Source organism: Mycobacterium vicinigordonae (genome assembly GCF_013466425.1).
In the GTDB taxonomy this organism is placed as follows: domain Bacteria; phylum Actinomycetota; class Actinomycetes; order Mycobacteriales; family Mycobacteriaceae; genus Mycobacterium; species Mycobacterium vicinigordonae.
In genome coordinates, this window is record NZ_CP059165.1 from 3,098,691 (window position 1) to 3,214,033 (window position 115,343).

General features: G+C 64.7%; 98 protein-coding genes, 3 pseudogenes and 1 riboswitch (2 of these 102 cut by a window edge). Of the genes and pseudogenes, 43 read left to right on the top strand and 58 right to left on the bottom strand.

Features of this window, described 5'->3' with window-relative positions; genetic code table 11:
- The 6 genes from H0P51_RS14000 to H0P51_RS14025 form a co-directional block, all read left to right on the top strand.
- Positions 1-28, top strand: the 3' portion of a protein-coding gene (locus H0P51_RS14000) for a 3-keto-5-aminohexanoate cleavage protein (protein WP_180918606.1). Its footprint begins 884 nt before the window's first position; only the last 28 of its 912 coding nucleotides appear in the window; its start codon lies off the left edge, out of view; its stop codon occupies positions 26-28.
- A complete protein-coding gene (locus tag H0P51_RS14005) occupies positions 21-1,202 on the top strand; it encodes a cytochrome P450 (RefSeq protein ID WP_180918607.1) in 1,182 nt (393 codons plus the stop codon). The genes H0P51_RS14000 and H0P51_RS14005 overlap by 8 nt, the downstream gene beginning before the upstream one ends.
- Positions 1,199-2,668 (top strand): aldehyde dehydrogenase family protein, encoded by a 1,470-nt coding sequence (locus tag H0P51_RS14010; RefSeq protein ID WP_180918608.1) that lies wholly within the window; start codon positions 1,199-1,201, stop codon positions 2,666-2,668. The genes H0P51_RS14005 and H0P51_RS14010 overlap by 4 nt, the downstream gene beginning before the upstream one ends.
- A 30-nt stretch (positions 2,669-2,698) precedes the next feature.
- A complete protein-coding gene (locus tag H0P51_RS14015) occupies positions 2,699-3,730 on the top strand; it encodes a hypothetical protein (protein ID WP_180918609.1) in 1,032 nt (343 codons plus the stop codon).
- A gap of 331 nt (positions 3,731-4,061) precedes the next feature.
- Positions 4,062-4,847 (top strand): ParA family protein, encoded by a 786-nt coding sequence (locus H0P51_RS14020; RefSeq protein WP_246398666.1) that lies wholly within the window; start codon positions 4,062-4,064, stop codon positions 4,845-4,847.
- A gap of 117 nt (positions 4,848-4,964) precedes the next feature.
- Entirely contained in the window at positions 4,965-5,534 is a 570-nt protein-coding gene (locus tag H0P51_RS14025) for a dihydrofolate reductase family protein (RefSeq protein WP_180918611.1), read from the top strand.
- Here the strand turns inward: H0P51_RS14025 and H0P51_RS14030 are convergent.
- The 10 genes from H0P51_RS14030 to H0P51_RS29105 all read right to left on the bottom strand — a co-directional run bounded on the left by H0P51_RS14030 (position 5,521) and on the right by H0P51_RS29105 (position 13,283).
- Entirely contained in the window at positions 5,521-6,069 is a 549-nt protein-coding gene (locus H0P51_RS14030) for a thioredoxin family protein (RefSeq protein ID WP_180918612.1), read from the bottom strand. The genes H0P51_RS14025 and H0P51_RS14030 overlap by 14 nt on opposite strands.
- Before the next feature lie 20 nt (positions 6,070-6,089).
- Entirely contained in the window at positions 6,090-6,431 is a 342-nt protein-coding gene (locus tag H0P51_RS14035; RefSeq protein WP_246398669.1) for a DUF3253 domain-containing protein, read from the bottom strand.
- Positions 6,432-6,516: 85 nt separating this feature from the next.
- Positions 6,517-7,059, bottom strand: a complete 543-nt coding sequence (locus H0P51_RS14040) for a NifU family protein (RefSeq protein ID WP_180918614.1) — start codon at positions 7,057-7,059, stop codon at positions 6,517-6,519.
- Between the two features lie 2 nt (positions 7,060-7,061).
- Positions 7,062-9,002 carry a ferrous iron transporter B gene (gene feoB, locus H0P51_RS14045; RefSeq protein WP_180918615.1) on the bottom strand — a complete coding sequence of 647 codons (1,941 nt, stop codon included), beginning with the start codon at positions 9,000-9,002 and terminating at the stop codon, positions 7,062-7,064.
- Entirely contained in the window at positions 8,999-9,241 is a 243-nt protein-coding gene (locus H0P51_RS14050; RefSeq protein ID WP_246398672.1) for a FeoA family protein, read from the bottom strand. The genes feoB and H0P51_RS14050 overlap by 4 nt, the downstream gene beginning before the upstream one ends.
- 157 nt (positions 9,242-9,398) lie before the next feature.
- Positions 9,399-9,998, bottom strand: coding sequence for a cyclic nucleotide-binding domain-containing protein (locus tag H0P51_RS14055; RefSeq protein ID WP_180918617.1), 600 nt, complete (start codon positions 9,996-9,998; stop codon positions 9,399-9,401).
- A gap of 113 nt (positions 9,999-10,111) precedes the next feature.
- Positions 10,112-10,795, bottom strand: a complete 684-nt coding sequence (locus tag H0P51_RS14060) for a VldE C-terminal domain-containing protein (protein ID WP_180918618.1) — start codon at positions 10,793-10,795, stop codon at positions 10,112-10,114.
- A 64-nt stretch (positions 10,796-10,859) separates the two neighbouring features.
- Positions 10,860-12,416: a succinic semialdehyde dehydrogenase gene (locus H0P51_RS14065; RefSeq protein WP_180918619.1), complete on the bottom strand. Its 1,557-nt coding sequence runs from the start codon at positions 12,414-12,416 to the stop codon at positions 10,860-10,862.
- 267 nt (positions 12,417-12,683) lie between these two features.
- A complete protein-coding gene (locus H0P51_RS29100) occupies positions 12,684-12,818 on the bottom strand; it encodes a hypothetical protein (protein WP_343061791.1) in 135 nt (44 codons plus the stop codon).
- 87 nt (positions 12,819-12,905) lie between these two features.
- Entirely contained in the window at positions 12,906-13,283 is a 378-nt protein-coding gene (locus H0P51_RS29105) for an LLM class flavin-dependent oxidoreductase (protein WP_213016741.1), read from the bottom strand.
- Between the two features lie 97 nt (positions 13,284-13,380).
- Between H0P51_RS29105 and H0P51_RS14075 the strand changes: the two genes are divergently transcribed.
- Positions 13,381-15,186, top strand: a complete 1,806-nt coding sequence (locus H0P51_RS14075; RefSeq protein WP_180918968.1) for an N-acetylglutaminylglutamine amidotransferase — start codon at positions 13,381-13,383, stop codon at positions 15,184-15,186.
- The gene (gene ngg / locus H0P51_RS14080) at positions 15,183-16,979 is read left to right on the top strand and encodes an N-acetylglutaminylglutamine synthetase (RefSeq protein WP_180918621.1); all 1,797 of its coding nucleotides are present in this window, start codon (positions 15,183-15,185) and stop codon (positions 16,977-16,979) included. Before H0P51_RS14075 ends, ngg begins: the two co-directional genes overlap by 4 nt.
- On the opposite strand, the pseudogene H0P51_RS14085 reads toward ngg, so the two are convergent.
- Positions 16,937-17,342 (bottom strand): annotated as a pseudogene (locus H0P51_RS14085) (DUF6632 domain-containing protein). The gene ngg and the pseudogene H0P51_RS14085 overlap by 43 nt on opposite strands.
- Positions 17,343-17,430: 88 nt before the next feature.
- On the opposite strand from H0P51_RS14085, the gene H0P51_RS14090 reads away from it, so the two are divergent.
- From H0P51_RS14090 to H0P51_RS14110, 5 genes are all read left to right on the top strand, one after another.
- Positions 17,431-18,756, top strand: a complete 1,326-nt coding sequence (locus tag H0P51_RS14090; RefSeq protein ID WP_180918622.1) for a cation:proton antiporter — start codon at positions 17,431-17,433, stop codon at positions 18,754-18,756.
- A 114-nt stretch (positions 18,757-18,870) separates the two neighbouring features.
- Positions 18,871-20,655, top strand: a complete 1,785-nt coding sequence (locus H0P51_RS14095) for an NAD(P)/FAD-dependent oxidoreductase (protein ID WP_343061792.1) — start codon at positions 18,871-18,873, stop codon at positions 20,653-20,655.
- 52 nt (positions 20,656-20,707) lie between these two features.
- On the top strand, positions 20,708-26,230 hold the full coding sequence (locus tag H0P51_RS14100) for a type I polyketide synthase (RefSeq protein ID WP_343061793.1): 5,523 nt from the start codon (positions 20,708-20,710) through the stop codon (positions 26,228-26,230).
- 8 nt (positions 26,231-26,238) lie between these two features.
- Positions 26,239-27,081, top strand: coding sequence for an ABC transporter ATP-binding protein (locus tag H0P51_RS14105; protein WP_180918970.1), 843 nt, complete (start codon positions 26,239-26,241; stop codon positions 27,079-27,081).
- A 95-nt stretch (positions 27,082-27,176) separates the two neighbouring features.
- Positions 27,177-27,935: an ABC transporter permease gene (locus tag H0P51_RS14110; RefSeq protein ID WP_246398676.1), complete on the top strand. Its 759-nt coding sequence runs from the start codon at positions 27,177-27,179 to the stop codon at positions 27,933-27,935.
- A gap of 15 nt (positions 27,936-27,950) precedes the next feature.
- On the opposite strand, the gene H0P51_RS14115 is transcribed toward H0P51_RS14110, so the two are convergent.
- The 7 genes from H0P51_RS14115 to H0P51_RS14145 form a co-directional block, all read right to left on the bottom strand.
- Complete coding sequence (locus tag H0P51_RS14115; protein ID WP_180918625.1) at positions 27,951-28,376, bottom strand: pyridoxamine 5'-phosphate oxidase family protein; 426 nt, start codon at positions 28,374-28,376, stop codon at positions 27,951-27,953.
- A gap of 83 nt (positions 28,377-28,459) precedes the next feature.
- Positions 28,460-29,197: a VIT1/CCC1 transporter family protein gene (locus H0P51_RS14120; protein ID WP_180918626.1), complete on the bottom strand. Its 738-nt coding sequence runs from the start codon at positions 29,195-29,197 to the stop codon at positions 28,460-28,462.
- A 71-nt stretch (positions 29,198-29,268) separates the two neighbouring features.
- Positions 29,269-30,327: an alcohol dehydrogenase AdhP gene (adhP, locus tag H0P51_RS14125; protein ID WP_180918627.1), complete on the bottom strand. Its 1,059-nt coding sequence runs from the start codon at positions 30,325-30,327 to the stop codon at positions 29,269-29,271.
- A 41-nt stretch (positions 30,328-30,368) separates the two neighbouring features.
- On the bottom strand, positions 30,369-31,892 hold the full coding sequence (exaC, locus tag H0P51_RS14130; protein ID WP_180918628.1) for an acetaldehyde dehydrogenase ExaC: 1,524 nt from the start codon (positions 31,890-31,892) through the stop codon (positions 30,369-30,371).
- Positions 31,893-31,996: 104 nt separating this feature from the next.
- The gene (locus H0P51_RS14135; RefSeq protein ID WP_246398678.1) at positions 31,997-33,301 is read right to left on the bottom strand and encodes a sigma-54-dependent transcriptional regulator family protein; all 1,305 of its coding nucleotides are present in this window, start codon (positions 33,299-33,301) and stop codon (positions 31,997-31,999) included.
- A 94-nt stretch (positions 33,302-33,395) separates the two neighbouring features.
- Positions 33,396-34,838: a WS/DGAT/MGAT family O-acyltransferase gene (locus H0P51_RS14140; protein WP_180918629.1), complete on the bottom strand. Its 1,443-nt coding sequence runs from the start codon at positions 34,836-34,838 to the stop codon at positions 33,396-33,398.
- Between the two features lie 95 nt (positions 34,839-34,933).
- Positions 34,934-36,409, bottom strand: a complete 1,476-nt coding sequence (locus H0P51_RS14145) for a PPE family protein (RefSeq protein ID WP_180913460.1) — start codon at positions 36,407-36,409, stop codon at positions 34,934-34,936.
- Between the two features lie 277 nt (positions 36,410-36,686).
- On the opposite strand from H0P51_RS14145, the gene H0P51_RS14150 reads away from it, so the two are divergent.
- The 3 genes from H0P51_RS14150 (at position 36,687) to H0P51_RS14160 (ending at position 40,938) form a co-directional block, all read left to right on the top strand.
- On the top strand, positions 36,687-37,175 hold the full coding sequence (locus tag H0P51_RS14150) for an SRPBCC family protein (protein ID WP_180913461.1): 489 nt from the start codon (positions 36,687-36,689) through the stop codon (positions 37,173-37,175).
- 78 nt (positions 37,176-37,253) lie between these two features.
- Complete coding sequence (locus H0P51_RS14155; RefSeq protein ID WP_180913462.1) at positions 37,254-39,599, top strand: Tex family protein; 2,346 nt, start codon at positions 37,254-37,256, stop codon at positions 39,597-39,599.
- 43 nt (positions 39,600-39,642) lie between these two features.
- Positions 39,643-40,938 (top strand): acyltransferase family protein, encoded by a 1,296-nt coding sequence (locus H0P51_RS14160; RefSeq protein WP_180913463.1) that lies wholly within the window; start codon positions 39,643-39,645, stop codon positions 40,936-40,938.
- Here H0P51_RS14160 and H0P51_RS14165 read toward each other — a convergent pair.
- The 6 genes from H0P51_RS14165 to glgX all read right to left on the bottom strand — a co-directional run bounded on the left by H0P51_RS14165 (position 40,935) and on the right by glgX (position 47,261).
- A complete protein-coding gene (locus H0P51_RS14165; protein WP_180913464.1) occupies positions 40,935-41,375 on the bottom strand; it encodes a nuclear transport factor 2 family protein in 441 nt (146 codons plus the stop codon). The two genes, H0P51_RS14160 and H0P51_RS14165, sit on opposite strands and share 4 nt — an antisense overlap.
- Before the next feature lie 12 nt (positions 41,376-41,387).
- Positions 41,388-42,512 carry an FAD-dependent oxidoreductase gene (locus tag H0P51_RS14170; RefSeq protein ID WP_180913465.1) on the bottom strand — a complete coding sequence of 375 codons (1,125 nt, stop codon included), beginning with the start codon at positions 42,510-42,512 and terminating at the stop codon, positions 41,388-41,390.
- Positions 42,509-43,402 (bottom strand): DUF1295 domain-containing protein, encoded by an 894-nt coding sequence (locus H0P51_RS14175; RefSeq protein ID WP_180913466.1) that lies wholly within the window; start codon positions 43,400-43,402, stop codon positions 42,509-42,511. The genes H0P51_RS14170 and H0P51_RS14175 overlap by 4 nt, the downstream gene beginning before the upstream one ends.
- Positions 43,403-43,547: 145 nt before the next feature.
- Positions 43,548-43,823: a DUF4235 domain-containing protein gene (locus tag H0P51_RS14180; protein ID WP_180913467.1), complete on the bottom strand. Its 276-nt coding sequence runs from the start codon at positions 43,821-43,823 to the stop codon at positions 43,548-43,550.
- A gap of 77 nt (positions 43,824-43,900) precedes the next feature.
- Positions 43,901-45,055, bottom strand: a complete 1,155-nt coding sequence (locus tag H0P51_RS14185) for an NAD(P)/FAD-dependent oxidoreductase (protein WP_246397956.1) — start codon at positions 45,053-45,055, stop codon at positions 43,901-43,903.
- A 43-nt stretch (positions 45,056-45,098) separates the two neighbouring features.
- Positions 45,099-47,261 carry a glycogen debranching protein GlgX gene (gene glgX / locus H0P51_RS14190; protein WP_180913469.1) on the bottom strand — a complete coding sequence of 721 codons (2,163 nt, stop codon included), beginning with the start codon at positions 47,259-47,261 and terminating at the stop codon, positions 45,099-45,101.
- 326 nt (positions 47,262-47,587) lie between these two features.
- Between glgX and H0P51_RS14195 the strand changes: the two genes are divergently transcribed.
- On the top strand, positions 47,588-49,081 hold the full coding sequence (locus H0P51_RS14195; protein ID WP_180913470.1) for a glycoside hydrolase family 183 protein: 1,494 nt from the start codon (positions 47,588-47,590) through the stop codon (positions 49,079-49,081).
- Between the two features lie 19 nt (positions 49,082-49,100).
- On the opposite strand, the gene H0P51_RS14200 is transcribed toward H0P51_RS14195, so the two are convergent.
- The gene (locus H0P51_RS14200; protein WP_180913471.1) at positions 49,101-49,937 is read right to left on the bottom strand and encodes an SDR family NAD(P)-dependent oxidoreductase; all 837 of its coding nucleotides are present in this window, start codon (positions 49,935-49,937) and stop codon (positions 49,101-49,103) included.
- Positions 49,938-50,062: 125 nt separating this feature from the next.
- Between H0P51_RS14200 and H0P51_RS14205 the strand changes: the two genes are divergently transcribed.
- On the top strand, positions 50,063-52,207 hold the full coding sequence (locus tag H0P51_RS14205) for a molybdopterin-dependent oxidoreductase (RefSeq protein ID WP_246398808.1): 2,145 nt from the start codon (positions 50,063-50,065) through the stop codon (positions 52,205-52,207).
- 30 nt (positions 52,208-52,237) lie between these two features.
- On the opposite strand, the gene H0P51_RS14210 is transcribed toward H0P51_RS14205, so the two are convergent.
- Together H0P51_RS14210 and H0P51_RS14215 are read right to left on the bottom strand one after the other, a co-directional pair.
- A complete protein-coding gene (locus H0P51_RS14210) occupies positions 52,238-52,402 on the bottom strand; it encodes a hypothetical protein (protein WP_180913473.1) in 165 nt (54 codons plus the stop codon).
- A gap of 177 nt (positions 52,403-52,579) precedes the next feature.
- Positions 52,580-52,822 carry a hypothetical protein gene (locus H0P51_RS14215; RefSeq protein WP_180913474.1) on the bottom strand — a complete coding sequence of 81 codons (243 nt, stop codon included), beginning with the start codon at positions 52,820-52,822 and terminating at the stop codon, positions 52,580-52,582.
- Between the two features lie 100 nt (positions 52,823-52,922).
- Here H0P51_RS14215 and H0P51_RS14220 point away from each other — a divergent pair, with 100 nt between their 5' ends.
- Complete coding sequence (locus H0P51_RS14220) at positions 52,923-54,302, top strand: serine/threonine-protein kinase (protein ID WP_180913475.1); 1,380 nt, start codon at positions 52,923-52,925, stop codon at positions 54,300-54,302.
- 146 nt (positions 54,303-54,448) lie between these two features.
- The gene (locus tag H0P51_RS14225) at positions 54,449-57,082 is read left to right on the top strand and encodes an FHA domain-containing protein (RefSeq protein ID WP_425488858.1); all 2,634 of its coding nucleotides are present in this window, start codon (positions 54,449-54,451) and stop codon (positions 57,080-57,082) included.
- 4 nt (positions 57,083-57,086) lie between these two features.
- On the opposite strand, the gene H0P51_RS14230 is transcribed toward H0P51_RS14225, so the two are convergent.
- Both H0P51_RS14230 and H0P51_RS14235 read right to left on the bottom strand, forming a co-directional pair.
- A complete protein-coding gene (locus H0P51_RS14230; protein ID WP_180913477.1) occupies positions 57,087-58,757 on the bottom strand; it encodes a PPE family protein in 1,671 nt (556 codons plus the stop codon).
- A 133-nt stretch (positions 58,758-58,890) separates the two neighbouring features.
- A riboswitch (cobalamin riboswitch) is annotated at positions 58,891-59,071 on the bottom strand.
- 22 nt (positions 59,072-59,093) lie between these two features.
- On the bottom strand, positions 59,094-59,975 hold the full coding sequence (locus H0P51_RS14235) for a M48 family metallopeptidase (protein WP_180913478.1): 882 nt from the start codon (positions 59,973-59,975) through the stop codon (positions 59,094-59,096).
- Between the two features lie 173 nt (positions 59,976-60,148).
- Between H0P51_RS14235 and H0P51_RS14240 the strand changes: the two genes are divergently transcribed.
- The 3 genes from H0P51_RS14240 to H0P51_RS14250 are packed head-to-tail and all read left to right on the top strand — an operon-like array spanning position 60,149 to position 63,811.
- Positions 60,149-61,753 (top strand): class I adenylate-forming enzyme family protein, encoded by a 1,605-nt coding sequence (locus tag H0P51_RS14240; RefSeq protein ID WP_180913479.1) that lies wholly within the window; start codon positions 60,149-60,151, stop codon positions 61,751-61,753.
- The gene (locus tag H0P51_RS14245; protein ID WP_180913480.1) at positions 61,750-62,523 is read left to right on the top strand and encodes a class II aldolase/adducin family protein; all 774 of its coding nucleotides are present in this window, start codon (positions 61,750-61,752) and stop codon (positions 62,521-62,523) included. Before H0P51_RS14240 ends, H0P51_RS14245 begins: the two co-directional genes overlap by 4 nt.
- 19 nt (positions 62,524-62,542) lie before the next feature.
- Positions 62,543-63,811: an amidohydrolase family protein gene (locus tag H0P51_RS14250; RefSeq protein WP_180913481.1), complete on the top strand. Its 1,269-nt coding sequence runs from the start codon at positions 62,543-62,545 to the stop codon at positions 63,809-63,811.
- Positions 63,812-63,816: 5 nt separating this feature from the next.
- Here H0P51_RS14250 and H0P51_RS14255 read toward each other — a convergent pair whose 3' ends face one another.
- Positions 63,817-64,233 (bottom strand): CBS domain-containing protein, encoded by a 417-nt coding sequence (locus tag H0P51_RS14255; RefSeq protein WP_180913482.1) that lies wholly within the window; start codon positions 64,231-64,233, stop codon positions 63,817-63,819.
- A gap of 76 nt (positions 64,234-64,309) precedes the next feature.
- The gene (locus H0P51_RS14260) at positions 64,310-65,092 is read right to left on the bottom strand and encodes an SDR family oxidoreductase (protein WP_180913483.1); all 783 of its coding nucleotides are present in this window, start codon (positions 65,090-65,092) and stop codon (positions 64,310-64,312) included.
- A 168-nt stretch (positions 65,093-65,260) separates the two neighbouring features.
- Here H0P51_RS14260 and H0P51_RS14265 point away from each other — a divergent pair, with 168 nt between their 5' ends.
- Positions 65,261-65,923 carry a hypothetical protein gene (locus H0P51_RS14265; protein ID WP_180913484.1) on the top strand — a complete coding sequence of 221 codons (663 nt, stop codon included), beginning with the start codon at positions 65,261-65,263 and terminating at the stop codon, positions 65,921-65,923.
- A gap of 9 nt (positions 65,924-65,932) precedes the next feature.
- Here H0P51_RS14265 and H0P51_RS14270 read toward each other — a convergent pair whose 3' ends face one another.
- Genes H0P51_RS14270 through H0P51_RS14280 form a run of 3 tightly spaced genes read right to left on the bottom strand, consistent with a single transcriptional unit; the run spans position 65,933 to position 69,067 of the window.
- Complete coding sequence (locus tag H0P51_RS14270; RefSeq protein WP_180913485.1) at positions 65,933-66,796, bottom strand: NYN domain-containing protein; 864 nt, start codon at positions 66,794-66,796, stop codon at positions 65,933-65,935.
- Between the two features lie 25 nt (positions 66,797-66,821).
- Entirely contained in the window at positions 66,822-68,414 is a 1,593-nt protein-coding gene (fadD1, locus tag H0P51_RS14275; RefSeq protein WP_180913486.1) for a fatty-acid--CoA ligase FadD1, read from the bottom strand.
- Complete coding sequence (locus tag H0P51_RS14280) at positions 68,411-69,067, bottom strand: TetR/AcrR family transcriptional regulator (protein WP_246397958.1); 657 nt, start codon at positions 69,065-69,067, stop codon at positions 68,411-68,413. Before H0P51_RS14280 ends, fadD1 begins: the two co-directional genes overlap by 4 nt.
- 131 nt (positions 69,068-69,198) lie before the next feature.
- Here H0P51_RS14280 and H0P51_RS14285 point away from each other — a divergent pair, with 131 nt between their 5' ends.
- A complete protein-coding gene (locus H0P51_RS14285) occupies positions 69,199-70,416 on the top strand; it encodes an FAD-dependent oxidoreductase (protein ID WP_180913487.1) in 1,218 nt (405 codons plus the stop codon).
- 19 nt (positions 70,417-70,435) lie between these two features.
- Here the strand turns inward: H0P51_RS14285 and H0P51_RS14290 are convergent, their stop codons facing one another.
- A complete protein-coding gene (locus H0P51_RS14290; RefSeq protein WP_213016694.1) occupies positions 70,436-71,257 on the bottom strand; it encodes a sugar phosphate isomerase/epimerase family protein in 822 nt (273 codons plus the stop codon).
- 46 nt (positions 71,258-71,303) lie between these two features.
- On the bottom strand, positions 71,304-72,854 hold the full coding sequence (locus H0P51_RS14295) for a phospholipase C (protein WP_180913489.1): 1,551 nt from the start codon (positions 72,852-72,854) through the stop codon (positions 71,304-71,306).
- A gap of 155 nt (positions 72,855-73,009) precedes the next feature.
- Here H0P51_RS14295 and H0P51_RS14300 point away from each other — a divergent pair, with 155 nt between their 5' ends.
- From H0P51_RS14300 to H0P51_RS14310, 3 genes and pseudogenes are all read left to right on the top strand, one after another.
- Complete coding sequence (locus tag H0P51_RS14300) at positions 73,010-73,696, top strand: TetR/AcrR family transcriptional regulator (RefSeq protein WP_180913490.1); 687 nt, start codon at positions 73,010-73,012, stop codon at positions 73,694-73,696.
- 140 nt (positions 73,697-73,836) lie between these two features.
- Positions 73,837-73,998, top strand: a pseudogene (locus H0P51_RS28970) (SDR family oxidoreductase); the annotation flags it as partial.
- A 13-nt stretch (positions 73,999-74,011) separates the two neighbouring features.
- On the top strand, positions 74,012-74,980 hold the full coding sequence (locus tag H0P51_RS14310) for an enoyl-CoA hydratase/isomerase family protein (protein ID WP_180913491.1): 969 nt from the start codon (positions 74,012-74,014) through the stop codon (positions 74,978-74,980).
- 394 nt (positions 74,981-75,374) lie between these two features.
- Here the strand turns inward: H0P51_RS14310 and H0P51_RS14315 are convergent, their stop codons facing one another.
- Together H0P51_RS14315 and H0P51_RS14320 are read right to left on the bottom strand one after the other, a co-directional pair.
- Positions 75,375-76,514, bottom strand: a complete 1,140-nt coding sequence (locus tag H0P51_RS14315; RefSeq protein WP_180913492.1) for a glycosyltransferase — start codon at positions 76,512-76,514, stop codon at positions 75,375-75,377.
- Positions 76,515-76,599: 85 nt separating this feature from the next.
- Positions 76,600-77,520, bottom strand: a complete 921-nt coding sequence (locus H0P51_RS14320) for a DUF4344 domain-containing metallopeptidase (protein WP_425488859.1) — start codon at positions 77,518-77,520, stop codon at positions 76,600-76,602.
- Between the two features lie 265 nt (positions 77,521-77,785).
- On the opposite strand from H0P51_RS14320, the gene H0P51_RS14325 reads away from it, so the two are divergent.
- On the top strand, positions 77,786-80,614 hold the full coding sequence (locus tag H0P51_RS14325) for an MMPL/RND family transporter (protein WP_180913494.1): 2,829 nt from the start codon (positions 77,786-77,788) through the stop codon (positions 80,612-80,614).
- A gap of 57 nt (positions 80,615-80,671) precedes the next feature.
- Positions 80,672-81,547: an SDR family NAD(P)-dependent oxidoreductase gene (locus tag H0P51_RS14330; RefSeq protein ID WP_180913495.1), complete on the top strand. Its 876-nt coding sequence runs from the start codon at positions 80,672-80,674 to the stop codon at positions 81,545-81,547.
- Here the strand turns inward: H0P51_RS14330 and H0P51_RS14335 are convergent, their stop codons facing one another.
- Positions 81,548-82,474, bottom strand: a complete 927-nt coding sequence (locus H0P51_RS14335; protein WP_180913496.1) for a putative antibiotic biosynthesis monooxygenase — start codon at positions 82,472-82,474, stop codon at positions 81,548-81,550.
- Between the two features lie 235 nt (positions 82,475-82,709).
- Between H0P51_RS14335 and H0P51_RS14340 the strand changes: the two genes are divergently transcribed.
- A complete protein-coding gene (locus H0P51_RS14340) occupies positions 82,710-84,125 on the top strand; it encodes a WS/DGAT/MGAT family O-acyltransferase (RefSeq protein WP_180913497.1) in 1,416 nt (471 codons plus the stop codon).
- A 12-nt stretch (positions 84,126-84,137) separates the two neighbouring features.
- Here the strand turns inward: H0P51_RS14340 and H0P51_RS14345 are convergent, their stop codons facing one another.
- The 6 genes from H0P51_RS14345 to H0P51_RS14370 all read right to left on the bottom strand — a co-directional run bounded on the left by H0P51_RS14345 (position 84,138) and on the right by H0P51_RS14370 (position 88,244).
- Entirely contained in the window at positions 84,138-84,521 is a 384-nt protein-coding gene (locus tag H0P51_RS14345) for a DUF5073 family protein (RefSeq protein WP_180913498.1), read from the bottom strand.
- A complete protein-coding gene (locus H0P51_RS14350; protein ID WP_180913499.1) occupies positions 84,521-85,309 on the bottom strand; it encodes a heavy metal-binding domain-containing protein in 789 nt (262 codons plus the stop codon). The genes H0P51_RS14345 and H0P51_RS14350 overlap by 1 nt, the downstream gene beginning before the upstream one ends.
- A 42-nt stretch (positions 85,310-85,351) precedes the next feature.
- A complete protein-coding gene (locus tag H0P51_RS14355) occupies positions 85,352-85,543 on the bottom strand; it encodes a ferredoxin (protein ID WP_180913500.1) in 192 nt (63 codons plus the stop codon).
- On the bottom strand, positions 85,540-86,724 hold the full coding sequence (locus H0P51_RS14360; protein ID WP_180913501.1) for a cytochrome P450: 1,185 nt from the start codon (positions 86,722-86,724) through the stop codon (positions 85,540-85,542). The genes H0P51_RS14355 and H0P51_RS14360 overlap by 4 nt, the downstream gene beginning before the upstream one ends.
- A 68-nt stretch (positions 86,725-86,792) precedes the next feature.
- Positions 86,793-87,200 carry a hypothetical protein gene (locus H0P51_RS14365; RefSeq protein WP_180918973.1) on the bottom strand — a complete coding sequence of 136 codons (408 nt, stop codon included), beginning with the start codon at positions 87,198-87,200 and terminating at the stop codon, positions 86,793-86,795.
- A gap of 111 nt (positions 87,201-87,311) precedes the next feature.
- Entirely contained in the window at positions 87,312-88,244 is a 933-nt protein-coding gene (locus H0P51_RS14370) for a metal-dependent hydrolase (protein ID WP_180913502.1), read from the bottom strand.
- A 345-nt stretch (positions 88,245-88,589) separates the two neighbouring features.
- Here H0P51_RS14370 and H0P51_RS14375 point away from each other — a divergent pair, with 345 nt between their 5' ends.
- A complete protein-coding gene (locus H0P51_RS14375) occupies positions 88,590-89,816 on the top strand; it encodes a hypothetical protein (RefSeq protein WP_180913503.1) in 1,227 nt (408 codons plus the stop codon).
- 157 nt (positions 89,817-89,973) lie between these two features.
- Here the strand turns inward: H0P51_RS14375 and H0P51_RS14380 are convergent, their stop codons facing one another.
- Entirely contained in the window at positions 89,974-90,585 is a 612-nt protein-coding gene (locus H0P51_RS14380) for a TetR/AcrR family transcriptional regulator (protein ID WP_180913504.1), read from the bottom strand.
- A 441-nt stretch (positions 90,586-91,026) separates the two neighbouring features.
- Here H0P51_RS14380 and H0P51_RS14385 point away from each other — a divergent pair, with 441 nt between their 5' ends.
- The 3 genes and pseudogenes from H0P51_RS14385 to H0P51_RS14390 all read left to right on the top strand — a co-directional run bounded on the left by H0P51_RS14385 (position 91,027) and on the right by H0P51_RS14390 (position 92,592).
- Positions 91,027-91,629 (top strand): class I SAM-dependent methyltransferase, encoded by a 603-nt coding sequence (locus tag H0P51_RS14385; protein ID WP_180913505.1) that lies wholly within the window; start codon positions 91,027-91,029, stop codon positions 91,627-91,629.
- A 5-nt stretch (positions 91,630-91,634) separates the two neighbouring features.
- Positions 91,635-91,742, top strand: a pseudogene (locus tag H0P51_RS29240) (acyl-CoA dehydrogenase family protein); the annotation flags it as partial.
- Positions 91,743-91,761: 19 nt separating this feature from the next.
- On the top strand, positions 91,762-92,592 hold the full coding sequence (locus H0P51_RS14390) for an enoyl-CoA hydratase-related protein (RefSeq protein WP_180913506.1): 831 nt from the start codon (positions 91,762-91,764) through the stop codon (positions 92,590-92,592).
- Between the two features lie 5 nt (positions 92,593-92,597).
- Here the strand turns inward: H0P51_RS14390 and H0P51_RS14395 are convergent, their stop codons facing one another.
- The 8 genes from H0P51_RS14395 to H0P51_RS14430 are packed head-to-tail and all read right to left on the bottom strand — an operon-like array spanning position 92,598 to position 101,262.
- Positions 92,598-94,235 (bottom strand): FAD-binding protein, encoded by a 1,638-nt coding sequence (locus H0P51_RS14395; protein WP_246398811.1) that lies wholly within the window; start codon positions 94,233-94,235, stop codon positions 92,598-92,600.
- A 59-nt stretch (positions 94,236-94,294) separates the two neighbouring features.
- Positions 94,295-95,665: an aromatic ring-hydroxylating oxygenase subunit alpha gene (locus H0P51_RS14400; RefSeq protein WP_180913508.1), complete on the bottom strand. Its 1,371-nt coding sequence runs from the start codon at positions 95,663-95,665 to the stop codon at positions 94,295-94,297.
- A 22-nt stretch (positions 95,666-95,687) separates the two neighbouring features.
- Positions 95,688-97,229 (bottom strand): acyl-CoA synthetase, encoded by a 1,542-nt coding sequence (locus H0P51_RS14405; RefSeq protein ID WP_180913509.1) that lies wholly within the window; start codon positions 97,227-97,229, stop codon positions 95,688-95,690.
- A gap of 16 nt (positions 97,230-97,245) precedes the next feature.
- Positions 97,246-98,118 carry an enoyl-CoA hydratase-related protein gene (locus H0P51_RS14410; RefSeq protein ID WP_180913510.1) on the bottom strand — a complete coding sequence of 291 codons (873 nt, stop codon included), beginning with the start codon at positions 98,116-98,118 and terminating at the stop codon, positions 97,246-97,248.
- 34 nt (positions 98,119-98,152) lie between these two features.
- Positions 98,153-98,389, bottom strand: a complete 237-nt coding sequence (locus tag H0P51_RS14415; protein ID WP_180913511.1) for a lipoyl domain-containing protein — start codon at positions 98,387-98,389, stop codon at positions 98,153-98,155.
- A complete protein-coding gene (locus tag H0P51_RS14420; RefSeq protein WP_180913512.1) occupies positions 98,382-99,389 on the bottom strand; it encodes an alpha-ketoacid dehydrogenase subunit beta in 1,008 nt (335 codons plus the stop codon). Before H0P51_RS14420 ends, H0P51_RS14415 begins: the two co-directional genes overlap by 8 nt.
- Positions 99,390-99,401: 12 nt before the next feature.
- The gene (locus H0P51_RS14425) at positions 99,402-100,340 is read right to left on the bottom strand and encodes a thiamine pyrophosphate-dependent dehydrogenase E1 component subunit alpha (protein ID WP_180918974.1); all 939 of its coding nucleotides are present in this window, start codon (positions 100,338-100,340) and stop codon (positions 99,402-99,404) included.
- A 58-nt stretch (positions 100,341-100,398) separates the two neighbouring features.
- Entirely contained in the window at positions 100,399-101,262 is an 864-nt protein-coding gene (locus tag H0P51_RS14430) for a mycofactocin-coupled SDR family oxidoreductase (RefSeq protein WP_180913513.1), read from the bottom strand.
- A gap of 267 nt (positions 101,263-101,529) precedes the next feature.
- On the opposite strand from H0P51_RS14430, the gene H0P51_RS14435 reads away from it, so the two are divergent.
- The 6 genes from H0P51_RS14435 (at position 101,530) to H0P51_RS14460 (ending at position 109,330) form a co-directional block, all read left to right on the top strand.
- Positions 101,530-102,750, top strand: a complete 1,221-nt coding sequence (locus H0P51_RS14435) for a CaiB/BaiF CoA transferase family protein (protein WP_180913514.1) — start codon at positions 101,530-101,532, stop codon at positions 102,748-102,750.
- A gap of 164 nt (positions 102,751-102,914) precedes the next feature.
- Positions 102,915-104,837 carry a PE family protein gene (locus H0P51_RS14440; RefSeq protein WP_180913515.1) on the top strand — a complete coding sequence of 641 codons (1,923 nt, stop codon included), beginning with the start codon at positions 102,915-102,917 and terminating at the stop codon, positions 104,835-104,837.
- Positions 104,827-106,047: an amino acid deaminase/aldolase gene (locus H0P51_RS14445; RefSeq protein ID WP_180913516.1), complete on the top strand. Its 1,221-nt coding sequence runs from the start codon at positions 104,827-104,829 to the stop codon at positions 106,045-106,047. Before H0P51_RS14440 ends, H0P51_RS14445 begins: the two co-directional genes overlap by 11 nt.
- A gap of 25 nt (positions 106,048-106,072) precedes the next feature.
- Complete coding sequence (locus H0P51_RS14450) at positions 106,073-107,368, top strand: D-arabinono-1,4-lactone oxidase (RefSeq protein ID WP_180913517.1); 1,296 nt, start codon at positions 106,073-106,075, stop codon at positions 107,366-107,368.
- A 114-nt stretch (positions 107,369-107,482) separates the two neighbouring features.
- The gene (locus tag H0P51_RS14455; RefSeq protein ID WP_180918975.1) at positions 107,483-108,835 is read left to right on the top strand and encodes a wax ester/triacylglycerol synthase domain-containing protein; all 1,353 of its coding nucleotides are present in this window, start codon (positions 107,483-107,485) and stop codon (positions 108,833-108,835) included.
- Between the two features lie 183 nt (positions 108,836-109,018).
- Positions 109,019-109,330 (top strand): ANTAR domain-containing protein, encoded by a 312-nt coding sequence (locus H0P51_RS14460; RefSeq protein ID WP_180913518.1) that lies wholly within the window; start codon positions 109,019-109,021, stop codon positions 109,328-109,330.
- Positions 109,331-109,477: 147 nt separating this feature from the next.
- Here H0P51_RS14460 and H0P51_RS14465 read toward each other — a convergent pair whose 3' ends face one another.
- A complete protein-coding gene (locus H0P51_RS14465) occupies positions 109,478-109,924 on the bottom strand; it encodes a DUF6941 family protein (protein WP_180913519.1) in 447 nt (148 codons plus the stop codon).
- Between the two features lie 231 nt (positions 109,925-110,155).
- Positions 110,156-112,033 (bottom strand): DUF4407 domain-containing protein, encoded by a 1,878-nt coding sequence (locus tag H0P51_RS14470; RefSeq protein ID WP_180913520.1) that lies wholly within the window; start codon positions 112,031-112,033, stop codon positions 110,156-110,158.
- 221 nt (positions 112,034-112,254) lie between these two features.
- Here H0P51_RS14470 and H0P51_RS14475 point away from each other — a divergent pair, with 221 nt between their 5' ends.
- Both H0P51_RS14475 and H0P51_RS14480 read left to right on the top strand, forming a co-directional pair.
- The gene (locus H0P51_RS14475) at positions 112,255-112,818 is read left to right on the top strand and encodes a hypothetical protein (RefSeq protein ID WP_180913521.1); all 564 of its coding nucleotides are present in this window, start codon (positions 112,255-112,257) and stop codon (positions 112,816-112,818) included.
- A 134-nt stretch (positions 112,819-112,952) separates the two neighbouring features.
- On the top strand, positions 112,953-113,381 hold the full coding sequence (locus H0P51_RS14480; protein WP_180913522.1) for a type II toxin-antitoxin system Rv0910 family toxin: 429 nt from the start codon (positions 112,953-112,955) through the stop codon (positions 113,379-113,381).
- Here H0P51_RS14480 and H0P51_RS14485 read toward each other — a convergent pair.
- Both H0P51_RS14485 and H0P51_RS14490 read right to left on the bottom strand, forming a co-directional pair.
- On the bottom strand, positions 113,378-113,677 hold the full coding sequence (locus H0P51_RS14485) for a LapA family protein (RefSeq protein ID WP_246397962.1): 300 nt from the start codon (positions 113,675-113,677) through the stop codon (positions 113,378-113,380). The two genes, H0P51_RS14480 and H0P51_RS14485, sit on opposite strands and share 4 nt — an antisense overlap.
- A 132-nt stretch (positions 113,678-113,809) precedes the next feature.
- Positions 113,810-115,343 carry the 3' portion of a molybdopterin-dependent oxidoreductase gene (locus H0P51_RS14490; protein WP_180918977.1) on the bottom strand. Its footprint extends 188 nt past the window's final position, so 1,534 of the gene's 1,722 nt are visible here — the last part of the coding sequence; the start codon falls outside the window, past its right edge; its stop codon occupies positions 113,810-113,812.

Here is a 115,343-nt window from a genome sequence, read left to right on the forward strand (position 1 = left end):
CTCGCCCGCAGGAGCAAGTCATGTCTGAATGTGACCGCACGACAATGTCCTTCGACCCGTTTATCCCTGTGGTAGACCCCTACACGCCACTGCAAGCGGCCGCATCTCGGTGTCCCGTATTTCGGGTGGCCAATGGCGCCTTTGTCGTCACCGGCGGCGCCAATGTCGCTGCGGTCTTCAAGGACGCGGAGTCCTTTCGCAATGAACTACGGCCACCGCATCCCGGAACGCAGCCCAGCTTGGTGCATCTCGATGGGCCCGAACACGCCCGGATGCGCAAACTCGTGGTCAGAGCGTTCACACCGCGGGCTGTCAAGAACGTGGAGAGTCCTACCTATGCCATTGCCAACAAACTCGTCGACCAGTTTATCGGCCACGGAAGTGCGGATTTGTGTGCGGAATTCGCCTTCCTGCTGCCCGCGATGGTGATCGCCGAACTAGTCGGCATCCCGGAGGGGGATCGCTCGCAGTTCGTAGCGTGGGCCGACGACGCGATCAGCGCAGCCGGACCGAACTCCAGCGGTTACGCCGAATCCGACCCCGACCTACGCGAGTACGTGCTGGGCATCATTGACCGGCGGCGTAAGGCCCCAGGAGACGATTTGCTCAGCCACCTGATCCACGTGCATGACGGCGAAGACCGGCTCAGCACTGATGAACTCGTGTCCCTGGTGCGCATGCTCATCCTGGCCGGCACCGACACCACCGCGAACCTGATCGGGTCGATGCTGCACTATCTGCTCTCGGATCGTTCTCGTTGGGAACGGCTTCGGTCCGACCGCGCGCTGATTCCCAACGTGATCGAGGAAACCTTGCGCTGCGACCCGCCGTTGTACTGGGTGCCGAGAATGACAGCCACCGACGTCGAGATGAACGGCACGACTATTCCCGCGAAAAGCCTGGTGTGCAACGCCGTTGCGCACGCCAATCGTGACCCCGCAATCATCGAGCGGCCAAATGAATGGGATATGGACCGGCCCGCGGCCCGCGACCGCACGCATCAGACTTTCGGGTTCGGTGAGCACTTTTGTATCGGATCGTCGCTGGCCCGGCTGGAAGCCACCATTGTTTTGGAGGTCCTGCTGGATCGCCTCCCCGACGTCGCCCTGGCCGCCGATTACATCTATCAACCACACGGCCCCCTAATGATGCGGGGAGTCAAATCCATGCCGGTGAACTTCACCCCGTCTGCGCCCCGATGACAGCGCTGCATTCCGTCGGGACCCGCCTGCTTATCGACGGCCGACTCGTCGCAGACCCGGGCACGACCGTCGACGTGATCAACCCGTCCACCGGGGAGGTGGCGCGCTCAGTGCCGCAAGGCGGAGTCGCCGAGGCCAACGCCGCGATCGGCGCGGCCCGCCGGGCCTTCGACGACGGCAAGTGGTGCGGCTTGGCCGCCAAGGACCGGGCCGAAATCCTTACCCGCCTAGGCGATCTCGTCGAGTTACACGCCGCGGACTTCACACATTTGGTGGAGACAGAAGTCGGCACGTGTCGGCGGATCGCTGGACCGGGTCAGGTGGCGCGGCCGCTGGACCACTATCGAGACATGGTGGCCAAGGGCCGCGCCGATCTTGGCTACGCCCTGGCGGATCTGCCCGGGCCGCCGGTCACCGGTCAGCGTGTGGTGCGTGAACCGTGGGGTGTGGTTGCGGCGATCACCCCGTGGAACGCGCCGCACCTGCTGAATCTATGGAAGGTCGCCCCGGCGCTGGTGACCGGAAACACCCTGGTGCTCAAGCCCGCTCCCGAGGCGCCGAGCTGCGCGCTGTTACTTGGTGAGCTTGCGGCCCAAGCGGGTGTCCCGCCAGGTGTGCTGAATGTGATCACCGGTGGTGCCGAAGTCGGCCAAGCCATGGTGGCTGACTCGCGGGTGGACATGGTGGCCTTCACCGGTTCATCAGCGGTGGGCCGCGCGATTGCCCAGTCCGCCGCCGTCACTCTGAAGCACACACTGCTCGAATTGGGCGGAAAATCAGCACTTTTGGCGTTGCCCGACGCCGACATAGGGTCGCTGGTGGCCACGGTGCTGCGCTTCGTGACGCTGGCCGGCCAAGGCTGCGGGCTGTTGACCCGCATCCTAGTTCCCGACGCGTTGCACGACGCGGTCGTGGCCGGCCTCGTCGAAGCACTACGCCTGGTGCTGGTCGGCCCGGCAGCGAATCCGCAAGTTTGTATGGGACCAGTTATCTCCGCCGCCGCCCGCGATCGGATCGAAGCGACGGTCCGCGACGCGGTCGCAGCGGGGGCACAAGTGGCGATCGGTGGCGGGCGACCGGTCGACGTGCCGGCGGGCGGGTTCTATCTGGAGCCGACGGTGTTGACCGGGGTCACCAACGACATGGCGGTCGCGCGCGAGGAGATCTTCGGTCCGGTAATCGCTGTGATCCGTTACAACGGTGATCCGGACGAGGGTGTTCGGTTGGCCAACGATTCTGACTACGGTCTCGTGGGTGCGGTGTGGACCGCTGACACCGCACTCGGCTTACGGGTGGCCGCACGGATTCGCGCCGGACAGGTTCGGGTCAACGCGACAACCTCGGGCGACGAGGCACCGTTCGGGGGCTACAAGCAATCCGGTGTGGGTCGCGAGGTTGGCCGGGAAGGGCTACTCGAGTACACCACGGTCAAGTACATCGGTTGGCAAATAACAGTTTCCAACTAATTGCAACGAATCAACGGAAAGGACAAAAATATGCCCCACGTCTCCGAGGTCGGCAATTTCGACTTCGCCACCGCCGTCGGCTGCTACGAATCCAACCTCGACCTGCACCTGCCCACCGCGCGGCCATTCGGTCTCACCGAAGAGGTGAATTACCTCTACGGCGGATGGCGCGACGAGTCCGGTGCGCTGCACATGGTCGAACGAAAGTTCTGCGGTCCGATGACCGCTGGGCTATGGATGATGACCATGCGCTCGGGCAAAGTGAATCTGGAGCCCGAGTCGCTACAGACCGTGCGCGGTGAGGTCAAACGCGAATACTCGGCGACCGAACATCACTTGCACGGGTCGCTGCTCGGTAAGGCCGGGGGAGCACCGGAAGAGGGATTGGACTATCGGTTGACTCCGGGTGCGCTGCACTGGCGCGAGGGCAGCATCTTGCAACTCGACGGGACATTGGTGGGCCCAGGGATTCAGATCGGATCTCTGGACAACGACGAGCCGTTCTTCTACCTCAGCGAGCTGTACAAGGTGCGTGGCACCGTTCTCGGCGAATCGGTCGAAGGTTTCGTGTTCCTCGACCATGGCTACTGGCCGCATGGACAGGACTGGAAAGAGTGGCGAATCTTCAAGGACACTCAGCTGGGGTGGTGTGCATTTGCCACCGAATTCACCGACGGCCACGTGGAATGGGGCCAAGTGGCGATCGGTCGGCAAAACTTCAACTTTGTTGCGGTGGCTGACGAAAACGGGCCCTTGGTAATGGATGTCGGGACCGCCGGCGGCGTCGACCCCGACCCTGACGACTGGGCGCAGCGGATTGGCTACCGGGCGCATGACGGGCGGACCTGGCTATTCGAGCTGGAGCCGGGTGGGCAGATGTCGCAGTTCTCGGCCGCGCGGTGGGGTGGGTATTGTGCGCAAGCGGGAAAGATATTGCGGCACGACGAAACCCGCGACGTCAAGGTCGCGTTCGCGTGGGGTGAGACGTTCATGGAGCGTTGCCGGCAAGAGGGCATTGGGCCCGTCGACGCACTGTTCGAGGCTGAGCTCGAGTCGACATAGACGTTTGTTGACCGCCGGAATTCCGGCGGGCCCCACTCTCGGGCCTCACGCCCGAATTAGCTCTGCTGATCGGCGCCGTGGTTGGCCGCGTTCAGCACAAGACGGAGCCAATCCGGGAGGGTCTCGACAACTGTCCGAAGTGGCGCTGATGCTCGGCGAATACTTGGCGACGCAGGCCTCGCGGTAGTGACACACCTTTGTGTCAGGCCATCGCTATGCTTGCTGAGCATTGGGCAGATCCCCGACCGGAGGTTCCGTCGTCGGCGCAGTTCACTGCCGGCGCGAGAGGCCGGCGCAAGAGTGGGGAAGGTGAGGCTAGGAGTTGGCAGCCGTGGCGGCCGCTGTCCTTTCGGGCAAGGGCGGGACAGCCAAGACACTGTGGCAGATGATGCTGGCGGGGGAGGCCTCCCGGAATGCGATTTCGACGTTGCTGGTGGACGCCGACCCGGAGCGGAATCTGTCCAATCATTTCGGCGTGTCCCAGCACTCGACCGGTCTCGGCTCGGTTTTGGAGGACGCCGGTATCAACTTCTGGGGAAACCCAGACAACGCCGCGAAGAGGGTCGACGAGGAGATCATCGAAACCAAATGGCCGCACGTTGACTTACTGCCGGCCGGCGCGACGCTGACCCGCGTTGCCGGCGTCGGCTTCTCGGACACGGGACTGCTGCGCGGGATCTTCACGTCGGCTGGGGTGTTCGACCGCTATCAGCTGATCCTCATCGACACCGGAGGCCGCACCGGATCACTGGAAGCGCTCGCTATGCATCTGGCTGACGTGGCGTACGCCCCGATAGTGCCCACCATCGACGCGGTGCGCAAAGCCGTCGAGGCGCGCAACCGGGTCGAACGCATCCAACGTACCCATCCGCTCCAATGGATCGGGGTGGTCTTATCCGGTTTCGATACCCGCAACAGCATCGAACAATCGATCCGGGAGCGGGTGTACGGGGAGTTCGGCGACGAGGTCCGCGCCGAGGTTCCCCGGCGCGCGATAATTAATGAGGTATTTCAGGTCGGCGATCGGCTAGGCGACCGGCACGATCCCATCGCGCGGCGGCTGGCGCCAATCTTCTGCGAATTTCTGCTACGCGATCTACTGGGCCACACCGGCTAAGCCCCAAAGGGGGCACTCTGATCGGCGCGACCCCTCTTGCAAGTGGTCAATCCAAGTGGTCAAACTCTGCTTATTACGGCCCTCCGGCGATGAGTAACCGGTCAAGTCAATCCCTAAATGCGCTCACTGATCATCACCCAAAACATGACCCTGGACGGCTCGGTCGAAATGCTGGGGGACTGGTTCGACCCGCAACTGCAGGACGACGACCTGATCGCCGAGATGCGTCGCCAGGACCTGACCGCCGATGCGCTGCTGCTCGGTAGGCAGACATTCGAGGATTTCCGCAGCTACTGGCCGCACCAGGTCGACGACCCCACCGGCATCGCCGAGTACGTAAACACCGTTGCCAAATATGTGGTGTCCTGCACCCTCATTGATCCGGGGTGGGAAAATTCGACGATTCTGTCGGGCGAACCGGTGCAGCGGATACGGAAGCTCAAGGCAACGCCCGGTGGTGACATCGTAGCCACCGGCAGCATCACGTTGTGTCAGTCGTTAATCGGCGCCGGTTTGGTAGACGAGTACCGTTTGTTCGTCTACCCCATAGTGCAGGGGGCGGGGCGTCGCCTATTCCCGGACGGCACAACCATTTCCGGACTGCGGCCGGCCGCCGTGCCGATGACCTTTCCCAGCGGTGTCACCTTGGTCAGCTGGACCGCGCCAAGCAGCCTCAACGCCACTTGATGCCACACCCGATCGACGGCCGTTGGTCGGCACCTACCTGTCGCCCGCCAAGCACGGCGGCGACGGCGGCTCGCACGTCGGCTCCGGTGACCGGCTGGTCGTTCTTTGGGCGTGAGTCGTCAAGTTGGCCTCGGTAAACGAGGCGCCGCTCACCGTCGAAAACGAATGTGTCCGGCGTGCACGCCGCAGAGAAGGCCCGCGCAACGTCTTGGCTCTCGTCGTAGAGGTACGGGAAGGTCCAACCGTGACGGCGCGCCTCGGCGACCATCTGCTCGGGGCCATCCTGCGGATAGGTGACGACATCGTTGCTCGAGATCGCGACCATCGCGACGCCCCGTTCTGCGAAGTCCCGACCGAGCGCGGCCAGGCCTGCGGCGACGTGCTGGACGTAGGGGCAGTGGTTGCAGATGAACGTCACTACCAGGGCCGGACCAGTCAGGTCTTCGAGGCTGACCATTCCGCCGGTCGCCGGGTTGGGCAAGGTAAATGATGGGGCGGGGGTGCCGAGCTCGATCATTGTCGATTCAATGGCCATGGTCGCCAGGGTAACGCTCTTCAGTTACCGGTGATTCCTATACGGATAGGCCCCCGCCACGGCCCGTCGGCGTCCAGCACCTCGCCGCGTTGAGTGATCTGCACCGCGCCGGATTTCGCCAGCTCGCGGGCGAGTTCGCGGGCGTCGCCGGTCAAGGCCCGCCAGCTCTTGCCGCCGACCGCTCGAGCTGCGTCGGAAGGGCAGATGGTTCGCTGCGGGCCGCGGCGGGTGGCCAGGGCCAGGATCGCCGACCTCAACCGCTGTTCGACGGGTCCGTTGCCCAGCGCAAATTCGGCGTCGGCGCGGGCTGGGCCGCCCTCCTCGAGGGCATGGCGCAGCTCCGCGCGCGCCCGGTCAATCACGTTGTGCCGATCAAGGTTTGGCCAATCCGCAAGGATTATGGCGGCGGCGCAGATTGAACTGATCGATCTCATCTCGTCAGCCGGGTTAGCGATGCCGCACCACGCGCTTGGGCGACAAGGGCAGCCACCTGCGGCGTGGTGGTGCGGTCCTGATTTCGCGGATCTGCGGGTAACGGCTCTGCACGCTGCGCGCCACCAGATCACCGAGAGTGCGCCCGCTCATCGGGCAGCCCAGGCAGGCCCCGTCGAGGGCAAGAGTGAGTATGCCGTCGTGCACCGAAACCACCGAGATCGCGCCACCGTGAGAGTCGGCAAGAGGAGCGACATCACGCGCTAGAACGTCCTCGATGCCCGCACGAAGCGCCTCGTCACTCAATTCGGCGTCCTCGGCCCCGGACAGTGCCTCGAAGAGCGCTGAGCGTACGCGCGGCCCGTCGACATTCCAGGAGCGGTTGGGGCCCAACCACGTTCGCACCTCGTCGGTGTCGACCTCAGCGCGCTCCAGCACGCCTTCGTTGATCAGGGCGCTCAATTGCGCAGGCAAGTCGAACAGCCGGCGCCCGTTCGTGAGCCACCGCAACAGGCGGGGGTCGTCGGTGATCTGCGGGTGCAGCAGCGGTCTGGACATGCTCAGCCGGTGAGCCACAGCGTGATATGGCGGGCCGCGAAGGCGGCTACCCAGGCCAGGGCGAACAAGTATCCCCACGCCACCAACGGCCACCGCCACGAGTTGGTCTCGCGGCGGATGGTGGCCACGGTGGACATACATAGCAGGGCGTAGGCGAAAAACACCATCAGCGCAACAGTCGTAGGTGCGCTGAACAGTAGCGTCCCCTGATGTGGACCGGAGGTAAAGACCGCCGAGTGCGCGGCGGTGGTCAGGTCACCCGTCTCGCCGGTGGCGAAGATCTGGCCTAGCGTCGCCACGAACACCTCGCGGGCGGCCATCGCTCCGATCAGCCCCACGCAGATGCGCCAGTCGAAGCCGAGTGGTGTGAACACCGGCTCCAGGATCCTGCCCAGGCCGGCGGCAAATGAATGGTCGACGACGTACGCGTTGGCGGCCGTCGCGTCCATCCCGGCGGTTTCGGCACCCCTGGTAGGCAGGTTGAGTAAAAACCACAGCACCACCGAGGTGCCCAGGATGATGGTTCCGGCCTTGCGCAGAAACACTTTCGCCGAGTCCCACATCGTCAGCAACACCGATTTGGGTGACGGGAAGCGGTACGGCGGCATCTCCATGTAGAAGGGCAGCAGATCGCCACCGAGTACCACCGATTTGAACAGCCAGGCAGTCGTCATTGCCGAGATCCCACCGAGCAGGTACATCCCTAACATCGCAACGCCCTGCATCGACACCGGGCCCCACCGCGACCGGGGATCGACCAGCAAGCCGATCAGGAGGATGTATACCGGCAACCGCGCCGAGCACGTCATCAGCGGGGCGGCCATGCAGGTGGCGATCCGGTCCCGCGACGATGGCAGCGTGCGGGTGGCCATGATGCCCGGCACCGCACATGCCAGCGACGACAGCATCGCCACGAATGCCCGCCCGTCCAGTCCGGTGGTGGCCATGATGCGATCGACCAGGAAGGCCGCGCGGGTCATATAGCCGACATTTTCCATGAGCGAGATCAGCAAGAACATCAGAACGATCTGCGGGATGAACACCAGCACGGCGCCCACGCCGCCGATGATCCCGTGCCCGAGTAGTCCCGCCACCGCCGCGTTGGAGATGTTCTGCTCGACGAGCGTGGCGAGCCACTCGAAGAGTCGCTTGATCAGGTCCTGCGCGGGGGCGGCCACGGTGAATATCGTCTGGAAGAAGGCGAACATCACCCCCACGAAGGTCAGTGAGCCCCATACCGGATGCAGCAGCACCCGGTCGATGCGGGCGCTGCGCTGGTCCGGTACGGGCTGGCGGTAGCGGCCAGCGTCCAGGATCGAGGCCGTCCAGCTGGCGAACTCGGCATCGTCGCGCGGCGGCGGTATTGGGATCCGCGCCCACGTGTCCGGGGCGCACAGCAGTGCCCGTAGCGGTTCGAAACCTTTGCCGCGGCTGCCGATCACACCCACCACCGGGACACCCAGCGCGGCGGCAAACCGATCGATATCCAATCGGCCGCCGCGAGAGGTCAATTCATCGGTCATGGTGAGGATCACCATGGTGGGGGCGCCGAGTGTGAGTACTTGGGCCACCAACGACAGCGACCGCTCGAGCACGGTGACGTCCACGACCACCGCCAGCGCTTCGGGGGGCGCGACTCCGGCGAGCCGTCCGTGCAGTAGATCGGCGACCACCTGCTCGTCGGGACTGACCGGATACAGGCTGTAGCAGCCTGGCAGATCCTCCACGACGAAGTCCGTCTTCGTGCCAGCAGCGCGGTATCGGCCGGTGCCGATGCGGCGGGCCACCGTAACGCCGGGATAGTTGCCGGTACGCGCCCGCATGCCGGTCAGGTGGTTGAAGACGCTGGTCTTGCCGGCGTTGGGGCTGCCGACCAGCGCGATCCGCGGCAGGCTGGGCGCTGCGTCGACGGTGCCTTCGTCGCGATGGCAGGATGCGGTCATGGCCGCCGACCGGTCTCTTCGCTGACCTCTTCGGCCACTTCCAAGTAGGAGGCCTCGTGCCGGCGCAAGCACGTGTCGTACCCCAACAACCGGTACACGGCGGGATCGCCGAGCGGAGCTGTACGCAGCTTGACCACACGGGTCCCAGGGCGAAAGCCCAAGTGGCGCAGACGGATTTGCACCTCGGATGGCGCCGACTGACTGACCGCAACGATCTCGGCGGGGACTTCGGCCGCCAAGTCGGCCAGGGTGAGTGAACGATTCGGATGAGCGCGGCGTGGCGGCGTTGAGCGGTTCGACCGGTTCCAGGTCATCCCGATACCTCCGATTTGCCGCCACAGTACTTAGGCAAGCCTATCGAAATATGGCGAACTGCATCGGCCCGCGGTCGGGAGCTCAGCTCTTGCTGTTGCGTTCAACCCATTGAGTCAGCGCGTCCTCCAATGCCGCGGACACGCTGACACCGGCCCCGCCGGCGGCGTGCTCGAACCGCTCGACCAAGTCCGTCGGAACCGAGGCGTTCAACTTGGAGCGCTCCGGCTTCGGCTTCGGCGGCTGCTCGACGGCCACGTGCTTAGCGGCTGTGGCCTCCATGGTCTCGCGTAGGGCAGGGATCTCTTTGAGTAGGCGGTCCAGGTCGTCGCGCTCGATGCGCAGCACCTCGGCCGGCCCGATTGTGGTGACGGTCGCCGACCTCAATTTCCCACGGCGCAAGGCAGATTCACCGATCACTTCACCCGGACCCACCACGGCGACCCGGTCCCGGCCGACGTACACACCCACCTCACCGCTGAGCAGGATGAAGCACGCGTCTGATGGGGTCTGCTCGCGAATCAGCGGCCAGGGCACCGACTGTGACGAGTGATTGCTGGCGGCGACGAGCCGCTGCAGCTCACTATCCGAGAACTTCGCGAAGGCAGGAAACTCGCGCAGCCGACTGGCATCGTTGCGGATTCGACGATCTTCTTCCTCTTGCTGCTTCGCATCCACCTTCATGGGGGACTCCTGCCGTGCGATGTGAACCGTGACATCGAGGAGCCTACGTCGAATCTGTCGGACTGCACCAAGATATTTGCGGGCCGCGGGCCTCCGCTGACCGATCCGGTGCCTCAGTCTGGCGGCGCGGGCGTCATCGAGCCGATGAAATAGGTTTCCCGGCCGGTTGGGTAGCCGCCGCCATTGGTAGCGATGTGAACATGGTCGTAGTGGTTGGCGGTCTCGTTGCCGAGGTCGGCCGTCCAGCTGCCCGATCGGATACCCAGATAGATCTTCTGCCGCCAGATGACGTGGTCAATGCCCCAGCGCTTCGCGTTGGCCAGGGCCAACCCGGCGATCTGGTTACCGAGCGCGATGCCTTCGGGGCTGCTGTGGTCTGGGATCATGACGTCGATTGCCAACCCGTTGGGATGCCATTTCAACGGGTCCTGTCGGTAACCGTAGATGGTCTTGATCTCGGGGAACAGCACACCGATGGCGCGGGCGGCCCAAATGGTCTTGATCTGCAATCCCTGTTCCGGGGCAACGCTGGGGGGCAGGGCGACCTGGAAGTCCTGGGCGGCCGCGGGAGCGTTTCCGGCCAGCTGGGCAGCTTCCTCGGGACTGGCGGTCTGCGGCGCCCCGGGGGGTGGTGCGGCGGGCTGGCTGGTCGGTGCGGCGGCAGCGGTGGTCGATTCAGCGCAGCACGGGGTCTTCGGCTTGGTGTCCTGGGCGTAGATCATGCCGCCGGCAAGAACGAGCGAGGCCGCGATAGCCAGCCAGCGGCCCCAGCCTTTGCCTGACGCGCCTTTGCCCACGTAGACACTTTAGTGTCGGGTGGGGCCGATGTGACAGATCTTCGCGATCTTCGAGTGTCGGGGCCTAGGTCCGACTGGGCAGCTTCATCACCGTTCGCACGATCGGCAGCAGCGACTTCTGCCATAGGGTCTTGGGCAGGCCGAACGGCGGGTCGAGGTTGAACACCCGCGCGGTCGCAATCGTCTGCGCCTCGGTGTATTTCAGCAGTCCCTCGGCGCCGTGCCGGCGACCCACACCCGAGATACCCATGCCACCCATCGGCGCGCTCAGGCTGCCCCAGGCGAAGGCGTAGCCCTCGTCCACGTTCACAGTGCCCGAACGCAACCGGGCGGCGATCTGCTGTCCGTGGGCGGGGGAGTCGGCCCAGACGCTGGCGTTCAAGCCGTATTCGGTGTCGTTCGCCTTCTCGACGGCCTCGTCCACGTCGCCGACCGGGTAGATGGAGACCAGTGGGCCGAATGTCTCGTGGGCCGCACACTCCATTTCCGGTGTGACGTCGGTCAGCACGGTCGGCTCATAGAACAGGGGTCCGATGTCAGGCCGGGCCTTGCCGCCCGCAATCACCTTGGCGCCCTTAGCTTTTGCGTCATCAACGTGAGCCGACACCGTCTTGAGTTGACCCTCCGAGATCAGGCTGCCCATGTCGACGGAGAAGTCGTAACCGGTGCCCAGCTTCATATTGCGCACGGCCGCACCGAATTTCTGAGCGAATTCGTCGGCGATGTCTTTCTCGACGTAGATCCGCTCGATGGAAATACACAGCTGGCCCGCATTCGAGAAGCAGGCCCGGGTGGCGGCCTTGGCCACTTTGTCCAGGTTGGCACCTCGCGTCACGATCATCGCGTTCTTGCCACCGAGCTCGGCTGAGAACCCGATCAGCCGGCGACCCGCCTGCTCGGCGAGATGGCTGCCGGTCTCGGAGGACCCGGTGAACATCAAATAGTCGCAGTTCTCGGTGATTGCCGTGCCCACCACCGAGCCCGGCCCGGGGACAACCGCGTACAGTGCCCGCGACAGGCCGGCCTGGTAAAGCAGCTCGGCACAGGCCAGCGCACAGTACGGCGTCTGGCTGTCCGGTTTGAGCACCACCGCGTTGCCCGCCAGCAGCGCCGGAACCGAGTCCGACGCGGTGAGGGTCATCGGATAGTTCCACGGCGAGATCACGCCTACCACGCCCTTGGGCTGGTAGCAGACGGTGGTCTTGCCGATCGCGGGCAGCAGCGACTGCACCCTACGGGGCTTCAACAGCCCGGCAGTCACGCGCACGTAGTAGTTCGCGTTCGCCATCAGGTCGACGATCTCCTCCTGTGCCGCCCACCGAGCCTTGCCCGCCTCGGCCTGCAGCAGGTCCATCAGGAATTCGCGGTTGGCGACCACCAGGTCGCGGTAGCGGCGGATGACGTCGATACGCTCACCCACCGGCCGGGCTGCCCAATCTGCCTGCGCTGCACGGGCTTTAGCAAAGGCGTCCTCGACATCGGCGGCCGTGCCGACCGGGATGGTGGTCAGCGGCTTGCCGGTGAAGACCTCGTCGATGGTCCTGGTCGGGCGCGCGTCCAGGTCGCCGATCGCCGCGAGCCGGCGCAGGCGGTCGAAAACATCGGCTGACGGTGCGGGCATAGTGGAACCTCCCTGGGAAGCGCAGACATCTAGACCCACCCTATCGGGCTACGGCGTATGGCCTTGCCGAGGTGATTGCCCCTCTAGTTCTGGATTAATCGCTGATAGCTGAGATACGTTGCGCAACTTCGCCATAACGCTCGATTCGGTCGGGGGCGCCAAATGCGTTGCACAACACGAGGCGGGACGTGACGGCCCCGGTACTTGGCCAAGAGCGCTTCGGCCACGCCGTCCCACGTCGATTCGGTAGCAAACGCCGCAACGTGTTCATCGGTGATCTCCGCTGCCATTCCCGCGCATTCCCGCGACAACACCGGCTTTCTGCTTTGCGCGCAACCGTGCCATGGTGCCCTCGAATCCGGCCTCGTCGAGGATGAACGCATAGGTCGAGGATGAACGCATAGTTGGGCGTGCTGGCGCAGAAACTGATGCTTGCCCGCACTAATTCTCGCTCGTTGCGGCGCTCCTCCTCGGTGTCGCCGACGATCGTCATGATTGGCACGATGACCGCAACATCGGCGAGGAGGCACTTTGCCCGCATTCCCGCAGCCGGGGCCCGGGTGTTCGAACCTCCACGCCGTAGCGTCGCACCACGTGGGTACGCACCTGGGTGCCCAACCCGCGCCGGATATTCCCGTTCGACGCTCTTGCAGTTCCCACGCCGCGGCCGCTGTGACGAACGGCCTCCCGCGGAGAGACGACCGCGACCCCCATCGACAGCTGTAGCCCGGGGGCGGCCTGGGGCGCGATGGCGGCATTGAGGTATGTCGTGCGGCCGGTCTCGGTGAACAGCAGGCCGCTGAACCCGGCCGCCCGCGTGCGCCGGGCCGTGCCTGTGATCTGCGCCAACGGTTGGCGAATCGTCACCGCGTCGACCTGCACAGTCGAACCGGACAGCGGGTCAATGACCGGCCGAGTGCTGCCCGCTCTGCGCTCGCTGACGCGGCCGGTTAAGGTCGAAGAGATGTGTGGAGCCACCGGTGAGGTGCGACTCGATGGCCGAGTGCCTGACGTAGGGGCAGTTGCCGCGATGGCCGCCGTGATGGCGCCGCGAGGTCCCGACGGCGCAGGGGTTTGGTCCCAGGGCCGGGTGGCCCTGGGTCATCGTCGCCTCAAAATCATCGACCTGACCGAGGCCGGAGCCCAGCCGATGGTTGACGCGGACCTGGGCCTGGCCACCGCCTGGAACGGCTGCATCTACAACTACCAGGAACTGCGCCGCGAACTCGAGGGCCACGGTTACCGGTTCTTCTCACACAGCGACACCGAAGTCCTGCTCAAGGCCTACCACCGCTGGGGCGACGACTTCGTTGCGCACCTGCACGGCATGTTCGCGTTCGCCATCGCCGAACGCGACAGCGGGCGAGTCCTGCTAGGCCGCGACCGCCTGGGCATCAAGCCGCTCTACGTCACCGAGGACAGCCACCGGATCCGCTTCGCCTCGACCCTGCCGGCGTTGCTGGCTGGTGGCGGCGTCGACACCCGCATCGACCATGTCGCTCTGCACCACTACATGACCTTCCACTCCGTGGTGCCCGCACCGCTGACCATCCTGCGCGGCGTGCGGAAGATCCCGCCGGGGTCGCTGCTTGCCATCGAACCCGACGGCAAGCGCACCGCCACCATCTACTGGACGCCGGACTTCACCCGCCAGGACCGCCACGCCGACTGGTCGGAGACCGATTGGGAAGATGCCGTGCTCGCCGCGCTGCGCACCGCGGTCAAACGGCGACTGGTCGCCGACGTCCCGGTCGGTTGTCTGCTCTCGGGCGGAGTCGACTCCAGCCTGATCGTCGGGCTCCTCGCCGAAGCCGGCCAACACGGCCTTTCGACGTTCTCCATCGGCTTCGAGTCGGTGGGCGGCGTCGAGGGCGACGAGTTCCGCTATTCCGACATCATCGCCAAGTGGTTCGGCACCGACCATCACCAGATCCGCATCGGAACAGACCGGATGCTGCCCGCACTCGACGACGCGATCGGGGCGATGAGCGAGCCGATGGTCAGCCATGACTGTGTGGCCTTCTACCTCCTCAGTCAGGAGGTGTCGCGGCACGTCAAGGTCGTGCAGTCCGGCCAGGGTGCCGACGAGGTGTTTGCCGGATACCACTGGTACCCGCCGATGGGGGCGCCAGAGGCGAGCAGCCTGCCGGGAGCTGTGGCGGCATATCGCGCCGCATTCTTCGACCGGGACGTCCCGGGTCTCAAGACCCTGGTGGCGGCCGAGAACGTCGCCGCGGACGATCCCAGCGAACGATTCGTCAGCGAGCATTTCGCGCGCGCCAACGCGGCCACCGGCATCGACCGTGCGCTGCGCCTCGACACGACCGTGATGTTGGTTGATGACCCGGTCAAGCGGGTCGACAACATGACCATGGCCTGGGGGCTGGAGGGCCGGGTGCCGTTCCTGGACCACGAGCTGGTGGAACTGGCCGCAACCTGCCCACCGGAACTCAAGATCGCCCACGAGGGCAAGGGAGTGCTCAAGCAAGCCGCCCGCCGGGTGATCCCCGCTGAGGTCATCGACCGGCCCAAAGGATACTTCCCGGTGCCCGCGCTGACCCATTTGGAGGGCCCGTATCTGGACATGGTCCGGGACGCCCTGTACGCGCCGGTGGCCAAGGAGCGCGGACTGTTCCGCTCCGAAGCTGTGGAGGCGTTGCTCGCAGACCCAAACCGCAGACTGACCCCGCTGCGCGGCAACGAGCTCTGGCAGGTAGCGCTACTGGAGATGTGGCTGCAGAAGCACGGTGTCACAGGGGCCGCCGGATGACGATTATCGGTCCGTCAGAGGATCACCCGGAAGCGATCACGCTCGCTTTGCATGACGCGGCGCCACCTCAGCTGGCGGCGGCGATGGCCCATGATGTGGAACTCGAATTAGGTTGGGGCCGACTTATTTTCGGGCAGACATTCACCGATGCCGACACACTGGCCGAGTCGCTGCGGCGGGAGGCGCCCGGGCGCCGCGACATCTGCATCTACGCGCGCGAGTCCCACGTAGTGGTCGCCAAAGCTCCGGCCGAGCTGTTCATCGACCCCAGTCACACATACCGGTTGCGCTTTGCCAGCGCTTCGGACGAGAACGACGAGGAACGCGCGGCACCCCCGCCGTACGTCACGGTGCGCACCCTCAACGACGTCGGCGACGCCGATGCGATGAATCGCGTCTACGTGCGGTGCGGAATGGTTCCGGCGCCGGTGGAGACGATCTGGCATAACCATCAACAGGTGGAGGCGGTTACCTACCTGCTGGCGGTGCGCAACGAGGACGGCGCCGTGGTAGGGACCGTCACCGGGATCGACCATGAACTGCTGTTCGCAGACCCCGAGCACGGGTCCAGCCTGTGGAGCCTGGCGGTGGATCCCGCCGCCGCTTTGCCCGGACTGGGCGCGGCGCTCACCCGCGCGCTGGCGCAGCACTTCCATGCCAAAGGCCGCGCGTACATGGATCTGTCTGTCGCGCACGACAATGCGGCCGCCACGGCGCTCTATGAAAAGCTGGGCTTTCGCCGCGTCCCGGTGCTGGCAATAAAGCGAAAGAACGCGATCAACGAGCCGCTATTCACCCCAGCGCCGGAAACAGTCGATGACCTCAACCCCTATGCCCGGATCATCGCCGACGAAGCGCTGCGCCGCGGAATCTGGGTGGAAGTACTCGACGCCGAGACGGGCGAGATCCGGCTTACGCACGGCGGCCGCACGGTCATCACTCGTGAGTCACTTTCGGAGTTCACCTCTGCGGTGGCAATGTGCCGTTGCGATGACAAGCGCCTGACCCGAAGGCTGGTGTCCGAAGCGGGTATCACCGTGCCCCGCGCTCGGCTGGCGACTTTCGACGACGCCGACTACACCTTCTTGACAGAAGTCGGCGAGGTCGTCGTCAAACCGACCCGCGGCGAGCAGGGCCACGGCATCACCGTCGGGGTCGCCGCCGAACGCGGTCCCGGTGAGTTAGCCGCCGCTCTGGCACGAGCGCGGGAGGTGTGCCCGGAAGTGCTGATCGAACAGCGGGTGCAGGGCCAGGATCTGCGCCTGGTGGTAATCGACGGCCGAGTGGTGGCCGCCGCGCTGCGGCTGCCACCAGAGGTCATCGGGACCGGTGACCACACCATCCGGGACCTGATCGCGGCCGAGAGCAGACGGCGTTCGGCGTCTACCGGAGGTGAGTCCCGCATCCCGCTCGACGATCTCACCGAGGCAACCGTCGCCGAATCTGGCTGGTCGCTGGACGATGTCTTGCCACAAGGAACGTGGCTGCGTGTGCGTCACACCGCGAACCTCCATCAGGGCGGCACGATTCACGATGTCACCGCGCAGGTGAACCCGGAACTGTGCCGGGTCGCGGTGTCGGCGGCCGAGGCAATCGGCATTCCGGTGACCGGCATCGATCTCCTGGTGACCGACGTCACCGGTGAGGAGTACGCATTCATCGAAGCCAACGAGCGTCCGGGCCTTGCCAATCACGAACCGCAACCTACGGCAGCCGCTTTCATCGACTATCTGTTCCCTGGCCGGCCCGGTCAGCCGCCTGCCTGGACCCCGGAAGAGTCGCCGGCTTCCTGACGCCGCACCAATACACCCAAGACCATCGCAGCGAGCAGCAGCGCCGCGATGTCACCCCACAGGTGCCATCTCGTGACTGCTGTGCAGCGACTGCACCGCCATAATCACCGCGTGTACGACGCTGGACCACACCGCGAACCAGATCAGGCTTAGGTGCCTTAGCGGATTGCTCGCTGCGTTGATCAAGAAGACGCCCAGCGTGGCGTAGAGACCGACGATCATCATGAAGTAGTCGGAGTGATAGGGCGGTCCGGAATGCCAGGCCCAACCTGACGGCCAGACCACGGCGAGTGGGTATACGAGGAGCATCACCGAGCCGAAGATCACGAGTGCCACTTGCAGATATTTGTACGGCCTGGACATTCTGCGCTCCCGGATAGTGCCGATGGCTTGCGATTATCCGCTTCCCATTGCGCATCCGCGACCCCTTTTGACGCCGCAAAGCTGACTTATGCCCGCATCGACCGCGATCCGTTTCTTCCTCGAACTTGCCGTGATCTTGGCGGCGTGCCGAGGAGTGGGGCTGCTGGCGCAACGCGTCGGGCAACCCCAGGTTGTCGGTGAGATGATCGCCGGTGTCCTGCTTGGTCCCTCGCTGCTCGGCCACCTAGCCCCTGCCGTGCAACACCAGTTGTTTCCACCGCGGCAGTCCAACGTCGTGCTGTACACCCTGGCGCAGATCGGCCTCGTGCTGTACATGTTCCTGATCGGGCTCAACTTCGATGCCAACCTCATCAAACATCGGGTGGGCACCGCGGTCGTCGTCTCCTCGGCGGGCATCCTGGCCCCCCTTGGGCTGGGAGCACTGATCGCCGGGCCCTTGCTGTCCGGCGGGGTCTATTTCGACAGTCGCGTCACCCTGGTGATGGCGATGATGTTCCTGGGCGCGTCCATCGCGACCACGGCGTTCCCGATGCTAGCCCGGATTATCTACGAAAAGCGGCTCACCGGAACGCCTTTGGGCACGCTGGCGTTGGCATGTGGTGCAGCCGACGATGCGCTGTCCTGGTGCCTGCTGGCAATCGTGCTCGCGATCCACCGCGGCAGCCCTGTCACGGCCGCCACTGCGATAATCGGCGGCTTCCTGTACTGCCTGCTGGTGTTGACCATCGGCCGCAAGGCTTTGGCCGGTCTTGGTGGGATATCCGAACGCCGGCAGGCGATAACGCCACCGGTTTTCAGCGCCGTCCTCATCTTGCTGATGCTCTGCGCCTGGTTCAGCGATGTGATCGGTATCTACGCCATTTTCGGAGCATTCGTCCTCGGCGTCGCAATGCCGTCGGGCTACTTCGCGCAACGCCTCACCGACATGGTGGATCCGATGGTGACGACGTTCCTGCTGCCGTTGTTCTTCGTTTATTCGGGGCTGAACACTGAGGTTGGGCTGCTGAACAGCCCGAAACTGTGGGCAGTGACGTTGGGCATCCTCGCGGTGGCAATCGCTGGCAAGGGAGTGGCGTGCGCGTTGGCTGCCCGGATTCGAAAGGTGCCGCTCCGCGAATCAATCGCCCTGGGATCGTTGATGAATGCTCGTGGTTTGATCGAACTCATTCTGCTCAACATTGGGCTTCAGGCTGGCATCATCACTCCCACTCTGTTCACGATCCTGGTGTTGGTGGCTATCGTCACGACGCTGATGACCGTACCGACATTCGAACTCGTCTACGGGCGATACCTGATCGCCGGCTCGCCTGCCGCGTATGCAGATCCCAACCTACGCGAGGCAGCGATTGCGAGAACAGAGGATGGCGACAAGCCTGGCGGGGTGGGTGTGTGAGCCTGACTACTGCCACCATGATTTCGTGTAGTTTCTTAAATATTAATTAACTGTGGTAATCGGTCACATGTGCTGGGAGGGGATAGTGTGAATACGCGAGCGCACCTTTCGCAGTTGAGCCCACAGGCGCGGGCAGCTTTGGCGCAGCGGATCAAGGCGCAGCTGACGGATACCGCCGATGCTCCGGACACCACGGAGGTCTTTGCGCCCGCCCCCGACTGTGAGGTGGCCGTCATTGGCGGTGGCATCGCGGCTCTCACACTGGCGATGGAACTTCACATCGCCCGACCCGCAACACGGGTTCTGATTATCGAGCCGGTCGGGCACCCGGTGCCGGAGATCACCCACACTGTTGGCGAGTCGACGGTCGAGGTGTCGGCACAGTATCTGCGGGACCGCCTGGGATTGGCAGACCATCTGCAGGCCTCGCAGCTGCGCAAGATGGGGTTGCGGATGTTCTTTTCGCACGACGCGAACGCCGACATCACCCAGCGAATGGAACTCGGCAATTCCAGGTACACACCGCAGGTAACCTTCCAGATCGACCGCGGCCGGCTGGAAAACGAACTCACCCGGCGCTGCCTGGCGGGCGGCGTCGAGATGGTCACGGGTCGGGTGAGATCCGTTGAATTTGGCGATGCGGGCGGGTATCACACCGTCTGCTACCAGAGCGGTGACACCACCAACACGCGGACAACGGCCCGCTGGGTGGTGGACGCATCGGGGCGCAACCGCGTGCTGGCTCGACAGCTGGGTCTCAAACGCACCACGGAGCATCACTGCAATGCCGTGTGGCTGCGCGTCGCAACTGAGATTGACATCGGGCGATGGAGCAATGACCCCAGCTGGCAAGAACGCCTGACCGAAGGTGACCGCGCGATGTCCACCAATCATCTGATGGGGGAGGGGTATTGGGTGTGGCTCATCCGGCTCGCGTCTGGATCGACCAGCGTCGGCATAGTCGCCGACCCGGCGCTGCACGCGTTCGATAGCTACAACACGTTGGCCAAAGCCCAAGCCTGGCTGCACGAGCACGAGCCACAATGCGCCGCGGTGCTGGCTGAGCACGATCACCTGATCAAGGATTTCAGGGTGATGAAGCACTACAGTCATAGCTCTACAAAAGTCTATGACGGCCAGCAACGTTGGTGCCTGACCGGCGACTCGGGAATCTTCTTGGACCCGTTGTACTCTTCGGGACTGGATTTGATCGCCATCGGCAATGGCCTGATCACCGACATGATCACGCGCGAACTGAGCGGAGAGAACATCGTCGCACGCGCCTCGATCAACGACTCGTTGTTTCGCTCGCTCACCGACATGTGGCTCAACATCTACTGCAACCAGTACCCGCTGATGGGCTCGCCGACCGTGATGTCGGCGAAGGTGATCTGGGACATCGCCTTCTACTGGGGATTTCTCGGGCTGTTCTACACCAACGACCGGTTCGCAGATGTTGCCGACGATCCTTCCGTTGTGCCCCATCTGCAACGCATGATCGACCTCAGCAACCGCATGCAACAATTCTTCCGCGAATGGGGTGCGGTTGAGATAGATTGCATAGCAGGGCAATTCGTCGACTTGTTCTCGCCGCTCAACTTCATGGTGGCGCTGCACACCGCGATGATAGGAAGCTCCCCGGAGTTCGACAGGCAGTTCGACACCAACGACCGGACGCTGCGCCAAATCGCGGGCTATCTCGTCGAAATCGTGGTCGGCAAGGAAAGCAACCGCTTCTCCGAGGACAACGTCATGCGGCAGGTGCAGGCGTGGCAACGAGACAAGTTCCTGCGCGAACTGCGCTCCATTTACCGGCACGACCAGGCGACGAGTCCAATCAGCGAGGGATGGATTCTGCGTTCTGGATCGACTCCGTTGGTGTCGGCGCCGACAAGGTGAGGCGCGCTGCTCTGCCGGTCACACCGGCTGTGAACTCAAAGGGATGATGCACATGGAGCAGGGCGGTCGCGAGGCACTGGCGATTGTCGGAATTGGATGTCGCTTTCCGGGCGGCGCCCATTCCGTGGAGGCCTTCTGGAACTCACTATGCGGTGAAACCGACGCGACTTGCGTCGTTCCCGAAACACGCTGGGACGCTGGACGCTACTTCGATCCGAATCCGGCAAAAGTCGGGAAGATGGTTACCTTCCGAGGCGGGTTCCTCAATCAGATCGATCAATTCGACCCCCAATTCTTTGGAATTTCACCCCGCGAAGCCAATCTGCTGGATCCGCAACAACGGCTCCTACTGGAAACCACCTGGGAGGCGCTGGAAGACGGCGGAATACCCGCAGACGCATTGGCGGGCACCGATGTTGGTGTGTTCGTCGGCGGATTCACCCTCGACTATCAACTGCTGCAAAACCAGGGCCGCACCAGTCGCTACAGGTTGAAGACGCACTCCGCCACCGGAATGATGATGACAATGCTGGCCAACCGTATCTCGTTCACGTTCGACTTTCGCGGTCCCAGTATGACCGTCGATACGGCGTGCTCAAGTTCGCTCGTCGCGGTGCACCTTGCGGCGCAAAGCATCTGGAACGGTGAATGCCACCTAGCGGTTGCCGGGGGAGTGAACATCATGATCGGGCCCAACACCGCCATCGCCGAGTCCAAGAGTGGATTTCTCAGCCCCGAGGGTCGCTGCAAGGCATTCGACGTGTCAGCAGACGGTTACGCGCGGGGCGAAGGAGGCGCCGTCGTCGTCATCAAACCTCTCGGACGGGCACTGGCCGACGGCGACGAGATCTATGCGCAGATACTCGGTACCGCAGTCTCCCAGGACGGACGCACCGAAGGCATTACCGTGCCGAGTGAGGACGCGCAGCACGCGGCGATCAGTACGGCCCTTGCACGGGCCGGGCTGTCTGCCAACGACATCGGATACGTGGAAGCGCACGGCACCGGGACCCCGGTTGGCGACCCGATTGAGTTGCGGGCGCTGGCCAACGCGCTCGCAGCAGACCGGCCGGAATCAGATCCGCTGCTAGTCGGTTCGGTCAAGGCGAACATCGGCCACCTCGAGGCGGCGGCGGGCGTCGCTGGGCTCATCAAGGCGGCTCTGGTGCTCAAACACGGATACGTTCCCGCGCAGCTGCATCTAAAAAATCCGTTGCGTACCACCAATATCGTTATTCCGCAAACCGGACGTCCCTTCGCCGAAGGCATTCGAAGGGTTGCCGGTGTCAACTCATTCGGCTTCGGCGGGACCAACGCGCACGTGGTGCTGGCACAGCCACCCACCCCGGTCGGCAATGCAGACGGTACTCCGGGCCGACCCCTGGTCATCCTGCCGATCTCGGCGCGGTCAGGGGAGGCGCTGACGGAGACGGTCCAGCAACTCGCGTCGCACCTGGGCGAGCATCCCGACGTCACGCTCGCGGATCTCGGCTACACCCTGGGCCGGCGCCGTTCGCATCTGAACCATCGGCGGGCCATTGTCGCGGGTAGCCTCGACGAGGCGCGAGACCAACTTCGGGCCCTCGCCGAGGGTGGGCAGATCTCACCGTCCCGCCCGCATCCGGCTTCACCCAAGCTGGCCTTCGTCTGCAGCGGTATGGGGCCGCAGTGGTGGAAGATGTGCCGGGGGCTTCTCGACATCTATCCTGCATTTGCCGACAGCATTCAGCGCACCGACCGAGAGCTGTCCCGTTACACCCACTGGTCGCTGCTCGATGAACTCCGAGCCGACGAAACCCGATCTCGGATGGCCGAAACCGAGGTCGCACAACCTGCCAATTTCGCCGTTCAAGTCGCGCTCGCGGCGCAACTTGCCCAGTTCGGGATCAGGCCGCACGCGGTGATCGGTCACAGCGCCGGGGAAGTGGCGGCTCATCACCTGGCCGGTCTACTCACCTTCGAGCAAGCGGTTCAGGTGGTGTATCACCGAAGTCGCCTGCAGCAACAGACAAGTGGGTTGGGCCGCATGCTGGCCGTCGGCATCGGCGCCGATGCACTCATGCAGAACCTCGATGACAAAGCATTCGACCAGATCGGGCGGCGGGTGTCCATCGCCGCGATCAACAGCCCCTCGGCGGTGACCCTGGCCGGCGACAGCGATGTGCTCGAAGACATCGCCCGTCAGTTGGGCGAGGCGGAGATTTTCAACCGGTTCCTGACTGGGAAGGTGCCGTATCACACCCACTACATGGAAGCGGTGAAGGAGGATCTCTGCCGGTCGCTCGACGGGCTGTCGTCGGGCACCGCCGCCATTCCGCTGTACTCCACGGTCACTGGCGAACAGTTGGGCGGATACACGGCCGGCGCCGCCTACTGGTGGCAGAACACTCGCGCCACAGTACTTTTCGAAGCAGCGGCGCGGCGGATGATCGAGGATGGATACGCCCACTTCGTCGAACTCGGCCCGCATCCCGTGCTGGCCCCGTCGATCATCGAGCTCGCGGGAACCCAAGAGGCCGAAAGGAACACCGAGGTCGTGGTGCTGCCGGCTCAGCGGCGCGACGACGACGACAGCCGCACATTGATGAACTGTGTGGGGGCGCTCTATTGTCATGGTCACCAAATCGACTGGGACACAATGTACCCGCGAGCTGGAGCACGACTGCTGAAGCTGCCGTCCTACCCGTGGCAATCGAAACGATTCTGGAACGAAACCCAGGAAGCCGCTGAGGAACTGCACTACCGCCCGGTGCATCCGCTGCTGGGGCAACCGGTGAGCGCAGTGCATCCGACCTGGGAAGTCGAATTGAGCACCGCCGCAATGCCGTTCCTCGAGGATCATCAGGTGCAGGGCAGTATCCTGGTACCCGGTGCGGTGTTCGTCGAAATGGCGTTGGCGGCTGCCAAAGCGACGTACGGTTCGACCGACCACAGTGTCGACAACCTGGTACTGCATCGCGCCCTCATCCTCGACGGAACCTGCGATCCGCTGCTGCGGACGACTCTTCACCAGGACACCGGTGCGCTGGAATTCGCAGCGTTCACCGCGACTGCCGACGGCGACCTCAACTGGACGATAACGGCGACCGCGGAATTAAACACGTTATCCAGGCCGATTCGCTGTACGGTGGACGACTCGCAACCCCTCGGCGCGATCAGCGGTGCCGACTTCTACGCCCATACCCGCACAATCGGGTTCGGCTACGGTGACATGTTCCAAACCGTGCGTGAAATCACTGCCGGACACGGCTGGGCGGTGGCTCAGCTCGAGGTTCCCGAGCGGCTCGCGGCTGAACTCGGGGCACACCGATTTCACCCGGCGCTGATCGACGGCGCTTTTCAAACACTCTTCGGGGCAAGGCTTCTCGACCAGGACCAGGACCAGGAGACATATCTTCCTACTCGAATTCGGCGCAGTTCCATCTTCCATGCCCCCGACCCGAACATGATCGTGCGAGCGCGCGTGGTGTCGGCAACGAGAGAAGAGATCGAAAGCGACATCACCATTTCCAGCCAGGCGGGTAAGACGCTCGCCACCTTTGACGGCTTCACGGTCCGATCGCTGTCCGCTGCGTCGGGCATGTCATGGGATCAATTAGACAAGGGGCTCTACGAAGTCGTGTGGATCGCGGAACCCGCGAGGAATCAAGATCAGGTACCTGAAACGGCGTGCTCAGCCGATTCGTCCTGGCTGATTCTAGCAGACACCTCCGGTATCGGCGCAGCGGTCGCGGAGAGGCTGCGCCGATGCGGCCACCGCGCCCACCTGGTTGAACACCAACCTGTCAATGCGCTCGCCGAGATCGACGGTGGCTACGCGCTGAACCCGCGGCAGGCCGAGCAGCTACGCCGACTGCTCGACCTCCACCTCGAGCGGGAACGCGGCCTCGCCGGTGTCGTTGATTGCTGGCCACTGGACATCACCTCCGACGATGCGACCGAAACAGCCCATCACATTGGCGTTTTCACGGTTCTGCGGCTGGTCAAGGCCTTCGCCGACAACGGTGCTGTGCGGCCCCGCCTGCACTTGATCACCGGGAACGCACAGCCGGCGCCCGGAACCGAATCGATCGTTGCCGATCAAGCCACCATCTGGGGGCTCGGCAGGGTCATCGGCCACCAAGAGTTTGTCGACTACTGGGGCGGGCTGATCGACATCGAACCCGATGCGGACACCGCCGAGACGGCAGCGCAGATCTGCGAGCATGTTCTGGCCGGTCAGTCCGAAGACCAGATCGCGATCCGAAGCGGCCAGACCTTCGTCGCTCGGTTGCGCCGCAGCGGTAACCTCACCAGGCCGTTTCCCACCAAACTCAGTCCGGACGCGACGTATGTCGTCACCGGTGGCTCCGGGGCCCTCGGCCGTATCGTCGCCGGCTATCTCGCCGAGCGTGGGGCGCGGCACATAGCGCTGTTGAGCCGAAGCAAGATACCGCAGCGAAGCCAATGGTCACGGCAAACGAAGGACGACCCGCACTGCGCCACCGTGGACGCGCTTCGAAGGATCGAACACCTCGGCGCGCGCATCACCACGGCCAGTGTCGATATCACCGACGCCGACCAGGTGCGGGCCTGGGTGGACGATCACAACCGGGACGGGGGGCAGCCCGTTCGCGGTGTTGTGCACGCCGCGGGAACGGTCAATGACCAACTGCTGGTGAACATGAGCGAAGCTGACTTCGCCGCAGTACTGGCGGTGAAGACCACCGGCGCCCGGATCCTGCACGATGTATTCGGCGGACAGGAGCTGGAGTTCTTCGTCATGTTTGGCTCTGCGGGTTCGGTCATCGCCGCTCCCGGCCAAGGCAACTACGCCGCCGCCAACGCCTTCCTGGACGCATTCGCGCATTACCGGCATGCGCAGGGACTTCCGGCGCTAACCATCGGGTGGGGGCCGTGGTCGGTGGGCATGGTGGAGGAATTGAAGCTGGAGAAGCTTTACCGCCGGCGCGGAATCGAACTCATCACCCCTGCGGCGGGCACCAGGATCCTCGACCGGCTCATCAACCAGAAGACAGCGAGTGTCGTCGCGATCAGTGCCGACTGGACGCTCGCCCGCCGGGCCGGGCTGAGCGGACAGCTGCCGCCGATGTTCAGCGAACTGGGCACCGCGGCGTTCTCGGCTGAATCAGATGCGGAAACCTCCATCCTGCAAGCACTCTCGCGGTGCGCGGAAGCTGAGCGGCAAGAAGTCGTCGCCAGCCATGTTCGTCGGATCCTCGGAGCTGTCTTTGAAGTCCCGGCCGCCGACATTGGGTCAGACGACATCCTCAACGACATCGGGATGGACTCGATGATGGCAATGGATTTCCGAACCCGGGTCAATGCGACGTTCGGAATTGACCTGCCGGTCCTGGAAATACTCCGTGGTGTCAGCGTCAGTTCCCTTGCGATGCAGATACTTTCGAGCCTGAACTTGGGGTGCGCCGAACTCCCAGTTGCTGAACGCTCGGAATTCGCGGGCGACGATATCGACAGCATGATGGAGCAGCTGTCGAATATCGAGCTTCGAGAATTGCTGGCCGAACTGGAGAGCCTATCCGCCGAGCAGGACACCGGAGGTGCTCAGCAGTGAGCATCGAGATGGATCAGCCCCCGGCGGTACATGTCCGGGGTTTATCCAAGGCATACGGGCGGACCCAGGCGGTGCGGGAGGTGGATCTCGACATCGGCCGCGGCGAGATCTTCGCGATTCTCGGCCCCAACGGGGCTGGCAAGTCGACAACCATCGAAATACTCGAAGGCCACCGTACCCGTGATGCCGGGCAGGTTCTGGTGCTGGGCGAAGACCCTGGAACTGCCGGGCGCAGCTGGCGAGCCCGGATCGGCATCGTGCTTCAGGAAGCTAGCGATGCCGGGATGCTCACAGCGGCGGAAACGGTGCAGATGTTCGCGAAATGCTATGGGACGGGCCGGGTTCCGGGCGAGGCCCTGGAGTTGGCCGGTCTCGGCGCGGTGGCCGGTAAGCGAGTGCGAGCGCTGTCCGGCGGGCAGCGCCGCCGACTGGACGTGGCTCTGGGTATCGTCGGTATGCCCGAGCTGCTGTTCCTGGACGAACCGACCACAGGTTTCGACCCGGAAGCGCGCCGCCAGTTCTGGGACCTCATCAGGTCGTTGGCGCGTGACGGCACCACTATCCTGCTCACCACCCATTACCTGGAGGAAGCGGCGGTACTTGCCGATCGTGTCGCAGTCATTTCGGGTGGGCGTGTGGTGGCGGTGGACTCACCGGACAGACTGACCGAACACGTGAGTTCGGCGGCGACCGTACGGTGGACGGAGCGGGGCGAGGTCTTCGCGGTGGAGACGGACCGCCCGACCGACTTGATTAGGCAGCGATCCCAGGACGGCCGCGAACTGGCGCAGCTAACCGTCTCTCGTCCAACACTGGAGGACGCTTACCTGCAATTGATCGGCCGGGGATGACGAACGCCGAGCACCTGGACAGCGACAAGCCGCCACGGCGCCGTGCGGCCGCGTCGGTGACACTGCCGTCCCCGCTGCGAATCGGATTATCTCGCGTGGGACCGGAATTGAAGATGTTCTACCGTCGCCCCGAGCAGGTCGGCCTGACCTTCTCCATGCCGGCGGTGATCTGCGTTCTGCTGGGCTCAATCTTCTCAAGCAAGCTGCCGGGAAGCGAAACCAGCACTGGCGCAGTGATAGCGGCCAGCATGCTCGCTTACGGCATACTCTCGACGTCGTTCATCAACCTCGGTATCAGCATTGCCGCCGATCGCGACAATGGTGCCCTGCGACGGCTTCGCGGAACACCGGCAACAGCCTCGTCGTATTTCATCGGCAAAATACTGCTGGTCGCGATCGCCAGCATTGCCGAAGCCGTGATCCTGCTATCGGTGGGGGTGTCGATCTTCGACTTGCGCTTGCCCGACAGCGCTTTCGGCTGGTTCACGCTATGGTGGGTGTTTTCGCTCGGCATTGTCAGTTGTTCGTTATTGGGCATCTTCATCAGTAATTTCGCCAGCAACGCGGTCTCCGCCGCCGTGATGACCAACGGCCCAGCCGTGGGCCTGCAATTCGTGTCCGGGACCTACGTGCCGCTCATGGCGCTGCCGGCCTGGATGCTGACCATCGGTTCGCTATTTCCGGTCAAGTGGATGGCACAAGGATTTCGGTCAGTGTTGCTGCCGCCGCAAATGGTGGCCTTCGAACCAGCGGGAAGCTGGGAACTTTGGCGCATCTTCCTGATTCTGACCGCTTGGAGCGTCGGCGGCTTGATCGCGTGCCTAACGGTTTTCCGTTGGTCAGATCAGAGTTAGTGCCGTGGATCTGCGTTAGCGCCCCGCCGGGGTGAACTGGAATCGCCGTCCAGAAATGATCTCTGGAATTACCCGCACATAATGTGATTTCTCCGAGCCGGTCCACGGTAGCACCTGCGCGCGTTCGGCTTCCGCGATCTCCTCGTCGCCACGCACCGAGCGGGCGGTACCCCTGACGATCACGCTCCATCCCTCGGTGACGTTGTGGTCGTCGACCTCGAAGACAACTTGGTTGTTAATCGCAGTGCTCACCAGTTTGGTGCCACCCGCGGTGCGAAACAGGATTGTCTTGCGTTGCACCGCATAGTTAACCGGGAAGATCTCGGGTCGCCCGTCGACGGCGGTGACAAGCCGCCCCAATGAGGTACCTCCAAGTAACTCCCAACATTCCTTGGCCGACAGGACGGCGGCGCCAGTGTCGTCGTGGATTTGGTGAGTCATAACACCAGGTTATGAGCAGCTGCCGGATAGCGCGCCTGCCGAAAGTCCTTTTTCCGGGAGGACCAACGCCGCCACCGCCCCGATCAATCGATGGCGGCGCCGAATAGGTGTCCGACGCCATAGGTGAGTGCCAAGCCCGCAGCACCACCGAGCACGACGCGGGTCACGGCGCGCCGCACGCTCGCCCCACCCAGGCGCGCGCTGAGCGCTCCGGTCAGGCTCAAGGCGATCAGCACGGCGACGAACGTCACCGGCACCCGCCAGGTAGCCGGTGGGAGCAGGATCGCCAGCAGCGGCAGCAACGCCCCGGTGGTGAAGGCGACGCTCGACGCCGCCGCGGCGTGCCAGGGATTGGCCAGGTCGCCCGGATCGATCTTCAGTTCAGCTTCGGCATGCGCGGCGAAGGCGTCATGGGCTGTAAGTTCCTCGGCCACGCGCGCCGCCGTCTGTGGTGAAAGACCTTTGGCCGCATAGATCGCGGTGAGCTCAGCCAGTTCGGTGCGGGGCGCCCGAGTCAGTTCGTCACGTTCCTTGGCGAGTAGGGCTCGCTCGCTGTCGCGCTGGCTGGATACCGAAACGAATTCGCCCAGCGCCATCGACACCGCGCCCGCCACCAGCCCGGCCAGCCCGGCGGTGAAGATGGGGCCTCGCTGCACCGTCGCGCCCGCAACACCCACGACGATGCCTGCCACCGACACGATGCCGTCATTGGCGCCGAGAACCGCCGCACGTAGCCAGTTCAGGCGACCCGAGGTGCCCGGTACATGCGGCTCGGCCGGATGCCGTCGTCGCGCGGATCGACGCGGTGAATCGTGACGCACGAGGTAAAGCCAACCGCACCAAGGCCCGTCGCGCCAGCAAGCGCAGCCTCACCAAAGCAGCACGTCGGGTCTCACCGATAATCGATGACCACGCGGCCGTCGATCCGACCCCGCTGCATCTGGTCGAATACGTTGTTGATTTGGTCGAGCCTGGCGCTGGCTACGGTGGGGCGGATCAGACCGCGAGAATAGAAGTCCAGCGCCTCTGCCATGTCCTGCCGGGTACCGACGATCGAGCCACGAATCGTGAGGCCCTTCAACACAATGTCGAAAATCGGCGCGGGGAAGTCGCCGGGTGGAAGGCCGTTGAACACGATAGTGCCGCCTCGGCGGGTCAGCCCGATCGCTTGGCCGAACGCCTCTGGATGTACCGCGGTGACCAGCACCCCGTGCACGCCGCCGGTAGCCCGCTGCACCGTGGCGACAACATCACAATCCCGCGCATTGACGGTTACCTCGGCGCCCAGGTTGCTCGCCAGCGCGAGCTTGGAGTCGTCGACGTCGATAGCGACCACCCGCAGCCCCATCGCGCGGGCATACTGCACCGCGATATGGCCCAACCCGCCGATACCGGAGATCGCCACCCACTGACCCGGTCTGGTGTCGGTGACCTTGAGTCCCTTGTACACGGTGACGCCGGCGCACAGGATAGGCGCCACTTCCAGAGGGTCGGCATTGTCGGGGATGCGCGCGGCATAGGCCGCATTGACCAACATGTAGGTGCCGAAGCTGCCGTTGACGCTGTAGCCCCCGTTGCGTTGGCTCTCACACAGCGTTTCCCAACCGGTGCGGCAGTATTCGCAGCTCCCGCACGCCGACCAGAGCCAGGCATTGCCGACCTTATCGCCGATCTTCACGTCATCGACCCCGGGGCCGAGTGCGACGACGGTGCCGTATCCTTCGTGGCCAGGTATGAAGGGTGGTTGCGGCTTGACCGGCCAATCACCATGCGCCGCATGCAGATCGGTGTGACAGACCCCGGAGGTCTCGAGTTTGACCAGAGCTTCACCATACCCGGGGGTGGGTAGGTCGAGTTCTTCGATCTGCAGCGGTTGGCCGAATTCGGTGACGACGGCCGCGCGCATAGTATCGGTAGCCGAGGCGGCAGCGCTTGCCAGTGTCTGGGTCATGATGTCGATCCAATCGTGAAATATGTTGGTAGGAAGCGGGATCAGAAAAACCCTTGGGCTTTGTTGCGGTAGGAGACCAGCAGATTCTTGGTCTGCTGGTAATGCTCGAGCGCCATCTTGTGGCCTTCGCGGCCGAAACCGGACTGCTTGTACCCACCGAACGCCGAGTGCGGCGGATACGCGTGGTAGCAGTTGGTCCACACCCGTCCGGCTTTGATTTCCCGACCGGCGCGGTAGGCGGTGTTGCCGTCGCGGCTCCACACTCCCGCGCCCAACCCGTAGAGCGTGTCGTTGGCGATGTCCATGGCCTGGTCATAAGTGTCGAACGGGGTGACCGCAACGACGGGGCCAAAGATCTCTTCTTGGAAGACCCGCATCGTGTTGTTGCCGGCGAAGATGGTCGGCTGCATGTAGAAACCGCCGGACAGGTCGCCACCCAACTCGGCGCGCTCACCGCCAGTAATCACCTTGGCGCCCTCGCCCCTGCCGATCTCGATGTAGGACAAGATCTTTTCCAGCTGATCGTTGGAGGCCTGCGAACCCAGCATGGTCTGCGAATCCAGCGGGTCGCCCTGCCGGATAGCTTTGGTGCGAATGGCCGCCAGTTCCAGGAACTCGTCGTAGATGTCGGACTGAATCAGCGCCCGGGACGGACAGGTGCAAACCTCGCCCTGGTTGAGGGCGAACATGGTGAACCCTTCTAGCGCCTTGTCCTGGAAGTCGTCGCCAGCGGCCAGCACGTCGGAAAAGAAAATATTGGGGCTCTTGCCGCCGAGTTCGAGGGTCACCGGAATCAGGTTCTGCGACGCGTACTGCATGATCAGCCGACCGGTGGTGGTCTCGCCGGTAAAGGCGACCTTGGCGATGCGGTTGCTCGACGCCAGCGGCTTGCCCGCCTCGGCGCCAAAACCGTTGACGATGTTGACCACCCCGGGCGGCAACAGATCACCAATCAGCGACATCAGGTACAGAATCGAGGCCGGAGTCTGCTCGGCCGGCTTGAGCACCACCGCGTTTCCGGCCGCCAGCGCCGGAGCCAGCTTCCAGGCACCCATCAGGATCGGGAAATTCCACGGGATGATCTGGCCCACCACCCCGAGCGGTTCGTGGAAGTGATAGGCCACAGTGTCCTCGTCGATCTGCGACAGGGAACCCTCCTGGGCACGGATCGCAGCGGCGAAATACCGGAAGTGATCGGCGGCCAACGGGATATCGGCGGCAATGGCCTCCCGGATCGGTTTCCCGTTGTCCCACACCTCGGCGACGGCCAGCGCGGGCGTGTGCTCGTCAATGCGGTCAGCGATCTTGTTCAGGATCGCCGCCCGTTCGGCCGGAGCCGTCTTGCCCCACGCCGGGGCGGCGCCATGCGCCGCCTCGAGCGCCCTCTCGACATCGGTCTCATCGGACCGAGCGATCTCGCAGAACGACTGGCCCGTCACCGGCGTCGGGTTCTCGAAATATCTGCCCGCAGTCGGCGCCACCCAGTCGCCGCCGATGAAGTTCCCGTACCGCGATTCGTACGACATCAACGCATCCGGCGATCCCGGGCGTGCGTACAACGTCATTGTTGCCTCCTTCGGCCATCCGCTTGTGGACCCGAACTGTGTCGGACCTCACCAACGTTAGGCCGCTCAACGTTGCATCACAGTTGCACGGGAATCCGGGATCCTCAGGCCAATTCGAAGTCCAGGCCGGCCAGGTGACCAGTGGCCTCGGCACGTGCCGCCGGCGGCGCGTTGGCGCTGTCGCGCAGTGCCTCCCACCCTCGGCGGTCGTCTCGAGAATCAGGCAGCTCGAGCCAACGACGAAGTAATCCAACATCTTTGGATGCCATCACCGCGCTGCGCAAGCTCGTGCTGAGTTCGGTACGCAGTCGCGCGATCGCCGGTGACACCGACTGCCGCAGCAGCGGCCCGCGATAGTGCGAGAGTGCGGCGGCGGCGTTGCCGGCACGCAACGCGTCGAAGACGTCACCGAGGTCGCTAGTGATCTCGCCCAATAGCCGGTAGGGGCGTGACCCGATGACGTCGGCACCGATCACCTTGCGCAGCCGCGACATCTCTGCGCGGACGGTCACCACGTCCAAGTCGTTCTCGTCGAGCAGCACCGCCAGGTGATCTGCGCTCAAACCTTCCGGATGCCTACTCAACAGCGCAAGGATGTCGGCGTGTCGGCCGGTCAACGTGGTGCTGTGCCGCCGGCCATGTTCGTCGACGACCTGCCAGCGGGCGCGATCAGTACCCAACGCCACCAGCCTCGGTGCGTCGTCCTCGACGGGACTCGTCGCGGTCAGACGCAGTACCGCGAGGTGGTTCTCTACCGCTGCAACCGTGGCCCGAACCAGCGCCAACGTGTGCGGTAGCGCGACTTCGGGCCCACCCGTAACATCCACCGCGCCTAGCGCAGCACCGCTGAGGGGGTCGTGCACCGGGACCGCGGTGCAACTCCAGGGCTGGATGATCCGTGAGAAATGCTCGGAGCCGCCGATCTGCAGTTCGGTGTTCAGGGCCAGCGCCGTGCCGGGGGCATTGGTGCCGGCGGCGCGTTCGCTCCAGTCCGCGCCCGGCACGAAGTTCATCGCCTCGGCTTGGCGACAAGCCGTCCGGTCGCCTTCGACCCACAGCAGCGTGCCCTCTGCGCCGAAGATCGCCACCATGACGCCGGCTTCGACGGCGTCGTCCACCAGCAACCGCCGGATCACCGGCAGGGCCGGGCACAGCGGATGCGCCGTGCGCATCCGGGCCACGTCGACCGAGACTGCGGACGCCGGCGCTCCGTGCAGATCGGGGTCGACACCCTTGGCCAGACTGCGTTGCCAGCTTTCGGCGACAACGCGCCGCAGGCTGGACGACAAGAGAAAGGACGCGTCGACCTCACCCGCGACGAAGCGTTCATGCATGGTGCGCAGCGCCGACGACGGCATCCGGTTCGGCGGCCTACCGCTCGGCCTGACAGTGAAACTAAATGAACCCATCGCCGATCACGCTCCTGCACGTGGTCGCCACGATATACCTGTTCACGGCCCCCGAGGCAGGGTCGAACGGCCCGATTCTGCTCGGTGTGCAGCCTCAGCCCACGGCCGCGAGCAACTCGGTGAAGGCGCCGTCCATGCATTCGGCGTACTTCGCCGGGTCCGGCAGGGCGTCGCGGTCGGCAGTGGCGCTGATGCACAAAGTGCCGTTGTAGCTGGCGACCACGTGGCAGAGGTTCAGGCCACCGATCAACGGTCCCAGGCCCGCGGCGCGCAACAGGCGTGCGCCGCGAAAATAGATCGGTTCGGTGGGGCCCGGCACGTTGGTCACCGTGGTGTTCGCGACGGTGGGACCGGAGAATGGCAGCACGCTGGCTGCCTTGGCTGTCACGCCCAGCAGCACCGTAGGCAGCGTCGCCACCAGCTCGAGCACCTGGGTTCGGGTGGCGTGCTCTTCTTCGGACCGGCTCCGGGCAGTGGACTCGGCAATGACGGCTAACCGCCGCAGGGGATCTGCGATGTCGGTACCCAGAGCCTGCAACCGACCGAACAACATGTTGCCCTTGCCGCTAGTGTCGCCCGCGTCGCGCAGCGAGATCGGGCATGCGGCGACCAGCGACTCGTCGGGCAGTTCGCCGTGGCCGGCCAAGTACTGGCGCAGCGCTCCACCGACGTAGGCCAGTGCCACGTCATTGACAGTAGCTCCCGGCACACTCGCCTTGATGCGCTTGACGTCGGCCAGGTCGTGGAATCGGGCCTCAAAGACCCGGTGTGGCGAGACCGCTTGGTTGAACCGGGTTTTCGGCGGAAACAGCGTGTTTGCGGGTCGGCCGTCGGAAACTGATTTCAGCAGGCCGCCGACCAGTTTTCCGGGCATGCCCGCCAGAACACGGACCAGTTGCGGTGCACTCGACGCGACGACCCGGCCGGCCCGCACGGGGTGCAGCACGGCGTTGACCGCCGTCCGCGAGAGCAGCTCGGAGGCCGATGGCAGCGGCGCTGGACGCCACGGTCGGTCCGGCCCCGGCGGGCGGGGACTGTCGGCGGCCAAGTCGTGCAGCGCCGCAATCATCTGCACACTGGCCATGCCGTCGACCGCGCAGTGATGCAGCTTCAGCGCCAGGGCGAAGGAGCCTTTCGGCACACCCGGCACGGCGTTGAGACCTTCGATGACCGTGATCTCCCACGGCGGGCGGCGCAGGTCGACCTGCCGTGCGTGTAGTCGCGCCACCTGAATGCACAGTTGCCGCCAGTCTCCCGGCTGCGGCAGCCCGATGTGGCGGACGTGGTACTCCAGGTCGAAGTTCGGGTCGTCGACCCAGTAGGGCATATGCAGACCACCTGGCAGCTCGGTCAACCGCCGGCGAAAGACGTCCGCTAAGTGCAGCCTGGCGTCGAGCTCTTCCAGAATGCCCTTGAAGGTCACTTTTCCGCCGAGTGCCGTCGATGGGTCGTAGATCAGCAGCATCTGGATCTGCAGCGGTGTCGCGGGCCCCTCGGCCCGCAACATCATGTCGTCACTCCAACTCAGCTGCTGCAACGTGACCGCCCCTCGCCGTCGTGTCTCCCCGAAAGCGTAGGCGTCGACGTCACGACGTAGAGGCGTTTCGCCGGGCGATCAGTGACGTGCCTGGCTCAGTTCGCCGACGGTCTCGCACCGTCGGGGTCGCCGCCCCAGCTGCCCGGCATCATCGGAACGGTGGGTGCATCGGTGAACGAGTCGCCAGCAAGCGTGGTCAACCCGGCTGCCTCACGAACCCTGGATCTCATTGCGGTACCGGTGAATCCGAGTGGTCCGGCTCCGGCGTCCGACCCTGCGACGTCGTTATCCAGCTGTTCGTCCGGAGTCCAGTCCGGGGTGTCGTCGAGGGTGAGGTATTCGTCGCGGTAGCCGCGGTTCTTGACGTCGCCGCGTCGACGTCGACGGGCTTTGGCTCTGGCGCTGGCGGCTGCCGATGCGGCGCTGGCGGCGGTGATTCCAGATGCCGGTGCGCTCGCGCTGGCCCGGGTGCGTAGCGGCGGTCCCATGGTGGGCCCGGGCCCGGCACCGCCCACCAGATAGGCGAATCCCTGGAAGCCCGATGGCGGGGGAGCGGCCGCGGTGGCGGTAGCCGCCGGCGCCTGTGACGGCAGGCTGCTCGGTGTGGGCGGCACACCGGCGGTGGTCATAGCGGGGGTGACGCTGGCAACGGGGGTGACCTGTTGTTCGGCCGGCACCGGCGGGGCCTCGGCGACCAGCGCGGCGGGGACCTCGGAAGCGACCGAGATAGTGCAGAGCGCCAAGGCAAGCGGGATCACGCCGAAAGGTGCCGCGATCGCGTTGTAGATGGGTGTGCCCATCACGGCGAATGTTGCCGCGTAGAGGAACACATAGATCAGGGGCATCCAGGTGGTGACGGCGGCGACCGGGTTCGTTGCGAAGTCGGTGATCAGCCGGATGACCGTGCCGACCGGGTCGAGAATCAGCCCCTTAAGTGCTCGGTACATGCTGGTGAAGTGCTCGGACCAGGCCAGCAGCTCTTCGATCGGGTCGGTGGGCGGTGTGGTCGCGGGTTCGGCGGGTGCCGCTTCGGCGGCCAGAATGCGCGGTGACTGGTCCGTTGGTGTCGCGCTCGCGAGCGCGGACGACGAAACCGCTTGATAGACACTCATCGTCGTGGCGGCCTGGATCCACATCCGTACGTAGTCCGCTTCGTTGATGGCGATGGGGATGGTGTTGATCCCGAAGAAGTTCGTCGCGATCAGCACGCCGTGCATGGCATGGTTGGCCGCGAGCTCAGCCATGGTCGGCATCGCGGCGAGCGCCGCCGAATAGGCGCCAGCGGCCACCTCGTGTCGTGTGGCCGCACGCGCGCTGTCGGCACTCATTCGCGTCAGCCAGGCCAGATACGGCACATGGGCCGTGGCGTGGGCCGCGGCCGTCGGCCCCTGCCAGGAGCTGCCTTGAACGGCGGCCAAGGCGGCGGACAATTCCGCCGCGACGGCGGCGTATTCCGCGCCCAGCGCATTCCAAGCCGCGGCGGCAGCCAGCAACGATCCGGGACCCGCGCCGCTGCTCAGCAACGTCGAATGCACCTCGGGAGGTGCCGCCATCCAAACCGGAGCCGTCATGAGGCGCATTCAGCGAGCGTGCGAACCATCGGCTCATTTCCAAGATGCGGTCCACCAGGCGGAGCCAAGCCGGGCATCTCATCTCCTCAATTAGCTGCTCTAGCCGTCCACGAGAAAGTTAGTATTGCATAACCTCACTTACCAAGGAGGCGGATCGGTCGGCGGCAGGAACCTGAGGGATCCGAACTAGCTGACCAAGCTGATCGCCTGACTTCGAGCCGGTCGTACAGTGAGGGGCGGGCTCCCAGTGAGCCGTCCCCAATGGCTGCGAGGACCGATGAGCGACCGTATCGAGACCGATCGCACTATTGCGGCGCCGGCATCCGAGATTTTCGCGGTGCTGTGCGATCCGCAAGGCCACGTGGCTATCGACTCCTCGGGCATGCTGCAGGACGCTGACGGCGAGGCGGTGCGTGCGGTAGGCGACAGCTTCGTGGTGCATATGGATCGCGAGTCACTCAACGACTTTCCGCAGTTGGGCAAGTACGACGTCACAGTCGAGATCACCGAGTTTGAACAGGACCGGCTGATCGCGTGGACGATCCTCGGCCAGCTCCGGCCACAGATCGGTCACGTCTACGGCTACCGGCTGCGACCGGCGGACGATGGCGCGGGCACCGTAGTGACGTCGTTCTACGATTGGTCAAACATCGACCAACAGTGGCGCGACGCCGGAATTTTCCCGGTCATCTCCGAACTCGCGTTGCGCGCGACGTTGGGGATCCTGGACCGGACTGTCCGCCGCGGCTATCCGCGGGGTCGGTAGGCACACGAGCCGGAATCGTGAGGCTCGCCACGGCCGGAATGACCAGCGCTGTCGGCGGCGTTCGGTAGGGTCCTGCGCGTGACTCAAACAGCCACCACCAAACCCGTAAATGCCCGTCTCGCTGAGGAACTGGCGATCCGGCAGGCGCAGGTGGACGCCGCCGTGCGCCTACTCGACGAAGGCGCCACCGTCCCGTTCATCGCCCGCTACCGCAAGGAGGTCACTGGCAGTCTCGACGACGGGCAGCTACGGGCCCTGGAAGCCAGATTGCACTACGTGCGCGAACTCGACCAACGACGGTCCGCAGTGCTGGCGTCAATCGAGGAGCAGGGCAAGCTCACCGACACCTTGAAAGCCGCGCTGCTGGCCGCCGACAACAAGGCGCGCATAGAGGACATCTACTTGCCATACAAGCCCAAGCGGCGGACCAAGGCGCAGATCGCCCGGGAAGCGGGGCTCGAGCCGCTGGCCGACCGACTGCTTGCCGATCCCAACCTGGTTCCCGAGGACGCCGCGACCGATTTCACCGGCGACGAATTCCCCGATGTCGTCGACGTGGCTGCAGCACTCGAAGGTGCCCGGCACATCCTTGTAGAGCGAGTGGCCGAGGATGCCGAACTGGTCGGTGCCATCCGAGAATCCTTCTGGTCACGAGCGACACTGCGTACCTCGCCCTGGTCTGAAGAAACCGCGAAAAGTGCTGAAGCGCAGAAGTTTCGCGACTATTTCGCCTTCTCCGAAGCGGTGGAGAAGATGCCGTCGCACCGGGTCCTCGCGGTGTTGCGGGGCGAAAAAGAGAAGGTCCTGTCGTTCACCTTTGAGGCAGGTCAGGACGATGAGTACGAGGCGATGATCGCGCGCACGCTGGGCGTGACCCTGTCCTCGACGGCGCCCGCCACGCGGTGGCTGGCGGCCACCGTGAGCTTCGCGTGGCGCACCCGACTGATGTTCGCGGCGTCGGTCGACGCCCGGATGCGGTTGCGTCAACGCGCCGAAGCCGACGCCGTAGCCGTGTTCGCGCGAAACCTCAAGGACCTGCTGCTGGCCGCGCCGGCCGGCGCCCGCACCACCCTGGGCTTGGACCCTGGATTTCGCACCGGCGTGAAAGTGGCCGTTGTCGATGGCACGGGCAAAGTCCTGGACACCTGCGCCGTCTATCCGCATCAGCCTCAGCGGCAATGGGATTCGGCGAAGGCAACACTGGCCGCTCTGGTCCTGCGGCACGGCGTCGAGCTGATCGCCGTTGGCAACGGCACCGCCTCACGCGAGACCGACGCACTGGCGAACGAGCTGATCGCGGATATCCGCGTCGCTGGCAGCACAGCGAAAACCCCGGTCAAGGCGATGGTCAGCGAGGCCGGCGCGTCGGTCTACTCGGCGTCCGCCTACGCCGCACACGAGCTTCCCGAACTCGACGTGACACTGCGCGGTGCCGTGTCGATCGCGCGTCGCCTGCAGGACCCACTGGCCGAACTGGTCAAGATCGAACCCAAATCGATCGGAGTGGGGCAATACCAGCACGACGTGACGCCGGGCATCCTTGCCCGAAGTCTGGACGCGGTGGTCGAGGATGCGGTCAACGGCGTGGGGGTCGACCTGAACACCGCATCCGTGCCCCTGTTGGCGCGGGTGTCCGGTATCTCCGAATCCCTGGCGGAGTCGATCGTGGCCTACCGCGACCAAACCGGCCCGTTCCCCAACCGTCGCGCGCTGCTGAGCGTTCCGAGACTGGGCCCGAAGGCATTTGAGCAGTGCGCCGGTTTCCTGCGCATCCGCGGGGGCGACGATCCACTCGACGCCTCCGGCGTGCACCCCGAGGCGTACCCGGTCGTACGGCGCATCCTGGACCACTCTGGGATGGACCTGGCCGAGATCATCGGCGACGAGCGGACGCTGCGGAAACTTCACCCGGCCAATTTCGCCGACGATCGCTTCGGTGTCCCGACCGTGACCGACATCATTGCCGAACTGGAAAAACCGGGCCGCGACCCTCGGCCCGCGTTCAACTCCGCCAAATTCGCCGCCGGGGTCGAGAAGGTCGCGGACCTGCAGCCTGGGATGATTCTGGAGGGGGTGGTCACCAACGTGGCTGCGTTCGGCGCATTTGTGGACGTCGGAGTGCACCAGGACGGCCTCGTGCACGTTTCGGCGATGGCCGAGCGCTATGTCGCCGACCCGCACGAGGTCGTTCGCTCGGGGCAGGTGGTACGGGTGAAAGTGATGGAAGTCGACGTCGAACGCCAGCGGATCGGACTGAGCCTGCGCCTCGGCGACAATCCGCAACGGGACCGGCGTGGCGACCGTGACAACCCACGTCAGCAGCGCCGTCCGCAGCACACAGCTAGCCCCCGACCCCGCGACGCCCAGCCAGCAGGCGGTTCGAACTCGATGGCGCGGGCGTTGCGCGACGCAGGGTTCGGGTAGGACTACTCAATCGTCGCCGCCCGGTTTTGGGCATGCTGGTCGAATGCTTCTCGCCACCCTCAAACCCGGCGCGCCGTCCGACAACGCGACCCGGGAACGCGACCGAGCCGTCGACGTTGCACGACTGACCGCGTTGATCGTCGTCATGTTCGGGCATTGCGCACTACTGCTCGGCACTGTCGACTCCGATGGCGTACACATCGGGAACCTGCTCGGCGCTTTGCCGGAGCTTGCCCCGATCACCTGGCTGGTTCAGGTCATGCCGCTGTTCTTCCTGGCCGGAGGTGCCGCCGGTGCTTACGGCTGGCATCAGGGCACGGCGTGGGGTTCGTGGCTGTTCACCCGCGCGCAGCGACTGTGCCGACCGGTGTTCTGGTATCTCGCGGCGTGGGCGGCCGCGCTGGTAGTGGCCGGCAAGGCGCTCGGGGAGGAATCGGCGGCCGACCTCGGCCGCGAGTGTGTCGCGTTGCTGTGGTTTCTCGGCGTCTACCTGGTAGCCCTGGCTTTTGTGCCCGTGCTGACCCGGTTGCGTTCTGGACGCTCGATCGGGCTGGTGGTGGGCGGTCTCCTAGCGGCGGCGACTGCCGTCGACGGCATCCGGTTCACGGTCGGCACGGCGGAATCCGGTGTGGCGAACTTTCTGATCGTCTGGCTGATCCCTGTAGTGATCGGCGTCGGGTACGCGCGGGGTCTGATCAAGGTGGCCGCTGCGGTGTGGACAGCGGTCTGCGCGCTGGCCGCGCAAGTCGCCCTTGCCGTCGCCGGCTGCTATGAAGTGTCGTTGGTGGTCACCGGCGCCGAGCGGATGTCGAATGTGTCACCGCCGACGTTGCTGCTCGCGCTGCACTGCACGTGGATGTCGTGCGCATTCGTGGCAGCCGCTGGGGCGATCCGGCGCTGGGCGGCCCGGCCCCGGGTCTGGCGCGTCGTGGCAATGGGCAATGCGGGAGCGATGACGCTATATCTGTGGCACATTCCGGCCATCGCCGTCGCGGCTTTCGCCCTGAACGGATTCGGACTGGACGCCTACGACGTGCATGCGCCGGGGTTCTGGGAACTGCTGGCGCTGCGTGCCGTGGTGTTCGCCGGCGTCATGATCGTGACGTTCCGGCTGCTCTCACCGCTCGAACACCGTCGGCTGCCATGGTGGGACGCCCCGATTCACGCCACCGGTACGCGATCGAAAATGGCCGGTGCGCTGATTTGTGTCTCGGGTGTTGCGCTGGTGCTGCTGGCCAAGAACGGCCTGACGGGCGCCGACGGTTGGACGGCATTCGGGTGTTTCGTGGCGGCTGCGCTGGCTGCGCGGCTCAGCGCCGGCGCCCGTTCGGGCAGTTAGCTGCCGGCCATCGCCGAGTTGGGCGCGGCCCAATCGGTCGACACCGTGCGATGCTCGATCAACCATGCGTCGCCTTCGGGCACCAAGCTGTCGCGATAGCGCCCGATGTGGTCCAGGCCGACGTGGGTGACCACGGTGAAGTACGACGACACCCGGGCGCGCTGCGGAGTCAGTTCGGTGAATATCACGTTGGTCAGGATGTGTCGGACGATCGGTTTGACGTTCGCGCCCGCGGCCCCGACGTTGCCGGCTACGTTGCCCAGGAATCCCTCGATTGCGTCCCGCCCTTGAAGCGACTGCATCCCGCGGATCTCCAGGACACCGTCGGCGCGGAACGTCTGCGCGAGCGCCGCAACCCGCCCGGCGTCACCCGACCAGTTGTAACGCGCCAGAGTATCCCGAATCTGTTCGCGCGCAACGAGCTCCCACATCTCCACCGTTCACTCTCCTCAACCGAATGGCCGGTTCTCGCGTACCCCGCGGTACATGCCCCAGCGGACCACCCACGGCATCACCACCCGTTCTACCGCCCAGGGCGGAAAGCGGAACGCGTGCCCATTGGGGAAGAACACCTCCAGCCCGTCGGGCTGGATACCCACCAGCGAACCCCATCGTCGCGTGGGTGGCCGGAAGCTGCGCAGTGGGCGGCCAGCTAATGCGGCTCGAATGTTACGAGCCGCCAACGCATCTCCACGATTGCGGGCAGAGCTGCGCAGTGGGTCGGTGGCGGCGACGTCTCCGACGGCAAACACTTCGCGATGGCCGGGCACCCACAATTCAGGCGTGACCCGAACATACCCGTGTTCGTCAAGCAGGTCGGGCGGCAGCCAGCCGGTGTTCGGACGGACCCGCCCGATCGCCCAGAGCACGGCTTCGGCGACGGCCGGGCCCTGTCCGGTGCTCCACCGAACCGGATCGCTGGTGATCTCCTCACCGGTGAAGCTGTCGGGTATCAGGGCGCGATGCCCGGGGTGCAGGCCAATCCCCAGCTGGGCCGTCCGGGCGCGGACCCGCTCCCAGATGCGCGGGTGATACTCACCCAGCGGTCGTTCGCCGGGGAAGTACAGGTCGACTTGTTTGTCCGGCCAGGTGGTAGCCAGGTTGACGGCACTGCTCACCGCCGCCGCTCCGCCGCCGACGACGATCACCGATTTCGCGACGCCGAGTTGCTCGTGGTCGGCGTACAGTCGTGCGCCGACTTCGGCCGCCGACTGCAGCGTGGTGCGGCGCCAGAATCCGTTGCTGACTCCGGTCGAAATCACCAGCGCGTCATAGGGTTCGGTGATCGTGGTCCCGTCGCGGTCGCGGGCCAGCACGGCGCGACCATCCAGATCCAGTCCGGTCAGCTCGGCCTGCACCGTTCGCACCCCGTCCAGGCGCCGAAACCGGTCGAACGGAATCCAATAATCGCGAGCCCAGTCGTCGGGGCGGGCGAGGCGGACGCCGAGTTCCTGACCGCTGAGCAAGCCGGGTTTCACCGAGATCCCGACGACGTCTGCATGCGGGGCCAGCCGGATCGCAGTCAACAGACCGACGTCACCCAGTCCCGCTACGACGACGCGTTTGCGGCTCACGACGGCAGCCGCCGCGGCGGGCGCGGGACAAAACGCGGTACCCGGTCGACGATCTGTTGATAGTCGGGGCGGCGTTGCAGGCTGCGCGTCTCCATCATCGGGATACTGGCGCCGAGGAACATGGCCAACATGGCCAGCGCCCCGACGAACAGCCACCATCCGTCCGCGGGCGAGGCAGCCACCCCGAACAGTGCCAGGGCGAACCAGAAACTGAACTCCCCGAAGTAGTTTGGATGTCGCGACCAACTCCACAACCCACTGGCCAACGCATCGCCCGGGCGACGATTGGCAATGAACCGATGCAACTGGACGTCGGCGACGAATTCGATCGTTACCGCTCCAAGCCCAATCGCGAAAGCGACGACGGCAAGCCAGGTGACGCTCGGTCCGGGGTGGGTCACGCAGACGTAGACGGGGAGCATGGCTGCGAACACCTGCGCGGTCGGGACGAGGTGGATCGCGACCAGGTCGACGACGAATTCCCAGCGTCCGGCGCGCTCACGGAACATCGAGTAACGCCAGTCCTCGTGGTGCAGTCCGGGAAAGCCGTAGACCCAGTTGGCGGTCAACCGCACCGCCCACGCCGTGACTAGGACCGCAACCAGCCAGCAGCGCAACCAGTCGACGCCTGGCACAGCCTGGCTCCACCAGTAGAACGTCATCAGCGGCGGTATGACGCTCCAGTACGCGTCGTAGAAGCTGGAATTGCGATAGACCCTGCTGAATGTGAAAACGACCAGGGTGGCCAGCACGTCGGCGACGAAGGTGTCCAGCCATAGCCGGCCAGTGGTCGGTCCCCAAATTAGCCAAGCCCCCGCGACTCCTACCGCGATCAGGTAGGCCACGGTCACAATCGCCAGCGACCGAGCTTTGCTCACCGGCTGGGTCATAACTCCCGATTCAACTGTGCCGTCCGCATCAACTGTGCCACCGGGCTTTTCGCCGAGCTGACTTCATCCGGATCTCCTTGCGCACGGTCGCCGGATGCTCCGGTCGGCAAAACTGTAACACGTTCTATTGCTGTACCGGCGAGTGTCAGGGCATCGGAGATTCGTGCGTGACCGCCTGGTAGCCACGCGCGCCGACCCGATCGACCGCGGCCTTGACGACGCCGAAGATCAGACCCTGCAGGCCCGCGCCGATCAGTGCGGCGCGGGTGGAGTTGCTCAGGTCCCTAGGGTCCGGCGGGGCCTGTTCGTCGTCACCAAGTCGTTTCCATACCTGACTGAAGACCGCGCCGGCCAAGAGGCCGCCCGTGACGCTGGTGGCAATCGACAGCGGCATGTACAGGGCTTTGGACTTCGCGCTCATTGAAGATGTCCTCCGATGCTCTGATGTGGGCGACGCCGGTGCTGATACCCCGCAATCAACGGCCCGAATCCGGTCGGTTACCAGGTGCGAACGGGTGCCGGCCGGGATTCGGAAATCAGTCGCTCGCCGAGGTCGTAGTCGTCGTCACGGTTGAAGGTGAGGACGCCTGCGGTCGCGCCGCCGGACTCGTACCAGACGGTGAACCCGTCCGGATGGTCGATCAGCCGGCTGCGCTCGAAGCCGTCGCCCCACGCGTGGTACTTCAGGGTTGCTTCGCCGATCGTGGTCCAAAACCCAGGAACCGCATCCCATTTCGGCTGTTCGCCGGCGGCAGCAGCTCCCGCGATGGCACCCTGGTCGGTCGCGTCCTGCCAGTGCTCGACGGCTAGGTGGCGGCCGGCGACCGTGTGGCGCGCCAGTGCGAGGTCACCGGCCGCGTAAACCCCTTCGGCCGACGTGGCCATATCGGAGCCGACCACAACGCGGGCGTCACGTATGTTCAAGCCAGCGTCGGCGGCCAGGGCACTGCGGGGCGTGACGCCGGTAGCCGCCAGGACCAGGTCGCAGTCGATGGTGACCCCGTTGTCCAGTCGCACTCCCGCCTCGAAGATCTCGACGACACCGACCCCGCCCGCGTGTCGGGCGCCGGTGTCGCTGACCAGGTCCCTGAGCCGGGTGGCGGCGTCGGCGCCGAGCCGTCGCTCCTGCGGAAGTGGCTCGGGCGCAACCAGAGTCACCGCAACGTTGCACCGTGCCAGCGACGCCGCGGCCTCACAGCCAATGAAACCGGAACCGATCACCACCGCGGAGTCCGCGCCATGGGCTGCGGTACGCAGTGCGGTCGCGTCGGCCAGCGAACGCAACAGCAAGGCCCGGTGGCCGCCGGGGATTGGTGGTGGTTGGGGCGAAACGCCGCATGCCAGCACCAGAGTGTTGAACGGGTGTCTGCGACCGTTGATATGCACTGTCCGCTCGGCCAGGTCGAGCCGTTCGACCGCACAGTCGAGGTTCAACTCGATAGCGCGGTCGGTGAACCAATCCGCGGAATGCAGCGTTACGTCGTCGGTCTCGCCGCGAAGGTACTCCTTGCTCAGCGGCGGCCGCTCGTAGGGCACATCCGCGTCGGCGGTGAAGATCTGCACCCTAGAGTCCGAGTCGTGTTCGCGAAATGAAGCGGCCGCGGACACCCCGGCGGGGCCGCTACCGATGACGAGCAGTCCGAATTCAGGCACTTTCGAGTGGTACCCGGCCTGGCGGGGCTCAACCGGTTCGGCCTCAATCGGCATGCGTCTGCTGCAGCAGCAGCACCGCGCGGTCTTCGACCAAGATCTTGCCCTGTGGCACCAAGGCGTCCTGGTCGGTGAGCCGGCCGGTCGCGGTGGTGGTGTCGAGCACGGGGAGCCAGCCCGGCCCGAATTCATCAGGGGGAAGGACGAACTCGATCGGCTCGTGGTGAGCGTTGAAGCACAGCATGAAGGAGTCGTCGGTAATGCGTTGCCCGCGCGCGTCGGTGCCGGGAATGCCCAGGCCGTTGAGGAATACCGCGACCGACTTCCCGAACCCGGAGTCCCAGTCCTCGTCACTCATCTCCGATCCGTCTGGGCGGAACCACGAAATATCCGGTATGCCTTCGGAACCGCGGTGGCGAACGGGGGAGCCGGTGAAGAAGCGACGCCTGCGGAACACGGGGTGATCGGCGCGAATCGCGGCTACCGCACGAGCGAATTCGATGAGGTCGGTGTCGGCGTTCTCCCAGTCGATCCAGGTCAGCTCGGAGTCCTGGCAGAAACCGTTGTTGTTGCCGTTCTGAGTGCGGCCTAGCTCGTCACCGTGGCAGATCATTGGAACACCCTGCGACAGGATGTTTGTCGCCAGGAAGTTGCGCTGCTGCCGGGCGCGCAGCGCGTTGATCTCCGGGTCGTCGGTGGGGCCCTCGACGCCACAGTTCCACGACCGGTTGTGCGATTCGCCGTCGTTATTGTCTTCCTTATTGGCCTCGTTGTGTTTCTCGTTGTAAGAGACCAGGTCTCGCAGCGTGAAGCCGTCGTGCGCGGTAACGAAGTTGATCGAGGCCACCGGGCGTCGCGCGGTGTTTTCGTACAGGTCGGCCGAACCGGTGATGCGTGAGGCGAACTCGGACAGGATGGCATCCTCGCCACGCCAGAAGTCGCGAATAGTGTCGCGGTACTTACCGTTCCATTCCGTCCACTGCGGCGGGAAGTTGCCGACCTGGTATCCGCCCGGCCCGACATCCCACGGCTCGGCGATCAGCTTGACCTGGCTGACAATTGGATCCTGTTGCACAAGTTCGAAAAACGCCGACAACCGGTCCACGTCGTAGAACTCGCGCGCCAAGGTCGAGGCCAAGTCGAAGCGAAATCCGTCGACATGCATCTGGGTGACCCAATAGCGCAGCGAGTCCATGATCAGTTGCAGGGTGTGCGGATGCCCGACGTTAAGGCTGTTACCGGTGCCGGTGTAGTCCATGTAGTAGCGCTTGTCGTCGTCGACCAGGCGGTAATAGGCGGCGTTGTCGATGCCGCGCATCGACAGGGTGGGGCCCATGTGATTACCTTCGGCGGTGTGGTTGTAGACCACGTCGAGGATCACCTCGATGCCCGCTTCGTGCAGCGTTCGTACCATCGCCTTGAACTCTTGGACCTGGCTGCCGGGCGTGTCGGCCAGGGCGTACTTGGAGTCGGGTGCGAAGAACCCAATTGTGTTGTAGCCCCAGTAATTCGACAGTCCCTTTTCCAGGAGCGTCGAGTCGTTGGCGAAATGGTGCACCGGCATCAGCTCGATGGCGGTGACCCCGAGGTTGGTCAGATGCTCGATGATCGCCGGGTGTGCGATCGCGGAGTAGGTGCCGCGGCTGCGTTCTGGGATGTCGGGGTGGGTTTCGGTCAAACCTTTTACATGGGCTTCGTAGATGAGGCTGTCGGCGTATTCGTGGCCCGGTGGCCGGTCCACGCCCCAGTCGAAGTAGGGATTGATTACCACCGACTTGGGCATGCCGGCGGCCGAATCCTCGTCGTTGCGGCTATCGGGGTCGCCAAAGTTGTAGCTGAACAGCGGCTGCCCCCACTGGAAGGCGCCGTCGATCGCCTTCGAATACGGGTCCAGGAGCAGCTTGTTCGGATTGCAACGCTGACCGTTGGCGGGGTCATACGGGCCATGCACCCGGTACCCGTAGCGCTGGCCGGGTTGGACGCTGGGCAAAAAGCCGTGCCAGACGAAACCGTCGACCTCTGGCAAAGCGATCCTGCTTTCGGCTCCGCCGTCGTCGAACAGGCACAGATCGACCCGCTCGGCAACCTCGCTGAACACCGCGAAGTTGGTCCCGGATCCGTCGTAACTGGCGCCCAGCGGGTAGGCCTTGCCAGGCCAGACTTCCGGGCGGTCCCTATCGCCAGTCTGCGAACCGCCGTTGCTGACCACCGTGCCTCCTCGATCGTTCGTGCCCGAACCGAACCGCGCCCAAGCGTATATATCCAGCGCGAGGGCAGGCTAAGCATGAAATGGCTCTCAGTGCATCGGCGTCCGGCGTAGAAGTGTCCGGCCTACCTCGCCCATCGGGGACGAAATCGCCTGCGCACAGCTTCTTTTCGGTCTGCGGCTACCGGACCGGCCAACGGATGGATTGCGACACGGTCACGGACGCGTACCTATTGGCTGCCCACAGGTCACAAGCGTCCCATTGCTCACTATCGTCACATCAACCACTACGGACGTCAATTCGCGTCCGGGCTCTGGAGAGGTGTGACATGTCAGCGATTCCTCGCTTCGTCTCGGTATCGCTGGCAGCCGCGGCCGCTGTCGGTCTAATCCTGCCGATCGGCCTGGCGCCGGCAGCGAACGCGCTGCCATGCAGCGCGCCCGAGGCGAATGTTCCGCCCCCAGCGAACGCAGTGGTGACCAATCCGGGGGGCAAGGTGCTCGGCCCGCTGAACAAGCGGCCCCGCGGCGCGAACGACCGGGCGCCGCTGCCCCGGATCGGCCCGTTGCAGCGAATGCTGCAACCGGGTCAGCGATACTCTGCGCCGCTGCAACAGCAGGCGCGCGTGCCGGGCGCCAACCCCGCACCACCCGCTCCCACACCGCCGGCCGCAGGCCAGCAGCCGCAAGCCGCCCAGATGGCCCCGGAGGCTGCCGCCCCTCCGCCGAACCCGGCGCCCGAGCCAGCGGCCGCCCCACCCGGTGCGCCGGACGCGATGGGAGCACTCGGCGGCTCCAACACCTCGCTAGTCGAATGGGTGACCGGTCCCGACGGCCCCAACAAAACGCTGGAACGCTTCGGGATCTCCGGGACTGACTTGGGGATTCTCTGGGACAACGGCGATCCCGCCAACCATCAGGTGCTAATGGCCTTCGGCGACACCTTCGGGTACTGCGCCGTCAAGGGCGACCAATGGCGATACAACGTGCTCTTCCGAAGCAATGACCACGATCTGTCCCACGGAATGCACGTGGCCGCCGGTGACCCGTCCAACCGTTACGCCGGTTCGCCGACCCAGCAGCCGGGCTTCTCCCGGCAGGTGATCAACAGCATCAAGTACGCAAAGGAAGAGACCGGCATCATCCCGACCGCTGCCATCTCCGTCGGGAAAACCCAGTACATCAACTTCATGTCGATCAAGGACTGGGGCCGAGATGGGGAGTGGTGGACCAACTATTCCGGCATCGCGATGTCCACCGACAACGGCCAAACTTGGTCGGTGTATCCCGGCACCATCCGCGCCAACGGGCCCGACGCCGCGCGCGTCCCATACGTGGAAGGCAACGAGAACTTCCAGATGGGTGCCTACGTCAAGGGCAACGACGGCTACCTGTACTCGTTCGGCACACCGAATGGTCGCGGCGGTGCCGCGCACCTAACGCGCGTGCCGCAGCGGTTCATCCCGGATCTCACCAAATACGAGTACTGGAATGGTGATTCGAACTCCTGGGTGCCGAACAAACCGTCGGCGGCAACTCCCGTCATCCCTGGCCCAGTGGCGGAGATGTCGGCTCAATACAACACCTATCTCAAGCAGTACCTGGTGATGTACACCAACGGCGCCAACGACGTGGTGGCCAGGACCGCGCCGGCACCGCAGGGTCCCTACAGTCCCGAGCATCTGCTGGTGTCGAGCTTCCAGATGCCCGGTGGCATCTACGCGCCCATGATGCATCCCTGGACCACGGGCAAGGACGTCTACTTCAACCTGTCGCTGTGGTCGGCCTACGACGTGATGTTGATGCACACCACCTTGGGCTGAGTAACAGCCAGGACAACTGTCAGGCTTCGAAAGGGCGGTTCGTCCAATCCCGGTCCGCGCGTCGCGAGGTGCGGAACCAGCCGCCCGCTGCACCCGTGCCGCCGTCGGTCGCAATGGTATGGCCGGTGACGAACGCTGACAGGTCCGAGGCGAGAAACAGAATCACCCGGGCCTGGTCCTCGGGCACGCCCATCCGCCCGAGGGGAACCCACCGCGGCCACTTTGCCTGTTCCTCGGTGGACAGCCACCGCGAGTACGGCACCTGCAACGACTCGGTGACGTCTGGGCCTATCGCGTTCACCCGCACGCCGTCGCGGCCCACCTGGACCGCCAGGCTGCGGGTGAAGTGTATGACGGCGGCCTTGAAGGCGGCATAGACCGGATCCTCGGGGTAGCCGCGCAAGCCTTCCACCGACGAGACGTTGACGATCGCGCCCGACCGGCGGTCGATCATCGCCGGCAGGAATGCGCGGGTGACCAGGAAGACGTGGTGCAGGTTCACCCGGTACAGCTCGTCCCAGGACTGCGGGTCGGTGCTGACAAAGCTGCCGGGGTGCCGCACCCAGTGGCCCACGTTGTTCACCAGCACGTCCACCCTGCCGTGTCGTTCCAGCACCGCGGCCGCCAGCACGCCGACCTGCTCGTCGTCGCGGACATCGGCGACAACGGCCATCGCGGACCCGCCGGCGGCGCTGATCTCCTGCGCGGTCTGGCGGGCCCGTTCGGCGTCGATATCGGCGATCACCACGTGTGCCCCGTGTTGAGCGAACAGCCGAGAGGTTGCCGCGCCGATTCCACCACCGCCACCGGTGACAACACAGACGCGGTCTGGCAGCAGCGTGCCAAGGTGATCCATCCGGAAATTATGATTCGGCCGTCCCCGCATCACCACTTCCGATACTAACGGTAGCGTAATACAGTGGGTGGGTGAGCAGCCCCGAAGACGGCAGATACCTGCATACCTGCCCATTGTGCGAAGCCATGTGCGGCTTGCAAATTCGTATCCAGGACGGCAAGGTCGCCGGCATCCGTGGCAACCGCGACGACGTGTGGAGCCGTGGGCACATCTGCCCCAAGGGCGCCTCGCTAGGTGCCCTGCACGAAGACCCGGACCGAATCCGGCAGCCCATGGTCAAGGTTGACGGCGGTTGGCGGGAAGCCAGTTGGGATGAAGCGTTCAGGCGCTGTACCGAGTTGCTGGCGCCGGTGATTCAGAAATACGGCATCGGTGCCGTCACCGCCTACACCGGCAATCCACTGGCACATTCGTTCTCGCTGGCGCGCTACGCGGGCGTGTTGCTGGGAATGTCGGGGATGCCCGTCACCTATTCGCCCGGAACGGTCGACCAATGGCCCAAGAATCTATCGTCGCATCTGATGTACGGCGGCTGGTGGACCTTTCCGGTGCCAGACGTCGCCCGAACCGACCTGCTGGTGATCATGGGCGCCAACCCCGCGGCGTCGCAGGGTTCGCTGCTGGCCGCTCCCAACGTGATGGGGCTGATCGGCGCGATTCGCAAGCGCGGCAAGGTGATCGTGATTGACCCGGTGCGCACCCAGACCGCCGCGCACGCCGACGAGTGGCTGCCGATCGTGCCGGGCACCGACGCGGCGCTGCTGCTGGCGGTCGCTCAGACGCTGTTCGCCGAGGGTCTGGTTAAACCAGCTCCGCACGTCGAGGGTCTCGAAACGATGCGCGCTGTCGCCGCAGACTGGCCGCCGAGCCGGGTCAGTGCCGTCACAGGGATCGGCGAAGACCGAATCCGCAACCTCGCCCGCGAACTCGCTGGCACCGACAGGTCGGTTCTTTACGGGCGAATCGGTTTGTGCAATCAGGAGTTCGGCAGCCTGGCCAGCTGGCTGGTCGACGTCATCAACATCTTGACCGGTCATTTCGACACCCCGGGCGGCGCGATGTTCCCGCGACCCGCGGCGTGGTCGATCACCACGCAGCCGTTGCCCGGACTCGAGGGCGGGGTCCCGGAATTCGGCCGCTGGCACACGCGGGTTCGCGGAGCGAAAGAAGTGCTCGGCCAGGTGCCGGTGTCATGCATGGTCGAGGAAATCGCCACACCGGGGGAGGGGCAGCTCAAGGCGCTGATCACCATCGCCGGCAATCCGGTGTTGTCTTCGCCCGGCGGCGACCAGCTCGACGAAGCTCTGCCGATGCTGGAAGCCATGATTTCCGTTGACAATTGGCTCAACGAGACCACCCGGCACGCCGACGTGATTTTGCCCGGGCTGTCACCATTCGAGCAACCGCACCACGACGACCTAGTACTGCAATTCGCAATCCGCAGTTTCGCCAACTACTCCAGACCGGTGTTCGATCCGGGCGACCGGCCGCACGAGTGGGAGATCCTGATCCGACTCACAGGCCTGTGCACCGGCACTCCCGCCGAGGAGGTCGACGTCGCCGCGATCGACGACGGATTCTTCGACTATCTGGCCTTCACCCAGGGACTCGACGGGGCGGCGATCCGCGCGCTGTACCCGCACGGCGGCCCGGAGCGGATGCTGGACCTCACGCTGCGGACGGGACCGTTCGGGGACAGATACGGCGAGAATCCCGGTGGGCTGACGCTGGACCTGCTCAAGGCGAACCCCAATGGAATCGACTTCGGGCCGATGGTGCCGCAGCTGCCCGACATCCTTGGCACGCCGGACAAAAAGATCCAACTCGCGCCCCCGTACCTGATCGACGATCTCGCGCGACTGGCCGCGCGGATGGAGCGACGTGCCGACCCGCTGGTCCTGGTAAACCGAAGGCACCTGCGCTCCAACAACTCCTGGCTACACAACGTGCCAGCATTGATGAAGGGCAAAGACCGCTGCACCCTGCTGATGCATCCTGAGGACGCGGCACGCTGTCGCGTCGACGACAGCGACATCGTCACGGTGAAATCGGAAGTTGGTGAGATCAAGGTCCCCGTCGAGGTCACCGATGCGATCAGACCGGGCGTCGTGTCCATGCCGCACGGGTGGGGTCACGGCAAGCCAGGCACCCGGATGTCAGTGGCGAATAGTTCGCCCGGCTGCAATACCAACGTGCTGTCCCCGCCGGAGTTCGTTGACGAGCCCTCGGGTAACGGCGTCCTCAACGGAATTCCGGTGACAGTCAGCTGAGCCCTCTCGATGACCGCGCAGCTCCAGCCGTCAAGCACCTTTGCTGAGAACCTGATCGGCGGTCGCCCGCATCTGGTCCGAGATTCGGAGCAGATCATGCTCGCCCACCCCGTTCGGCAAGGTGTAGGCCACCTGACGCAATTCGACGGCGTAGTTGCGTAACTGCTGGCGTAGCCGCGCCTCAACGTTCAACATGATGGCTTCCTATCGGCTGGACTTGGCTCGGGCGCCATTCTCTTCGACCGAACCCATCTCAATTTTCGCCGTCCGGCGACCCGCTGGCGACGCGGGCGGGGGCGTTTTAACCAGACTTTGACGGTCCATTAACCATGCGCGTCATTTCGCGCTTCATTCGCAGGACAAATACCCGGGTTACGGCCTTGAGTCGTCCGAGTCGTCCGAGTCGTCCGAGTCGTCTAGCTCGTCCGGCTCCGGCGCGAGGAACACCGTTTCCTGCTGCTCCTGCCAATCGGCGACGTCCGCTTCCAGCGGCACTTCGCCGGCGTAATCCCGCGGCAGCTCTTCGTCTTCCGGCTCGTCAGCGGCCAATCGGTGCTGCTCGGCGGCATCAGCGTCGGGTACATCGTCGGGAAATGTTGGGTCGCGGTCGTGCATGGGCGGCAATTTACCCGATGCACCGGACGGGAAACCTCTGCCAAAGCCAAGCCGTCGCGATCCGGGTTTGCGGCAGCTGCCCGCAGGCTACTATGCCGCCATGCCGCTCGACGAAGGCTCAACGTTTGCCGGATACACCATTATCCGGCGGCTCGGGTCCGGCGGAATGGGCGAGGTGTATCTCGCGCAACACCCCAGACTCCCGCGCCACGACGCACTCAAAGTGGTCAAGACCGAGGTGTCCGCCGATGACGAGTACCGGGAAAGGTTTCATCGCGAGGCCGACACCGCCGCCGCGCTCTGGCATCCGCACATCGTGGCGGTGCACGACCGCGGCGAGACCGATGGCCAGCTGTGGATCGACATGGACTACGTCGACGGCACTGACGCCGGCGCCCTTCTCGAAGAGCGCTACCCCAACGGAATGCCGGGCCCCGAGGTCGTCGAGATCATCACCGGGGTGGCCGAGGCGCTGGACTACGCGCACGAACACCGCATGCTGCATCGCGACGTCAAGCCCGCCAACATGCTGATCGCCAAGCCTGACTCACCAGATCGGCGAGTCCTATTGGCAGACTTCGGGATTGCCGGCCTCGTCGGTGAATCGACCGGGTTGACCGCCACCAACATGACGGTGGGCACGGTGGCCTACGCCGCACCTGAGCAACTGATGGGCAACGATCTCGACGGCCGCGCGGACCAGTACGCGCTGGCCGCGTCGGCGTTTCAGCTGCTAACCGGTGAGCCACCGTTTCAGCATTCGAACCCCGCGGTGGTGATCAGTCAACATCTGACCGCGGCACCGCCGCCGATCGGCAATCGTCGTCCGTCGCTGGCCAATCTCGATCCGGTTTTCTCCAAGGCGCTCGCGAAGGATCCCAAGGATCGCTACCTGCGCTGCGTCGACTTCGCGCGGGCGCTCAGCCACCACTTGGGCGGAATCGGGGATACCGACGACACCAGCCTTTCACTGCCGGCGGCACCGGCCCGGACGTCGCGCCGCTCGTTGCTGCGGCCCGCCGTCCTCGTCCCGGCGCTGCTGGCAATCGCACTCATCGTCGCGATCGTCATCGCCGTGCAGGAAGTCGTGCGCGCCAACGACGAGGAGCGCGCCAAGAATGCTCCGCCGACCGCGGCCACTCCGGCCTCTCCGTCGGTGCCGACATCCCAAGCCGCCGAGCCCACGCCGGAGATCCCGATCGTCGCCATCGGAGCGGCCTGCTATCCGTTGGGCAGTCTTGGTGCCACCAAGACGGGTGCCACCGCCTACTGCTCGACGCTGGAAGGCACCGATACCACCATCTGGTCACTGACCGAAAGCACAGTTGCCAGTCCAACCGTCACCGCGGCGCCCGAACCGACCGAGGCGCCGTTACCCAGCGAGCAGGAGTCGCCGGTTCTGGTCTGCGTGCAGCAGACCGGGCAGACGCGGCGGCAGTGTCTCGAGGAAATCCGGCGCGGCATCGCCCCACCCCGCTAATTACCGGCCGCGCGCATCGGCGGCGGAGACGTCGCGCCCCTGATGACTTCGGGTTTGTGCCCCCGCAGGCGCATCGTCACCCCCGGCGCCAATCGACATCGCAGCAGTAACACATATTTGACGTCTTCCTTCTTGAATCGACCGTCATGCCGATACAGTTAGGTGCGATGATCCAGACAGCCGCCCCACCTGTGCTCACCGTGCGGTATGACGGAGCCGAACGCACCTTTGCAGCGGGCCACGACGTAGTCATTGGGCGTGATTTGCGCGCGGATGTCCGCGTCGCACACCCCCTCATCTCCCGCGTGCACCTGTTGCTGCGGTTCGACCAGGGCCGGTGGGTTGCCATCGACAATGGCAGCCTCAACGGGTTGTACGTGAACAACCGCCGCGTGCACGAGGTCGACATCCAGGACGGGCAGCGCATCAACATCGGCAACCCCGATGGCCCGGCGCTGGACTTCGAAGTCGGCCGCCGAGAGCAGGGCTCGGTGGGACGGCCGCCACCGACGACGGCCATGTCGATACCCGCCCGGCCGAGTGGGCCGATCCCGACCCAGGGCCCGCCGCAGCCGGGCGGGAACTGGGGCAGTGGACCCCAGCAGCCATCGACTTCGCGCATGCCGTCTGCACCAGGTCGGCCGCCTGGACCACCGTCGGGATCGCAGCCGCGGTACCCGTCCGGCCCGCAACCCATGCATGCCCAGGGCGGGCCGTCGCCGCAGATCTATCGGTCCTCGCCGGGCCAACAGCAGCCGCCGCCGGTCATCGGTCCCACCGCGCAGGCCGGCAGCCGGACCTCGATGATGAAAATTCTGCGGCCGGGCCGAGGTGCAGGAGACGTTCCGGCCGGAGCGGTGACAATCGGTCGCGCGGACGACAACGACATCGTCATCCCCGAGGTACTGGCGTCCCGGCATCACGCCACCCTGATCCCGGGTCCCAACGGCACCGAGATCCGGGACAACCGCAGCATTAACGGCACGTTCGTCAACGGCACTCGGGTCGACTCGGCGATCCTGCGTGACGGCGACGTAGTCACCATCGGCAACATCGACCTCGTCTTCGCCAATGGCGCGCTGTCCCGGCGCGAAGAAAGCCTGCTGGAAACCCGCACCGGTGGTCTGGACGTGCGCGGGGTCACGTGGACCATCGAGGGCAACAAGACACTGCTGGACAACATTTCGCTGACCGCGCGCCCGGGGATGCTCACCGCGGTGATCGGGCCGTCCGGCGCCGGGAAGTCGACGTTCGCCAAGCTGGTGGCCGGCTACACCCACCCCACCAGTGGCACGGTGAGCTTCGAAGGCCACAACGTGCACGCCGAATACGCCTCGCTGCGCAGCAGGATCGGCATGGTGCCGCAGGACGACGTGGTGCACGGCCAGCTGACCGTGCGGCAGGCACTGATGTATGCCGCCGAATTGCGGCTGCCACCGGACACCACCAAGCAGGACCGCGAGCAAGTGGTGGCTCGGGTTCTCGAGGAACTCGAGATGACCAAGCATCTCGAGACGAGGGTGGACAAGCTCTCCGGTGGTCAGCGCAAGCGCGCCTCGGTCGCGCTGGAGCTGCTCACCGGGCCGTCGTTGCTGATCCTCGACGAACCCACCTCCGGTCTGGACCCCGCGCTGGACCGCCAAGTGATGACCATGCTTCGACAACTGGCCGACGCCGGCCGAGTGGTGCTGGTGGTCACCCACTCACTGACTTACCTCGATGTCTGCGACCAGGTGCTGCTACTGGCGCCCGGCGGCAAGACCGCCTTCTGCGGGCCGCCGAGCCAGATCGGTCCGGCCATGGGAACCACCAACTGGGCTGACATCTTCAGCACTGTCGCCGACGATCCGGAGGGGGCCAAGGCGCGCTACCTGGCGCAGACCGGACCGCCCCCGCCCGCACCGCCCACCGAAAAACCCGCCGAGCTGGGGGAGGCGGCGCACACCAGTCTGGTCCGGCAGTTCTCCACGATCGCGCGGCGGCAGATGCGGTTGATCATCTCCGACCGAGGCTACTTCATATTCCTGGCGATCCTGCCGTTCATCATGGGTGCGCTGTCCATGTCGGTGCCCGGCGATGTGGGGTTCAACGCCCCGAACATGGCTCCTCCCAATCCGAGCGACGCTCCCACCGAGCCAGCACAGATCCTGGTGTTGCTCAATGTCGGCGCGGTTTTCATGGGGACAGCGCTGACCATTCGAGACCTGATCGGCGAGCGGGCTATCTTCCTGCGAGAACAGGCAGTCGGCTTGTCGACCACCGCGTATCTGCTGGCCAAGGTATGTGTCTACACGGTGTTGGCGCTCATCCAGTCGGCGATCGTGACCATCATCGCGCTACTTGGCAAGCCCGGTCCGAAGATCAATGCGGCCGTGCTGGGCAGTTCGTCGCTGGAGTTGTACGTCGACATCGCGGCGACGACGGTCGCCTCGGCGATGTTGGGCTTGGTGTTGTCGGCGGTAGCCAAATCGAACGAGCAAATTATGCCGCTGCTGGTGGTGGCGGTCATGTCGCAGCTGGTGTTCTCCGGCGGCATGATCCCGGTTACTAACCGGTTAGGACTCGACCAGATGTCGTGGGTCACCCCGGCGAGATGGGGTTTTGCGGCCTCCGCCTCAACCATCGACCTGACCACGCTGTGTCCGGTTCCGCAGGTCCCCAAGGACGCGCACTGGAAACACACGGTGTCTGCGTGGACATTCGACATGGCCATGCTGGCGGTGCTCAGCGTTTTCTATCTGGGCTTCGTGCGCTGGAAGATCCGCCTTAAGAGCGGCTGATCCGTCAGCCGTTGGTGCGCCAGGTGCTGGGCATCATCGGCTGGCGGGGCGCGTCGTCGAGGGGGTCGTCCGCCAGGGTGACCAATCCGGCGGCGGCAGCGCCCGGTTTGTGGGCGGTGTCGGTGAACCCCATCGTTCCCGCTCCAGCGTCGGAGGCTGTCGCGGTGGTCGCCTCTGCGATTGGCTCGGGATCCATGTATTCGTAGCCGCGGCCGAGCAGCTTGGCCTTGGCTCGCCGGCGGCGCGGTGTGGGCGCCTGCTCGTGCGGTATTGCCGCGGCGGCCGCGGCTTCGGCCTCGTCCGGCACCGGCGCCTTCTTTCTGGCGGCGTTAGCAGCTTGCCGCTTTGCGGAAGAACTCAGGTTGCCCACCAGGTAGCCGTAGTTGTCCATGCCCAGTCCGATACCGGTCCCGGTTAGCGTCGGTGGCGCGGCGGACGGCGGCACAGGGGCACTCGGCGCCGGGGCCGGTGCGGTTACCTCCGCCGGGGCCGGTGCGGGAGCCGTCGACGTCGAAGCGGTCGGGGCGAGTGCGAGAACTGGTGGCGGAGGTGGGGGTGCGCCGGGCAGCGCGGGTGGCGGCAGGGCCGCCAGCGCGGCCAGTCCCTTGAGCCCGATCGGTGCCAACACCACGCCGGCGGCCAACGGGATCAATGGAGTGGTCAGCAGCGGTACCAAAACCGTGATCAGTACCAGCGTTTGCTCCAGCAGGGTCTTGAGCAGTGCGATGGTGTCGGTGACGACCGTCCCGATGATTTCCACGGTGACGAACAGGATGGTGAAGCCGATCGTCGCGGGATTTCCGGACGCGAAGGCCGCTGTCAGGTCCAGACCGACGTAGAACATCATCTGGGACAGCAACGCAACGTAAGTCCCGATGTCCATCGGGTAGCCGAGCGCGAATGCGATGTTGAACGGGCTGAAATAGGTCAGCGGGTTGCCGAGAATGACCAGGTAGGGGTCGAATCCGGAGAACATCGCCTGGAAGAACGGCAAGTTCGACAGCGCGTTGATGAGCGGCTGGATGTACTTGTCGTAGAAGTCGAGATACCCGATGTTCTGCAGCCATTGCAGGAAATCGTTCTGCTGGTCGGCAGGCAGCGGCAGCGATTGCGCGATGGCAGTTGCCTGCTCATTGGCCTTCGTGATCTCCGGCGGAAGGGTGGTGCCCGGCGCGACCAGCATGGCCGCGTTAGAAATCACTTGGTAGACGGCCATCACGGTGGCGGCCTGGATCCACATGCGGAGGTAATCGGCCTCGTTGAGGGCGATGGCAATGGTGTTGATGCCGAAGAAGTTGGTGGCAAGCAGCACCGCGTGGGTGGCGTGGTTGGCCGCCAATTCGGCCAGCGTCGGCATCGCGGCCAGTGCGGTCGTGTAAGCAGCGGCCACGGTTTGCTGTTGGGTAGCCATCGCGGCGCTGTCCGCACCGGCCTGGACTAGCCAGCCCAGGTAGGGAAGGTGCGCGGCGACGTAGGCCAGACTGGTCGGACCGTGCCAGGCCGCTGTCTCTACCTGCGCCAACAGCGCGGTCAGGTCGCTGGCCGTCTCGGCGTAGGCCACGCTCACCGACTGCCAGGCCTCTGCCGATGCCAGCAATGGGCCGGGTCCTGGACCGGTGCTCAGCAACGCCGAGTGCAACTCCGGAGGTGACGCCATCCAGATCGGGGCGGTCATCGCCGGCCCCGCTACCGGGTGCGCCGCGTCGGGATTGATGCGGCTCGTTGTTCAGGCTGGTCGGGGATGGGGCTGCTGTATGGCGGGCGCGACGTCATGGCGTGTCAGCTCTCTCGGGGTGCACCGCCCCGGGTTGGCAGGTCGCGATGACGTGAGTCTCCTGGCTCTCGGATCGCCGCTATCCTCGACTTCCAGCCGTTGGCCGTGTCTGATGAGGGTCGCTCCCCGATTACAGTGGCGGGACCGCGCCGGCTTTGCACCGGCTTCCTGCATCGTTATCGCTCTTACGGCGACCATTGTCGCATGTGGAGTGGTCGCCGCAGGTGCCATCCGCGTTCAGCGGACCCATGGGGTGTTGGTCGGCGCCGGCCACTGCGGGGCCAGGGCGGGCTGCTTGGGACGGAAGAACAGGGCGCCCGCCACGGCACGGTTGCGCAGTGCCGACGCGCGCCATGTGTTCACTGGATGCGAGGCCAACATGTTTGCCAGCCAGACGAAAAACCCGATCTCCGAGGCCGCCCGGTCGGCCATGCCGTCGAAGTCCACCCAGCGCAGCAGGTATTTGCCAGCGCTGAGCACGCCGATGGCACGGCGGGCGCCTTCTGGATGGAATACGAACCCATAATTGTCGGCGGTGTATTCCATCGACCGTGACAGAGCCTGGCCCAGGAATGGGATCTTCATTGCCAGCTGACTGAGCTGGCGCCAGTAGGAGGCGTGCCCGGCCGCGATGTGCCCGACCTCGTGACCGATGACGAATGCCAGTGCTTCGGGATCGCGGGCCTGGCCGCCGATCTCGAAAAGGTCGCTGTAAACCACGACGTAGCGGCGGAACCCGTGACCACTGGCGAAGGCATTGATCCGGCCGTTCCCCAGCACGACGTAGGCGTCGGGAACCTCGGTCAGCCCGAACCGCTGGGCCGCCTGGACAACCAGCCAGTAGCCCTCGGGAAATTGCGTGGGCGACATCTTGACCCCGTTAGCGCGCTGCTGGCCGTAGTTCAATCCGCGGCCCAAAAACAGCAGGATGGGCGTGGCTAGCAGCGACAGCCACAGCGCGCTGAGGGTCCCGGACAATACCACCGCGATCGCGATGAGGTAGAGCGCGATGCTGGACACGATTACCAGGACGAGCAGACCGATCTCCCATGGGTGGCGGGTGGGCCGGTCCCAGTGGCCGTGCGAATGCTGGTAGGTCGGCGACTCCAATATTGCCATGACTGTCCTGGACTCCCTGTGTGGTCGTAGATTTCCCGCTGAGGGTCGGCCACAACAGGCTCTTGAGGGTCCCTTGGGAAATTCTCTGCGAATCCTTGGTGCGCAGGTTGTGCCAGGCAGGGCCGGGGCGGCGGGGTGATCTGCGCCACAAGGAGGACTCCTATCATCTTTATATGACCGCCGGCGCTCTGGACATCACCTGCTCGCCGGCGTTTACCGCCCAGGAGGTGGCCCGCTACTACGCGGCCGGATGGTGGGCGAAGTCGACGCTGTCGGACGCAGTGCGCGGCAACGCCGCGCTTTCACCCGATCGGGTGGCGTATCGGAATCACCTGGACCTGGACCTGACCTGGCTGGAATTCGACGCAGCGGCAACCGCTTTGGCTCGGCAATTAGCCGGATGCGGCGTCGCGCGGGGCGATCGGGTGGCGGTGTGGCATGGCGACTCGGCGGCCGTCCACGTGCTGTTCGTAGCGATCGAGCGTTGTGGTGCCATCGCCGTCGGTATCGGCGCGCGCGCCGGTGCTCGTGAGGTTGCCCAGCTGCTCGGTATGACCCGGCCGAAATTGCTGGTCAGCGATCCAGCGCACAGTGCGGTGGCGGCGGGGGTTTCCGCTGATTCACCGATGGCGGTTGCGGTGCTGCGCCCCGATCTGCGCTTGGACGCGGAGCCGCCAACGCATCCGATGGAAATGGACCCGCAATTGGGTCCCGACGATGTGTTCCTGATCAACTCCACTTCCGGGACCACCGGGCTGCCCAAGTGTGTGGTGCACAGCCAGAATCGTTGGCATTACTTCCATCACAAAGCAGTCGCGAACGGGCTGCTCACGCCCCAGGACGTCTTCCTGCCTGTCATTCCCATGCCCTTCGGATTCGGCATTTGGACCAGCCACACCACCCCGATCTATCTGGGCGCCACGGCGGTGTTGCTGCAGCGGTTCACACCAGGTGCGGCCTGCGAGGCGATCGCTCGCCACCGGGCAACCGTATTGTGTTGTGTGAGCACACAATTGACCATGATCATGGCCGACCCGGCCAGCCGGGAACATGACCTGAGTTCATTACGGGTAGTTTTCACCGGTGGTGAGGCGCTCCCGTATCGGCCGGCCGTGGAATTCGAGCAACTCACCGGCGCGAAGATCCTGCAGTTCTACGGCTCCAACGAAACCGGTTTGCTCAGCGGAACCACGTTGCAGGATCCGCTCGAACAACGGCTCCGCACAGGCGGCCGGATTATCCCGGAGATGTCAGTGCGCCTTTTCGACGGAGACCGGGACGTCACATACACCGGCCGCGGCCAGCCGGCGTGCCGCGGTCCCGCGACCAGCCTCGGGTATCTCGGCGGCACCGACCACGACAAACTCTTTACCGAAGATGGTTGGATGCGGATGGGGGACATCTGCCGCATCGACGCCGATGGTTATCTGACGGTCACCGGTCGCACGTCGGACTTCATCCTTCGGGGCGGCAAGAACATCAGCGCCGCTCAGGTGGAAGACGTTGCGATGACGCACCCCGCGCTCGCACTGGCTGCGGCGGTCGCGATGCCCGATCCGGTGTTCGGCGAAAAGGTGTGCCTGTACGCCGAACTCGTCGATTCTTGCTCCCTGGAGCTAGCCGATCTCGTCGAACACTTACTAACGCTGCAAGTTTCCAAAGAACTACTGCCCGAGCGCCTCATCGTGCTGGACGAACTGCCCCGCTCATCTGGCGGCAAGGTCGCCAAAGGTCAACTCCGCGAGGATATCCGAGCCAGAATGGAGACAGGCAAATGAACGCTCCCGACGCACGGCGAGGAGGCCTTGAGGTGTGGTCGCCGTCGGTGGTGCCGCCCATCGGCGTCGACCTGTCCCACGAACAGGCACTCGCGGTGGCGTTTCGCCACCTTGCCTCAATCGGATTCGCCGAGAATATGGCCGGGCACATCACCTGGCAGCTCGAGGGGCAGACGGACATGCTGGTCAATCCGTGGGGCCTGTGGTGGGCCGAACTCACCGCCTCGGACATCTGCGCGGTGGACGCCGACGCCCGGGTGATCCGCGGCCGTTGGGATGTCACTCCGGCCATTCACATTCACACCGAACTGCACCGGGTGCGCGAGGATGCGCGGGTCGTCATCCACAATCACCCTTATTACGTGTGCGTGCTGGCCGCCCTGGGCAGGCTGCCCGAACTCGTGCACCAGACCGGGGCGTTGTTTCTGGACGACCTGTGCCTGGTCGACAGCTACGACGGTGAAGTCGACAGTCCGATGCGTGCAGCTGACCTCGCTGCGCACATCGGCAGTGCGAATCTGACCATCCTGGCCAACCACGGTGTCATCGCCACCGGGGCCACCCTGCCTGAAGCCGTTTACCGGGCAGCATCCATCGAGCGAGTGTGCCGCCTTGCTTATGACGTGTTGTTGACCGGCCAAGCCCCGCTGCAGATGAATTGGTCGGACATGGTGGGCATGCAGTCCTCACTGATCGAGCGTGCCGCCGACGTCTACTGGTCGGGTGCGGCGCGGATGACCATCAAAACCGACCCCACGGTCCTTGGCTGAGACTCACGGGGACCGCAACATGAAATCGATTGACGAGCTGGCCACCGACCTCAGCTTCACTACAGCCAAGACCGGGGCGGAACGCTCCGTCACCTTTCTACCGGATCCTCCTCGGGCACAACGCCGTTACACGGTGATCTCGGTGGACGATCACATCGTTGAACCCCCCGACACCTTCACCGGCCGATTGCCACGCAAGCTCGCTGACCGCGCACCCAGGGTGGTCGATACCGCCGACGGGGGCCAGACTTGGGTCTACGACGGTCAAGTACTGCCCAACGTCGGCTTCAACGCCGTGGTGGGACGCCCGGTTGCAGAGTACGGATTCGAGCCCGTGCGCTTCGACCAAATGCGCCGCGGCGCCTGGGATATCCACGCGCGCATCCAGGACATGGACCTCAATGGGATCTACGCGTCGTTGAACTTTCCGTCGTTTCTGCCCGGGTTCGCCGGTCAGCGCCTGCAGCAGGTGACACCAGACCGCGAACTGGCGCTGGCGTCGGTGCGGGCCTGGAACGACTGGCATCTGGAGGCGTGGGCGGGACCGTACCCCGACCGGATCATCCCCTGCCAACTACCGTGGCTGCTGGACCCCGAACTTGGTGCTGCGATGATCCGCGAGAATGCCGAAAGGGGTTTCCATGCTGTGACTTTCAGCGAGAACCCGGCCATGCTCGGGTTGCCGAGCATCCACTCGGGGCACTGGGACCCGATGATGGCGGCGTGCGCTGAGACGGGCACGGTGGTTAACCTGCACATCGGATCGTCGGGGTCATCGCCGTCGACCACGGCGGACGCTCCGCCGGATGTGCAGGGCGTCCTATTTTTCGCCTACGCGATCTCGGCGGCGGTGGATTGGCTGTACTCTGGATTGCCCAGCAGATACCCCGAACTCAAAATCTGTTTGTCCGAGGGTGGAATCGGTTGGGTGGCGGGCTTGCTAGACCGCCTCGACCACATGCTCAGCTATCACGAAATGTACGGGACTTGGCGGGTCTTGGGTGAAAAGCTCACGCCCGCTCAGGTTTTCACCCGAAATTTTTGGTTCTGCGCGGTCGAGGACAAGTCATCGTTCGTGCAGTACGAGCGCATCGGCGTGGACAACATTATGTTGGAAGCGGACTACCCACACTGCGACTCGACTTGGCCGCACACCCAGCAGACGATAGACGACGAGATCGGCGGTCTGCCCGACGACGTGGTCCGCAAAATCACCTGGGAGAACGCTTCGAGGTTGTACCACCACCCGGTGCCTGTCGACATCCAGCAGAACCCGGACGCCTTCTGAGTGAGCTAATCGGCATCCAGCACGGCATCGGAGCTATACACCCCGAGCAGGTCGCGGGCCGAGACGATCCCCATCAGCTCGCCGTCGCGCTCGACCAGGATGTGCCGGATGTAGTGCTCCATCATCTGGGTTGCGACTTCGTCGACGGTGGCGTCGGCATCGCACCACACGAGTTTCGCGCTGGCTACCTCAGCGGCGCGGACAGCGTTGGGGTTCTTGCCATCTGCGACGACCCGAAGCACATCGCGCTCGCTGAGCAGCGCCGACGGCCAGGTTTCCTCGCCCACCAGGATCGCGCCGACATTGACGGCGGCCATCGCGGCGGCCGCGTCCGCAACGGTGGCGTCGGGCGCAACACGGGCAACGGGATCGCCGACGACGGAGGACACGGGCAGGGCCCCAGCTGAAGAGGAGGTAGTCATATCACCATGCTCATGGCCGGTACCGGTCGGCTCTAGTGACTTCGGTCCTCAGTTTCCAGGGCCTTCGCGCACCCGGTTAGGTCACCCATTCGGGCTGTTCGGCGGTATCGACCGCGGAGAAGTCTTTATGGCCGAGACCCGCCACGCATCCGCCGTCGACGACGAATTCCGAGCCGGTGGAATAGCTGGACTCGTCACTGGCCAGGTACACCACCAGGTTGGAGACCTCTTCGGGTTCGGCGGCCCGGCCGAGGGCGGTCTGGAAGATGTCCTCCGGGACCCATTCGGTCATCGGAGTTTTGACGAGTCCGGGATGAATCGAGTTCACCCGGATACCGCTGGGACCCAGCTCCAGTGCCGCCGATTTGGTCAGGCCGCGGACGGCGAACTTGGTTGCGGTGTAACCGTGGCAGGCGATGGTACCGGCGATCCCCTCGATGGAGGAGATGTTGATGATGGACCCGCGGCCCGCTTCCTTCATGGGCTTGACGACCGCGCGGATGCCTAGGAAGACACCGGTCAGGTTGATGTCCAGGATTCGTTGCCACTCAGACAGGGCGTAGTCCTCGAATGTACCGATGTTGATGATGCCGGCGTTGTTCACCAAAATGTCGAGGCGGCCGAACTCCTGGAGCGCGGTTGCGACGGCGGCGTCCCACTGCTCGGGCAGGGTCACGTCGAGGCGTAGATAGCGCGCTGCCTCGCCGACCTCGGCGGCGAGCGCCTTGCCTTCGTCGTCGAGGATGTCACCGAATACCACCCTGGCTCCCTCGGCGACCAGTTTCCGGACGTGGGCCGCGCCCATCCCGCGGGCGCCCCCACTAATCAGTGCGACTTTGTCAGTCAGACGGTTCGGCATCGACCCTCCTATGGGACAACCAGCGTTGGTAGAAGATCCTGACGCGGCCCCGGCGCAAGACACCCGGCACTGCGCAGATCCACCATACATTTCACTAGCGATGTATGGCCGTCGGGTAGGGCAGAGCACTAGCCACGGACAGCGTCGAATCGGTGGCATCCTGGCCGAGTGGGAGTGTTGTTGCGCTTACTTGAACTACTGCTGTTGCTCTTGCCGCTGGTCGGCCTGATCGTCGCCGGCCTGAAGGCGATTTCGGCGTTGGGTCGGCGCGCGGAGCAGCAGGCCGAAAATGCTGCGGCGGCCGAAGTGTCGAAGGCCCCGGCCGGAAACCAGGCGGCACGCTGGCGCGCGATCCGACGCGCTATCGAAGCGCATGAACAGACCGACGCCCGCTGGTTGCAGTACGAACTCGACGTTGCCAGACTGCTCGATTTCCCGCTGATGACCGACCTGCGCGATCCCCTCACGGCCGGCTTTCACAAGGCCAAGCTGCGCGCCGATCTGCACAAGCCACTGCGGGCCGAGGACCTGTTCGACGACCGGGACGGCGCCAGTGCCTATCTCAGCGCGGTCGAGGACTACGTGACGGCGTTCAACGCCGCGGAGGCCGAGGCGAGGCGCAGGCAACGCAGCGACTTTTCCGCCGAAGAGAAGCAACGGTTGGCGCGCGCGCAAAACCTGCTGCGCATTGCCGCGGACTCCGCCGCAACCGCGCAGGAGCGCAAGCACGCCTACGGCCTGGCCCGCACCGAACTCGACGGCCTGGTCGTGCTCCCCGACATCACTCGCGCCGGTATCGAGCGCGACATCGCCGGCGAACTCGATTCTTAACCAGGCCGTCTAGGCACTATCGGTTTTGAGCCGCACCATACGCGTGGTGGTGCTCTCGTCGAGGTCCACAAGATCATTGCGGGAGCGCAGGAAGTCGCTGAATGACTTGAAGCCCAACGACTTCTCGCTGAAGGACGGGTTCATCCGCTTCATCTGCGCCTTCACTTCGGAGTTGTGCAGCCAGTCTGCGTCATCTTTTTCCAGGCCGATCCGCAGCGCCCGTTCGAGCAGCCCGGTGGCAGCGGCTTGGGGATCTGGTGGCGGCGGCTCGTCGTCGACCTCGGCCTGACTTGCATGCCGACCACGCTTTCTGGGCGGAGACGCCGTGGTGGAGATTCCGGGCAACGCGTCGTAGGTGACGAACTCGTCGCAAGCGGCGGCCAGCGAACCACTGCTGGCGCCGGCCACCCCGATCCCAACCACATAGCGGCCCAGGCGTTTACAACGTTGCGCCAGCGCGATGTAGTCCGAATCGCCGCCGACGATCACCACGTGGGTGAGATCAGGCAGCCGAAACATGTCCTCGACGGCGTCGACGGCCAACCGGATGTCGGCACCGTTCTTCCCGTAGGAGGCTGCCGGGAACAACTGCACCAGGTCGACCGCCCGCCCGACCAGCTGACCGTGATAATTAGCATTCACCTCAGCCGACCAGTCGGCGTACGCGCGCGTGAGCACCAGCGTGCCAAACGACGCTGCAAAGTCGACAATGGCGCCGAGGTCGACCTTGGCCGTGCGCAGCCTGTCCTTATCCAGCCCCTTGGCCTTGTCCCGGTGGAACGTATTGCGGCCGTGGATCTGGTCGTACCGCGAGATGACGATGTTGTCGAAGTCGAAATAGACGGCCACGCGGGTTGCGCCGGAGTCGGTCATGGGCTCATCGTCCGCTATCGCCCGGTCAACTACCAGTGCGCGGCTGTATCCGGTAGGCAGTGCCGCGTTCGTCGCGCGCCCACAGCGTCTCGCCCTCACCTACCGCAGTTCCCTCGGCGATCAGCTGACGTTTGAGCACCTTGTGGGTGGCGGTGCTGGGCAGCTCGGAAGCGATGCGCACGTATCGCGGGCGCGCCTTGGGGGACAGGTCGGGTTGGTCGTCGAGGAACGCTTCGAAAGATTCGGGGTCTAGGGCGCCGCCTCGGTGGGGCACCACCGCCGCCATCACCTGGTCGCCCACCCGCTCGTCCGCAACGGCATACACCGCTACCCGGCTTATGGAGTCGTGCCGCAACAGAATCCGTTCGATCGGTGCGGCTGCGAGGTTCTCGCCGTCCACCCGCATCCAGTCCGCGGTGCGGCCGGCTAGATAAATCCAGCCCTCGGCGTCCTGGTAGGCGAGATCGCCGGACCAATACATGCCGTGGCGCATCCGTTCGGCGTTGGCCTCGGGGTCGTTGTAGTACCCGCTGAACAGCCCTGAGCCGGTCGGGTTGACCAACTCACCGATGGCCTCGTCGGCGTTGGTCAGGACACCGTTTTCGTCGAACCGAGCGACCGGGCACTGGGTGACGGTGTCGCTGTTGTAGACCGCCGCGGCGCCCATCCCCTTGCCGATCGAACCCGGCGGGGTACCGGCTTCGCGCACCACGATGACGGCATTCTCGGTGGAGCCGAAGCCGTCCTCGACCCGGGTGCCGAAGCGACGCGCGAATTGTTCGATGTCCTTTTCGTTCGCTTCGTTGCCGAACGCCACCCGCAGCGGATTCTCGGCATCGTCGTCACGTTCGGCAGTGGCCAGAATGTAGGCAAGTGGCTTACCGACGTAATTCATGTAGGTGACGTTGTAGCGGCGTACATCGCGCAGGAAGTTGGTCGCCGAGAACCTTGCCGGCACGATGGCCGCACCAGAGACCACCGCTGGCGCCCAGCCGGCAACCACCGCGTTGGAATGGAATAGCGGCATCGAGACGTAGCACGTGTCCTGCTGAGTCAGCGCGAAACGCTCGGCCAGGTTGATCCCGGCGAATGCCGGCATCAGATGCGACACCCGCACGGCCTTCGGATTCCCACTGGTTCCGGAGGTGAAGATCATCATGAACGGGTCCGTCATCTCGACCTGACGATGCGGGACCAGGGTCCCGGCTGCGGCGGTCAATCCTTTCCATTGCGCAGTCGAGGTATCCAGGACCAGCGCGCCGGCCAGATCCAGGCCGTCGAGCAGCCCCCGGTGCTCGGCGTCGGTTACAACGATCTGACAGTCGGAGCGCCGAACGTCGGCGGCCAGGGCCTCGCCCCGCCGGGTGGTGTTCAGCCCGCAAAGCACGTACCCGCCCAACCCGGCCGCGGCCATCTGGGTCAGCATGTCGGGAGTATTGCCCAACAGTGTGCCGACGTGCATCGGCCGTTGGGGGTCGGCGGCAGCCAGCAGAGCTGCGGCCTGGGCCGCGGACTCAGCAAGATACTGCGCCCAAGTCCATTGCGCGTCACCATACTTCACAGCGATCGCCGGATCGGAGACCCGTCGTTGCAGCAGCGCTTGGATCGTCTCGGTCATGGATGCGATTCCGTTCGTCGCGTGTCTTGGTGGTGATGATCGAGATAGCTGCTCAGGATGTCGACGAGGACACGCCGCTCGTGGCTGGTGTCGGCCGGCCGGTCCGTCACGAGTTGGTTGGCGACCATGCCGCGCAGTGCAGTCAACAGATGCTCACCGATGGCTGCGCTGCGGGTAGGGTCCAAGTCGCGGTCGAGCGTGGCGCCAAGGTTCTTGAACGCGTTGGCAAGTCGCCTGATGTGGCCGTTCGATTGGGCACCCCGGCTTACCCGCGTGCCGATCAGGATCTCGGTCGCCGCGCGTGCCGTGGGGCTCGACATCTCACGCCATGCCGCATCCACAACGGCCCCTACGCGTTCCCGGGTAGGAGCGTCGCGGTTGACCGGCGGAAGCGTCCGTAAGGTGTCCAGCAGCCCGGTGAATGCTTGATCGACCACGGCCATCAGCAGCCCGTCGCGGTCTCCGAAGTGATATTGGATCACGCCCCAGGTCACCTCTGCGGTGTCGGCGATGTGCCTGCCGCTGGCGGCGGCCAGGCCCTCGCTCAGCACGATTTGGACCGTTGCGTCGATCACGGCGACGCGAGTGCGTTCGGCTCGGGCCTGGTTGCCGTGTGCGGGGCGGGTTGGGGCCGCCCGCCGCGAAGGCATCATGTGGATACCGGATGCGGTCGTGGGGTGATGGCTTGAGAACAAAACATTGCACTTGCAAGGTTATGCCAACCGGTATGCGTGCGGACCGCGGGGTTGCCGACGATCGCGTCCGCGCCTCTATGCTTGCGCCAATGGTCGAGAAGACGCCGTGCGTGATCATCGGGGGCGGTCCGGCAGGTCTGGTCCTGGGGCTGTTGTTAGCCCGTGCCGGCGTTGCAGTCACGCTGCTGGAGAAGCACGGCGACTTTCTTCGCGACTTCCGTGGCGACACCGTGCATTGCTCGACGATGCGACTGCTCGACGAACTCGGACTGTGGGAGCGATTCTCGACATTGCCCTTCACAGAGGTTCGCAGCGCAGCGTTCGAATCGGGTGGTCGACCAGTGACCTACATCGACTTTGAACGACTTCGTCAACCGCATCCGTTCATCGCGATGGTGCCCCAGTGGGACCTGCTGAATCTGCTCGCCGAGGCCGCGCTGGCCGAGCCCACCTTCACCTTGCGGATGAATACCGAAGTCACCGGGCTGATTCGAGAAGGCAAACGGGTCTCCGGAGTTCGCTATCGTGGGCCCGGCAGGTCGGGTGAACTGCGGGCCGACCTCACGGTCGCGTGCGACGGACGCTGGTCGGTCGCCCGGCGGGATTCTGGGCTGCGGGCCCGTAACTACCCGGTGAAGTTCGACGTCTGGTGGTTTAAGCTGCCGCGCCACGACGACGCGGAGTTCTCCTTTCTGCCCCGCACCGGTCCGGGCAAGGCGCTCGGAGTCATCCCCCGCGAGGGCTACTACCAGATCGCGTATATCGGGTTGAAGGGCACCGACTCGCAGTTGCGTTCGCAGGGGATCGAGACGTTCCGCCGCGATGTCGCCGCGCTGGTGCCCGAAGCCGCGGACTCGATGGATGCGTTGGTGTCGATGGACGACGTCAAACATCTTGACGTCCAGGTGAATCGCTTGCGCCGCTGGCACTGTGACGGTCTGCTTTGCATCGGCGATGCTGCGCACGCGATGTCCCCGCTGGGGGGAGTAGGGATCAATCTGGCGGTGCAGGATGCCGTGGCCGCGGCAGCCATCCTCGCCGAGCCGCTACTTACCAGTCGGGTCTGCTCCCGCGACCTGGCGGCGGTGCGGCGTCGGCGTGTCTTTCCTACCGCGATAACACAATTGGTGCAGCGGATACTGCACCGCGGGTTGTTGGGCCCGCTGCTGCGTGGTGCGGACCCGGCCCCACCGGCCGCCCTGTTCCGAATGCTCGAACGGTTGCCGTGGCTGTCAGTGGTGCCCGCATATTTCATTGGGGTAGGTGTGCTGCCCGAGCATGCTCCCGCCTTCGCCCGACGCAACTGAAACCGCTGCCCGCCGACGGCTATCCGGTCTTACTTTGCGACAGCAGGCGGCGCGTCGCCTCGATACACGGCGCCAAGCGATCAAACGGGCTGATGCCGGCCAGCGCCAGGGACCGTTGTGGTACCTCGACTTCAACCACGAGCCCCGGAGGCAGCGCAGCAAGGATCTGAGGCAACGGGAGCTCACCGTCACCAGGCACCATCCGTTCGAACATGGCCTCCTCCATGTAATTTGGTAATCGTGGCTGCAGCGTCGTGTCGTTGATCTGTGCATAGCCGACATAGTCGGGGTCGACTGCCGCCAGATCGCCCGGGGTGGAACCGGATCGGATGAGGTGCATAGCGTCGATGAGGAGCTGGAAGTCGGAGCGTCCCACGTGACGTACGGCTGCGACGGCGGTCGGAAGATCTCCGATGGTCAAGCTCGGCACCGGTTCAACGAGTGTTCGGAGGCTGCGTTGCGCGGCGAACCCGGCCAGCTCGGCGAATTGGTCGAAGGTCCGGGCGCGATCGGGGTCCAGGCTGACGACGTTGATACATGGCGCCCCAAGCTCGGCCAGCACATCAAGATCGATTGCCAACGATGCTACGTCGCTGTCCGGCAGCACCAGAAAGCCATCGCCCAGCGTGATCGTCACACCCCGATGCTGCAACGCGGCGCGCAGGTTCCTGCGCAGCGCGGCGTCGTGTGCAAGCGAAAAGCGTGGATAACCCAACGATGCCAACGGAAGTCCACGTAGGAACAGCGAGATGTGACGGCAACCCAGATCCGCGGCAAGGTCCACGAATTCTACGGGCGGGAGCCCGAACACACTGAGAAAACCCACGGCTAGTCGATCCATGTGATCACCGGACATGTTCTCGAATCCATCTGGAAAGCCAGCGATTTCAGCAGCGACCGCTGGGGATACCGCGCGGCGGCGAGTTTTCCTGCGACGGCATTGCCTGAGGGTAAGGCACGCGATAGGGAATACCGGCTTGCACCCATCCCAGCGCCACATTCGGCACGCATTGGGGCACCTTCGACAGAGTGTGGAGTCCCGGGAAGCCGAGGTTGGGTCGAGACGAATTTGGCGGCACGGCGAAGTTGAACGCCGAAGTCATGTCTGCGGTCATACTTCTTCGCCAAGCGGTGAGGTTGGGAACCGTGACACCAAACCGCGTTTCGAGTAATCGCAATTGGGACGTGTGGTCAAACGTCTCGTGCGCCACGAGCGGCCCACGACTGTAAGGCGAGATGACAAAACAAGGAACGCGGTAGCCCAGCCCTATCGGACCACGGATCCCGCCCGAACCCGGCACCGCGTCGATGTCGGGCACCGTGATGTATTCCCCGGCCGTTCCGGGTGGCGGGGTTGGCGGAATGACGTGATCGAAGAAGCCACCGTGTTCGTCGTAACTCACTATGAGCGCGGTCTTTTCCCAAACCGCGGGATTGGACAACAGAATACGCAGTAGATTCACGATCCCGAAGGCACCTGCGGCTGCGGGGAATGCGGGATGCTCGGTTTCCAGGATGTTGCCGACCACCCAGGAAACCTGCGGTAACCGGTTGGCCAGGACGTCGGCCAGAAAATTCGCAGGATAGGTGGGTGCGAGCCCGAAGCGGGCGAAGTCCGACCTGGGGTCCGCTCCCTGCTTGAAGAACTCCATGATGCTGCCGTAATTGGCGAGACCTGAGATATAGGGACCGAAGGTCTTGTTGCGGTATACCTTCCAGCTCACACCGGCGTCGCTGAGGTTCTGCGGCATGATGCGCCAGCTGAACTTCTGCGTGGGGTAGACCAGCGGGCTTTCCAGTTCGGGGCCACCCTGCTGGCCGTCGGGGTCGAGGTGGGCGCCCATCCAGTAGAGCCGATTGGGCAGGGTCGGACCCAACACTGAGCAGAAATACCGATCGCACACGGTGAAGGCGTCAGCCAGCAGGTAGTGGATCGGGATATCCCTACGGGTGTGATAACCCATCGTTGTGGGTGTATGAGCCGCGGAGCGGGTAGCCGCCTGGGCCGGCAGCCAGTTATCGTTGGCGCCGCCGTTCCAGGTGTCGTGCACACCCTTCCATGTGTGATCGGGGTCGTTGACACAGGCACCATCGAGCAACGGGCCTCGGGTGGTATCGAAGCGGTACGGAATCGTGACGCCAGCCGGGTCGAAGGCCTGCGTCATGGGGTTCCAGCCCTTTTGCTGAAACAGCGGCGACGGGGTGTTGAACCCGTCAACCCCCGAGAGAGTGCCGAAGTAGTGATCGAAGGATCGGTTCTCCTGCATGAACAACACGATGTGCTCGATGTCGGCCAGGTGGCCCGAGCAAGGTCCCGCTCCATAGGCCGTTTCGATCACCGGACCGGCCAGCGCGAGCAGCGCACCTGCACCGCCGGCCGCAGCTGCCCGGCCCAGGAATTCGCGACGCGAGATTCCGCCGATCTCGCTTTCTCGCAACGGGGTGTCCTCTCGCCGTCTGGTCAGCTAAAGGTAGAGGACGGCAGCGATCGAATATGTTGTAGCGGTCGGCGTGTCGTGCGGAGTGAAGTTCTTGTTTGCCGGCACTACGAATATAGAGTAGCCTCTGCCCCCGAACCCCTATGGACTCAGTGATGGATAAGCGCCGGAAACCCAACTCCACCGAACGCCGTCGTGATCTCTGCGATGCGGCGATCCAGTTGCTAGCGGACGACGGGGCCAAGGGCGTGAGTCACCTGAAGGTCGACCGCAAGGCCGGCGTCCCGGACGGCACGACATCCTTTTACTTCCGCACTCGTTCGGCGCTGCTGCTTGCCGCGGCGGAGCGGCTGGCCGAGTTGGACTTAGCGAGATTGCAGTCGGTCGCCGACGATTCGGCCGGGAGCGGTGTGGGGGACTCACCGTCACGACTGTCGCAAGTGGTGATCCAAAGCGGTCGCGAACCCGAATTGACCCGGACCCGGGCAAGATACGAGCTGACGATGCAGGCTGCCCGCGATCCTCAGTTGGCGGCAGCCCTCGCGCATAGCACCGACGCTTTCACCAAGCTGCATCGCGAGATCCTGGTGCAACTACTGCCGCGTGGCGCCGAGTTGGAGCCGGCTGTTGTCGAGGACCTGAGTAATGTGACGCTGACATTCATCAACGGCCTGCTGTTGCGGTTTGCCCACGGCGACCGAATCATCGACAGCGCAGCGCAACTCGACGGAATCTTGGCTGCGATCGCCCGTGGCATGCTTAGAAGTCCCGAGAAAGGCCGGCTCACCGGTGTTGATCCAGCGCGCCCGGCCGGCCGTAACAAGGTGAAAAAGCGCGGCTGAGCCTTGTCAAGACACCGGCCGTATGGTTCTCTACGAGTATAGAGAATATTGGTGTCTGCCACCTCGATTCCAGCCACGACCGTTCCCTGCGCATCGCGAGGTATATAAGCGAGATGTACCTGACCCACCAGCCGTCGGCACCGGGCGATCTCGCTCCGGCTTCGCAACTGATGCATACGTTGCCCTTACCATGGGTGGACGCTGCCGACATCAGCAATGCGGTCCTGTTCCTCGCCTCTGACGAATCTCGTTATGTCACCGGCGTTTCGCTTCCCGTCGATGCGGGCAGCTTGCTCAACTAGAGGAGAGAGTCACATGCCCGACTACGACTACGAAGAAATGAAAAAGGAAGCAGAGCAATACATTAAGTTCGAAAAGGACGTCAAGAATCGGATCGCCTACATCACGTTCGACCGTCCCGACGCGCAGAACTCCACCACACTGGGGATGCGGCAGAACTATGCCGATCTGATCCACAAGTGCAACGTAGACGACGAGATCAAGGTTGTCGTGATCCGCGGCGAGGGTGAGGATTTCGGCAGCGGCGGCGACCTGCCCGAGCAACGCGACATGCTGGAGAACCCCGGCATGCCGCTACTGCACGAGCTTGCGATCAACGACGACAACGTCAAGTATCCGCCGGGTGGCTCGTATCGCTACTTGTCCACGGTCACCGACTTCTACGCCAAGGCCCGAGCGGGAAACCGCCCGCTGCAGGAACTCCGCAAGATCAGCATCATCGAGGCCAAGGGTTACTGCTACGGGTGGCACTTCTACCAGGCAGGCGATGCCGACCTGGTGATCTCCTCCGACGACGCACTGTTCGGCCATCCGGCCTTTCGGTACGTGGGTTGGGGTCCGCGGCTGTGGTGGTGGGCCGAAACCATGGGACTGCGCAAGTTCTCCGAAATGCTTTTCACTGGAAGGCCGTTCAGCGCGAAAGAGATGTACGACTGCGGCTTCGTCAACAGTGTGGTGCCCCGCGACAAATTGGAGGCAGAGACCGCGAAGTACGCCCAGGCCTGTTCACGTTCCCGACCGACCGACACAGTCGCGGTACAGAAGACATTCCTCGAGTTGTACAAGCAGCACAAGGGCGAATACTTCGGCAGCCTGCTCACCGGCATGGTCGAGGGCATGCTCCCGCTGATCGCCAACGACGCCGAGGAGGTCGACCTGACCGCGGGCACCTTCGAGAAGGGCCTCAATAATGTGGTCAAGGACAACGACCTGAACTTCCCGCCGGAATGGCGGCTTAGCCGCTCGGGGCGAAATAAGCCTTGATCGCTGAGAGGGCGAGGGTATGTCGGCGCTGACCGGCAAGTTGCTGCCGGACCTCGGCGGAAAGTCGCACGCCGACTGTGCAACGACACGGCCAAGGAACTACAACGAATCATCACAATTCGGGCACTGCGCTGGAGTTGTCGACAGACCGAATGCGACCGTGGTCGGCGTGAGTCTCGATGTCGGCGAACGATCGCATGTTGCGCGGGGACAGTGGGCGGACCGCCCACCACGCCGCTGTGCGCGTGGCCACTGGCTGTTGCCCGGCCACATGACCGTCGCTACCATCGCGTGCTCCTGCGGTCCGCACGTGCGCTGGGAATGCGAATGCGGCGCAGCCACTTACGGTCCCGCACTGGTCGAATCCTGCAGCCTCGCGATCTAGATTCGGCGCTTAGAAACCGCTGATCAGCCGTGGTTCGGCTGGTTGGGGCCCGGCCAGGGTGGTAAGCATCCCGGCTGCGGCGCGGCGCCAGGTGAACATCTCGGCGCGGCGCCGTGCGCAGACACGGCGCCGCGGCTCGGGTCGACTGATGACCTCGCTGACCGCGGCAGCGATGGCCACCGGATCGTTGTCGGCCACCGCGCCGCTGTCCGCGGTGACAATCTCGGACAGTGCTGACGTGCTGGACACCACCGCCGGCGTTCCGCAGGCCAGTGATTCCAGGGCGGCCAGCCCGAATGTCTCATGCGGGCCGGGCGCCAGCGTGACGTCGGCGGATGCCAGCAGCGCGGCGACCGCGCGCCGGTCCGCGACGAACCCGGTGAAGTGGACTGGAAGACCGGTGGCCTGACGCTGCAGCCTGGCCCGCAACGGGCCTGCGCCGACGACGACCAATCGGGCATCAACACCGCCGTCGCGCAGAGCGCCAAGCGCATCGATGCTGCGGTCTACACGCTTCTCCACCGACAATCGTCCGCAGTGCACCAGCAGCAGCTGCCGGGGTGTCGCAAAGCGACGCCGCAACGCAGCACACCGGTGCCGCGGGTGGAACGTTCCGAGGTCGACACCGAGCGGGACCGTGACAACATTGTCCGCCCCGATGCGGTTGAACTCTTCGCGTGCGAAATCCGTTGTGCACACCACGGCGTCGTAATCGTCCGCGGTGTGCCGATTAGCGATGTCGGCGACAAGCTGCGCGGTTCGGCGCGGAAGCACCTGTCCGGCAAGGCGATCCAACCTTTCATGCGAGATCATCACCGTGGTGGCTCCGTGCGCGCGACCCCATTGGCCGAGCGAGCGCAACGTGAGCCGGTCGGAAACTTCCAGCGCGTCCGGGCGCAGCACACTCAACAGTGCCCGAACCGGTCCGGGCATGATTGCGCGGTAACCACCGGTGAGCGGCAGTAGCCTGGCGGGCAGCGTGATTCGTACGACACCGGTCTGAAGCCGGGTCCGATGCGCATGAGCACCCGGGACTATCAGGAAGACCTCGTGGCCCCTCGCCCGGTACTCGGCGCCGAGACGGTCGACCGCGGTACGCAGCCCGCCGGACCGGGGTCCGTAGAAGTTGGCGACCTGAACCACCCGCATACCCGCGAGGAAAACCGGTGTTCATGTGCGGTCAACGAGCGCTCGCCAACCGCAGCCTGAATACTGCGTGAACTCCGACCCGGGGTCAGCTGGGCTTCTTCAGGTGCGGGTCCAGCAGCTGATGCCACGCCCGGGACATGTTCTTGAATTCGTCCTCACAGTTGCCGGCCCGGTCCTCCGGCAGATCCCCGGAGGTGACGATGCTCGCATTGGCGGTCGTATCCGAGCCATAGATCCAGCACTCCCAGTTGTACATCCGGGTGATGTCCATCGGGTGTCCGTCCCAGAACGGCAACTCGTTGGCGTCGCCGGCTTCCCTGGCGCTCAGCTTCCAGTCCTGGGCGGTGTTCATCGCGATGCGCACGCCGTTGGGGTAAGGCTGATTGTCTGCCCCCGGTGCGAGCAATTCGAACGCGGACAGCTGATCGGCCACGTCCTCCTCGCGTCCGGTGAAGGCCAGGTCGTAGATGGCCAGGGTGGCGTGACCGAGTTCGTGGTAGAAGGCGGAAATCTTCGCGTCGACGGCGGCCTGCACCGCGTCTGGGTTGCCGGCATTGGCAAAACGTTGCTCGCTGTGCGCGATGTCCTCGTAGCACAGCAGCACCTCGTTGGCGTTCGGATCCCAGAAGTCGTTGTCACCACACGCCTTGCCGACCACCGCCACGTCGTGCGGCAGATTCAGGGTGTCATTGACGTGCTGAGACACCGACTCCAACACCTTGGCGTCCACCATCAATTTGCGACCGGCTTGCGCGTCGGGCGACTCAGCCTCTTCGTAGCGGAATGTCATGATGGCCCCCGTAGCGCCCTCAGCGACCGAGCTCGCTGCCCCGGACCCGGGCGCCTGCGCCGTCGTGGCAGGCCGGTTGGTGGCCGATGCCCCTTGGGCTTGGTGGCTCTTGGAGCCGCCACACCCGACTGCCGTCAGCAACGAAAGACAGGTAGCGACAACGATAACCGGCCTGAGCAAGTGGTCCAGCCCCCTCCCATGACGCCCGCGTGTCATGTCATGCCATGAGAGTGCCGGTGGGCACCTGTCAGAACGTTACGACAGCTGCGCCCTAGATGTAGGCGATTCTGCCGCGCTGCGACCGGCCTGACCGCTCCCGGCGCCAGGTGCTGAAATTGCTGTCGATCCGATCGCGACAATGGTTGAATTAGCCGACTTCGTCCGGGTTTGTTTCGGCGTCGAACGAGAAGGTGATTTCACAGTTGAACTTCTATGAGCCGGCGCCGGCTACCCGACGCTCGGGACGGCTGAGGTTCAGGCGGTGATCAGCCGATTTATCTATCGCTTCGCGCTGCTGATCGTCGGAGTCTGGGCGCTGCTTGCCGTTGCGGGTAACAGCCTGGCCCAACCCCTCGAATCAGTGGTCGCCAACGAGGACCAGCCGTTCCTGCCGTCGGGTACCAGCACCGCGCTTGCGGTGCAGCGGTCCGCCGCAGCGTTCAACCAAACACCCACCGACAACGTCGGCTACCTGGTCCTGACCCGCAATGCGATGATCGATGAGCACGATCGAGCGTTCTACAACCAGTTGGTCACGGCCCTGCGCGCGGATTCGGCGCACGTTCTCGAGCTGACGGATTGGTTGCGGGTACCAGTCTTGGCAGACGCCGCCAGCAGCGACGACAAGCATGTGTTGATCGCTCGCATGCGTCTCAACGGCATGGTTGGCACGACCGAAGCCGCCGGTTCGATCAACTCGGTGCGTGCCGTTGTGGCACGAATGCATCCGCCCGAGGGGCTGCACGTCTACATCACCGGCGCTGGCGCGACGGTCATGGACGAGTTCGGGGCGATCGACCGCCAGACCCAGGTCATTACAGCAACGACGTTCGCGGTACTGCTAGTCCTGCTGCTGATCGTGTACCGATCCCCGATCACCGCGATGATTCCGCTGGTTTCGGTGATCATGGCGTTGGGGCTGGCCAAGCCGCTGGTATCAGAGCTGGCCGCCCACGAAATGATCAGCATTTCGCTGTTCTCCTTGGCCGTCAGTGTGGCGGTGGCCGTAGGCGCTGGAACCGGCTTTGCGATATTCCTGATCGGGCGTTACCACGAAAGACGACGGCAGCATTTCGAGCCGGCCGAGGCGCTTGCCGACGCCTACCGGGGCGTGGCTCCCGCGATCATCGGCTCGGCTCTGATCGTCGTCGCGCCGTTGGGGACATTGGCGTGGCTGAGCCTGGCGCGGATCAGCATGTTTGCAGCCACCGGGATTCTCTGCGCGATCGGCGTTTTCGCGGCCGGTTTGTCCGTGTTGACGGTTACGCCGGCCCTGATCGCCCTCGCCTCGCGCGCCGGCCTGGTCAGGCCTCCGCAGCGAAAGGGCCTGCGGCGCCGGTGGCGCCGCATCGGCACACATGTGGCTCGCTGGCCGGCGCCGATCCTGGTGTCCAGCGGAGTATTGGTGCTCATCCTGATGATCTGGCTACCAGGGGTGCCCATCGGATGGGACGAAACGGCGACAACCTCGGCCAACTCGGAATCCCGTCGCGGGTATACGGTCGTCGACCAGCACTTCCCGCCGAATCAGCTGCTTCCGGCGGTCGTCACGATCGAGACCGACCACGACATCCGCGACCCCGCGGGGTTGACCGCCCTCGAACGTGTCACCAGCGCGATCATGGGCATCTCGGGTGTGCGCATGGTGCAGTCCGCCAGCCACCCCGGCGGAATGGTGTCCAAGCAGGCCGCGCTGACAGCCACCGCCGGCAACGTCGGCGACCAAATCGACGAATTCTCCGACCGGCTCACCGCCCGGGCTGCGACTTTCGTCAACCTCGATGCCGCTCTGACCGAGGTTTACAACGGTCTCGACCTGATCCAGTCGGGCGCGGCCGCGGGTAGCTATGCCATCGGCGGCGTCAGCTTGGCGGTCCACATGACGCAGCAGGCGATAGGCAAGGTCCGCGATCGCTCGGCGGATGTCTCCGAGATCTTCGATCCGCTGCACAGCTTTGTAGGTGCGATAGCGGACTGCGGCAAGACTCCGGTGTGCGTGGCCGCCCGGGAGGCGATGCAGTGGGCGAGCACCGTCGTCGGCGGCTCGGCCAAGATCGTTGACGCCGCGGACCAGCTCGCCAAGGCGGTTGCCGACGCTGCCACATCATCCGGACTGGCTGGCATCGCGACGGTGGTAAACGGCGCGGGCGGACAGATGGCGCAGGTGCGGGCCTCGGGTACGGATCTGCGGCAGGTGCTGGGCAGTCCTCGTCCGGTGCCTACCCAAGAGCTTCCGACCTATCTGCACAGCCTCATGTCCATCTCGCAGGGCAGCCCCGGCGTAGATCTCTATGCCTCCCGAAAGATCCTGACCGACCCGAGTATGCGCCCGGCACTCGAGGAATTCTTTTCCCCGAGTGGCAAAGCGACGCGACTTTACGTCTACGGAAACGGCCACGAATGGGGCAACGAGGGTGCGGTACGCGCTCGCGCCATTTCGGCTGCCGTCACCGATGCCACCAAAGATGGCGCACTGAAAGCGAGCACCGTGGAACTTGCCGGCGTGGGGCCGGCCACTCGCGACCTGCAAGACATCCTTAGTGGTGACCTGTCCTTGATGGTTGTGCTCACATTGGTAGTCATCGTGATCATCTCTGCGGTGCTGCTGCGAAGCACGTTCGCCGGATTGATTGTGCTGGGCACCATCGCAGCGTCCTACCTCTGTTCACTCGGTGCCAGCGTGTTGTTTTGGCACCGGATGTTGCACCACGAAGTGCATTGGTCGGTAGCGCCAATCGCGTTCATGTCGATGATCGGCGTGGCGTCCGGCGGTAACCTCCTGTTCGCTCTGCGGATCAGGGAAGGCGTGGCCGCGGGGCTACGCACCAGCATCATCCGGGCCTGCGCTGCCACCGGCGGTGTGGTTACCGCTGGTGGCATCGTCGTCGGCATCGCAACAATCGCGCTCTCGGCGAGCACGGTGTTGAACGTGGCGCAGATTGGTTTCACCGTCGGCGTTGGACTGCTGTTGAACGCCTTGGTGATGCGAGCGTTCGTGCTGCCGGCGATGATGGTGGTGCTGGACCGGTGGCTGTGGTGGCCGCGTCGCTCCAGGGTCGACGAATCCGAATTCGAGCCTGTCACCGCTTGATCCGCCTGATTCCCAACCAGTTTGGTGGCGTGTCAGCTGTCGACGGAGGTGTTCACTATGAGCGGTGACCGGTTGCTGGCAGGGCGCGCTGCGGTGGTTGTCGGCGGCAGTCGCGGCATCGGACGGGCGGTTGCGGAGTTGCTTTGCGGTCTGGGCGCTTCGGTGGTCATCAACGGCCGCGACCCGGATGCGGTGCAGCAGACCGTGGATGCACTGACCACATCCGGCGGTCAGGCCGGTGCGGTGACCGGGTCGGCTAACGACGAGCGCGTCGCCGCCGCACTGATCGAAGAGTGCACGAATACGTTCGGGCGACTGGACATACTGGTCAACTGCGCGGGGATAGCCGAACCGCCGCGCTCGTCGATACTGCGGATCTCGCCCCAGGAGTTCGACCTACTGATCGGATCCCACCTGGGCACGGTGTTCCACACCTGCCGTCTGGCGGCACCTCTCATGGCGGCGCAGGGCAACGGCGCGATCATTAACACGGGTTCGTCGGCGTTTCTCGGCGACTACGGTGGCACCGGCTACCCGGCCGGCAAAGGCGCCGTCAACGCGCTGACGATGGCGATCGCCGCGGAGTTGAAGGCCGACGGGGTACGCGCCAACGTGGTGTGCCCCGGCGCCCGGACGCGGCTGTCCACCGGGCCGGAGTATGAGCAGCACATCGCGAATCTGCATCGGCGTGGATTACTCGACGAGCTGACGATGCGTGCGTCGCTGGACGCCGCGCCCGCGGAGTTCGTCGCACCGGTCTACGCCTACCTGGCCAGCGACGTTGCCCGCGACGTCACCGGTCAGATCCTGGTTGCGGCAGGAGGTTTCGTCGGGCGTTATGACCGGCCGACCCCGACGTTGCTCGGCTATCGCGACCACCACGACAGTGACCCTTGGTCGGTCGCCGAGTTGCACGCGATGATCGGCGGCTGATCACCCGATCAGGGTGAAGATCAGCAGGGCGGCCGCGTAGCCGACCGCAACCACCGCCGCTCCGGCCGCGCTGATTCGCCTGCTCTCTCCCTCGATCGGGTCCAGCCAGCGCCGGAACGGCCGCGACGCTGCGGGCACCAGAACCCATTGCAAGAGAACAACACTGATGACGTTACCTAGGAAGACCGCCGGCGCCTGCTGGAGTCCGAGGTGGCTCAGCACGGGTGCCAGCCACCGGGACAGCAGCATCACGGTGGGGTACAGGCAGAGCACCACCAACATCGCCGACTTCCATGCCGGGGTGATCTTGGTTTGGCCGTCCGCGACGCGGACGGTCGACCCGAATGGAGCGCTGCGGGGCAGCTCGGCGAAGTCGCGGGACAGTTCGTCGCGCAGGCGCGGCAAGGCCTGCTGACGCTCCTGCGAGCGAATCCAGCCGCCGAGCTGCCCGGCAGTTCGGAACCGCAGCACCGACATCCACTGCCCGTCACGATCCGGCGGAAATAGTGCGGTGCCCTCGTACCCTGGAAATGTCGTGCTGGCCAGCGTCAGATTACGTTGGGCCACAACGAATTCAGACTCCTTGCCCGGAGCTACGCTGTGCAGAAAGACACCCCGGTCAGCTGGCGGCGGCTCGCCCTGGGCAAGTACCAGGTCCGAAGCGCAGCGCCAGCACCCCAGCGGTTGGCCCTGGACGAGCATCGCTCGGCGTTCTGAGCCGTCCAGCCAGCTATCGAGGGTGCTGACACTATCGAACGTGATCGCTAACGCACAGTCCAACTGCTGCCCGCGCTGCACCGCGGCGCGGGCGCTGACGAATCCGGCCGCATCGCGAGCGGAGTCCAGGTAAGCATCCGCCCACTGATTGAATTGGCCGGGATCGGCGGGCGGGTGGAAGAACGTGATAGCGGTAGCGCCAACTGTCATGCCAGTGTCTTACCACTGGGTGGCTACCACGAGGTGTCATTGCACTGCCTCGTCGACGAGCCCCGGCGGGTGCGGGCGCGTCCCGGCCAGCGCGGCTATGCAGGACCAATGAGATCAAGGTTTACCGGAATACGTGGTGGGGTAAGGAGATCATTGGGGTTTTTGTGCTCGACGGGGAGCCGGGGATTCAAAACCTCGAAAATTCATGCACGCCAACGACTCAGGTAGCCGGTCAATGGAGCGATTAAGCGGAATAGACGCCTTTTTTCTCTACATGGAGACACCAACCCAGCCGCTGAATGTGTGCTGCGTCCTGGAGTTGGACACCTCGTCGATGCCGGGGGGCTATGCCTACGGCAAGTTGCGTGCCCTGCTTGCCAAACACGTCCGAGCAATGCCGGAGTTCCGGATGAAGCTCGCCGACAGCCAGTTCAACCCCGACCATCCGGTCTGGGTCGACGATGATGACTTCAAGTTGCGGCGCCACCTGCACCGCCTCGCCGTGCCCGGGCCCGGCGGCCGCCGCGAGTTATCCGAGATCTGTGGACATATTGCCGGACTGCCGTTGGATCGTGATCACCCGTTGTGGGAAATGTGGGTGATCGAGGGAGGGGCCCGCGAGCATTGCCTGACGGTGATGCTCAAGGTTCACCACGCGTTGGTCGACGGCGTGGCAGGGGCGAACCTGCTGGCTCAGCTGTGCAGCCCGCAGCCGGACGCACCAATTCCCGAACCCGTTACGGGTGCGGGGCGGGCAAGCGCGCTGCAGATCGCAGTGAGTGGGCTGATGAACGTCGTGAAAAGGCCGCTGCGCCTGGCGACCGTGGTGCCCGCAACTGCGTTGACTCTGGCTCAGACGGCACTAAGCGCACGAGAGGGCCGCACGATGGCCGCCCCTTTCCGTGCTCCGCAGACACCGTTCAACGGTCCGCTCACTCGGCAGCGCAATGTCGCCTACACCCAGCTCGATATGCGCGACGTCAAGCGGGTCAAGAACGCGTTCGGGGTGACGGTCAACGACGTGGTGGTCGCGTTGTGCGCCGGAGTGCTTCGGCGCTTCCTGCTCGAACGCGACGAGCTGCCGGACACCCCGCTGGTGGCCACCGTGCCGGTTTCGGTGCGGGGCAAATCCGACCGGCCCGGGCGAAATCAGACCACGTGGATGTTCTGCCGGCTGGCCACCCAGATTAACGATCCCGTCGAGCGCATCCGTGCCATCGCTGCGGGGAATGCCGCCGCCAAAGACCACGCGGCCGCCATGGGGGCCGCGCTGTTGCACGACTGGACCGAGTTCGGTGGGCAAACGATGTTCGGCACGGCGATGCGCATCTTGCCGCGAATTCCATTGACCAGCAGTCCCGTCTACAACATGATTCTGTCGAACGTGCCGGGCCCGCAGGACCACCTCTATTTCCTGGGTTGCGGCGTCGAGTCGATGTATCCATTGGGTCCGCTGCTCGGCGGTGCGGGGCTCAACATCACGGTCATGTCGCTCAACGGAGCCCTGGGCATCGGCATTATTTCCTGCCCAGATCTGCTGCCCGAGTTGTGGGGGATGGCTGATGCATTTCCCGATGCGCTCAAGGAGCTGCTGGTGTGCTGTGACAGCGTGGAGCGCAGCGCTGTTACGGTCGCCTCAGACCCAGAGTGACCTTTTCGACCCTCACCACGGATTGCCGGTGCTGGTACCGAGCACCTCGACGGCCGCGTTGATGTTGGGGATGACGGTGGCGCCGTAGCGGGCCACGATCTGACCGAGTGCACGGGTGATGTGCGGTCCGACGGCCTCGGCAAGCAAGATGTCCTCGGCGATGACGATGCCGTTGACGACGTGCCCGGCCAGCAGTCGCCCGTCGCGGGTCAGTTCGTATCGCCAATCGCCAATCTGGATCCGCTCCGGATTGGACGAGAAGAACCCTCGTTTGGCTGGCGTGTGCACCACGCCGGGCAAGCCGGCGAACACCTGGACCACCAACGCGACACCACCGGGGCCGGACAGTGCACCGCCGATGGTGCGACTGACCCGCTCGGGGTTGAATTCCAGCATCAGTTGTCCATCGGCAGTACGAAGGTGGGCTTGATGGTCTCGCCACTTCCGGTGCGCCGCACCGCGGTTCCCGCGGTGTAGAACTCCACGGTGTGGTGGCCCCACGCGTAGTTGGAAATGGCGAAGTGCACGCCAACCACCCCTGTTCCGCCGTCGCGCTCAGCCTCGGTTTGCATTCGCGACATCGCCAACTCGCGCGCCTGATAGTTGCCCTGAGTCCACTGCGGCATCTCCATGTTGCGCCCCATTTGCTTGAGCGTCTGCATAAACCCCTGCACCGCGATGTGAAATACGCAATTGCCCATCACGAACGCCACCGGGGTGTGCCCGGAACGCAGCAGGGTCACCATGTCCTGGCCGGATAGGTGGCTGGAAAATGCCTGCCCGTTGGGACGGCGGAAGGCGCCTGGCTTCTCGGTGTACCGGACGGCGGTCCCCACCGCCATGAACTCAAGGTGCTCGCCGCCCTCGCCGTGGTGGCGCCAACTGAGCCGAACCCCGACGATCCCGTCGGCGTGCAAGGCGTCGGCTTCAGCCTGCATGCGTGCCATCGCGTTCCAGCGTGCCCGATACGTTGCCTCGGTGAGAACACCCAACTCTTGCTGCTGGCGCATGCCGGTGAATTGATAACCGACGTGGTAAACCGAAACCCCCATTACCAACTCGATCGGTTCGAAGCCAGCGCCGTGCAACAGCGCGAACTCGTTGATCGACAGGTCGGACGTCCACGATTTCGACGCGTGCGACAACCGTTCGCTGGCTACTGGATCGAGCGCGTTTGGCTCCATGTGCGGACGTCCCTTCTTTGGTTTGCGTCAGCGTACCGAGCCTTACGTCAGCGTGATCGCGTCCTCGGGGCAGTTTTGCGCGCCCGTCAGCGCGTGCCGTTCGAGCTCGCCCGACACATCCGCGACGAGCACCACCGAATGCCCGACGTCGTCGCAGTCGTAGACCTCGGGTGCCAGTGAGTAGCAGCGCCCGTGGCCCATGCACCGCTCGGGATCGACGGTGACGTGCTTCATCGTTGGACCGGCGGGAACGTCAGTGGTAGGGCTTCCACCGAGCGCAGCGCTGCGGTGTACTTCAGCTCGGTGCCAGGTGGAATCTCGTAATCCGGTATACGCCGGTGGAATTCGCGCAGTGCCACCCGAAGCTCCATACGCGCCAGGTGGGATCCGAGGCAGCGGTGCGGGCCTCCGCCGAACGCCCGGTGACGATTCGGACTGCGAGTGAAGTCCACCAGTTCGGGGTCGGGGAATTCGGCCGGGTCGGTGTTCGCCGCGCCAAGCAACGGGCTGACCCGCTCGCCCTTGCTGACTGGACAGCCACCGACCTCGACATCTTGCATCGCCACCCGCACGACGCCGGGAACCGGTGTCTCCCATCGCAACAACTCCTCGACGGCGTGCGGCAGGATATCGGGCTGTTCGACCAGCTGGTGACGGTGCTCCGGATGCCGTGCCAGATACACGAAGAAGCAGTCGAGGGAGTCGGTGACCGTATCCAGTCCGGCGATCAGGAATAGGAAGCAAATGTCGAGTAACTCTTCGCGCGATAGCGTCCCGCCACCGTCCTCCTTGAAGTGCGTCGCGATCATTGCCGACAACACGTCGTCGCGGGGGTTGGCGATGTGGTCGTCGATCGCGCGGTCGAAGTACTCGTAGATCTGCAGTGCCACCGGCGCCGACGCCGCATGCCGATCATCCGAAGCGATGGCACCCTCCGGGCGAATTACGCCGTCCTTCCACTCCAGGAACTTGTCGAGATCTGCCAGCGGCAGTCCGAGCAGCTGCAGGAATACGGTGCAGGGCAGCGGCACGGCGAACTCGGCGTGGAAATCGCATTCGCCGCGCTCGGCGAAGACATCGATCATCTCGTTGACCAGTGCGCCCACCTGCGGTTCACGCCGGGCCATCTCCCGTGGGGTAAACAGCGGATCGAGGATGCGGCGGTACTTCGCGTGGTCGGGCGGGTCGATCTGCAGCGGGATCAGCGGCCGCAGATTGCCGAGATCCACCGCGTCCATGTTCGACGAGAACAGATCAGTGCGCTTGAGCGCCATCTCAATGTCGGCAAGCCGGCTGAGCACTACCGCTTGGGGGGATCGGAACACCGGAGCCGACTCTCGTAGTGCCTTGTACATCGGTTGTGGTTCGGCCAGTCCCATCATGGCCTGGTCGACGAACGATTCGGCTTCAGTCATGCGATCAGCCTGGCACCGCGCCGACGGGTGGGCAATCCTTTATTGTAAAAATACATAAGTTAGATAAGTTATCGATGTGGTCGCTGGCGGCGTTGCAGCAACACCAGCCCGGCGCGGAACGCTCCGCGCAGGGCATATAGGGCCGTCACTACCGACAACACGATCAGCAGGACGAAGGTGGGCAGCCAGTTGCTCCGGCTATGGCTGACGTCCCACCAGATGACGGTGAATAACAGCACGCAGATCAGCAGGACGATGTCCCTCCAGTTGCCCTGGTACGACGCCGCGGTCTGGCGCAGTCGACGGCCCCGGTCAGTCGCCTCCACGAGGTCGTCGATGCGGTCGTCGATGGTGCGCTGGAGTTCGGCTCGTCTCCGGGTCGACTCCGGGGGGAGCCGGTCAAGTAGGTCCATGTCCTGCTTGATCAAGCCGCGAAAGTCCGGGCCGCGGAATTGGCCGGCCGCCAGCGCCAGCATGGCGCCACCCAGGATGGGCGCACTGTTCAGCGCGATCTGTCCGAAACCAGCCACGGCCGATCCTCCTCTGTTCAGACGTTTCGTCGAGGATCGCCGAAGCGGGAGAGCAGATCAACTCCGTCGGGCGCTGCCCGCCCCGACGGTGTACCAGCGGGCGGCCGCCTTCGGATTCTCGTCGTACTCCGCAAACCAGCGGGCAGCGAGTTCGGGCAGCTTCTCGGTCGTAGGGTTGTGCCTGGGCCCTTGGGAGCGAATCAGGCCGACCAGCATGTCAAGCACCTCACGTCGCGGCACCCCCGCATACGTTCCCTGGCCGGGCGGCAGGAGTTCCCGGGAGGCTTTGAGTGAGCTGCGAAACGCGCTCAGCGACAACCCATTCGGAATGAGTCGGCCGAACTCGCCACCCTGCTCCTTGGGAACGTGCCGTTGGAATCCGCTGGAGATGATCTTAAGGATGTCGCTGATGTGCCGCACGACGCCGCCGATGGTCTTGACGCGGTAGGGGTAGCTGTCGTGGACGGCGTCGTAGACCAGCAGGGCTGAACTGCGGTGCTCGATCTCTTCGCAGAAGTGCCAGATGAACATTGAGGCGACTCGCTCGTCACCGGGCCGGAACAGCTTGTCCTCGTGGTCGAGGAAGACCTTGAAGTAGGGCGTGAAGGTCGCCTCGACCACGGCCGGGTAGGCCAGTCGCCATGCCAGCGGCTTGGTTGCGGTGAGTCGGTCGAACGAGGCGGTGACCTGCTCCATGGTGTCCTGCAGACCTGGCCAGCGACGGCTCAGCGCCCGGACATGGCTCTGGTGTGCGGCCGAGTGCTGCGCTTCCTGACGTAGATAGGCATTGGCCTCGGCGGCGTCGGCCGGATTGCGCATCAACGGTATTGCCTCGCGCGTCGCGTCGACGATGAACTTCTCGAATCCCGGTGCGAATAACGAGATCACGTTGCACTGCATGCCGAACGCCGGGCGTTCGGGCTGCCAATTGAAGGGGATGTCGTCGCCGGCGAAGTCGAAGCGAACCCGCCTGACCTGTAGGTCCGTCATCGTCGAGCCCCCTCACAGTCGATGAGACTGACAATACACATTCTGGTCTATGTATGGCGACTTGGCAATGGAGAGTGCCTTGGCAGGAGTCGTCCCGCCAGCCGTGATGGACATCTGTCCAGGATTCTCTAGCCAACCAGCGGTGCCGAGGCCAGGAATGTCTGCTGAAGCGAGGCGGTCTCGCGCTACCGAAACCTGTCTTACACGACGTATAGCGTCCTTGTCCGAGCGAGCAGGGTCGACTAAGGTTGATTGCGAAACCAGACACCTGTCCATAATTGACCGCGTATGCAGCCCGTTGAGCCGTCAACCTCGACAGTGTCACCACTCGGAGGACCCTTTTCCATGACCAGCAGGTACGCCGGCCTCGGCCGTGACCAGCTCGCCATCCTGGTACCGGAGTTGCTGCTGATCGGCCAGATGATCGACCGCTCCGGAATGGCCTGGTGCATCCAGCATTTCGGCCGGGAAGCGATGCTGCAGATCGCCATTGACGAATGGGCGGGCGCCAGCCCGTTATACACCAAACGCATGCAGCGGGCGCTGCGCTTCGAGGGCGACGACGTGATCACCATCTTCAAGGGACTGCAGCTCGACATCGGTGCTCCGCCACAGTTCATGGACTTTCGCTACACCGTGCACGACCGGTGGCACGGCGAGTTCCACCTCGACCACTGCGGGGCGCTGCTGGATGTGGAACCGATGGGCGAGGAATACGTGCGCGGCATGTGCCATGACATCGAGGACCCGACGTTCGACGCCACCGCGCTGGCCACCAATCGCAAGGCCCAGGTTCGGCCGATCCATCGGCCGCCTCGGGTGCCCGCCGACCGCAACCCGCATTGCGCCTGGACGGTGATCATCGACGACTCTCACCCGGAGGTGGGTTTCATTCCGGCTCTCGAAATCGTCGGCCGAACTCGGGCGGCCACCACCGAACTCGACGAGATCGACGGGACTGAGCCCGGGCAGTCGGACTACTCTGGCCCGCTGGTCTCCGACTTCGATTTCGGCGCCTTCTCCCATTCAGCCCTGGTACGCCTCGCCGACGAGGTGTGCCTGCAGATGCACCTGCTATTCCTGTCGTTCGCCCTCGCGGTGAGCAAGCATGCCGCAGACGATGTGGAGATAACCCGCTCGATAGCCACCAAGCAACTGATCGGGCTGGCGGGCTTGGCCGCCGAGCGGATCCACCGGGCACTGCACCTGCCCGGCGGTGTCGAGGGTGCGGTACGGGTGCTGGAACTGCACCCGCTATTCAATCCCGCCGCGTATGTGTCTGCCGATTTCGAAAGCGACCGGGTGCACCTGCATCCGTCACCGGCCCACGAAGACAACGCGTGGCCGGCGCTGGTCTCGCCTGACTCCGTCAAACCGCTACAGGCGATCGTGGCCGCGGTTGATCCGAACCTGAACGTCGAAGTCAACGGCAGGCCAACGGACTGGACCGCGATCGTGATCGAAACCGGCACTGCGGCAAAGGAATTTTCTGAGGTCGCGGTCACCAAGTTCAGTGGCGGTTCGACGTTCGTCTTCCAGCCACGAAAGTCGCTACCCCTAACGCCGGTCTAGCCAAACGCTATTGGCGAGCACAGAAGTTCTGATCACCTCGGCTACCAACAACCCCGCACCAACTGCATGCACCACCGGCGAACTACCACTCAAACACGAGGACGACTTGTAGCGGGAGGGAATTTCGCTTGCCGAGAAAGCTGTCTCGTGCGACGCCTCAGGCGACGGAAGCACCGAGGATGAGGTTGACGGCCTCATCGAGTTGACCCGCGATCTCCTGATAGGTGAGAAAGCGGGCTGTCATCAGGGCACCCGCAAAAGTCATCTGCAGCGTGGACTTCACCGGACGTGGCCAGCCGGGACCCAGCGCCGCACCGATCCGCCGAGACACCTCCTCGGAGATCTGTTGACGCAGCGGCGCGACGGCCGGGTCGTCGGCCATTAAGGCCGCTCCGCATCCGGCGGTCAACTCAGGTTCGTCGGCAACCACCAGTGCCATGTCCCGCATCGTTGCGCTTACCCGGGTCTTGGTTGTGTCGTTCACGTCGGTGTGCAGCGGTAGCTCGCGCAGCAATCGCAAGTAGACCGCCGCGACCAGAGCGCTTTTGGAGGAAAAGTACGTATAGGCACTCGCCGGCGACACCCCGGCGCGCTGTGCCACCGCACGCATCGTCAGGTTGGCGTAGGACGATTCGCGCAATTCCTCCAGCCCGGCATCAAGGACTTTGCGGATCGTCTGCCCCGGCCGCCGATCTGACCTGCGCGACGCGGTGCTCCCGGCCGCGGTGCTGGCATGACCGCTAACCCGCGGAGCCGCTTCTCTAGACACCCGTCCAGTGTAGAAAACAGCTACGGTCAGCCACAACCACCCAAGAAACGCTCTTGACCAGCGTATATTCGTGGTCTTAGGACAGCCGCCGGCCCCGCTGAACCTTGCCCGCTAGCACCAGTATCGATAGCGTCATTACGGATAGCAGACAAATGTCCAGAAAAATGGATGAGACGCTGGAGGGCTCGAACGTGCATCTGGATCGTGTGCTGGTGACCGGAGCGTTCGGCCTCGTCGGATCTGCCGTCGTGGCTGCGGTTGCCGCTGCGGCTCGCCTCGCCTCTGGTGCGGTGGTACCTGCGGCGCCGTTCTCCGTATCGCGGATTCCCCGGTGCCACAGCAGATCCCATGCGCGTTATCCGGTTCCGTTTCGGAGACCCGACACCCTCGGAGTCAGCAGATTCCGGGGTGCTGCACCCTTAGTACGAGTACTTTGGTCCAGTGACCAAGCAAGACCGACACCGGTGGGACGAGCGCTATGCCCGACTTGGCACCGTGCCGGGCGAAACGGTCGAGGCCCCCGCTTTCCTTGCGCCCCATCTGAGCGTGCTGCCAAGCACAGGACAGGCGCTGGACCTAGCCTGTGGCCGGGGACGCGACTCGGTGTGGCTGGCACGCCAAGGACTGCACACGTGGGGATTGGACATCTCGGCAGTAGCTATCGAGCAGGCACGAGAACTTGCGCAGCGCAACGGAGTTAGCGATCGCTGCCGATTCGACGTTGTCGACCTCGATCAGGGCCTGCCGGAGGGCGGACCCGTTGAAATGCTCCTTTGCAACCGATTTCGCAACCAACGCCTGGACCGGGCGCTAATACAGCGATTGGCACCGGGCGGGCTGCTGGCCATCGCCACTCTCAGCGAGGTCGGCGCCACGCCAGGTCCATTTCGGTCCAAACCGGGGGAATTGACCGCCGCATTCGCCGAATTGAACCTGCTGGCGGCGGGTGAGGGCGACGGAAAGGCATGGTTACTGGCGCGCCGCGAAGGCTCAGGCCTCCCGGATGGTCAGCTGCAGGCGCGAGGCCACGCCAAGGATGCATAGTGGACTGCCCGATCGCAGACGTATCGGCTGGGGCCAGGGTGACCAAGATCTACGGCGGCACAAGCGAAATCATGAAAGAAATCATCAGTCGCTCCCTGGGAGACAACGCCTGAGTCCGGTAGTGTCACCACAATGGAACGTCGCGTCCTCGAAGCCGTCATCTACGAGCGCGAGCCGCCCATCGCGCGGATCATCCTCAACCGGGTCGACAAGGCCAACACCAAGGACGCGGTGCTGGTGACCGAAGTCGACACGTGCCTGCGCGAGGCCGACCGCGACAAGGAGATCAAAGTCGTCATCCTCAAAGCCAACGGCAACGGCTTCTGCGGTGGACATGTCGCCCGCTGGGGCCCGGACGAAAACCCTTATCCCGACTTCGGCAACACCTTCGAGGATCTCTACAAGGGCACCGCGGACCTGTTCCTGTGGCCGACGCTGTACCTGTGGGAGTTCCCGAAGCCCACCATCTCCCAGATCCACGGCTACTGCATGGGCGGCGGAATCTACCTCGGCCTGCTGACCGACTTCTGCGTCGCCTCCGAGGACGCGTATTTTCAGATGCCGCTTGCCCAAAGCCTCGGCGAGCCCGGCGGTCACACCATGATCGAACCGTGGTTAATGATGAATTGGCACCGCACCATGGACTGGCTGCTGCTGGCGCCCACACTGTCGGCTCAGCAGGCCCTGGACTGGGGACTGCTCAACCGGGTGGTAGCGCGAGAGGACCTCGAGGACACGGTGGAGGAGATGGCGCGCAAGATCGCGCAGATTCCGCTGACCACGCTGATGGCAGTGAAGAGCAACGTGAAGCGGGCCTGGGAATTGATGGGTATGCGGGTGCACCTGCAGGTCAGCCACATCCTGACCAACATGGTCGGCGCGGCGACCGACGTGCAGGCCCGCCGCGCCGAACTTATGCAGTCGGGGATGAAGCCACGCGACTTCGTAGACCGCGACGAGTAGCCGCGTCAACGGCTCTTTTCCCCGGCGATTTTGCGGCCGGCGGCATGTCGTGCCGCGACATAACCGAAAACCATCGAGCTGGCGATGCTCGCCCCCGCTCCCGGATAGGTTCGGCCCATCACGGTGGCGGTGGTATTGCCGGTTGCGTACAGGCCCTCGATGACCCGGTCTTGTTCGTCGAGAACCTGGGCGTACTCGTTGGTGATCACCCCTCCGCAGGTACCGACGTCGGCCGGCAACACCCTGGTGGCGTAATACGGTGCCCGATCTAGTGGTCCCACCGCGGCATTCGGCCGGTAGCCCGGATCGCCCAAACAGTCGTTGTAGGCGGATTGGCCGCGGCCAAAGTCCGGGTCCAAACCCTTTGCGGCGTAACCGTTAAACCGTTGAACGGTGCGGATGAGTTCCTCGGCGGGAAGCTCGATCTGGCGCGCGAGTTCACCGAGGGTGTCAGCCCGCTTGACCGCGCCACTCTCTATCAATTCCGGGGGCAGGTGCTGACGCTTGATCGGGTTGGTGCCCGCCACGTAGCGGCGCACGTACCCGTGGTCGAAGATCATCCAGCAGGGCACCGCCTTATTGGCGTACATCGCTTTACCCACTTCGACATACGAATTCGACTCGTTGCAGAACCTCCGGCCGGTCGAGTCGACGTAGATGGCGCCAGGCCGTTGCCGTCCCGAACCCAGCGACGCAGCGGCCGCGCCGCCATTGGCGATAAAGACGGACGGCAACCACCAGGCCTCGTCGAGGAGATCGGTCTTGGCGCCGAGCCGCATCGCGGCCTGCAGCACCTCGCCGGTGTCTCCGGCGTTGGCAATCGACCATTGTCCCTCGTTGGGCTGATCGCCGCTGTAACGGCGGCGCATATCAGGATTGTGCCCGAAACCTCCGGCCGCCAACAGAACTCCCTTGCGCGCCTCGACATTCATCGCTGTGCCACCGTGGTTGATGCGCGCGCCGAGCACCCTCCCGTCCTCGATGATGAGGTCCTCCATGGCGGCGTTGACCCACAGTGGCGGCTGACCGTCACTGAGGCCGATCAGCACCTTGAGCATCTGCCCGATCAACGAGGCCCCGTTGGTGAGGACCTGGCGTCGTGCGATTTTCGCGGCGTTGGTACGCGCGAAAACCTTGGTGGCTACGGCCAGCGCACGAGGAGACCGGTTGAAGTACTGCACCGAACGCAGCTCATTGGTCAGCACGACGTATCCGTAGTTCTTGGCCAGCGACGGCTGCACTTTGTCGCGCCACCCGCCCAGTTCGGCTGCGTCGAACGGAATCCCTTCGACGGCGCGGCCGGATTCGTTGCCGCCCTTGTGATTCGGGTAGTAGTCGCTCCATCCGGCGCAGCGGATCAGCCGAACACCCTTGCGCACCAGGAAATTGATCATCTCGTAGCCGGCGGTGAGGAACATCTCCCGTCGCTCCGGTGAGGATGCCTGGCCGACGTCACCGACCACGTCGGCCAGGTATGCCAGACCGTCCTCGTGAGAGTCAACGATTCCGTCGGCCCGCATCAGCGGGTTGTTCGGCAGCCAGACGATTCCCCCGGACAATCCCGTCGAACCGCCCACCAGGGACTGCTTCTCGACGATCAGCGGTTGCAACCCGGCGTCCAGTGCGGCCAGGCCGGCGACCATGCCCCCGCCGCCACTGCCCGCGATCACCAGGTCGACGGAACGATCCCAGTTGACGGCGCTCACCGTGCCCCTCCTGTCGCAGTGGCCGCACCGGAGGTGAAGCCGAGGTCCACCACTGGGACATCGATGGTCGTGTTGGTCTTTTGGATCGCCGGCACCAGCGTCTGATATGGCAATCCGGCCAAGAATCCATCAATGACGCGTTCGAAGTTCGAGATCAAACCTTCAATTTGGCTGGACAACCTCATGAACTCGAAACCCTTGGAATGCAGGCCCTTTTGCTGCTTGGGCAGATTAGAGAAATCCTGGGCGGGGATCGGTGGCCAGCGCGGGTCATCTGGCGCCATGGGTTCCGGCGGTGTCGGCTTACCGGTGACCTGGTCGGCCGGGATACGGGTGAGCGACCAGATCTCGAATAAGGTCTCCTCGGGACCCAGTGGCCGGATGCGGTACGACGAGGCGCTGCTGTACTGAGGCAAGAGGAAGTAGTGCGGGAAGCCGAACCCGATCGCATCGACGATGCCGCGACGCTGCAGCTCGTTGAGATCGGGGATGTCGCAGCCGCGGGCCCGATGCCAGTGCACCACAGCGTCATTGAGGGTGCGCTTCCACACCGCCATTGCCTCGGCGGGATCGGCGGGCAATTCGATGTCCTGCAGTCCTTCGGCAATGCGTACGTCGTTCTCATGGGTCATGCCGGCCATCCCCGTACCGAGGGTACGCATGAAGTACAGGCTGGTCTGGACGAGTCCCGGAGGTTTGTCGCTGGCGGGCTGTGCCGACGGCAGCAGTTGCGGATGGGTCTGGGGAACGTGATAGCCCTCCATGAAGGCGGCAGTCGCCAGCTTCCAGTTCACTGGCAGCCGACACGACTGCCACCACTCGGTGCGCAGCGATTCGACCTTCCAGGCGTCATAGATCGTGGCAAACGGTTCCAAGCAGTCGCGCAGTCCAGGGGCTTCGTCGTCGAGGTTGATCCAGACGCAGCCACCCCACAGTTCGCATCGCACCGGCACCAGCGCAAGGTCGTTCGGATCCAGGTTGTGCTCGTCGAATGCCTCGGGCCGCAGCACGAAGGTGTTGCGGCCGTCGATGTTCCAGCACCAGCCGTGGAACGGGCAGACGAAGGTACGCCGAGACCCGTTGCCCTCCACCAGTTTCACACCGCGATGCCGACAGGCATTGTGGTATGCCCGCACGGTGTCGGTGTCGACCCGAACCACAATGATCGACTGGTCGAGGATCTCGTACTCCACGAAATCACCGGTCTTGGGGATCTCTTCGAGCCGGCAGGCCATCTGCCACACCCGCGGCCAGAGCTTCTCGTTCTCCAGCGCGTAGAACTCCGGATCGTAATACCGCTGTTTGGGAATCCGATCGGCGGCCTGCACCGCCCACGGCACCGGCAGTGGCGTCCAGTTCACGTCCATGTCTTCTCCGTTGGTTTTGGGCTCATAGAATCCTGGACATCCGGCCCTGCCAATAGCGTTCTCTGAGCCGCTTTTTGTAGAGCTTGCCGTTCGGGTCGCGGGGCAACTCCAACTCGAATTCGATCGTGCGCGGGCACTTGTAGGTCGCCAGGTGCGATCGGCAGTAGGCGATCAACTCCGCTTCCAGTTCCGGGCCGGGCGTGACACCCACGATCGGTTGCACGACGGCCTTGACCTCCTCGCCGTACTCGTCATTCGGTACGCCGAATACTGCGGCGTCGACGAGTTTGGGATGCATGACCAGTAGGTTCTCCGCCTCCTGCGGGTAGATGTTGACCCCGCCGGAGACGATCATGAACGTGGAGCGGTCGGTGAGGTAGAGGTAACCGTCCTCATCGACGCGACCGATGTCGCCCAAGGTCCGCCAACCACGCTCGTTATACACCGACGCGGTCTTGGCGGGATCCTTGAAGTACTGGAACTCGGGGCCGCCTTCGAAGTACAGCTCCCCGGATTCGCCGACGGGTAGTTCGTTGCCGTCGTCGCCGATGACATGAACCGGAGTCATCGGGATGCCCACCGACCCTGGGTGGGCCAGCCACTCTTCGGGGCCGATCGTAGTGCCGGCGAATCCTTCGGTGCCACCGTAGTATTCGTGGATGATCGGCCCGAACCAATCCATCATTTGGTGTTTGACCTCGACCGGGCAGGGCGCGGCGGCGTGGATCACACACTGCAAGCTCGACACGTCGTACTTGTCGCGGACGGCCCTGGGCAGCTTGAGCAACCGCACGAACATGGTCGGCACGAACTGCGCGTGCGTCACTCGATGGGCCTCGATCAGGCGGAGCACTTCTTCGGCATCGAACTTGGGCATGATGACCGACGCCGCGCCCACTCGGTTGACGGCCATCGTGTAGTTCACCCCAGCCGCGTGGTAGAGCGGGGCAGGGGAGAGGTACACACTCGACGCGGTCATCGCGTACTTGTGCCTCAGTGCCATCTCCAACACTGCCTGCGCCCAAGAACCGTTGCCGTCCAATGGAAGCGGGCGGCGCACCGCCTTGGGCCGGCCGGTGGTGCCCGACGAGTACAGCATCTCCGACCCGTCCGAGATCGGCGGCGCCTGCCCCGCCACCGCTAGCACATCCGCGTACGGCTGCCATCCGGGCACATCGCCGCCCACTCCCACGTGGACGGCCACTGCGTTGTTGACATCGCGAACGTGCACCGCCAGCTCGCGTCCCACGCCGCGGGAAACGTCGACGAACACCGCCTTGGCGTCGGAGTCGTCGATCACATACGCCGCTTCCTCGGGCGTGAAGTGGGTATTGACAGCGGTGTAGTACAACCCGGAAAACTGGCAGCCCCAGGTTATCTCGAAGAATTCGGGCCGGTTCGGCAGGACCAGGGCCACGCCGTCACCGCGGCGCAGCCCGGCATCGTGCAGCGCCCCGGCGACCTTCTGGCTGCGGGCGTAGAGGTCACCGAAGGAGACCGTACCGTCCTCGACGATCAGAGCGGGCGCCAGCGGATTCCGCTGCGCGTGGTCGGCGATGTTCACCGGGCGACCCCCACCACTACGTCGTTGCAGCGGCGCCGTCGGTCGATGCGGCGGCTGCCTGGCGGCGGGCCTGCTCGGAGGGCAGCACCTTGTCCTTGAACACGGTCTGGATGAGCTGTTGCACGTCCTTGCTGATCGACGCGAGGGCCACCAGGTCGTTGGAGCTCTGCCAGTGCACCCGCATACCCATCAGCTCCCAGGCCCGCTTGAGGTTGGCCTTGGTCGCCAGCAGCGTCGTCATCGGCGCTTGAGCAATGTGGCGGGCGATCGCTTCAACGCGGTCGTTGAGCTGATCGCGCGGAACCACCTCGTTGACTAGCCCGACCTCTAGTGCCTTCTTGGCGTCGATGACCTCGGCGAGATACAGGTAGTAGGCGGCACGACGCCAGTTCATGAACACCCAAGGTTCGATCGAGCATTCACCGGAGGGCATGCCGAAGCCCTGCAACGGCGGGTAGGAGAAGTAGGCGTCCTCTGCGGCGATGACAATGTCGGTGGTCAGCCCGTAATGCGTGCCGCCGCCCACGCAGTAGCCGTGCACCTGCGCGATCGTCGGCTTGGAGAACTCCCAGAGATTCAGGATCGGCTTGACGAACAGGTCGGTCTGCGGCTTCCACGGCGTGCCCATCACCCCGGCAGCCTCGACGAACGACGGGTAGTCGACGGCGTTATTGCCGATGGCGTGCCCCGAGCAGAAGCCCTTGCCGTTGGCCTTGAGGATCAGCACCTTGATGTCGTAGTCGCGGTCAGCGTCCAGCAACGCGGCGTCGACCTCCTCCGCGAGCTTCTGGTCCTGGGCGTTGGCCTTCTCGGGCCAGTTCAGGGTGACGCGGGCGATGGGCCCTTCCTTTTCGTAGATGATTCGTTCGCGGGTTTCTTTGAGGTCCATGGCTTTTCGATACCTTTCGTGATGGGGTGACTCGTTACGGAGTGATGACGCCGATCTGGGCGCCGATGTCATAGGTCGTTCCGATCTGACCGGTCCACTGCACGGTGCCCGACGCTCCAGCTTCGATTTCCTGTTCCACCTTTTCGGTGGCGATCACGTAGATCGGCGTACCTTCCTCGACGTACTCGCCACCGTTGACCAGGAGGTCGGTGAGTTCGGCCTCCGACACGGCCACCGACACCCGGGGAATCCGAATCACAAACTCAGCCATGCGCTCTCGCCCTCTCCAAAGTGAGCTGCGCCGCAGCCACGATGCGGGCCGGCGACGGATACACCTGGGCCTCTAGGGCGGCCGCGGCCGGATTGGGCACGAATCGGGCCCCGACCCGCTGGATGGGGGCGGCGAGCTCACCGAACAGCTCGGCCTGCAGGATCGCCGCGATCTCGGCCCCCGGCCCGGCGAATTGGACCGCATCGTGCACGATCACGACTCGCCGGGTACGGCGGGCGGATTCAACGATTGTCTCCACATCCAGTGGTACCAGCGTCCGCAAGTCGACCACCTCGGCGCTGACATCTTGTTCCTGCAAGGTAGCCGCCGCCGCGAGCGCGTCGTGCACCGCGCGTCCGTAGGCGATCAACGTTACGTCGGTACCGGGACGCTTGATATCGGCCTGGCCCAACGGGATCGAGAACCCCTCCGCTATCGGGACGGGCCCCTTGCGGCTTTGTAGCCGGATCGTCTCGACGAACAGGCACGGATCCTCGTCGAAAATCGCCGACGTCAGCAGCCCCTTGCCGTCCCGGGGAGTGGACGGGACGATCACTTTCATCCCGGGGATGTGCATGAACCAGGCCTCCAGCGACTGCGAGTGCGTCGCGCCGGTGGCCAGGCCTGCGTACACCTGGGTACGGATGGTGATCGGTGCGGTAGTGCGCCCGGCGGTCATGAATCGCAATTTGGCGGCGCTGTTGATCAGTTGGTCGGCGGCGATGCCGATGAAGTCCATAATCATGATTTCGGCAACCGGCAACAGCCCGTCGATCGCCGCGCCGACCGCCGCACCGACAATCGCGGCCTCCGATATCGGCGTGTCCAACACCCGATCGTGGCCGTACTTGGTCGACAACCCTGCGGTGGGGCCAGAGGCGCCGGGGTCGGCGATGTCCTCGCCGAGGAGGAACACTCGATCATCGGCGTGCAACGCCTGGTCCAGCGCGAGGTTCAGCGCCTCGCGCATGGTCATCTCTTGCTCGTCCTCTGGTTGCATTACGCGGACTCCTTACCGGGGGAAGCTAATCGGCGTCGCGTACACGTCGCGCTCAAGTTCCGCTGCCGAAGGCGAGTCGGCGCTGAGCACCGCCTGCAGCGCTGCCTCGACCGCCGCCGCGGCGTCAGCGTCGATGCGGTCTAATTCCTCGTCGCTGCAGATCCCCTCCTCGGCCAGCCGGCTACGGAACCGCGGCACCGGGTCGGCAGCCATCGCGGTGGCAAGCTGATCCTTCGGGATGTAGGGCATCCGATCACCGAAATAGTGGCCGCGGAAGCGGAAAGTCACGCATTCGATCAAGGTGGGACCCGCGCCGGTCCGAGCCCGTTCCAGCGCCGTGTCCAGCGCGGTTTTCACCGCCCGCGGGTCGTTGCCGTCGACTCTTACGCCGGGCATGCCGTAGCCGGCCGCGCGGTCGGCGACCTGGTTGATCTTCATCGTGTCCGACGTTGGGGTCATCTCGGCGTAGAGATTGTTCTGGCACACGAAGACCAGCGGCAGATCCCACAGCGCAGCCATGTTGGCCGCCTCGTGGAATGAGCCGGTGTTGGTCGCGCCGTCGCCGAAGCTGACCACGGTCACCCGATCGGAGCCCCTGCGCTTTGCGGCCATCGCCAGACCCACCGCAACCGGCGGGCCGGCCCCGACGATCCCGGTCGAAAACATCACGCCGACAGCGGGGTTGGCGATGTGCATGGTGCCGCCTTTGCCGCGTCCTGCGCCAACGACACGGCCCATCATCTCGCCGTAGATCTCCTCGAGCGGCACTCCCTTTCCAATCAGGTCGTGCAGCCCCCGGTAAGTCGTGACCAACTGGTCGTCGGGTCGCAACGCCTCTGCCATGGCCGCGGCGACGGCTTCCTGACCACGCGAGGGCCAGTAGACGCACATGAACTCCCCGGTACCGATGCCTTTGGACAGCCGATCATCGGCCGTCTTCATCAGCACCATCAGCTCGTAGAGGCGACGCTCACTCACCCGATACACCTAATTCCGTTGCGCGACAAGGCTATGACCCCGACCAGGGCTTGACTTTGAGGAAGCCGCCGGCATCCACCCGCAACTGCTGGCCGGTGATGTACCGCGCGGCGTCGGAGGCCAGGAACACCACGGCCTCACTGATGTCTTCGGGCTCCACATAAGGGACCGGCATCGCCTGCACCAGTGGAAAGATCGGTTCGGCATCCTCGCGGGTCGGATTCGCCAGGTCGGGCCGAAACGCCCGGTACATCGGCGCGCTGTGCAGCATGTCGGTGTTGACGTTGGTGGGGTGGATCGCGTTCATCCTGATGAAGAACGGCGCCAGCGCCCGCGCGAAGTCGTTCACGTAGTGTGAGGCAGCGATTTTCGCGAATGCGTAACCAGCGCCCCCAGGTCCACCGTCGATGCCGGTGGTGTTCATCGACGACATGAATGCGGCGTTGGACCCGATCACGATGACCGATGCCCCAGACTGCAGATGTTTGAGGCTGGTGTGCACCAGATTGAGCACCCCGACCAAGTCGACGTCGACGGCATCGGCGAAGGCCTGCGGCGGCAGGCCCGCGGTCAATGGGCAGATTCCGGCGTTGGCGACGACGATGTCGAGCCGGCCCAGTTGCGCCACGCCTTCGTCGACAGCGGCCGATAACGCGGCCCGGTCACGAACATCGACGACCGCGGAGAAGATGCGCTGACCCTCCTTCTCCACTAGCCGTACGGTTTCTTCGAGGTCCTCCGGCCGGGCCAACGGGTACTCGTTGGTCTCGATGTCGGCACACAAGTCCAGCGCGATGATGTCTGCGCCCTCGGCCGCGAGCATCCGCGCATGCGACCGGCCCTGCCCCCGTGCCGCTCCGCTGATCACCGCGACCTTGCCGGTAACTCGGCCCATCACCCGCCCCCTACTCACTTGAACTGACAGCGCATTGGGCACGAGAAACACTGTGGCCCAATGCATCTAATTGTGCGGAAGAGCACCCGAGGAGATCCACGGACACGGGGTCCGGGATCAGGTCAATCGTCGGCTCCATCCCATCTCTTCCACGAGCAGCCGCGGTGCGAACACCCGCGTGGCTGCAGCCGGGCTATCGATATTCCTTACACTAGCTAGAATATCTAAAATAGCAAGAAATGACCTAGCTAACAGAGAGGCCGGTCGATGACGGGTGTGCTCAGCGGTGTTCGAGTGGTGGAACTGGCGTCCTGGACGTATGTGCCTTCGGCCGGAGTCGCGTTGGCGGACTGGGGCGCTGACGTAATCAAGGTGGAGGGCGTCGCGTCCGGTGACCCCGGCCGGGCGCTGGTCGTCGGCGGTTTCACCCGCCAGGCCGCACGCGCCGACACCGACTTCATCCTGGAACTGAGCAACCGGGGCAAGCGCAGCGTCGCGATCGACATCAAGTCGGACACCGGCCGTGAGTTGTTCGGTCGCCTACTGGCCTCCGCCGACGTGTTCCTCACCAACTGGCTGCCCGGCGCGCTGGACCGGGCCCGGCTAACCGTCGAGGACATCCGCTCGTTCAATCCGAACATCATCATCGCCCGCGGTACCGGGCTGGGGGTGCGCGGCCCGGACCGAGACCGCGGCGGATTCGACGCTGCCACTTACCTTGCGCGCGGCGGGGTGGCATACACTCTCACCCCGTTCGGTACTGAGAACCCCGCGGTCCAGGGTCCGGCGTTCGGCGACCTACAAGGCGGAGCCACGCTGGCGGGCGGGGTGTGCGCCGCGCTGTTCCATCGGGAGCGCACCGGCGAGCCCAGCATCGTCGACTCCTCGTTGCTAGCCCAAGCGATGTGGGCGATCGCACCGTCCATTTCGGTGGCCGACCTGTTCGACATCGACGGAATCCCCGGCGCGCCACCTGGACTGGCCATCAACCCGCTGGTGGCGCGGTATAAGACCAAGGACGACAGATGGATTCAGCTGGTCTTCCTGCAGCCGGACAAATTCTGGGCCGGCTTCTGCCAGCGCATGGGCCTTCCGGAGCTGGTCAACGACGAGCGGTTCGTACCGTCCAGCAACCTCATCGCCAACGCCGCCGAAGCCACCGCGATCTTCGCGAATGCATTTGCGGCCCAAGATCTCGCGCACTGGCGGCAGGTGCTCCAGGACGAGCCGGGTGTCTGGGGTGCGCTGGCCACGCCGAAAGAGGCGCTCAACGACCCGCAGGTCGAGCCCAACGGGTACGTCATCACCAACGTCGACGACCAGGGTGAGAAATACCGGATCGTAGCCGCCCCCGTCCAGTTCAACGAGACCCCGCCGGGGCCCACGCGAGCGCCCGAACACGGCCAACACACCGAGGAGGTGCTGCTCGAACTCGATCTCGATTGGGACGAAATCGCCCGCGCGAAGGACAGCAAGGCAATCCTGTGAGTTACCCCATTGTCGCGGAGCGTGATCCCGGCACGGGTGAACTGTTCGCCTGAGATGATCGGTGCCGGCCCCGGATACTGAGCCACGTCGGCGCACCGAAATGCGGGGTGCGCCGACGCTGTCGCGATAGCCTTTGCGAGGTTTTCGACGGCGGGAGGCATCTGGTGAGTTTCTTTGGGTCGCCGAATCTCGTCGCGGCGCCTGAGTTCCTGACGGCGGCCGCGTCCGATCTGGCGAATTTGGGCACGTCACTCAACGCGGCCAGCGCCGCGGCAGCAGCTCCGACAACGGCTCTGATCGCCGCGGGAGCTGACGATGTTTCGGTTGCGGTTGCCGCATTATTCGGTGCGCACGCGCAGACATACCAATCGCTGAGCGCCCAGGCGGCGGCCTTTCATCAGCAATTCGTCCAGGCATTGAGCGCGGGCGCGGGCGCCTACTCATTTGCCGAGTCCGCCAATGCGGTGCCGCTGGCCGCACAATCCATCGGTGAAGACCTGCTCAATCTGATCAACATGCCGACGCAGACGTTGTTCGGGCGGCCCCTGATCGGTAACGGCGCCGACGGCGCCCCGGGTACCGGAGCCAGCGGCGGAGCCGGCGGGATCCTGTGGGGCAACGGTGGCAACGGCGGGTCCGGCGCCACCAATCAGGGCGGCGGCAACGGTGGCAACGCCGGTCTATTCGGCAACGGCGGCAATGGCGGCGCTGCGGGGAACAGCAGCACCGCGGGCGGCAACGGGTTCGCCGGCGGTGCTGGCGGCAACGGCGGACTGCTGTGGGGCAACGGCGGTTTCGGCGGCACCGGCGGAAACGGAGCCGCCCCGCTGACCGGCAGCATCGTCGGCACCAGCGGCGGCAGCGGCGGCAATGGCGGCAGCGCCGGATTGCTCTACGGCTTCGGCGGAGCGGGTGGTGCGGGCGGCACCGGCGGGGCGGCCCCGCTGCCGAGTCCCACGCAGACCATCCCGTCGGCCGGCGGAGTCGGTGGATCCGGCGGCGCGGGTGGCAGCGGCGCGGCGCTGTTCGGCGGCGGCGGGTCGGGCGGCGCGGGCGGCGCCGGCGGCCTCAGCGACGCAACGACCAGCAGCGTGGGCGGCTACGGCGGCCAAGGCGGCACCGGTGGCCAGAGCGGCCTGTTGTACGGCGCGCCCGGCGGCGGGGGCGACGGCGGGCACGGCGGCGCCGGTGTGGACAGTCTCGGCAACCTGGGCAACCCCGGCGGTCACGGCGGCGCCGGCGGCGCAGGGGGAGCGGTCGGCCTGTTCGGCAGCGGAGGCCACGGCGGCGATGGCGGGCCCGGTGGGAACGGCAGCAGCACTTCGATCGCCCTTGGGACCGGCGGCAACGGTGGTGTCGGCGGAACGGGCGGCAGCGGCGCAGCCGGTGGTTTGATCTACGGCAACGGCGGAACCGGCGGCAACGGTGCGCTCGGGGGCAGCGGTGGCGGCGGACTCACTGAGGGCTACGCCGGTTCGGGTGGCTTCGGTGGCGCCGGTGGCAATGCCTGGCTGCTCGGCGTCGGCGGCCAGGGTGGCAATGGCGGGGGCATCGGCCTTGCTGGGTTGACCGCTGGGACCCCGGCCACCACGCAACCGGTCGGCGGTATCGGCGGCAACGGAGGTCGGGCCGGGCTACTGCTCGGCGTCGGGGGCAATGGCGGAAACGGCGGAGCGACCAGCCCCGGCGGGGTGCTCTACGCCTCCGGAGGAAGTGGCGGCAATGGCGGCTGGATCGTCGGCAACGGCGGCATCGGGGGCAACGGCGGTGCCGGCACCGGCAGCATCGCCAACGGCGGTTCCGGCGGCAATGCCGCGTTGCTGTTCGGGACCGGCGGCGCCGGCGGGACCGCGGGTGCCGGAGGTATTGGCACAGGCGGTTCCGGCGGCCTCGGTGGCTTGCTGCTCGGAAACGGCGGGGCGGGCGGCAACGGCGCCCCAGGCGGTACGGGTGCGGGCGGCGCCGGTGGCAACGCCTGGTTGATCGGCAATGGCGGAAACGGTGGGGCAGGCACCGGCGGGGCGCCGGGCGGTGCAGGCGGTCGCCGGGGATTGCTGTTGGGTCAGGACGGCGCGAATGGACCGTGACTCGCCCGTTCCGCTGGATCTGCAGGGCCGGCTGCAGCGCTACGAGCAGGCATTCGCCGAGCTCGATGCGCCGTTCGCCTTCGTAGACCTCGACGCGATGTGGCACAACGCTGGCCAGATGCTGTCCAGAGCCGGCGACAAGCCCATCCGAGTTGCCTCGAAGTCATTGCGGTGTAGGCATTTACACCGTGAAATCCTGGACTCGGAGCAACGGTTCGACGGGTTGATGACGTTTACCCTGGAGGAGACCCTGTGGCTGGCCGGGCATGGGTTCGACAACCTGCTGCTGGCTTACCCGAGCACCGATCGCGCCGGCCTGCGCCGACTCGGCGAACTCACCGCAGCCGATCCCGATGGCGCGCCGATCCTGATGGTCGACAGCATTGAGCACCTGGACTTGATCCAAAGCGCGACAGATCGGCCCTTTCGATTGGGTCTGGACTTCGACGCCGGTTACTGGCTTGCCGGCGGGCGGCTGCGGATCGGTCCCAAACGTTCGCCGGTGCACAGCCCCGAGCAGGCCCGCGCCCTAGCTGAGGCGATCGGTCGACGACCGGGGCTGAAACTTGTCGCGCTGATGTGCTACGAGGGCCACGTCGCCGGACTCGGAGACCAGGTCGCCGGCAAGCTCGCACAGAACGCGATTGTTGGGTGGCTGCAGCGCCGATCGATGGCGGAACTGCGAGACCGCCGCGCTCGCGCGGTCGAACTTGTACGAGAGGTCGCCGACCTCGAGGTCGTCAACGCCGGCGGCACTGGAGACCTGCAACTGGTCGCCCAGGAGCCGGCGATGACCGAGGCGACCGCCGGCTCCGGGTTTTTTGCGCCGACGCTGTTTGACTCCTATTCCACGTTCACGTTGCAGCCCGCAGCCATGTTCGCGCTGCCGATCTGCCGCCGGCCCGACCAGAACACGGTCACCGCCCTTGGCGGCGGCTACCTGGCCAGCGGTGTCGGCGCCAGGGACCGCATGCCCACGCCCTACCTTCCGGCCGGGCTCAAGCTCAACCCGATGGAAGGCGCCGGTGAAGTCCAGACACCGCTGACCGGCGCGGCCGCGCGCCAACTCAAGGTGGGCGACCGCGTGTACTTCCGCCATACCAAGGCGGGGGAGTTGTGCGAGCGGTTCGCCCGATTGCATTTAGTTCGGGGTGCGCAGATCGTCGACACGGTGCCGACCTACCGCGGTGAAGGGCAAACGTTCCTGTGACGCGGTTGATGCGAGAGTTGGTGCAATGACGGATAAATGGGTCAACTGGGCCGGCGACCAGGTGTGCGCACCGTCGGCGATCGAGCGTCCCGCCTCGGAGGCCGAACTGGTCGATGCCGTAGCCAGGGCAGCCCGAAATGGTCAGCGAGTACGTGCCGTCGGTACCGGCCACTCGTTCACCGACTGCGCCTGCACCGACGGCGTTATGGTCGACATGACGGGTCTGCAGCGGATCCTCGACGTCGACTCGGCCAACGGGCTCGCCACCGTCGAAGGTGGCGCTAAGCTCCATACGCTCTTGGCGCAGCTGGCCCGTCGAGGGGTCGGCATAGAGAATCAGGGCGACATCGACAAGCAGTCGATCACCGGGGCAACCGCTACCGCCACGCACGGCACCGGTGCCCGCTTCCAAAATGTGTCGGCACAGATCGTGGCTGCCCGGTTGGTTACTGCCACCGGCGACGTCCTCGAGATCGCCGACGGCTCAGCGCAGGACGACTATCTGGCGGCGCGGGTATCGCTAGGTGCTTTGGGGGTCATCTCGCAGGTCACCATCAAGGTGGTGCCACTGTTCACGCTGCACCGCCGCGACGAGCTGATACCCCTTAACACGACGATGCATCACCTCGACGAATACGTCGACGGCAACGACCATTTCGAATTCTTCGTGTTCCCCTACGGCGACACCGCGCTGGCGCGCAGCACGCGCCGCAGCCACGAGGAACCCAGACCGCAGCCGCGGTGGAAGAAGCGACTCGGCGAGGAAATCGAGAATGCTGGCCTCAATGTCATTTGCCAGGCCGGACGCCGCTTCCCCAGTGCGGCACCGCAACTCAACCGGCTGCTGACCAGTCTGCTGTCACCGTCCAGCGTGCAGGACCATGGCTGGAAGGTCTACGCGAGCACACGCAAAGTGAAGTTCACCGAGATGGAGTACGCGATTCCCCGGGGACGTGCACGCGAGGCCGTTCAGCGGGTTATCGACGTGGTGCGCCGCCGCAAGCTGCCGATCATGTTTCCGCTCGAAGTGCGATTCAGCGCTCCCGACGACGCGTTCCTGTCGACCGCGTACGGCCGCGACACCTGCTACATCGCTGTGCACCAATTCACCGGCATGGAATTCGAAGGCTATTTCCGCGCCGTCGAGGAAATCATGGATGACTATGCGGGACGGCCACATTGGGGAAAGCGACACTATCAAAACGCCGCCACCCTGCGTCCGCGATACCCGGAGTGGGACCGCTTTACCGCCGTGCGCGACCGACTCGACCCCAACCGGGTCTTCCTCAACGACTACACCCGGCGAGTGCTCGGCGACTGACCGCCACGACCAAGGACCCGAATCGCAGGGACCAAGGTCCTCGGCTGAGTTGAAGCTAGCGACATCGACAGCGCTCGGTCGTAGGTTTATCGCGTGGGATCAGCGACCGAATTCATGCGCAACAGCGACGCCTTCACCTGGAGCATGGAAAGCGATCCGCGGCTGCGGTCAACCGTGGTCAGCGTCATCATGCTGGATCGGTCGCCGGACTGGGATTCGGTCCGCGAGCGTTTCGACGTACTGAGCCGCACAATGCCGATGTTCCGTCAATGCGTGGTCCAATCGCCCCCGCCCACTCCGCCGCGGTGGGAGTTCGACCGCGATTTCGACCTGGATTACCACATGCGCCGCACCGCGATAGCCGGCTCCGGCACAATCGATGACGTCCTGGAGATGGCACGGCTGGCCCAGATGCAGGATTTCGACCGGGCCCGCGCCCTGTGGGAGACCACCCTGGTCGAGGGACTGCAGGATGGTGGCGCGGCCGTCATCTGCAAATTCCACCACGCGCTCACCGATGGGGTGGGCGGTGTTCAGATCGCGATGACCTTGTTCGACCTGTCCGCCGAACACTTCCAAGTCGAGGCGTTGCCGCCCATTCCGGAGGCATCCAAGTCTTCCCCTCTAAGCAGCTACCGGGATGCCGTGCGCTACAACGCTTCCCTGTTTGGAAGTGCGTTGGTGGGCGCGGCGAAGTTGGCGCCGCGACTGGTGTACGACGGTGTTCGGCAGCCCGTTACCACCGCCCGCTCGGCGGTGGCCCAGGCGGCTTCGGTGTATCGCACCATTCGGCCGCTCAACCGCACCGGATCCGAACTCGCCAAGGAACGCAGCCTGATCCGCCGCCTGGGCGTGCATGAAGTACCACGCCTGCAATTGCGCGAAGCCGCCCACCGCGCCGGCGGGGCACTCAACGACGCGTTCGTCGCCGGTGTCGCCGGTGGGCTGCGGCGCTACCACGAGAAGCATGGCGTCAGCGTCGGTGACCTGCACCTGTCGATGCCGATCAGCCTGCGCACCGAGAACGACGGCATGGGCGGCAACCGGATCACGTTAATGCGGTTCGATGTGCCCGTCGGACAAGCCGATCCGGCGTTACGCATCAAGGGGATACACGAGCGGGCTAGTGCGGTACGCGACGAACGGTCACTGCCCTACACCCAAGCCATCGCCGGCCTGCTCAACCTGATGCCACGCTGGTATATCGGTTCGGTGCTGCGGCACGTCGACTTCGTGGCCAGCGACGTTCCCGGTGTGCCGATTCCGGTCTTCCTGGGCGGCGCCTCGGTGCGCGGACAATATGCATTCGGTCCGACCATCGGCGCATCTGTCAACGTCACCCTGTTGTCCTACTGCGATACCTGCGCCATTGGCATCAACGTCGACACCGCCGCCATCCCCGACTACCAGGTCTTTCACGACGCTCTTGTTGCCGGCTTCGACGAAGTGCTAGCACTGGCGGACTGATTCGAGCAACCGGCCGGTATCAACCCGCTCACGGGAGGGTATCGATGCCGACTCACGTCTGGCGCTTGCGGCGCGACCCACAAATCATTGCACGGGATGCCAATTGGGACTCGCGGCGGTGAGATATATTCCGATTCAACATGATCCTCCGCCCGGCAGACATCGGTAGGAGGTAACCGAGGCATGACGGCAAGCTGGGCTCCCACCCAGGCCTCGCACAGTCCGAGTTCGGGCCGCATTCTCGACACCGCGCAGGGTATTTTGATCGGCCTGCGCCGGTGCCGTTCAGACACCGCGTTCGATGAGTTGCACAGTGCCGCACAGCGGCACCGGGTTCCCGTGTTCGCGATGGCATGGGCACTGGTTCATCTGGCCGGCGAAGGCGAGAAGACGCCCAGCTTCGTGGATGCACAGTCCGCGGCCCGCGACGAGTGGGGCGAGTTGTTCGCCACCGATCACCTGCGTTCGTTGGCGGACGTGGCCGGGATGCGTTGAGCACGGCCGCGGTAACGGGGAAGTACCGCGGCCGTCAGCGAGTCCGTGGCGATGAGCCAGCAACGGCATACATGCGCCTTCAACACACCACTCAATTGGCGCTCCGGAGTCAATCAGCACGCACGCCAATATATTTCGATAACCACCCTAGGCAGGTGGTGGCACCACACCCCCGGGGGACACGATGAATGCCTCGACGGCGGTTGCCTGTTCGAAACCCTCCACCTCGACGCGCCATTCGTAGATTCCCGGGTCCAGCGGAATCCCGCCGGGAATGTTGAGGGTGAGCGGCATGCGGACGGCGGTGCCGTGAATAGCCCCCGGCAACCGGCCAGCCTCGGCGGCCGCCTCGAACAGGATGCGCTGCGGTCCCTGTGGCCCCTGCACAACCACCGGCTGGCCGTCGGTGTTCAGCAATTGGCATTTCAGCTTGTGCTGCTTGTTGGTCTCGTCCCAGTCGATGTCCAGAAACATCACCAAAGCGAAAGGGGGAGTAGGTGTTTGACATTGTCGCCAGCCCAACCCCAGCGTGTGGACCTTCCCCGACTGGACATCGGACTGGGCCGCGTCGGCGAGAAAGAGACTGACCTTCATGCCGCGTCCGCAGGGGGCGCGGTAGCGCCAGAAGCCGCAAGGTGCTGCGTTGTGATTGCTGCCGTCACGAGATCCACCAGATCCACGTCCTGCTTCCAATCCAGAATTTCGCGGCCTACGACCGTCGGGCAAGTCCGGGCCGATAATACGCCCGGCCCGACAGCTCAATACGCCAGGTTTACACCGCGCATTCCGCCGGCGATAGCGGAAGCAATCAGGGCAACTGGCACCCTATTTCGCGGGCGGCAACTGACGGGGCCCCTCCGGTGGACGCAGTTCGCGTGGTCCCTCGCGCTGGACGAGCTCGTGCCGGCCAGGTCGGCCGGAGTCCGTCCCGACCGACAATCCGGCCAGGTCGCGGGGCTGTCCGTAACCCAACGGCGGGTATTCGGTCTCGGTGCCGACCTGGCCGTAATCGGCCGCATGATGCCGTCGCGCCGCCTGGCCACGCGAGGACTCGACCCTGTTGTCCCGAGTGGCCTGAGCTGCCGGGGACGCTTCCAGACCGGCGCCGCCGCCATCGGAGGTCTCCGAGTCGACCGTCACCTTGCGGGTGCGCTTGAGTGAGAATGCGATCTCCTCGACCTCTTCGAATACCTGGCGCGCACTGCGCAGCGGCTGGGTGGTGTTGTCGATCACCCGCGCGACGAACGGGGGCACCAGCGGGCGGATCCACCGGGCCGCAGCTTTGGTGGCGTCCTCGATTGACGGAATCAACGGGCTTCCTCGTTCCTCGTCTCGGCCTTGCGGCTCTTCGTATCGCTGCAGGCCGTATTGCGCCTGCTCGGCTCGAACGTTGGTGGCGAGCTCGCCATCCTGAACTCCGGCTTCCCGATGTCCGGCGGGCAATTCGGCCACCGCGCGGCTGGCCGCCTCCGCTTCGGCGGCGATCGGCAAATACATGTCTTCCTCCACTGTCTCAAGCACTGGCTCGAAGGTGCGTTCCGACGTTGCGTGCACCGGGGCTTCCAGCGCCTCGACGACCCGCCGCCGCTGCTGCTCCCGGTCGATTTCGGCCTGCGCCTCAATGGCGAGGCGGGTCTGGGTGAGTTGATGCTCGGCCCACATGATCTCGGCGGCCCGGCGCACCTCGGCCCGCTTGATCGCAATCGCGGTCTCGGCATCGAGTTCGGCACGTTCTCGTTCCGCCCGTGCCGTGGCACGGCGGTCGTGGGTGGTCTCGCCGCGCCACGTCCGCAGGATCAGCGGCAGCAGGTACAGCAGCACGCAGAACGCGATGGTCAACAGGCGCAGCACCAAGGCGCCGTAGTCGGCACCAGGGCCGGCAAGGGTCAGGTCGTTCATGGCCACCCAGCGCGCCCCTAGACCCTGGCGGCCGTCGTCGAGCACTGCGCGCCGCGCACTGGCGAAGGCCTGCTCGTCCCGCGCCACGCGGGCATCGAGTTCCGGAGCCTGCCGGTCGCGGGCCGTCAGCGCGTTGTCCAGCTCGCGCTGCGCGTCGGCGAGCAATTCGTTGGACGATCGTGTCTCCGGGCCCTGACCGGGAACACCGGTGATGCGGGTCTGCGGACACGCCGGAGTGGGATTGTATTCACAGCGTGCTACCACCAAAGCTTGGTCGAGGTGTGCGCGCGCCTGCTCCACTGTCGTGTCGAGCGCTGATCGCGCCATGCGGGCCTGCTGAAGCGACGACTCGGCCTGCGCGACGGCGGGGGCCGCGCCCGCCGTGCGCACCGCGCCTTCGGTGAGGCGCTGGTCGATCACTCCGGAAAACACCACCAGCGCCGCGAGGTCTCCAACGATCACGCCGACGGCGACGGCGACCGTGGCACGACCCAGGATTCCGGCCCTGCCGCGGTCCGGGCCGCCTGCTATGGCACGGGTAACCGCACCCACCAGCAGCCCGACCAGCAAAGTTAGCGCGACAACGGCCCACAGCGGCGCGGTGTGCACCGACGAGTGCACTGCCAGTGCCGCGACAACCCAGGCCAGCACGGCGCCGAGCGCCACAACCGCACCCGCGACGGCGTGCGTGGACCGCTCGTGGTGCTCGCCGAGTTCGCGCCAGTATCCGCCGCCCAACCAGGTCAGCAGCCCTTGCAAACGCGAGACTGAGGAGCGCTGCTCGGGGGGTTCATTCGCGCGCATGACAATCCAACACCTCCAATGACTTCAAGCGTGGCAGCCCGCCCCGCGACACACCGAATCGAAGAGCCCGCTTGTGGCGTTGTTCACAAACGCGGCAAAAGTGGCCCAGCTCACCCTGGTGGGCCGGTCAGACTCGACCGAGCCGGAAGCACTGCGGAAATTTCGGCGACGCAAGCGGGTCGGCAACCGAGTGGGCCGCTGACGTGAGACGGTAGGAGCTTATGGAAAACCACGAACTGCTCACCTACGAAGAATTCGGCCGCAGATTCTTCGAGGTTGCCGTCACGCCGGATCGGGTGGCTGCTGCGTTCTCCGAGATCGCGGGCAGCGAGTTCGCCATGGAACCAATCGCCCAGGGCCCCGGCGGCATTGCCAAGGTCAGCGCGAACGTCAAGATTCAGGAACCGCGGGTCACCCGCAAGCTCGGCGATCTCATCACGTTCGTGATCCACATCCCGCTCACCATCGACCTGCTGCTGGATCTGCGACTGGACAAGCAACGCTTCGTTGTCGCCGGCGATATCGCGTTGCGAGCCACCGCGCGTGCCGCGGAACCATTGCTGATCATCGTTGACGTATCCAAGCCGCGGCCCTCCGACATCACCGTCAATGTCTCGTCCAAGTCGATCCGCGGCGAGGTGCTGCGCATCCTGGCCGGCGTCGACGGAGAGATCCGGCGGTTCATCGCTCAGTACGTCAAAGAGGAGATCGACTCGCCGAAGTCGCAGGCTGCCCAGGTCATCGACGTCGCCACCCAGGTGGAAACCGCCTGGACCGGCATCTGAGGCGGACTCAACACTCTCGCGGCGCGGCAGCGTGATCTGCGTCGCATCAGGCACGGCGTCGTTGGTGCGGTGTTTCCCGGTGAATGCCGCCGGGTAGCTAAGCCGGAAGTAACCAGCGGCGGGGAGGTGCGGATGTGGCGCAGGTAGATGTCTCGACGACGTCGGACGTGTCACCCGAAGCCGCCTGGAAACTCGCGTCAGACCTGAAGCGGTTCGACGAGTGGATGACGATCTTCGGCGGCTGGCGCGGCGAGGTTCCGGCGACCGTTGAGCAAGGCACGTGTGTCTCATCGCTGATCAAGGTCAAAGGTTTCCGCAATGTCATCCACTGGGAGGTGACCCATTACGACGAGCCGAATTCCATCGAATTGCGCGGTCACGGCCGCGGCGGGGTTCGGCTCGCGGTCGCGATGAGCGTTGCCCCTAACGACCAAGGCTCGACGTTGCACCTCCACGCCGATCTGTCCGGTGGCGTGCTGAGCGGGCCGGTAGGTCGGTTGGTGGCTCGTGTGCTGCGTTCGGATGTGCGCAATTCGGTGCAGAACCTCGCCGAATTGCGTTAGCCCGCTTGGCGGTTGCGCAACCGGATGCCCCGCTCATGGTCGCGTACTCGCCGACGCTCCATTGCCAGCCAGGACAAACCCGCACTCAGGACCAGCATTCCGACGCTGGCGGTGGCGATTCCGGCATCCACCTTCCCAAGCGAGAAAGCCGCCACCGAAACCACGAAGGCCAGTACGGCACCCGCGACGACGAGGAGTCCCGGTGCGCGCTGCGCGGCGTCGGGAACCTGCAGCGGCTCGTGTCGATGTGGGCGCCGGCGACTGGGACCGTCAGCACGTTGGTCGGTTTCAGGCACGACCTAGAACTCCTTTGCAGCGATGTCATTAGCCGAGACAACCCGTTGTCGTCGCACGGCTTCTACCTCGATGCCTACCCGAATGTCGTTCGGCATAAACGACTTCCGCACCCAAGAGTGGTTTGCGCGGTGTCAAAGCGTCTGATGGCGCCCAAAGTACTTGTGGTCTTCGCTGTAGCCGCCGTAGCCGCTTCCGATTTCGGAGTAATCGGCAACGAACTCAATACCTTTGATCCACTTCACCTGTTTGAAGCCGTGCTGCAGTTCGTTGCGCAGCCGAAGCGGTCGGCCGTGCAGGTAGGGCAGCGGTTGATCATTCATGTTGTACGCCAACATGCTCATGTGGTGTGTCATCTGCTCCAGCGGATGCGCGTTGTAGTAGATGCCGCCGGTGGCGCCTTCGCCCATGGAGTAGAAGACCACCCATTTGGCCTCCGGGAGGGGCTTCACGATGTCGATGATGGTTTGCATCGACACCCCACCCCATTTGGCCACACCCGACCATGCCTGGATGCAGAAATGCTGGGTGATCTGATCGTGGTAGGGCAACGCTTTGAGGTCCTCGAGCGAGAAGGCCGTCGGGTTCTCGACGAGACCGTAAACCCGCAACCGCCAGTCCGCGAAGTCGTTCTTCTCCAGCTCCTTGTATTCGACTGTTTCGGGCAACCGGCCATTGCGCCAGTGGTACGGCGAGATGTCTTTCTCGGTGAACGCGCCGGGCTTCGGGTTCAGCCTTTCCAGTGCCCGCTGGAAGGGGCCAACCAGCGCGTAGCCCACCCGCTGCACCACCCGGGGATGGCGAATAGTGAACGGCGAGGCCGCCACCCAACCAGCGGCCACCACCGCCATCGCGGCGAGGAACACCGCAAAGCCCACCCAGCTTTCGTCGTCGCGGGAGGCGAACATGTGGTTCAGATTTCGCAGCGCATCGGTGGTGAAGACCATCGTGACATGGGTGAGTATGAAGAACAGGAAGTACACCAGGACAAGGAAATGCAACGAACGTGCGTGCTGAATGCTCAATCGCTTGCTCAACCAGTGCACGCGCTGCGACAGCGCCGGGGACATGCCAAGGCCAGTAATCAAAGCGGCCGGACCGGCGATGAAGACGGTGGTGAAGTAGGCGAGCAACTGCATGCTGTTGTACGCGACCCAGCCGTTGTCGTTCGGCCATTGGAGCGAAAGGTATTGAATACCAACTGATAAGGCATTGGGAAAGACGTCCCAGTTGGTCGGGACGAGGTGCCGCCACTGCCCGGTGGCGAATAGCAATACATAGAAGACGACGCCGTTGACCAGCCAGAGCACGTCGATACCCAGGTGCCACCAGCGCGCTAGCCCGATCGAGTGCCGGAAGCCGGGTAATCCGAATTGTGGTGGCAGCGCCACGGTGTCGGCGTTGGCTGTCCACAGCGGGTCATCGGGCACCGGTGGCCCAACGCGCAGCCACTCGTCTTTGCCGGGTGTGGCGTTGCGGCTGAAGTAAAGTCTCGGATGGTCACAAAGGATCTGGATGCCCGATCGGATGATGAACATCATCATGAAGAGGTTGAAAAAGTGCGTCCAACCGATCCAGGCCGGTCGGCCGGGAATCACATCTGCATGGCTACCGGTTCCCGGGTAGCGCTGGATGAACGACTGCACCGCCGGCATGCTGTGCAAGCCC

What these genes read in the sequence shown, in the direction of transcription:
- H0P51_RS14230 (WP_180913477.1), bottom strand. Translation starts at nt 58,757, where the DNA reads ATGACCGCCCCGATCTGGATGGCGTCACCTCCGGAGTTGCACTCGGCG.
- H0P51_RS14465 (WP_180913519.1), bottom strand. Translation starts at nt 109,924, where the DNA reads ATGAAGGTCAGTCTCTTTCTCGCCGACGCGGCCCAGTCCGATGTCCAG.
- H0P51_RS14135 (WP_246398678.1), bottom strand. Translation starts at nt 33,301, where the DNA reads ATGGGTTCATTTAGTTTCACTGTCAGGCCGAGCGGTAGGCCGCCGAAC.
- H0P51_RS14395 (WP_246398811.1), bottom strand. Translation starts at nt 94,235, where the DNA reads ATGGTCGCCGGCCTGGCCGCACTGGACGCCGGGTTGCAACCGCTGATC.
- H0P51_RS14240 (WP_180913479.1), top strand. Translation starts at nt 60,149, where the DNA reads ATGACCGCCGGCGCTCTGGACATCACCTGCTCGCCGGCGTTTACCGCC.
- H0P51_RS14410 (WP_180913510.1), bottom strand. Translation starts at nt 98,118, where the DNA reads ATGGACCTCAAAGAAACCCGCGAACGAATCATCTACGAAAAGGAAGGG.
- H0P51_RS14400 (WP_180913508.1), bottom strand. Translation starts at nt 95,665, where the DNA reads ATGGACGTGAACTGGACGCCACTGCCGGTGCCGTGGGCGGTGCAGGCC.
- H0P51_RS14075 (WP_180918968.1), top strand. Translation starts at nt 13,381, where the DNA reads ATGTGTGGAGCCACCGGTGAGGTGCGACTCGATGGCCGAGTGCCTGAC.
- H0P51_RS14195 (WP_180913470.1), top strand. Translation starts at nt 47,588, where the DNA reads ATGTCAGCGATTCCTCGCTTCGTCTCGGTATCGCTGGCAGCCGCGGCC.
- H0P51_RS14415 (WP_180913511.1), bottom strand. Translation starts at nt 98,389, where the DNA reads ATGGCTGAGTTTGTGATTCGGATTCCCCGGGTGTCGGTGGCCGTGTCG.
- H0P51_RS14365 (WP_180918973.1), bottom strand. Translation starts at nt 87,200, where the DNA reads ATGCTGGCGCTGGCGGCCGGCCAATTCCGCGGCCCGGACTTTCGCGGC.
- H0P51_RS14105 (WP_180918970.1), top strand. Translation starts at nt 26,239, where the DNA reads ATGGATCAGCCCCCGGCGGTACATGTCCGGGGTTTATCCAAGGCATAC.
- H0P51_RS14015 (WP_180918609.1), top strand. Translation starts at nt 2,699, where the DNA reads ATGCCCCACGTCTCCGAGGTCGGCAATTTCGACTTCGCCACCGCCGTC.
- H0P51_RS14335 (WP_180913496.1), bottom strand. Translation starts at nt 82,474, where the DNA reads ATGACAGTTGGCGCTACCGCTATCACGTTCTTCCACCCGCCCGCCGAT.
- H0P51_RS14260 (WP_180913483.1), bottom strand. Translation starts at nt 65,092, where the DNA reads ATGCCGAACCGTCTGACTGACAAAGTCGCACTGATTAGTGGGGGCGCC.
- fadD1 (WP_180913486.1), bottom strand. Translation starts at nt 68,414, where the DNA reads ATGACCGAGACGATCCAAGCGCTGCTGCAACGACGGGTCTCCGATCCG.
- H0P51_RS14245 (WP_180913480.1), top strand. Translation starts at nt 61,750, where the DNA reads ATGAACGCTCCCGACGCACGGCGAGGAGGCCTTGAGGTGTGGTCGCCG.
- H0P51_RS14390 (WP_180913506.1), top strand. Translation starts at nt 91,762, where the DNA reads ATGGAACGTCGCGTCCTCGAAGCCGTCATCTACGAGCGCGAGCCGCCC.
- exaC (WP_180918628.1), bottom strand. Translation starts at nt 31,892, where the DNA reads ATGACGTTGTACGCACGCCCGGGATCGCCGGATGCGTTGATGTCGTAC.
- H0P51_RS14100 (WP_343061793.1), top strand. Translation starts at nt 20,708, where the DNA reads ATGGAGCAGGGCGGTCGCGAGGCACTGGCGATTGTCGGAATTGGATGT.
- H0P51_RS14340 (WP_180913497.1), top strand. Translation starts at nt 82,710, where the DNA reads ATGGAGCGATTAAGCGGAATAGACGCCTTTTTTCTCTACATGGAGACA.
- H0P51_RS14290 (WP_213016694.1), bottom strand. Translation starts at nt 71,257, where the DNA reads ATGGATCGACTAGCCGTGGGTTTTCTCAGTGTGTTCGGGCTCCCGCCC.
- H0P51_RS14430 (WP_180913513.1), bottom strand. Translation starts at nt 101,262, where the DNA reads ATGGGCCGAGTTACCGGCAAGGTCGCGGTGATCAGCGGAGCGGCACGG.
- H0P51_RS14225 (WP_425488858.1), top strand. Translation starts at nt 54,449, where the DNA reads ATGCCGATACAGTTAGGTGCGATGATCCAGACAGCCGCCCCACCTGTG.
- H0P51_RS14310 (WP_180913491.1), top strand. Translation starts at nt 74,012, where the DNA reads ATGCCCGACTACGACTACGAAGAAATGAAAAAGGAAGCAGAGCAATAC.
- H0P51_RS14320 (WP_425488859.1), bottom strand. Translation starts at nt 77,520, where the DNA reads ATGACACGCGGGCGTCATGGGAGGGGGCTGGACCACTTGCTCAGGCCG.
- H0P51_RS14280 (WP_246397958.1), bottom strand. Translation starts at nt 69,067, where the DNA reads ATGATGCCTTCGCGGCGGGCGGCCCCAACCCGCCCCGCACACGGCAAC.
- H0P51_RS14375 (WP_180913503.1), top strand. Translation starts at nt 88,590, where the DNA reads ATGACCAGCAGGTACGCCGGCCTCGGCCGTGACCAGCTCGCCATCCTG.
- H0P51_RS14350 (WP_180913499.1), bottom strand. Translation starts at nt 85,309, where the DNA reads ATGGAGCCAAACGCGCTCGATCCAGTAGCCAGCGAACGGTTGTCGCAC.
- H0P51_RS14425 (WP_180918974.1), bottom strand. Translation starts at nt 100,340, where the DNA reads ATGGTGCTGATGAAGACGGCCGATGATCGGCTGTCCAAAGGCATCGGT.
- H0P51_RS14175 (WP_180913466.1), bottom strand. Translation starts at nt 43,402, where the DNA reads ATGACCCAGCCGGTGAGCAAAGCTCGGTCGCTGGCGATTGTGACCGTG.
- H0P51_RS14345 (WP_180913498.1), bottom strand. Translation starts at nt 84,521, where the DNA reads ATGCTGGAATTCAACCCCGAGCGGGTCAGTCGCACCATCGGCGGTGCA.
- H0P51_RS14370 (WP_180913502.1), bottom strand. Translation starts at nt 88,244, where the DNA reads ATGACGGACCTACAGGTCAGGCGGGTTCGCTTCGACTTCGCCGGCGAC.
- H0P51_RS14460 (WP_180913518.1), top strand. Translation starts at nt 109,019, where the DNA reads ATGACGGCAAGCTGGGCTCCCACCCAGGCCTCGCACAGTCCGAGTTCG.
- H0P51_RS14300 (WP_180913490.1), top strand. Translation starts at nt 73,010, where the DNA reads ATGGATAAGCGCCGGAAACCCAACTCCACCGAACGCCGTCGTGATCTC.
- H0P51_RS14250 (WP_180913481.1), top strand. Translation starts at nt 62,543, where the DNA reads ATGAAATCGATTGACGAGCTGGCCACCGACCTCAGCTTCACTACAGCC.
- H0P51_RS14160 (WP_180913463.1), top strand. Translation starts at nt 39,643, where the DNA reads ATGCTTCTCGCCACCCTCAAACCCGGCGCGCCGTCCGACAACGCGACC.
- H0P51_RS14055 (WP_180918617.1), bottom strand. Translation starts at nt 9,998, where the DNA reads ATGAAGGTGGATGCGAAGCAGCAAGAGGAAGAAGATCGTCGAATCCGC.
- H0P51_RS14475 (WP_180913521.1), top strand. Translation starts at nt 112,255, where the DNA reads ATGGAAAACCACGAACTGCTCACCTACGAAGAATTCGGCCGCAGATTC.
- H0P51_RS14270 (WP_180913485.1), bottom strand. Translation starts at nt 66,796, where the DNA reads ATGACCGACTCCGGCGCAACCCGCGTGGCCGTCTATTTCGACTTCGAC.
- H0P51_RS14210 (WP_180913473.1), bottom strand. Translation starts at nt 52,402, where the DNA reads ATGTTGAACGTTGAGGCGCGGCTACGCCAGCAGTTACGCAACTACGCC.
- adhP (WP_180918627.1), bottom strand. Translation starts at nt 30,327, where the DNA reads ATGACCCAGACACTGGCAAGCGCTGCCGCCTCGGCTACCGATACTATG.
- H0P51_RS14445 (WP_180913516.1), top strand. Translation starts at nt 104,827, where the DNA reads ATGGACCGTGACTCGCCCGTTCCGCTGGATCTGCAGGGCCGGCTGCAG.
- H0P51_RS14235 (WP_180913478.1), bottom strand. Translation starts at nt 59,975, where the DNA reads ATGGCAATATTGGAGTCGCCGACCTACCAGCATTCGCACGGCCACTGG.
- feoB (WP_180918615.1), bottom strand. Translation starts at nt 9,002, where the DNA reads ATGACCGCATCCTGCCATCGCGACGAAGGCACCGTCGACGCAGCGCCC.
- H0P51_RS14355 (WP_180913500.1), bottom strand. Translation starts at nt 85,543, where the DNA reads ATGAAGCACGTCACCGTCGATCCCGAGCGGTGCATGGGCCACGGGCGC.
- H0P51_RS14315 (WP_180913492.1), bottom strand. Translation starts at nt 76,514, where the DNA reads ATGCGGGTGGTTCAGGTCGCCAACTTCTACGGACCCCGGTCCGGCGGG.
- H0P51_RS14145 (WP_180913460.1), bottom strand. Translation starts at nt 36,409, where the DNA reads ATGACGGCTCCGGTTTGGATGGCGGCACCTCCCGAGGTGCATTCGACG.
- H0P51_RS14470 (WP_180913520.1), bottom strand. Translation starts at nt 112,033, where the DNA reads ATGCGCGCGAATGAACCCCCCGAGCAGCGCTCCTCAGTCTCGCGTTTG.
- H0P51_RS14065 (WP_180918619.1), bottom strand. Translation starts at nt 12,416, where the DNA reads ATGCCCGCACCGTCAGCCGATGTTTTCGACCGCCTGCGCCGGCTCGCG.
- H0P51_RS14450 (WP_180913517.1), top strand. Translation starts at nt 106,073, where the DNA reads ATGACGGATAAATGGGTCAACTGGGCCGGCGACCAGGTGTGCGCACCG.
- H0P51_RS14115 (WP_180918625.1), bottom strand. Translation starts at nt 28,376, where the DNA reads ATGACTCACCAAATCCACGACGACACTGGCGCCGCCGTCCTGTCGGCC.
- H0P51_RS14025 (WP_180918611.1), top strand. Translation starts at nt 4,965, where the DNA reads ATGCGCTCACTGATCATCACCCAAAACATGACCCTGGACGGCTCGGTC.
- H0P51_RS14090 (WP_180918622.1), top strand. Translation starts at nt 17,431, where the DNA reads ATGCCCGCATCGACCGCGATCCGTTTCTTCCTCGAACTTGCCGTGATC.
- H0P51_RS14005 (WP_180918607.1), top strand. Translation starts at nt 21, where the DNA reads ATGTCTGAATGTGACCGCACGACAATGTCCTTCGACCCGTTTATCCCT.
- H0P51_RS14455 (WP_180918975.1), top strand. Translation starts at nt 107,483, where the DNA reads ATGCGCAACAGCGACGCCTTCACCTGGAGCATGGAAAGCGATCCGCGG.
- H0P51_RS14205 (WP_246398808.1), top strand. Translation starts at nt 50,063, where the DNA reads ATGTGCGGCTTGCAAATTCGTATCCAGGACGGCAAGGTCGCCGGCATC.
- H0P51_RS14040 (WP_180918614.1), bottom strand. Translation starts at nt 7,059, where the DNA reads ATGTCCAGACCGCTGCTGCACCCGCAGATCACCGACGACCCCCGCCTG.
- H0P51_RS14180 (WP_180913467.1), bottom strand. Translation starts at nt 43,823, where the DNA reads ATGAGCGCGAAGTCCAAAGCCCTGTACATGCCGCTGTCGATTGCCACC.
- H0P51_RS14215 (WP_180913474.1), bottom strand. Translation starts at nt 52,822, where the DNA reads ATGCACGACCGCGACCCAACATTTCCCGACGATGTACCCGACGCTGAT.
- H0P51_RS14435 (WP_180913514.1), top strand. Translation starts at nt 101,530, where the DNA reads ATGACGGGTGTGCTCAGCGGTGTTCGAGTGGTGGAACTGGCGTCCTGG.
- ngg (WP_180918621.1), top strand. Translation starts at nt 15,183, where the DNA reads ATGACGATTATCGGTCCGTCAGAGGATCACCCGGAAGCGATCACGCTC.
- H0P51_RS14360 (WP_180913501.1), bottom strand. Translation starts at nt 86,724, where the DNA reads ATGACTGAAGCCGAATCGTTCGTCGACCAGGCCATGATGGGACTGGCC.
- H0P51_RS29100 (WP_343061791.1), bottom strand. Translation starts at nt 12,818, where the DNA reads ATGCGTTCATCCTCGACCTATGCGTTCATCCTCGACGAGGCCGGATTC.
- H0P51_RS14420 (WP_180913512.1), bottom strand. Translation starts at nt 99,389, where the DNA reads ATGCAACCAGAGGACGAGCAAGAGATGACCATGCGCGAGGCGCTGAAC.
- H0P51_RS14330 (WP_180913495.1), top strand. Translation starts at nt 80,672, where the DNA reads ATGAGCGGTGACCGGTTGCTGGCAGGGCGCGCTGCGGTGGTTGTCGGC.
- H0P51_RS14030 (WP_180918612.1), bottom strand. Translation starts at nt 6,069, where the DNA reads ATGGCCATTGAATCGACAATGATCGAGCTCGGCACCCCCGCCCCATCA.
- H0P51_RS14285 (WP_180913487.1), top strand. Translation starts at nt 69,199, where the DNA reads ATGGTCGAGAAGACGCCGTGCGTGATCATCGGGGGCGGTCCGGCAGGT.
- H0P51_RS14200 (WP_180913471.1), bottom strand. Translation starts at nt 49,937, where the DNA reads ATGGATCACCTTGGCACGCTGCTGCCAGACCGCGTCTGTGTTGTCACC.
- H0P51_RS14220 (WP_180913475.1), top strand. Translation starts at nt 52,923, where the DNA reads ATGCCGCTCGACGAAGGCTCAACGTTTGCCGGATACACCATTATCCGG.
- H0P51_RS14150 (WP_180913461.1), top strand. Translation starts at nt 36,687, where the DNA reads ATGAGCGACCGTATCGAGACCGATCGCACTATTGCGGCGCCGGCATCC.
- H0P51_RS14010 (WP_180918608.1), top strand. Translation starts at nt 1,199, where the DNA reads ATGACAGCGCTGCATTCCGTCGGGACCCGCCTGCTTATCGACGGCCGA.
- H0P51_RS14255 (WP_180913482.1), bottom strand. Translation starts at nt 64,233, where the DNA reads ATGACTACCTCCTCTTCAGCTGGGGCCCTGCCCGTGTCCTCCGTCGTC.